This window comes from Pseudomonas sp. TWR2-1-1 (assembly GCF_049897045.1).
GTDB lineage: Bacteria > Pseudomonadota > Gammaproteobacteria > Pseudomonadales > Pseudomonadaceae > Aquipseudomonas > Aquipseudomonas versuta.
Map to the genome: position 1 here is coordinate 343,767 of NZ_JAFCVM010000004.1, position 114,730 is coordinate 458,496.

Here is a 114,730-nt window from a genome sequence, read left to right on the forward strand (position 1 = left end):
TCGGCTCGGCCTTCTGGGGCATTGTGGCGGGCGTGTTGACCTTGATGATTCTGAACTGGAAAACGCGCTGACCGACACTGCAACCCTGTAGGCGCCGGGCATGCTCGCGATGCTTAAAGAGCTCGCGAGCGAGCGCGACTCCTACAGGATTGGGTTGCGCTGGATCAGATCGCCAATGCCCCGCCATCCACGGCCAAGGCATGGCCCGTCGTAAACGCGGCATCGTCAGAACACAGATACAGAACTGCACTGGCCACCTCTTCCACTTTGCCTATACGGCCCACCGGATGAATGGCTGCGGCATATTCGGCCTTCTTCGGATCAGCTTCATAGGCACGGCGAAACATATCGGTATCAATAACTGCCGGGCACACCGCATTCACCCGAATCCCTTTTTTTGCATACTCAATGGCCGCTGACTTGGTCAAACCAATCACCGCATGCTTGGATGCCGAATAAATACTCATTTTCGGCGCTGCACCAAGGCCGGCTACGGACGCGGTATTGACGATTGCACCGCCGCCCTGGGCCAACAGCAACGGCAACTGATATTTCATACATAGCCAGACGCCTTTTACGTTAACCCCCATGATTGCGTCAAACTCATCCTGTGTACCGTCCGCCAGACGCCCGTGTTCAATCTCTATCCCGGCATTATTGAAGGCATAGTCCAACCGCCCGTAAGTGCTGATTGTCTGCGCCATCAACTGCTTAACATCCGCTTCGAGGGTCACATTGCAGGGTACGAACACGGCCGTGCCACCCGCGGCTCTGATGAGCTCAACGGTGCCTTCACCGCCTGAAACATCCAGATCGGCTACGACCACTTTCAAGCCCTCAGCGGCAAAAGCCAGCGCGGTAGCCCGGCCGATTCCAGCCCCTGCCCCGGTGACCACCACGACTTTTCCGGAAAATCTCATGCTCATTATTTTTATCCTCGAAAAGGAACTCTGCACAGTTTAGGCACGAGCTAACGCACATAAAGACCAGCCCCTTATTTATCGAAATGATAAATCTGCGCCCACCACCATCACCCAAGGTGATGAAAAACCATTCGTGAGCCGACATTCGCTTGCTGTCCCAACCAGGAAGGGCTATCAACAGACTTTGTCTTTTAGCTGAGTGCATACCATGACCGCCGAGACCAACCGCCAGTTTCTTCTCGCCAAACGCCCCGTCGGCGCCGCAACACGCGACACCTTTACGTTTCAGCAAGTGCCTGTGGCCAAACCGGGCAAAGGCCAGATAGTGGTCAAGAATCAATATCTGTCGCTCGATCCGGCCATGCGCGGCTGGATGAACGAAGGCAAATCCTATATTGCGCCGGTAGGTCTGGGCGAAGTGATGCGCGCCCTGGGTGTCGGCCAGGTCATTGCCTCTGAACATCCCGGCTTTGCAGTCGGTGACTATGTGAATGGCGCACTGGGCGTGCAGGATTACTTTGTAGGCGAACCACGGGGTTTCTATAAAGTCGATCCGAAACTCGCACCTTTACCGGTGTATTTATCCGCACTGGGTATGACCGGGATGACCGCCTACTTTGCCTTACTCGAAGTAGGCGCGCCTAAAGCGGGTGACACAGTAGTGATTTCTGGCGCCGCTGGTGCCGTCGGCAGCATTGCCGGGCAAATCGCCAAGCTCAAAGGCTGCCGCGTAGTGGGTATTGCGGGGGGCGAACACAAATGCAAGTTACTGATCGAAGAGTTGGGCTTCGACGGAGCAATCGACTACAAGAGCGAAGACGTTATCGCAGGCCTTAAGCGCGAATGCCCTAAAGGTGTTGATGTGTTTTTCGATAACGTGGGCGGCGATATTCTGGATGCGGTGCTGAGCCGCCTGAACTTCAAGGCCCGAGTGGTGATTTGTGGCGCCATCAGCCAGTACAACAACAAGGAGGCCGTAAAAGGGCCGGCTAACTATCTGTCGCTACTGGTGAATCGCGCACGGATGGAGGGCTTTGTGGTGATGGACTATGCCGACCGCTATACAGCGGCAGGGCAAGAAATGGCGGGATGGCTGGCCAAAGGCCAACTCAAAAGCAAGGAACATATTGTTGAAGGGCTGGAAACATTTCCCGAAACCCTGATGAAACTGTTCAGCGGGGAAAACTTCGGCAAGTTGATATTGAAGGTTTAAGCCGCGCCAGAGTTGTAAAGTTCTACTGTGACAGCCGGGGTGTCCGGAATTGCATCGCGAGCACCCTGGCTGTCACAGAACCTGAACTACTTTGGCAGTTAAGCCAACTCGGCGACCACCGCAGCCAAAGCCTTGGCCGGGTCAGCAGCCTGGCTGATGGGACGGCCAATTACCAGATAGTCCGAACCAGCCTCCAGGGCCTGACGCGGAGTCAGGATTCGACGCTGATCATCCAGTGCACTCCCCGCAGGACGAATACCCGGGGTCACCAGTTGCAGGCTTGGATGCGCAGCCTTCAGTGCTTGTGCTTCCAGGGCCGAGCAAACCAGACCATCCATTCCGGCTTTTTCCGCCAGAGCCGCCAGACGCAAAACCTGCTCTTGAGGTTCAATATCCAGGCCAATCCCTGCAAGGTCTTCGCGCTCCATGCTGGTCAACACCGTCACGCCGATCAGCAACGGTTGCGGACCTGTGCGTTTGTCGAGCACTTCACGGCACGCGGCCATCATGCGCAGCCCGCCGGAGCAATGAACGTTTACCATCCACACGCCCATCTCGGCGGCGGCTTTGACTGCCATTGCCGTGGTATTGGGAATATCGTGGAATTTGAGATCCAGGAACACCTCAAAACCTTTGTCGCGCAAAGTGCCGACAATTTCCGCAGCACAGCTGGTAAACAGCTCTTTGCCCACTTTCACCCGGCACAGCTTTGGGTCCAACTGATCAGCCAGTTTCAGTGCGGCGTCACGCGTTGGGAAATCCAGGGCGACGATAATAGGAGTCTGGCAGTCGGACATTAGCGGGTTCTCAGGCTGGTCGAAATCGGCGCGCATTGTAGCGGAACCAGCCGCCCACCGGCACCCGATGATCGTAATTTCACAATTTTAGTCAACTGAACAGTTATAAGACCCGCATCGAATTAACCGGCCTACAATGAAACCACTGTGCAGTCCTGGACTCAAATGGACAGACTGCAACACGCTTTGCGAACGCCTTGCACAGCGTTTACTCAACAAGGAGAGCACTATGCCCTGGTATGCCTGGTTAATTCTGATCGTTGCCATCGGCGCCATCGTCGGCGCACTCATGACATTACGTGAAACGGCCAACAAAGTTGAACTGACCGATGAACAGCGCAAACGTGTCGCGGAACGTAACGCAGAGATGGATGCGAAGGATTCGAAAGACGGCTGAAACAGCCCGACGTTTCTTACCCAGTCCATAGACTGGGTTCTCGACGCCCGGTACCGACTTGCCCTACAGTGGAACGCCTGTGCATCTCCCTGACACTCAAGGCCATGATGCTTAATTGCATAAGAGACAGCAGCCATGCGGTACTCACAAGGTCATAAAGCCCAAACCCACAAGCGCATCATTGAGGAAGCCTCAGGGCTCTTCCGGCGAGACGGGATTGGTGCGACGGGGCTGCAGCCCCTCATGAAATCGCTGGGCCTCACCCACGGTGGCTTTTATGCTCATTTTTCCTCCAAAACTGAGCTGGTAGAAAAAGCCCTGCAGCATGCGGCCGGGGAAGTGGACACCCTCTGTGACGAACTCTTCAGCCAACCGCAGCCGCTCAATGCCTTCATCGACACGTATTTATCTGAATGGCACGTCACGTCGCCGCATGAAGGCTGTCCGATCCCGACAATGTCCGCTGAGGTGGCCCAACAAGGGTGTCCCAGCGCAACCACCGACTATGTAATCAACGCCAGACTTAAACAGATTGAGGCCACCCTCCAGGAGCCTGACGCTCAGGAACAGAGCATCGTGATATTTGCAACTCTGGTTGGGGCGCTGGTTCTGTCTCGAGGCGCAGAAAGTGATGCACTAAGAGAAAAGATCCTGTCTGTAACGCGAAACGCATTGAAGCAATCGAACGATAAAACTTAAGCACCTGACGCAAAAAGGCCAGTCAATGACTGGCCTCTTCTTGTGTCTGACTTAGTTAACCGCGACCCTGTCGCGATTCTTGTCATAAATGGCTTTGCCTATCCCGTTCACTTCCAGAAGCTCATCGGCCGAAGCGAAGTTCCCGTTAGCTTCACGGTAAGCCACTATCGCCTTGGCTTTGGCAGCCCCAATGCCAGAGAGTTCACGCTGAAGAGTCGCCTCATCGGCAGTATTGAGGTTGACCGTTACCAGCTGTGCTTCTGGCTCTGCATGCGCACTTACAGCCGGCTTGGGCACCTCCGCCTGGGGCGCAGCATGAGCCACGCCGGAAATACCCACCATCAGGGCCAAAAACATCGAAGACAGAAAGGTGATACGCATTAGTGACACTCCTTTACATCGTTAAGTAGAAACAGCTTTCCTGAGCTGTACTTCAAACCTAGGTGATGAGTGGGGAGTGTCAAAATTCAGTGCGTTGCAGGGTATGTAATCACAACGGCTCGGCACGTCGCTGTTGGTGGATCCAATCAACAATTTCGCCCTCGGGGGCGTAACCACTTACCGTGTCGCGCAATAGCTGCCGTACCCGCGGATAGTCGTCCTGATCTACCGCCTCAAGCAGTTGCGTCAACCGCTGCTTAAGCTCATCCCAAGGCAACAAATCTTCATTGGCACTCATGATCATCGGGTGCCGGGTCGCTACTACGTTGTCACCAATCAGCAACTCTTCGTAAAGCTTTTCCCCGGGGCGCAGGCCCGTAAACTCGATCTCGATATCGCCGTGCAGATTCTTCTCGGAACGAACACTGAGGCCGGAAAGGTGAATCATTTTTTCGGCAAGCTCGACGATACGTACTGGCTCGCCCATGTCGAGTACAAACACATCCCCGCCCAACCCCATGGAACCGGCCTGAATCACCAGCTGTGCAGCCTCCGGGATAGTCATGAAGTAGCGGGTGATCTTGGGATGAGTCACCGTCAGTGGCCCCCCGGTTTTGATCTGTTTGTGGAACAACGGAATCACCGACCCCGAAGAACCCAGTACATTGCCAAAGCGAACCATAGTGAACCGGGTTTTATTAACCCGTGAAACATTAGCCTTGTCGCCAAAGAGAACCGGAGCCACTTCCCGGCTGAGCGCCTGAAGCGTCATTTCAGCCAAACGCTTGGTGCTACCCATCACATTGGTCGGCCGAACGGCCTTGTCAGTGGAAATCAGCACAAAGTTAGCGACACCAGCCTGCAAAGCCGCCTGAGCAGTATTCAGGGTGCCAATAACATTGTTCAAAACACCTTCAGCAATGTTGTGTTCAACCATCGGCACATGCTTGTACGCGGCTGCGTGATACACGGTGTCCACATGCCAGGTCTTCATCACCTCCAGCAACTTCTGCGCATTACGCACCGAACCCAAAATCGGTAATACCTTCACCGAAAGGGACTCACGAATAACTCGCTGCTCAAGCTCGGAACAAATGCTGTAAAGGTTGAATTCGCTGTGCTCAAAAAGCAGCAACGTCGTTGGCCGAAGTGCCAGGATCTGCCGGCAAAGCTCCGAACCAATAGAACCGCCCGCCCCAGTCACCAATACGCACTGCCCTTTGATGCAGTGCTCCAGCAACTCACCCTGGGCAGGCACTGCGTCCCTCCCCAGCAAATCGGCAATATCCACTTCCTGAATATCGTCGACCTTGACCCTGCCGCTGGCCAGATCCATGAAACCTGGAACGCTACGCACATGAAGCGGAAAGCCTTCAAGCAGACCCAGAATTTCACGACGCCGACCGCGTGACGAAGACGGGATTGCCAACAAGAGCTCTTGTGCACCTGTGCGGTCAATCATCTGTTGCATGTTTTCAGGCTTGAACACCTGCAAACCGGAGATAACACGATCAGCAATACTTTCATCATCATCAATGAAAGCTACCGGCCGCATGATTCTGCCCATACGCAAGGCGGCGACAAGTTGATTACCCGCTGCGCCGGCACCGTAAATAGCAACGCGAGGCAAACCATCGTCCCTGCTGGTGAAAGGTACATGCTGAGCAGCAGAGAACCAGTCACCCAGGAAGTATTGCCGCATGACCAGGCGCAAACCGCCCAGCATGATCAGACTCAACCACCAGTAGTTAAAAATAATCGAGCGCGGCACAACATTTTCATGATTGCTGTACCAGTACACCACTACCGCCAGGATCAATGAAGAAAGGCTGACGGCCTTGACGATTGCGATCAGCGCATCGTTGCCGAAATAGCGCATCACCGCACGGTACATTCCGAAGCGGATAAACAAAGGGATGGCAATCAGGGGGGCACAGACAAATAACCACAGGTGTAACTTGACCGGGTTAACCATATCGTCCATGCCCAGACGTACGACAAAAGCGAGCCATAAAGCCAGCCAGACGAGAACTACGTCTGTGGCCACTTGAATAATTCGCTTTTGTCGACGTGAAAGGTTGAGTAAGTACGCTCGAATTTTATCCATAACCCTTTAAACACCTATGCCGCACAAAAAAACCATCAACACTCTACTGCTCATTGCTCATTTCTCCGCAGCATAAATTGCAAGGATAAACCTCACGTCATTGATGCTTTCTCAACAACTTCACTCAAGACCTTACAGGTCAAGCTGACCTCCTGTTCGGTCAGGGTTGGGTGGACCAAAAACATCATACTCGTCTCACCCAGTTGTTTTGCATGCTCAAGGCGCTGTTCAGGACGCCAGCCAGTATTGTCAAAAGCCTTCTCAAGATAAACTTCAGAGCACGAACCGGAAAAAGCAGGAACGCCTCTGGACACCATTTCATTAAGAATACGATCCCGAGACCAATCAGCCTTCAAATCCTGGGGACGTACAAACACATAGCATTTATAGGCAGCATGAACGTCCTCCGCGGGCAGCATCGGAACCCGAAGTGCCGGCAATTGCCGAGCAGCGTCCCAAATACGCATAGCATTTTTCAGACGAGTCGCTTGCCAGTCCTGCATGCGGCGCAACTGAATACGGCCAATAACGGCCTGTACTTCGAGCATGCGCCAGTTCGTGCCAAAACTTTCATGCAGCCAACGGAAGCCTGGAGCATGCTCTCGCTCATAAACAGCCTCCCAACTCTTGCCGTGGTCTTTGTAAGCCCACATATCAGCCCAAAGCTGGCGATCATTAGTGGTAACCATGCCTCCTTCGCCGCCAGTGGTCATGATTTTGTCCTGACAGAATGACCAGGCACCGACATGGCCGATAGAACCAACCGGGCGACCTTTGTAATGGGCTCCATGGGCCTGCGCACAGTCTTCTATGACTTTCAGGCCATGTTCATTGGCTAACGCCATGATTGGATCCATATCACATGGCCATCCGGCCAAATGAACGCAGATAAGCGCTTTGGTACGTGGAGTCAAAACCGCACTGATGGTTTCAGCTGTAAAGTTTTGCGAGTCCAGATCGACATCTGCGAAAACCGGCACTGCACCGGCATTGACGATGCTTGAAACCGAAGCAAGGAAGGTACGAGAGGTAACAATCACCTCATCTCCAGCACCGATACCAAGCGCTTTCAATGCCAGGTCCAAGGCTACAGTGCCGTTGGCCAAGGCAACTGCATATTCAGTGCCTGACCAAGCTGCGAATTCTTTTTCAAAGGCGCGTGTTTCTTGACCGGTCCAGTAGTTGACCTTGTTGGATAATATGACATCGCGGACAGCGTCAGCCTCTTCTACTGTGAAGGAAGGCCAAGGAGAAAAAGCTGTATTCAACACAATTCAGTACCCACGATTAAAAGTTAAAAAAGTATGCACGTATAGGAAGTATTATTCATCTCCCCAAGTCTCTGGCAGGTACACCTACAACAGTCATTGAGTGGTCTATGTCATTTACAACCGCGGCACCAGCACCAACGTTGACATTACAGCCGATATTTATAGACTGCCTTACGCTCGCACCAATACCGATCCAGCTCAGGCGGCCGACACGTACTGCTCCGGCAAGCCTAGCGCCAGGACTAACATGAACACATTCATCCAAAACACAATCGTGATCGATGCTGCAACCGGTATTAAGAATAGCTCCGAAGCCAATCGAAGCTCCGGTATTGACCACCACTCCAGCAAAAGCAACCACACCAGTCCCGACAGACGCATATCGACTAATAGTCGCTTGCGGATGAATCAAAGAAGTCAGCAGTGCACCTGCATTGGCTAGCTCACATAGTTTAGTGTGACGCACTTCATTATTACCAATCGCCACAATTACACCATCGAACTCCTGCAAACGGGCCAACAACATGTTGGTATCACCTACAATGGACAGATGGTGAACTAACTGTTCAGATGGCCAGTTATCGTCAAAAACTTCAATACTGCCCCAACCACAACACTCTGCGGTATCCGCAACTACCTTTGCATGACCCCCAGCCCCAAAAATCGCTAGCTTTTTGATGGGATTATCACCTAAAAATTTGGACATTGTTGCTTCGCCAGCAGCGCTAATACCTTCCCGTATGAATACTTTTTTTACAGTTAACGCGATAATCTTCAAATCGAGCCATATTGATTGATTATCGACATACCAAATATCATACTGAAATTTCTGGGACCAACTAATTGCATTCCGGCCATTAACTTGCGCCCAACCTGTTATTCCTGGCTTGACGTTATGACGACGATTTTGCTCACTATTGTAAAGGGGCAGATACTCCATAAGCAGAGGCCTAGGCCCCACTATACTCATATCGCCTTTCAGCACATTCCAAAGGCCAGGCAGTTCATCCAGACTGGTAGAACGTAGAAAAGCACCGAAAGGTGTCATGCGTTCACTGTCAGGGAGAAGATTACCATCACGATCTAATGCATCGCGCATAGTACGGAACTTTATCATTTCAAAGGGCTCGCCATGAAAGCCAGGTCGAACTTGCCGAAACAATACTGGACGGCCTAACTTATGACGTATTTGCCAATACAGAATAAATAGCAATGGTGAAAGCAAAAGCAAACCAAACAGCGAACACAAAATATCGAAAATACGCTTCAACATAAAATATGAGACTCATAAAAAGAAAACTAAAAAACTACACAAACATTTCATTAACCATAACCGCATTAACCTTATGCACATCATATTTATCTTCAGCTATGGCCCGCGAGGCAGCACCCATAATAGTTAGTTGTACGGGATTCTCTACATAATACAACATCGAACTAACAAGCGACTCGACATTTTTAATAGGAACCAAGAAGCCGTTAACGCCATGAGTTACAGTTTCGCGACAACCCGGAGCATCAGTAGTAATAATTGCCCTTCCCATAGACATGGCTTCTAATACTGTGCGTGGCGTACCCTCCCTGTAGGATGGTAATACGTAAACACTGCAGTCCATGATCGAAGGCCTGACATCAGAGAGTCGTCCCTGATACTCAATAATTCCTTCTGCGACCCATTTATCGAGCTCTTCATTTTTTATAGCGTCAGGATTGTCATCTATCCAACCTACAAGGCTAAATGTAACATTGGGATGAATAGCTTTTACTCTTCGCGCAGCATCTGCATACTCTCGAATTCCTTTATCACCAAGGAATCTTGCAATCATCAAAAAGCATAGTTTTGGTGGTAGTACAGCCACTGAGAAACTTGTAACGTCTACCCCCGAGCCATTCACAACCATAGATTTGGCAGATGAATCTAGGAGTTTCATGCTGTTGAACAGTTTTTGATCATCAGGATTTTGAAAAAAAACTTTATGCGCACCAGAGAGTGCTAGTGCATATAGTTTTTTCACCAACAGAAGAAGGTACTTACGAGATCCATGTGCATCACCCTGCCCTTGAAAAGCATAACCCAAGCCGGTGATGAGGGCATAACGCCGAGGTACTCGAGCCAATCGAGCAGCCAAGAGGCCATAGATAACCGGTTTAACTGTATAGCCAAGCACATAGTCTGGACCAACAAGTTTCATCAAGCGCCAAAGATGAAATAGTGATCGGATGTCGGCTAATGGATTCATTCCAACCCGTTGCAATGGCACATTGTGTACGCGAAAACCACATGCCTCTAGTCTCTGTCGGACTGGACTGCCTTGTTCTAGGTCTGGTGCTGCGACATGAACTTCAATGCCCATTTTTTGTATAGCTTTAAGCAGTGGCCCTCTAAAATTAATAACTGAGTCAGCGTAGCCGGCGATCAATAAAAATCTCATAATTTCACTGCTCACTTAACCAGGCCTGAAACATCAATATGTCCCACAAATGATGCTGCCAGTTGCGACGGCCACTCAAATGCTCTTGCCATTTTTTTCTAATTAATTGGGGGTGAAAATATCCTTCATCACGTAGACGGCGCTCATCGAGTAACGATTCAGCCCACTCCCGTAATGGACCACGCAACCAACTGTCCAATGGAATTCCAAACCCTTGCTTCGGTCGCTCAATAAGCTCTTTAGGTACATGACGATATAAAACCTGACGCAACAACCACTTGCCCTGACCATCTTTAATTTTAAAATCGAGTGGCATTCTCCACGCCAGTTCAATCATACGATGATCCAGCATGGGTACGCGAGATTCTAAACTGGCAGCCATCGATGCGCGGTCGACTTTAACCAAAATATCATCCGTCATATACGTCTGAGTATCCATCGCCATCATCCAGTGTTCAAAGGAATCAGTTTCAGGCCATTTTGAGGAGTCAGTAAACAGTGTCTGAGGCTCCTCGCTACCAATAACAACACTGGCTGGATCCTCCCAGTGACTATTCAAACGATGATAAAATGCCTTCCCATCCGACAAGGCCAATACATCTGCCAGCTTATGCACTTTATCGCCTGCACCGACCAAGTGCATACGTTGTGGAACAACAGGTTTAAAAAACGAGAAAACATCATCCCATGCGCTCGGAGATAACGAATGCATTGAACCCGAAATAAATTTACGAGCAAAATGAGGCAAGTATTGCATTCTAGACCAGACTTTTTTGGCAGATAAATACCGATTATAACCACCGAAAATCTCGTCCCCACCGTCACCACTCAAAACCACTGACACCTGCTCTTTGGCCATCTGACTAACTAGGTACGTCGGTATTTGAGAACTGTCGCTAAAAGGTTCACAGTAGATTGATGCCAATTTAGGTATGACATCAAGTGCATCTGAAGGTTTAACATAAAGTTCTGTATGGTCAGTTCCTAGATGTTGAGCTACTTTCTTGGCATAGACGGCCTCATCGAAGCCACTTTCATCAAAACCAATAGTGAAGGTACGAATCGGTTTAGTACTCTGAGCCTGCATAAGTGCAACGACGGCACTGCTATCAACGCCACCACTTAAAAAAGCGCCTAATGGGACGTCAGCCAGCATTTGCTGACCAATACTTTTCGACAGCTGCGCCTCAATCGCATCCGTTGCTTCTTCAGGGGTGCCTCTGAAGGGGTTTGCTAAACCTCGAGCTACTGCATCATCTACAGACCAGTAGGGGCAAGAGATTTTTTTCTTTGCAGCGTCTACATCGGTCAAAGGTAACGAAATAAAATGTCCAGGGCGTAGCTTCTGAATACCTTTATATATACTGTACGGGGCAGGAATACAATTATGCCTTAGCAATAACGCCAGTGCATTACGATCAATATTTCCTTTAAATTCAGCACAGGCCTTGATTACTTTTAGCTCAGACCCGAACAATAACATGTCATCCTGCCACCCCCAGTAGAGTGGCTTTTCCCCGACTCTGTCTCTTGCCAGGGTAAGCACTTGCTCAAGCCTATCCCAAAGAGCAAACGCAAACATACCGACCGATGCCTGTAGCGTTCGCTCAACACCCCATGTAGCTAGACACGACAGAAGAATCTCGGTGTCGGAATGTCCTTTCCACACAGGAGCTACACCCTCATCTTCTAGCGCTTGGCGTAACTCACCGTAATTGTAAATTTCGCCATTAAAGACGATGACATAACGATTGCAACTGGAAAGCATCGGTTGATGGCCTGCACTCGTAAGATCGACAATCGCCAGCCGTCGATGCCCCAACGCCAACTTCATAGCTGAATCTACCCAAACGCCGGAGTCATCAGGGCCGCGATGAACGATTGAATTGTTCATCTTTTGGATAATTGTATCTAACTCTGAACCGCGAGAATTGTTGAATACGCCACTGAAACCGCACATTAAAAGCCCACCCCAGCAAAAACAACCGTAAAGTTATATAGCTACCCGTATATTAGCGTCCAGTTGCAACTCTAACTAAGTAAAAGTGGCATCTTCTAGTGCCTTGACCACACGTGGAGCTTGAACCGCCAACGAATAAATACTATCTACAGCTTCACGACCGGCCCTACCGAACTCGCTCCTTAATGCTTTATCGCCTAACAGTGAGCTCAATTTAAACTCCCACTCCTTTATATCAGACGCCAAAAAACCACATTTGCTTTCAGATACGATTTCTATATTAACCCCCACCGGAGTTGCTATAACCGGGACGCTGCAGGCCATATACTGAATCAGCTTATATCCACACTTTCCTTTTTCCCAAGGCCCGTCTTCTAAAGGCATAATCCCGACATCAATCCCTTGAATAAAAGCGCTTTCGCCATCCTCTGTCCATGCCATAGTTTCAACATCCATTCCTTGGAATTCAAAAACAACATCCGGAGTCGCCCCCATTAACACCAGCCGCAAGTCAAACAATTTACTGACGTTAATTAATGCTTCTTTAATACCAACAACATATTTCTGGGTCGATGGCGAACCGATCCAGCCGATCGTAAATTTTCCCGATGCGTTTTCTAACCGTCTTTTATACCGTGAACTATCGACGACCGTAGGGACCACAACCACGTTAGCAGCTCCAGCACGAACAGCGCGACTTGCCAAATATTTATTACCAGCAACTACGCAACTAGATTTTTTCATGACAACGTCAATCTTACGAGACAACGTCTTTCGTACAACATAGCTTGCAGACAAGTCATAATTATGAAATATAGCATCATCATAATCTACAACATAGGGGATTTTTAAAGCGCTGAGAATTCGTTCTGCTAAAGCGGGCACATATGGAAATATTTCTTTTTCTATCCACACCACATCGTAGTTACGGACACGTAGCAATACAAGGAACCTTGCAAAGTATAACTTAAGTGTTAAACCCAACGATCTCGTTCCGTCCTTATAAAGTCGGTGCAGATACTCATCATCGAACAAACACTCTATTACAACTTCATGCCCGTTATCCTTAAGATACGGGTAAAACTGCAGCGCCCGCAAGCGGCTACTCGCGCCGATTCTGGAATATTTAGAAAGCAACAATATTTTCATAAATGCCTAAACTTATAAACCCATGAAACACTACCACCGCTCGACTCTATGACTTCGTAAACAACCGCTTCATAAGCCAAATAGACAGATACCCATATGCTGTAAGCGTTTCACTGACGGCAGAAAAAGATCGACTCAATAATGCTTTAGCAATTCGACAAAAAGGCTCAACTAACAGAGTTGCAAACAAGACAAGCACAGCATCTACTCTACTAAAATGCTTAAAAGCATAAATCACTCTGCTTCGAAGTGAATAAAACAACCTTTTTGCTTTTACCTTGTCCGAGGTACCTCCTCCTTTATGAAAAGCACGAACGTTAGCCAAATATTGGATATTCCAACCTCGGGCCTTGACCCTATTAGAAAGGTCCAGATCCTCAAGATATACAAAAAAACGCTCATCAAAGCCACAAAGATCCTCAAATAAAGACCGCCTAATTAAATAAAAAGCGCCAATCACATGATCAACCAAACGGCTTTCACTATGGTCCCACTCACTCATGAAATGCCCTAACTTCGGAAAGAATCGGTCGAGGCCCACCGCATGTACCAAAAGGCCATTAGCAGTGGGCAATCGTGTACAACTTCTTGCCACATGATCATTTTCATCACGAAGCTGGACACCGCACACGCCAATTTTCTGGTTATCCGGATGGCACATGAAGCTCAATGCGCTATGGATCGTATCTTTATAAACAAAAGCATCAGGGTTGAGAAACAGAATGAAATCACTTGTGCAACTACTGGCTCCCAGATTACAGGCTTTGCCAAAACCTAAATTGACTCCAGCACGTATAACCTTAACTTTATCAGACAGTTCAAAACCCTCTGCTGAACTGTCTGTTGAACCATTGTCAACGATAATTATTTTTCCAATATTTTGTAGCGCATTCGCTTCAAGCGACCTAATGCAATCAGCAAGCTGAACGCCAGAGTTCCAATTAACAACAACCACATCAACGACTTCAAGCATTACTCAATCCTTTTCTTCCATCTCGCTCCAAGCCAGATGAGACTATTAATGCGAAATACACCCAAATGCTAATTATATAAGGCTGCACAAAATTCGGATCTTCAACCATTAGCCCCATCATGACAATCAGAAAAGCAAAAAATACGCTGATAGATGTTCTATAAGCCATACGGCCAATAGTAAGAAAAAACAACAGAGAGACAAATACGCCAATGAGCGACTGTTCGACCAGAGTAGTAATCCAATAGTTATGTGCAGACAATGTAAAATCATAAACCGAGGAATAATAACCTATCGGCTCAAAAGGATGAGCCCAGAAATAATTGATTTTCTCTAATACGGTATCTATACGACCATTACCGCTTTCAATATTCTCGACGCTTAGCCGAGAAGACAGGAACGTGTTGTACTCTTCTGAACCACTACTAAAATAAGATATATATCCTATGAGAGCAGTAGCCCCTAAAAGCAAAATAGAGATCACATACCTGACACCAAAAATAACAAGGAGCATACAGCCTAATAAAGCAATAACAGACCTTGAAAAAGTAAATAAGATGCCTAAGCAAATAACCCCTAGCATTACTTTATCAAACCGCGATTTATTATCCACAACCAAATAGGACGCCACGGACAGTAGCAAAACTTGCGCAATCGTGTTACTGGCGCCCCAGGGCAAGGACATAGCGCCCCCCACATACCTCTCTAATATGACATTTTGAAAACCGTACAGAAGTGAACTGTATAGTAAGTTCCCAACAAAGTAGACCGACAATACAAAACCTGACAGTAACAATACACGCCCTACTGACTCTACTGACATAGTGGTTCTCATGCATGCTGCTATAATTCCTAGGTATAGAAAAAAACCTACGAGATTTGCACTTGCTCTCACCAATGATGCAACGGGATCAGCAGCAATGAAACACGTCAAAAAAATTATGAATATAAACAAAGTTGGCCATAATAAAAAAGTCCAATGCAACGTTCTTAAATTCTCTATGAAAACAGGTACAAACAAAAAAATCGCGATCAATAGGAAAGGTGCACCGAAGGTCACTACCCCACCAGACTCTGGGGCACTGCTAAAACTCAGAAGCAACATACCCAAAAGAAAAAATACATAATAATTAGTAGTACTATTTGCAATCAAGATTCCACCCCACATATAAAAACACTCAGGATAGGATTCATCTACTTTTCTCGCATCAACAGTTTAGAGGCGAACATCAAAAGTGCAGCATCAAGCAATACACGAGCACTCCATGCAAGAGCAGCCCCTTCTACGCCAAACCTTGATATTAGTACATAGAGCATACCTACAAAAATAGGCAGTTCGAAAAGATGGAACAATGCGGTTATTTTTGTTCGCCCGTGCGCATGCAGGTAAGAATAATACATTGCTCCAATAGCATTAAAGAAAACACCTACGCATAAAATACGTCCTACCATGACTGACTCTTGTGAAACATACTTCTTGACCCATAACTCAAGAATAAAAGGCATCAAAAATGCTAGCACACTCATGACAACAAACATAATGCATACTATTCTGACAAGCCAAGTGTTAAAGACCTGGTACGCTAAAACCTTATCGGAAAATATAAGATTAGATACAACAGGAAATGCGACAGTAGTTACAGCACCTACGAGAATCATTGACTGAACAGTAATTTCATAAGGAATGACGTAAAGCGTTACTGCGGCTGCAGAAATAAGGGCTCCAACAAAAAATCTGTCAGCCTGCACTAGAAAAGGGCTTATTACACTACTTAATGTTACCCAACCACCAAACTCCAGGAGTTTTTTAGCCTGATCCATTTTGAAGTGGCCTTTATCTACCATGAGTTTCTTCGGAAGACATCTATAGGCAAATTGTCTATAAGCTACTAATGCCAGCGCTCGAGAAATAACCAACGTCGCAATCAACCAGTAAAGCTGATCGGTATAGAGCGCTATTATAAAAGGCCCGCCAAAGTTTGCAGCGCCTAAAAAAACACGCAGGAAATTTATATTTTTAAAATTTAGATAGGCTTCGTTTACACCTCGATAGGTTGCACTGATTGCCTGCATAGGGATTGCAACTGCCAACAAGAGTATGGACAACAGCACTTCGCCTCTTCCGACAACCGTTCTTGGGATTAAATCGTATCCTCCGAAAATCCCCCCTAGAGAAATGACGACTAGCCCCGCGATGCCTATTGTCGCTGTGATTCTTACAGCACTTGCAATCACATCTGGAATATCGCTTTCAAGAGGATTGCCTCTAATTGCTGCAATACGTTGAGTCACTGCTCTGCCTACACCTAAATCAAGAGCTCCGGCATACCCGATCAACCCCCAGGCTAACGCAAGAAACCCAAACCTTTCCGTGCCAATCCGCGAAATTAAGTTGGGAATAGTGAAGGCAGCAATTAGGAGCGGTAATCCCAACCCAAGAAGATTCCAGAAAATGTTTCTAGCGTGCACTGTACACCCACCACTTAAGTTCAATACTTACAAGTTCATTTCAAAGATTATTGAGTGCACAAGAAGACTCCCGATCGCGGCAAAATTTCTTCTGTCAACCATGAAGCATTTCACAAGTAATTCAGATACCACGGTATTGCTGCTTTAATACCACTATTAAAGTCAAATTCAGGTGCATAGTTTAACAATTGCTTGGCTTTTGAAATATCCGCCTGAGAATGAAGGACATCACCAGCTCTAAAGTCCCGATACACGGGTGATTTAGTATATTGAGAGCCGTTATCCTCCAAACACACTTTTATTGTACTAAATAAATCATTGAGATTCGTACGACCGCCTACAGCAATATTGTAAACTTGATTTCGTGCAGAAGAGTCGCTTACAGCAGCTAGAATGTTCGCCTGAATTGTATTTTCGATGAAGCAAAAATCTCGACTAGTCGTACCATCTCCATTTATCAGTATTTCATCACCCCTTACCATGGCAGCTACCCACTTCGGAATCACTGCCGCGTAGGCTCCTTCTGGATCCTGCCGCTTACCAAATACATTAAAGTATCGTAACCCTATCGTATTAAAATTGTAGCAACGTGCAAAAACCTCAGCATACAATTCGTTCACATACTTGGTCACTGCATAAGGTGACAGCGGTTTACCTATAATATCCTCAACCTTAGGAAGACCTGGATGATCTCCGTACGTCGAGCTACTGGCTGCGTAGGTAAAGCTATCAACATTCGCATCTCTTGCTGCGACCAACATATTCAAAAAACCGTCAATATTGGTCCCATTAGTTGTGATCGGGTCATTAAGCGAACGTGGCACGGATCCCAAAGCGGCTTGGTGCAGTACATAATCCACGCCGCCAGAAGCTTGTCTGCAATCATCCAGATTTCTTATATCACCGCTAATAAATTTAAAACAAGACCATTGACTCGCGGAAACAAATGTTTTCACTTCGTCGAGATTCCGCTGATGGCCTGTTGCAAAATTATCAAGCCCTACAACATTTTGATCTAACTTAAGTAACGTTTCTAGGAGATTAGAACCAATAAACCCGGCCACCCCCGTAATCAACCAGGTTTTAGGGTTTTTCTGAAGTTTTTCCAACACGCACTGATAAGCCGACATTAAAACACCTACAATATGAACTAAAAAACTCGCAAAAATAATATTTACAGGCGAATATCTGACTCGTCACGACTAAGTAAGTATTTCAAGTCATACAATATATGTTGAGGCTTTCCGAAACTCCGTATACTTGCAGCTCCCAAGGCTCGAAACTCATTGTGCGCCACAGCTAGTACGATCCCATCATAAGTACGTTCTTCAGGATCCGATATAGGTTTTATACCATATTCATGCTCTGCCTCAGCCTTGCTTACCCATGGATCATAAACATCCACATTTATATTATACTCAGCTAACTCTCTCACGATATCTACAATCCGTGTATTACGCAGATCTGGACAGTTTTCTTTAAAGGCCAATCCCATAATCAACACACGAGCTCCATCGACATGAATTCGTTCTTTCAGCATTGCCTTGATAAGCTGCGAAACTACATAAGCCCCCATTCCATCATTCAAGCGACGCCCCGCTAAAATAATTTCCGGATGATAACCAATAGATTGAGCTTTATGGGTTAGGTAGTAAGGATCTACTCCAATACAGTGCCCACCGACCAGCCCTGGACGAAAAGGCAAGAAGTTCCATTTAGTGCCTGCGGCAGCCAATACAGACTCAGTGTCAATTCCCATCTTATTGAAAATAATAGCTAATTCATTAATCAATGCAATATTAAGATCACGCTGTGTATTCTCAATTACTTTTGCAGCCTCTGCCACACGAATACTACTTGCCTTGTGAGTTCCGGCAACAATAATCTGGTTGTAGAGGGCATCAACCAGATCGGCAATTTCAGGGGTGGAACCTGAGGTCACTTTTTTTATGGTAGTCACCCTGTGCTCTTTATCGCCAGGATTTATTCGTTCAGGACTATAACCTGCGTAAAAATCGATGTTGAATTTCAGACCAGATACTTTTTCCAATACAGGAACACAGTCCTCTTCTGTCGCACCTGGGTACACGGTAGACTCATAAATTACAATATCACCTTTTTTAAGAATCTTCCCTATTGTCTCCGAAGCTTTTATTAAGGGAGTCAAGTCTGGCTGATTGTATTTATCTATTGGCGTAGGAACTGTTACTATATATGTATTACATGAAACAAGATCACTCGACACAGCAGTGAAGTCTAAATATTCAGCCTGCAGCAACTCGACATCACTCACCTCAAGGGTAGTGTCATGCCCATCTTTCAATGCATCAATACGCGACTGATTAATATCAAAGCCAATCACAGAGCGTTGTTTGCCAAACTCTACCGCTAGCGGCAAACCTACGTAGCCAAGACCTATTACAGCAAGTTTTATATCTTTCAACAGATACATAATACAATCCACATAATTTAGTTGGCAATAAATTCAAACATCAGAACCGGTATAACTCAAACATGACTCTGCAACTGATGGAGCTTCCTGATCCTTGTCACTGATGTTGTAACTATCAAACTGTGGCCAAGCAATATCAATTTCGTGATCATCCCACTTAATGGAACGCTCTGACTCTTTATCGAAATAATTAGTTGTCTTATACAAAAAGTGCGTATCATCTTCCAGAGATAAAAAGCCGTGAGCGAAACCCTCGGGAATCCAAAGCATTCGTCTGTTAGAACTACTCAACTCCAAACCTACCCATTTCAAGTAAGTAGGAGAACTTCTTCGTATATCAACAGCAACATCAAACGCACTTCCCTGAACAACCCGAACCAACTTACCCTGCGCATAAGGTGCGGCTTGATAATGCAAACCCCGCAAAACACTTTTGTGTGAGCACGAATGATTATCTTGAACAAATTTCTCAGGAACTGGCAGACCCAGCATATTCAAACCTTCAATGAATTTATTCTCATTGAAACTTTCCATGAACCAACCGCGATTATCGCCATATATATTGGGTTCAATGATCACAACATCCGGTATTTCTGTCCTGATCATCCTCATAGGTATTTATTCTCATCGACCATTTTTTGTAAGTATTGGCCGTAACCTGTTTTTTTCAATTTTTGAGCTTGGTCATCTAGTGTTTGAAGCGAGATCCATCCTTGATTAAATGCGATCTCCTCCAAACAAGCGACCTTCAACCCTTGACGTTGCTCGATGGTGTGCACAAAATGACTGGCCTCCAACAGGGACTCATGGGTTCCTGTATCCAACCAAGCAAAACCACGACCTAACATTTCAACAGTTAGATTTTTTTGGTCAAGATAGGCGCGATTGATATCTGTAATCTCTAGTTCGCCTCTTGGCGAAGGCTTAATACTTTTCGCAATTCCAACAACATGATTGTCGTAAAAATATAGACCCGTTACTGCATAGTTAGATTTTGGCTTCGCAGGTTTTTCTTCAATACTCAACGCGCGGCCAGTAGTGTCGAACTCAACCACACCAAATCGCTCTGGGTCCGATACGTGATAGCCGAAGACTGTTGCACCTGACTCTTGGGTCATCGCAGAGCGCAAGTTATCCGAGAAGTGCTGACCGTAAAAAATGTTATCGCCGAGAATCAAACACACCGGATCTGCACCAATAAACTCTTCACCTATGATGAATGCTTGCGCCAATCCATCAGGACTAGGCTGCTCGGCGTAACTCAGTTCGATACCGTATCGATTGCCGTCACCCAGCAATTTTTTGAAACACGGTAGATCTTCAGGGGTCGATATGATCAAAATTTCTCGCATGCCCGCCAGCATCAAGACCGATAGAGGATAGAAAATCATCGGTTTATCGTAGATAGGCAACATCTGTTTAGAGACGCCTAACGTCAACGGGTGCAGACGTGTGCCTGAACCGCCAGCAAGAATGATGCCTTTGCGCTTAATGGTGGTCATGTTTCTAGCTCTTCCTTAACTATTCGGCTAAACCACCTATGACGCTAACAGGTGGTAGGTTTGAATTTTATTTTTCAAAAACACGCTACCGCCCCAGGATTGATCGTCGATTTCCTGAGAACGGGCTGCCTTCATTGTCCAGGCTAAGGCCTAAATTTCACTTAGCGATTGGCGATACTCGTCACCGGTAAACTGATCTGTTGCTGTCGATTCATTAAATTGATGAGCAGAATGACTCTTTCTTCGCCGTCCATTGCCATGAATATGGACTCAATACCTGCGAAGCTCTGATCAAGAATGGTGACTTTATCGCCGGGGTTGTAGGCCGCAATGGTGTGCGTGCTTGCACGATCTTGCAGTTGAACAATGAGGTCATGGCTTACAGCCAGAGGCCGACCGCCAAAAGCCACAATGCGAGCTACGCCCCGCGTTGAGCGCAATGGAGCCCAGTTAGCACCTTGGGGCATATGAATAAAGAGATAGCCCGGAAATAAGGACTCTTGAGTGAATTGCAATTGGCCACGTACGAGCTTTTCGCGCCGGCAGGATGGGCGCGAGCAGCCATAACCCTGACGCTGAAGGTTCTCCTCAGCCCGCTCGTCTTGTCTGGGTTTGCACTGCACCAAGTACCAGTCGCCTGGCTTGGACGTACTGGTTTCGCAGGCTGCTGCGGGGGTTGTTATGGACATGGGCATTTCATTAATGGGTCTTCCGTTTACCATTGTATGGTGCAATCGCCAGTGACTCGTATCTGGCTTGTTTCTTTTCCATAGCGGCTAAATAGAATAACCGCTACGAGTTCGACCCGTCTGCATCGGAACGTCGACGACGTCAGTTATGAGTTCGGCACAGCGTCAACAGTTCCTTTGCCGATGCTCGTTTTGCCACTATATGGTCAAGCCTCAAACGTATCTGCTCAGGCTACAGAACCATACCTGAAACCCATTAATGCGAATTCTTATGAATTGCATAGGCCGGATAATCGCCAAAATTTACAAACCTGCGCGGATGATACAGCTCTCACCTCTCAATTCAACATTACCGCGCTGAGGACCTTGGTTTTGTATCACTGCGCCCAAGGCGGCTTAGCTGGCAACCGGTAAAGAGATACATTATGCCTTCGAGGTACCAGCATGGCTTTCAAGGAATGGACAATACGACCACTGGCGCACATTTCACCCGTAGAATTCCCAATCATCGATAGGAGGTATCGGCCAGACAGCCCACCTTACGACCAACGATTATGGCCTGCCGCTTGATTGGCAGTGATTGACGGGGCCCTTTAGCGGTCCATCCATGTATTAGCAATACACTGTTGTCGCCGGACAGGCTAAGAGGCAACCATAATGATTGGTAACTGCGCCTTGGTTCAAAAATTATCCAGACACCCTTTTCGATAAATAATATCTTGGAGCAACCAACGTCCGGCTCCGCGTTGGACAAATAAAGTTTATGCCTCTCCCTCCACAGTCTGACACGTACAGATAGGGTAAGCATCGCCAATGCCCTCCCCGGCTTCGAAAGGCAGTGCGATGAGTGGTTACTGCAGACGTCGCAGTTAAACTGCAGTGTTGTGGATCAGAACTCACTTCAAGCTTGAAAGCATTTTCCAGGACTAGAGCTGTAACTTCCTGAATATCCGGTTGCTACATAGAACCGGATATCCAAAGACAGCTCCCCGTAAGTTGGGACTCAACCGGCACGAGAAACGTTAGTCTGAGTAATTTTCAGGACCTCAACGCACTCAGTAGAAAGCCGGTCTCGTGCGTTGGATGCCAGCATGAACTTTTGCGCTTTGCTCATGCGCCAAAACAACCGTAATAGCTTAAGAAGCTGCTTTAAGTATCGGCGACCACCCCATAAAACCGGGCGGACGATCATCCGCCCAAAACCACATCAGCTCTTATCGTTTGGCAGGGCTTTCCCACTGGTTGCTGTGCCCGTCCATGTATCTACAACTCCCGGTGCAGTCGTAATTTGTACTGCCCCCTGACGCATAGCTACAAAGTACCTGACCAAAACAATCAATACGCCAAGCATGCCACCCAGCAACAAACCTAACAGTATGACCAAGGCCTTCTTAGGTTTAATTGGCTGCATTGGCTCCAGGGCTTTGCGGTCGATTGAGACTAATTTCATGTTGCTGCTATCGAGGTTACTCAAATTCCCCAAACGCACGATCTCGGCACGCAACGGCTCTACACCACTTAAGAACAGGTCTTCATTTTGGCGCTGCTTAAGCACTTCTACTTCACGGTTGCTTTGCAGTAGTTGCAGCTCACGGGCAATTTGGGCTATGCGCCCCTCGGTGAAATCGTCAGTTTTTCGCTGCTGAAGGGCTGCTCGTTCTGCTTCAAGTGCATCTGTACCCATGAAATATAAGGGAATTTGCTGATTGTTGATTTCGGTCCGCATGCCGCTGGCTTCGCCAGTGCGGCCTGAGTCACCCAACGCCGAGGGGGTCGTAGGCTTTTGAATGTTCAAGGACCTGGCGATGCCAATAGCCTCGCTCAGTTGCGCCATACGATCAGTACGCCCAACTTTGAGTTGCTGACGCAATGCCTTAAGTTCGTCCTGCAGTTGCGCACGCTTAATATTGTCAGTTTCTATCAGGGTGGCTATACGCGCTTCCTTGTCCATCTCATAGCTTGAGCGCGCAGCGTCTATTTGGCCTTTAAGCTCAGCCAGACGGTTATTGACGATTACCTTGAGGTCCGCGGCGATTTGCTCACGCTCAGCATTTATGGCGTAGTCGACAAAGCCATTAAGGATCTTTACACCGTCCACGCCCTTGGGGTATCTCAGCTCCAGACCAATCACAGCACTGAGAGAATCGGCTTTTTTAGGATCAGGAAGTATCAGCTTCAAAGAGTCGCGATTAAAGTCCTCGAAGCTTTGCTCCAAGGTGCGACCGGGGCGCTTGAACTGCGAAAATAGGCTTTGGTTGTCCCTGAAGAATCCCAGCCGATTGTCATAGGACTCGAGCGAGGAGCCCACTTTTAATAGAGCTTCACTTGGCGGCAAGGTGTATACCCCCGACCGATTGAGTGCATCCAGCTCATTAATGGCTGCTGGGCGTAGCACGCTACTCACCTGATATTCAGGCGTACTCAGGTAGGCATAGCCCAAAGCGACCAGACCACACAGAACAGTAGTAGAGATGATGGTTTTTTTCTGCTGCCAAATCACTTGAAACAAGGCGAATAAATCAACCTCATTAGGCGAATGAGCATTAGGGATACGGGAAATACTACTCACAACCAAGACCTGCCTTCAAAAGAAACTGCGGGCTCGTTATGCAGCGATTTTCATGCGCGTGGACATGGCCGTGTAACTTCAGGCTTAAGCATCATGCGCACCTGAAGGAGCATAAAAATAGCTGGAAATCGAGAATTAAAAGCATTTTGTCAGCATCTCGAAACTATACAAGCCTAACAAACTGAAAGAGCTTTCTGGCATCTACAAAATTTTTACGGTTGCCATTGGCACTAGACCGATCAACCAATGGCTGAACACTCGCCCAGCCACATTGCCGTGAAAAACAGGCGATTCACACCTACCGTGTGAAATCCGAAATACTTAGGAATGGGCCAATAAGCTGCGTTTTAGCTTCGCAGCTTTTCGTTTATAGGCTACAAACCCCATTACGGGACCTACAGCCATTCCCAATAGCAGCGCGACTATAAAAATCAACGAGACCGGCAGTTCTGCAGATCGCCACCCGAGAAACATCAGCGAGGTTGGCTGCTGGTTTTCAAGGATGAAGATTACCGTCCCCAGAACTACCACGAGCCCAAATACCACCAGCACCACACGCTTAAAGTCACGCATATGAGGCTCCTATATCCTTAAGGGTTAAAGGTCGTCTTCCTCATCTTCATTAACGCGATCCCGAAGCTCTTTGCCCGGCTTGAAATGAGGAACAAATTTACCATCGAGACTGACTGACTGACCGGTCTTTGGATTACGCCCAACTCGCGGCGCTCGATAGTGTAGCGAGAAGCTGCCAAAACCACGGATTTCGATTCGATCTCCGGTTGCGAGGCACTGGGACATTTGTTCAAGCATGGTCTTGATAGCCAACTCTACATCCTTGGATGAAAGTAGCCCTTGATGGGTGACAATTCGTTCGATCAACTCCGACTTCGTCATATTTTTCCCTTCTTTTTCAAGCAGCTAGATCAGCGCTTCAAAGGTTTTAGCATGATCGAAAGAATTTGAACAGCCCAGGGATTGACTTATCTCTACCGACAGCACCGCCATGCCAAACAGCCAGCAGATTACAAAAACAGGCTTGGCCGCAAGCCTATGAGCCATCACCCCCGCCACAGGCGTTACAGCCGCTCTTCCCAGCAGGCTTGCGCAATACGACACTTCAAGCTGTGCACGATGGCAGTACTTGCACCGACAAGCCCTAGCACGTCATCACAGACCAGCCAGACTTCGTGGTCGAGATAGCGGGACATTGTGCTAACGAGCTCAAATTAAAGGCACAAAAAAGGGCGACCTAAGTCGCCCTTTTTTTATGGTAAATCAGAACTTAGTTCTGTTTTTCCATTTGTGCACGCAGCAGGTCGCCCAGAGTGGTCGGACCAGCAGCAGGCTCAGAGGTAGCTGGCTTGTCGCGCAGGCTCTGAATTGCTTCCTTCTCGTCTTCAACGTCTTTCGACTTGATGGACAATTGGATTACGCGGCTTTTGCGATCAACGCTGATGATCTTGGCTTCTACTTCTTCGCCTTCTTTCAGAACGTTACGTGCATCTTCGATGCGGTCACGGCTGATTTCGGAGGCTTTCAGAGTTGCTTCGATATCCGGAGCCAAAGTGATGATGGCGCCTTTAGCGTCAACTTCTTTCACGATGCCCTTAACGATTGCGCCTTTGTCGTTCTCTTGTACGTACTCGGAGAACGGATCGCTTTCCAGCTGCTTGATACCCAGGGAGATGCGCTCGCGCTCTGGATCAACAGACAGGATAACGGTGTCCAACTCGTCGCCCTTCTTGAAACGACGTACGGCTTCTTCGCCAACTTCGTTCCAGGAAATGTCGGACAGGTGAACCAGGCCGTCGATGCCGCCGTCCAGACCAATGAAGATACCGAAATCGGTGATCGACTTGATGGTGCCGGAGATTTTATCGCCCTTATTGAACTGGCCAGAGAAATCTTCCCATGGGTTAGATTTGCACTGCTTGATGCCGAGGGAGATACGACGACGCTCTTCGTCGATGTCCAGAACCATAACTTCCACTTCGTCGCCGACTTGTACGACTTTCGAAGGGTGGATGTTTTTGTTGGTCCAGTCCATTTCGGAAACGTGTACCAGACCTTCAACGCCCTCTTCCAGCTCAGCGAAGCAGCCGTAGTCGGTCAGGTTGGTAACACGAGCGGTAACGCGAGTACCTTCTGGGTAACGGGCTTTGATAGCAACCCATGGATCTTCGCCCAGTTGCTTCAGGCCCAGGGAAACACGATTGCGTTCGCGATCGTACTTCAGAACCTTGACATCGATCTCGTCGCCAACGTTGACGATTTCGGAAGGATGCTTGATACGCTTCCAAGCCATGTCAGTGATGTGCAACAGGCCATCAACACCGCCCAGATCGACGAATGCGCCGTAATCCGTGAGGTTTTTGACGATACCTTTAACTTGCTGACCTTCTTGCAAGGATTCCAGCAGAGCTTCGCGCTCGGCCGAGTTCTCTGCTTCAAGCACGCTACGACGAGAAACAACAACGTTGTTGCGCTTCTGGTCCAGCTTGATAACTTTGAATTCCAGCTCTTTGCCTTCCAGGTGCGTAGTATCGCGCACTGGACGAACGTCAACCAGAGAACCTGGCAGGAACGCACGGATGCCGTTAACGTCGACAGTGAAGCCGCCTTTAACCTTACCGTTGATAACGCCCTTGACAACTTCTTCTGCTGCGAAGGCTGCTTCCAGAACGATCCAGCATTCAGCGCGCTTGGCTTTTTCACGGGACAGTTTGGTTTCGCCAAAGCCGTCTTCGACCGCGTCCAGCGCAACGTGAACTTCATCACCGATGTTGATGTTCAGTTCGCCAGCGTCGTTGTGGAACTGTTCCAGCGGGATGAGGCCTTCAGACTTCAAACCAGCGTGAACGGTTACCCAACCAGCTTGGTAATCGATATCAACGATGATAGCGGTGATGATAGAGCCAGCCTGAAGATTCAGGGTTTTTAGGCTTTCTTCAAAGAGTTCTGCAAAGCTTTCGCTCATTTTAATTCCTGTTGATCAAGGGCGAAGGATACGCCCATCTGCCACATTCCAGACAATGTGGGTTACGTTCATATAAAAGAAGGCACGCAGGACTATTTCTGGTCTCCTGCACGCTTTCTTGGTCATCCAGCGATATCGCGAAGTGCGATTTCACTCATGATTTTTTCAAGCACCTGATCGATCGACAACTCCGTGGAGTCCAGCTGTATCGCATCAGCCGCCGGTTTAAGCGGGGCTATTGCACGCTGCGTGTCACGCTCATCGCGGGCACGTATCTCATCTAGCAGACCCGAGAGACTAACATCATCGCCCTTGGCCTTCAACTGCAAGTAACGGCGACGGGCCCTTTCCTCGGCGCTAGCCGTCAGAAATACCTTCAGCGGCGAGTCCGGAAAAACCACCGTACCCATGTCGCGACCATCTGCAACCAGACCGGGAAACTCCTGAAATGCACGCTGACGTTGCAGCAAAGCCTCTCGCACAGCGGGTAACGCCGCTACTTTCGAGGCTCCCGCAGCTACAGTCTCACTGCGAATGGCGTGAGTGACGTCATCACCTTCCAGGACAATGCGCGCAGGCTTGCCGTCCGTCGCTCCGACGAACTGCACATCAAGATGTGCAGCCAGTTTTTCGAGCAGCGGCTCGTTATCCAGCGCAACACCATGATTAGTCGCGGCAAACGCGAGCAAGCGGTACAAGGCACCAGAATCGAGCAAATTCCACCCCAGACGCTTGGCCAGGATACCGGCAACGGTACCCTTGCCCGAACCACTAGGACCGTCGATGGTGATAACCGGCGCCGGGGCAATCACGACTGCGCCTCTTGCGCCACTCGAATGCCTACTTGCTTGCACAGGGCAAGGAAGTTAGGGAACGAGGTCGCGACATTGGCACAATCATGGATACGGATAGGAGCCGTGGCTCGCAGCGAAGCAATACTGAATGCCATCGCAATGCGGTGGTCGCCATGACCATGAACTTCACCGCCTCCAATGGAGCCGCCATCAATAATGATGCCATCCGGGGTCGGCTCGCATTTCACGCCCAGCGTCAGCAGACCATCAGCCATGACCTGAATACGATCAGACTCCTTGACCCGTAACTCTTCAGCACCGCGCAGGATCGTACGACCTTCTGCCACAGCTGCAGCTACGAACAGCACCGGAAATTCATCAATCGCCAATGGCACCAGCTCTTCAGGAATCTCGATACCTTTAAGTTTGGCTGCGCGCACACGCAGATCAGCTACAGGCTCACCACCTACTTCGCGCTGGTTCTCGAGGGTGATATCCGCCCCCATCAATCGCAAGATATCGATAACGCCGGTACGGGTCGGGTTGATACCGACATGCTCCAGCACCAGATCGGAACCCTCGGCGATCGAGGCTGCTACGAGGAAGAACGCCGACGACGAGATATCCCCGGGCACTTCAATGTGGGTTGCCGTGAGCTTATGACCCGACTCGACCGAGGCTGTCGCCCCCTCAACACTGACCGGATAGCCAAAACCACGCAGCATGCGCTCGGTATGGTCGCGAGTGGGCGCAGGCTCAGTAACGGAGGTTTTGCCTTCAGCATACAAACCGGCCAGCAGCAGACAGGATTTAACCTGGGCACTGGCCATCGGCAGGGTGTAATCCATCCCCTTGAGCGTATGCCCGCCACGAATAGTCATCGGCGGACGACCTTCAGCAGCAGTTTCAATCACCGCACCCATTTCACGCAGCGGGTTAGCCACGCGATTCATCGGGCGCTTGCTCAGCGAGGCATCGCCGGTCAACGTTGTGTCAAAGCTCTGCGCAGCCAGCAAGCCCGACAACAGACGCATCGAAGTACCGGAGTTACCCAGGTAAATCGGGCCTGGCGGAGCTTTCAAACCGTGCAGACCTACTCCATGAATGGTGACACGACCATGATGTGGACCTTCGATCACCACCCCCATGTCACGGAATGCCTGCAGCGTTGCCAGAGCGTCTTCGCCTTCAAGGAAGCCTTCGACCTCGGTTGTGCCTTCAGCCAATGAGCCAAGCATGATTGAGCGGTGAGAAATCGACTTGTCACCCGGTACACGAATCTGGCCGTTTACTTTGCCACCTGGTTCAGCCAGGAAAATCAGATCATTTGAATTCATAGGGTCCACATATGCCCGGCGGGCCAGGATTTTACTGAAATGCTCGCGAGCAACCCGGGCGCGAGTAAAGACGCCCAGTAATTGATGCCCGTCCCCTGCGTCGACCGCGTCGCGCAAGGCGTCGAGATCACTGCGAAATGTATCCAATGTGCGCAACACCGCCTCGCGGTTCGCGAGAAAAATGTCATGCCACATTACCGGGTCGCTTCCGGCGATTCTTGTGAAATCGCGAAAACCTCCCGCAGCGTAACGAAAGATATCCAGATTCTCATTGCGCTTGGCAAGAGAGTCCACCAACCCGAACGCCAGCAGATGCGGCAAATGACTGGTTGCAGCCAGCACCTCATCATGACGCTCGACCTGCATATGCTCGACGTCTGCCCCCAGGGCTCGCCACATGGTATCTACCAGGGCCAACGCCGCAGGATCAGTCTCGGCCACAGGCGTCAAAATAACCTTGTGCCGCTCGAACAGACTGGCATTAGAAGCTTCGACGCCACTTTGCTCCGACCCGGCAATAGGATGCCCGGGGACAAAGCGTGCCGGCATCGCACCAAAAGCCTGAGTCGCTGCACGCACGACATTACCTTTGGCGCTGCCCACATCGGTCAATACTGCATGCCCCAGATCCATACCCGCCAACAAGCCGAGCATTTTCTCCATGGCCAGAATCGGCACCGCCAACTGAATGACATCGGCACCAAAGCAGGCGGTTGCAAGATCAGCTTCGCAGCGATCCACCACACCCAACTCTACAGCCAGCACACGCGATGCAGGGTCCAGATCGACCCCGACCACCTCGGTGCACAGTCCGCTTTCGCGCATGCCTTTGGCGAAGGAACCGCCAATCAGACCCAGCCCGACCACAACCAGACGCCCCACTACAGGCTTTACAGATTTCAACGACATTACATCAACCACGAGCAAGAACCTTGGCCAGCGCCTCAAGCAGGCGGGTGTTTTCCGCCGGCAGGCCAATAGTGATGCGCAGATGGTTCGGCATACCGTAATTGGCCACCGGACGCACAATCACGCCTTCACGCAACAACCCCTGATAAACAGGGGCGGCTACTTGACCCAGGTCTACCGCAACAAAGTTGCCTCGGGACGGAATCCAGCCCAGGCCCAGCTCGCGAAAGCCGTCCTGCAACTGCTGCATGCCGGCCTCGTTAAGGCGGCGGCTTTCAGCCAGGTAGTCTGCATCCTGCAGTGCGGCACAAGCCGCCGCCAACGCCAGGCTATTGACATTGAAAGGCTGGCGAACCCGATTCAACACGTCCGCCACCACAGGCGTCGACAGACCATAGCCGACGCGCAAGGCAGCCAGACCATAAGCTTTGGAGAAGGTACGAGAAACCAGAAGATTAGGATAAGCCGAGAGAAACTCGAGACCGTCAGGCAGCTCGCCACCTTCAGCGTATTCGATATAGGCCTCGTCCAGCACGACCAGAACCCGCTCAGGCACATCCTGCAAAAACTCGTTCAGTGCATCCACACCAAACCAGGTTCCTGTAGGGTTATTCGGATTGGCAATGAAAACCACGCGGGTATCACTGTCAATCGCCTCAAGCATTGCAGGCAAGTCATGCCCCCAGTCCTTGGCCGGTACAACTTTTGCCTGCGCGCCTACGGCCTGGGTCACAATCGGATACACCGCAAATGCATGCTCACTGAACACGGCATTCAGGCCCGGCGCCAGGTAGGCCCGCGCTACCAGCTCCAGAATGTCGTTGGAGCCGTTACCCAGCGTCACCTGATCAAGCTGCACGCCGCAACGCTCAGCCAACAAGCTCTTGAGGGCAAAACCGTTGCCATCCGGATAACGCGTCAGTTCGGCCAACTCGTCACGAATGGCTTGCAACGCCTTCGGGCTCGCACCCATAGGATTTTCATTGCTGGCCAGTTTGACGATGGTTGCCGGGTCTATGCCCAGCTCTCGCGCCAGTTCGTCCACAGGCTTGCCCGGGACGTAAGGCGAAAGTTGTTGTACGCCCGGCTGCGCCAGGGCGAGAAAATCACCGCTCATGTATGACCGCCTCAGAGAACCGCTTTCGGGTAGGAACCCAACACTTTAAGTGCCACTGCTTCTTGGCTGATTTGCTCGAGCACACTTTTGACCAGTGGGTCGCGGTGATGGCCGGCAAAGTCGATAAAGAATACATAGGTCCATTTACCGCTACGCGAAGGACGCGTCTCGATACGCGTCAGGTCGATCCCGTTTTCATGGAACGGCACCAGCAACTCGTGCAAAGCACCAGGACGGTTACTCATCGATACAATAATCGATGTCTTGTCATCACCCGTCGGCGGCACCTCCTGACTGCCGATCATCAAGAAACGCGTTGAGTTGTCCGGACGATCTTCAATTTTTTCAGCCAGCCGGGTCAGGCCATAGAGGCCTGCTGCCATATCGCCAGCAATCGCTGCCGAGTTCCACTCACCCTTGACCCGCTTGGCCGCCTCGGCATTGCTCGAAACCGCAACACGCTCGACGTTCGGATAATGCGCGTCCAGCCATTTGCGGCACTGGGCCAACGACTGGGCGTGGGAGTAGATACGACTGATGCTGTCGGTCTTGGTGTTTTCACCCACCAGGAGGTGATGGTGAATCCGCAGCTCAACTTCGCCACAGATCACCATGTCGTGTTCGAGAAAGCTGTCCAGCGTGTGGTTCACGGCACCTTCGGTGGAGTTCTCCACAGGCACCACACCAAAGTTGACGGCACCCGCCGCCACTTCGCGGAATACCTCATCGATCGCAGCCATCGGCTTGCTGATAACAGCATGACCAAAGTGCTTCATTGCCGCAGCTTGAGTAAAGGTACCTTCAGGTCCGAGGTAGGCCACTTTCAGTGGCTGCTCCAGCGCCAGGCACGAAGACATGATTTCGCGGAACAGACGCGCCATCTCTTCATTGCCCAACGGGCCTTTATTGCGTTCCATCACACGCTTGAGCACCTGCGCCTCACGCTCAGGCCGATAAAATACCGGAACTTCGCCTTCAGCCAGGGTGGCCATTTTTACCCGCGCCACTTCCTGGGCGCAGCGGGCACGCTCACTGATCAGCTCCAGAACCTTTTCGTCCAGGCTGTCGATGCGCACGCGCAGCGCCTTGAGTTCTTGCTCGGACATTAGCCGTGTTCCTTCTCGAACTCTGCCATGTAAGCCACCAACGCGTTAACCGCGGTGATGTCCACAGCGTTATAGATAGAAGCCCGCATGCCACCCACCGAGCGATGCCCTTTTAGGTTCAGCAGCCCGCGAGCTTCAGCACCCACCAGGAATGGCTTGTCCAGACGATCGTCCGCCAGACGGAACGGCACGTTCATCCATGAGCGATCCGACTTGTTGATCGGGTTGCTGTACAGGCCGCTAGCGTCGATGAAGTCATACAGGGTGCGTTTCTTGATTTCGTTAAGCCTGCCGATGGCTTCAACACCACCCTGCTCTTTGAGCCACTCAAACACCAGACCGGACAGATACCAGGCCAGTGTCGGAGGCGTGTTGTACATGGAGCCGTTATCTGCCGCCACTTTGTAATCGAGCATCGTCGGGCAAATCGATCGCGCCCTGCCCAGCAAGTCTTCACGAATGATATTGACCACAATACCGCTCGGCCCGATGTTTTTCTGGGCCCCTGCGTAGATCATGCCGAAGCGGGAGATATCAACCGGACGCGACAAAATGTCGGAGGACATGTCAGCAACCAACGGCACATCACCCGTTTGCGGGATCCAGTCGAACTCCAGGCCACCAATGGTTTCATTCGGCGCGTAATGAACGTAGGCCGCGTCTTTCGACAGATTCCACTCGTTCTGACCGGGAATTGCGAAGTAATCGTAAGGCTTGGCGCTCGCTGCCACGTTGATGTGGCCAAAGCGCGAACCTTCTTCAATGGCTTTTTGCGACCAGATGCCGGTATCGATGTAATCCGCCTTGCCATTTTCAGGCAGCAGATTCAGTGGAATCTGGGCAAATTGCTGGCTTGCGCCACCCTGCAGAAACAGGACTTTATAGTTCGAGGGAATAGACAGCAGGTCACGCAGATCCTGCTCAGCCTTGGTCGCGATGGACACGAACTCATCACTACGATGGCTCATCTCCATGACCGAGAGGCCCTTGCCATGCCAGTCGAGCAACTCGGACTGGGCACGCAACAGGACAGCTTCAGGAAGCGCAGCAGGACCTGCGCAGAAGTTATAGGCTCGTTTGCTCACATCCACTCTCGCTCTGATTTGGTGGGTCACGCAATAAATCAATTATCAATACAGTGCTCAATGCGGGGGCGCGCTTGCGATAGCGGTGTAACAGTCAGCATTGACAGTTAGTCAGTCATCGCGAGCGAGCTCGCTCCTGCACATACAACAAGGGGGCGAATCTTCATCCGCCCCCTGTGTGCCCGCTTATTCCTGCGGCTGCTCTTCGTCAGCGCCAGCCTCTAGCGGCTGCTCGTCGTCGAGACCATCGTGAATGGCCTCATCATCGAGTTCAGCACCACCATCGACTTCACCTTCAAGCTCTTCACCCTCGACTTCCGACGGTTCCTGAACCCGCTCCAGGCCGACCAGCGTTTCATCGCTGGCCAACTTGATCAAGGTGACGCCCTGAGTATTACGACCCAGGCTCGATACCTCATCGACACGAGTACGCACCAGCGTGCCCTGATCGGAGATCAGCATGATCTCTTCGCCATCAAGCACCTGGACTGCACCGACCAGACGGCCGTTACGGTCGTTGCTGACCATGGCAATAACACCCTGACCGCCACGCTTGTACTCAGGGAACTCGCTGATCGCGGTCCGCTTGCCATAACCGCGCGCCGAAGCGGTGAGGATCTGGCTGCCCTCTTCAGGAATCAGCATCGAAATCAGCTTCTGACCTTCTGGCAGACGCATGCCGCGTACACCGCGGGCAGTACGACCCATGGCCCGCACGTCAGACTCTTTAAAGCGAGTCACCTTGCCGCCATCGGAGAACAGCATGACTTCGCGCTCACCATCGGTAATGGCGGCACTGATCAGCACGTCACCTTCGTCCAGCTCAAGCGCAATCAAGCCCACGCTGCGTTGGCGGCTGAAGGATTCGAGCGGGGTCTTCTTCACGGTACCGTTAGCGGTGGCCATAAAGATGAAGTGGCCCTCGGTGTACTCCTCGACCGGCAGCATGGTGGTGATGTATTCACCCTCACCCAACGGCAGCAGGTTAACCAGCGGACGACCCCGTGCAGCACGTGATGCCTCAGGGATTTCGTAGGTTTTGAGCCAGTACACCTTGCCTTTGCTGGAGAACAGCAAGAGCGTGGTGTGGCTGTTGGCAACCAGCAGGTGAGCAATGTAGTCCTCATCCTTGACGCCAGTAGCCGACTTGCCTTTACCGCCACGACGCTGGGCCTGGTACGCAGCCAGCGGCTGAGTCTTGGCGTAGCCACCGTGGGAGATGGTCACCACACGCTCTTCTTCCGGGATCATGTCACCCAGGGTCAGATCGAGACGATGATCCAGAATTTCGGTACGACGAACGTCGCCGTATTCCGCACGAATGACTTCCAGTTCCTCGCGGATCACTTCCATCAAGCGCACTGCGCTATTGAGGATGCGGATCAGCTCACCGATCTGGTTGAGGATTTCCTGGTACTCGGCCAGCAGCTTCTCGTGCTCAAGACCGGTCAAACGGTGCAGGCGCAATTCAAGGATGGCTTGGGCCTGCTCTGGCGACAGGAAGTACTTGCCCTCGCGCAGACCGTATTGCGGATCAAGGTTGTCAGGGCGGCACGAATCCGCACCGGCGCGCTCAACCATTGCCACTACCGCACTGGACTCCCAAGGCGTGCTGATCAGCGCTTCCTTGGCTTCAGACGGGGTTGGCGAGGCTTTGATCAACGCGATTACCGGATCGATGTTGGACAGGGCAACCGCCTGGCCTTCAAGGATGTGACCACGCTCGCGGGCTTTACGCAGTTCGAAAACAGTACGACGGGTAACCACTTCACGACGGTGACGAACAAACGCTTCCAGCAGGTCCTTGAGGTTCAGGATCCGCGGGCGACCGTCGATCAACGCAACGATGTTGATACCGAACACGGCTTGCAGCTGGGTCTGGGCATAAAGGTTATTAAGAATAACCTCCGGCACTTCACCACGACGCAGCTCGATTACAACACGCATGCCGTCCTTGTCGGACTCGTCACGCAGCTCGGTGATGCCTTCGAGTTTCTTCTCTTTAACCAGCTCGGCGATCTTCTCGATCAGACGCGCCTTGTTCAGCTGATACGGCAGCTCGGTGATCACGATCTGCTGACGACCACCGACCTTGTCGATGTCTTCAATCATCGAGCGGGCACGCATGTAAATACGGCCACGACCGGTGCGATAGGCTTCAATGATGCCCGCTCGACCGTTGATGATTGCAGCTGTCGGGAAGTCAGGGCCCGGGATGAACTGCATCAGTTCATCGATGCTCAGCTCCGGGTTGTCGATCAGCGCCAGGCAACCGTCGATGACTTCGCCGAGGTTGTGCGGCGGAATATTGGTGGCCATGCCCACAGCGATACCGCTGGAGCCGTTGACCAGCAAGTTGGGAATGCGGGTCGGCATGACGGCCGGGATCATTTCCGTGCCGTCGTAGTTCGGCACCCAGTCCACGGTCTCTTTGTGCAAGTCGGCCAGTAGTTCGTGGGCCAGCTTGGTCATGCGCACTTCGGTGTATCGCATGGCCGCAGCGTTGTCGCCGTCGACCGAACCGAAGTTGCCCTGACCGTCTACCAGCAGGTAGCGCAGGGAGAATGGCTGAGCCATTCGAACGATGGTGTCGTAAACCGCGGTATCACCATGCGGGTGATACTTACCGATTACGTCACCGACCACACGGGCAGATTTCTTGTACGGCTTGTTCCAGTCGTTGTTCAGTTCGCTCATCGCAAACAGCACACGCCGGTGCACGGGCTTCAAGCCATCGCGTGCATCAGGCAGTGCCCGCCCGACAATTACGCTCATTGCGTAGTCGAGGTAGGACTGTTTCAGCTCGTCTTCGATATTGACCGGGAGGATTTCTTTGGCCAGTTCGCCCATGAGAAGCCTGATTCCTTTTTCGGGTGAAACTTCGCCACATCCATTCGGGACGAACGAAGCTCGCCGCTGCTGACCACGTGTCATGCAGCGACTTACGACAAATCAACGAGTTATGACACGGATTTGCGCAGTAAGGGCAACCCTTGCGGACTACCCTGGAAACCGCCGAATGTTATCACAATCGCCGCCACGCACCTATCCCCCAGACGCGCATGGAGCATAGTAATTGGCCAGGTGATGGGCCTGAGCGTGTCCAGAGAGGCTCTGGAAGCGATTGAAGGGATAAAGAGAGCGATTGCGCAGCTCCTGGCGAAGGCGATGTTAAAGTCCGAACAGCCTGCAAAAAAAGGGCAGCTTCGCCACCCTTCTCCGGCAACTACAAGAACGCCTCAGTGCAAGCGCTTGCGACACATCAATTGCGCCATCTTGGCCGCATCCGGGCGTTCAACTATGCCCTTCTCGGTCACAAGCACATCAATCAGATCGGCCGGCGTCACATCAAATACCGGGTTGAATGCCTGCACCTGCGCAGCAACAGGCTTACCACCGACCTCAAGCAACTCACTCCCCTCACGCTCCTCAACAGGGATGTCGTCACCACTGGTCAGCTCCATATCGATGGTCGAACTGGGCGCTACCACCATGAAGCGTACGCCGTGATGCATGGCATTTACCGCCAGCTGATAGGTACCAATCCTGTTTGCCACATCGCCATTGGCCGCGATTCGGTCAGCGCCCACTATCACCCAGGTCGCCCCCTTGGTTTTCATGATGTGTGCCGCAGCCGAGTCCACATTGAGCACCACCGGAATGCCTTCGTTCGCCAACTCCCAGGCTGTGAGTCGCGCGCCCTCCAGCCCGGGCCGGGTTTCGTCGGCATAAACCTGCTCGATCATGCCCTCCAGCCAGGCACCGCGAATCACTCCCAGCGCCGTGCCAAAACCACCAGTGGCCAGCGCACCGGCATTGCTGTGGGTCAACACAGTCTGAGCGTTGCCCTGATGACGACGGATCACATCGACACCCAACTGCGCCATGGTCAGATTGGCCTCACGATCACTTTCATGAATGGCTAACGCCTCAGCCTCCAGTATCTGCAGAACATCGGCATTACCTTTGGCACGTGTCAATCGGTCACGCATGCGATTAAGCGCCAAGAGCAAATTCATTGCAGTGGGCTGTGAGTCCGCCAACAGTGCGAAATCTTCCTCCAGCGCCGCCACCCAATCACCGCCTGCGGCCTTTCGCACGCGAGCCGCCAACACCACGCCATAGGCTGCGGCAATGCCGATCGCCGGAGCACCGCACACAACCATTTCGCGAATCGCCCGGGCAACCTCTTGCGCACCGGTACAGGCCAGCCACGTCTCATCAAAAGGCAAGCTACGCTGATCCAGCAGATACAGGGCCTCACCCCGCCAATCGATGGCTTTTACCTTTTCCGCCGCCAACAGTCGATCGCGCATGCTTTCCCCTATCACACAGATACAAAGCCGCCGATTATAGCGAGCCCACCTTTAAGACGCTCGGGTATACTTCGCCTCCTTTTGACATTGCACTGGAAGCCGTTTTCGATGCCCACCCCGCCCCTGCACCTCGATCTGCTGCTGCTGCCGACCTGGCTGGTACCCGTAGAGCCCGCCGGGGTTGTGCTCAAGGAACATGGCGCCGGTATCAGGGACGGACGCATCGTATTCATTGGCCCACGCCTCGAAGCCTTGAAACATGCCGCCAGCGAAACCCGCGAACTGCCTGGCATGCTGCTAAGCCCCGGCCTGATCAATGCCCATGGCCATGCGGCCATGACCCTGTTCCGCGGGATGGCCGATGACCTGCCGCTGATGACGTGGCTGGAGCAGCATATCTGGCCCGCAGAAGCCAAGTGGGTAGATGAAGACTTCGTGCGCGACGGCACCGATCTGGCCATCGCCGAGCAACTCAAGGGCGGCATTACCTGTTTCAGTGACATGTATTTTTACCCCAAGACCGCCAGCGAGCGGGTGCACAACAGCGGCATTCGTGCACAAATCGCCATTCCGATTCTCGACTTTCCGATTCCTGGCGCCAGCTCTGCTGATGAAGCACTGCGCCAGGCCGTCGAGCTGTTTGGCGACCTGAAGTATCACCCGCGAATCAAAATTGCCTTCGGCCCCCACGCCCCCTACACGGTAGGCGACGAGAACCTGGAAAAAGTCCGGGTAATGGCCGATGAGCTTGATGCGGCAATTCAGATGCACGTACACGAAACTGCCTTCGAGGTGCAGCAGGCTGTTGAGCAACATGGCGAGCGCCCGCTGGCTCGCCTTGCCCGCCTGGGTTTGCTGGGACCCCGCTTTCAGGCCGTCCACATGACCCAGATCAGCGATGACGACCTGACAATGCTGGTAGAAAGCAACGCCAGTGTGATCCATTGCCCCGAATCCAACCTCAAACTGGCCAGCGGCTTTTGCCCTGTCGAGCGCTTGTGGCTGGCAGGGGTCAATGTGGCGATTGGCACTGACGGTGCTGCCAGCAATAATGACCTGGACCTGCTGGGCGAAACCCGTACAGCCGCCTTGCTGGCCAAAGCCGTCGCCGGCTCGGCCACAGCACTGGATGCACATCGCGCATTGCGCATGGCAACCCTTAACGGGGCCCGGGCACTGGGGCTGGATAACGAAATCGGCTCAATCGAGCCTGGCAAAGCCGCAGACCTGGTAGCTTTCGACCTGAGCGGGCTGGCCCAGCAACCGATTTATGACCCTGTATCGCAACTGATCTACGCCACCGGCCGCGATTGCGTAAAACACCTGTGGGTCGGGGGCAAACAATTGCTCGATGATGGCAAACTGACCCGAATGGACGAGCCGCAACTCTGCGCAACCGCCCAGGCCTGGGGCCAGCGCATCAGCAGCCAGACGCATTGATTCAAAACCTTCAGGCCTGCGCCCGAAGTAATACCAGGATTTTTCAGCTTTAGAGGATTTACCCATGAGCAACGTTGACCACGCCGAGATCGCTAAATTCGAAGCGCTTGCCCATCGCTGGTGGGATCGTGAAAGCGAGTTCAAACCCCTGCACGACATCAACCCGCTGCGCCTCAACTGGATTGACGAGCGTGTGCAACTGGCCGGCAAAAAAGTGCTCGATGTCGGTTGCGGTGGCGGCATTCTCAGCGAGTCCATGGCACAGCGCGGCGCAACCGTAACGGGCATTGACATGGGCGAAGCCCCGCTGGCCGTGGCCAAACTTCATCAGCTCGAATCCGGCGTGAATGTTGAATACCGCCAGATCACTGCCGAAGAACTGTCCGTCGAAATGCCCGGGCAGTTCGATGTTGTGACTTGCCTTGAAATGCTCGAGCACGTGCCTGATCCGGCATCGGTGATCCGCGCCTGCTACCGCATGGTCAAGCCGGGCGGCCAGGTGTTCTTCTCGACCATCAACCGCAACCCGAAATCGTATCTGTTCGCGATTATCGGCGCGGAATACATCATGAAGCTGATCCCGCGCGGGACTCATGATTTCAAGAAGTTCATCCGCCCTTCCGAACTGGGTGCCTGGAGCCGCCAGGCCGGCCTGAGCGTCAAGGACATCATTGGCCTGACCTACAACCCGCTCACTAAGCACTACAAGCTGGCCGCCGATGTCGACGTCAACTACATGATCCAGACCCTACGCGAGGAGTAACCCATGCGCTTAAGAGCAGTTCTTTTTGACATGGACGGCACCCTGCTCGATACCGCTCCGGACTTTATCGCCATCTGCCAGGCCATGCGGGCAGAACGCGGGCTGGCACCCGTTGCCGACAAACTGATACGCGACGAGATCTCCGGGGGCGCACGCGCCATGGTCGCCGTAACGTTCGGCATGGATCCTGAAGCACCCGGGTTCGAAGCACTGCGCCTTGAGTTCCTCGAACGTTATCAGCAGGATTGTGCGGTACACACCAAGCTGTTTGATGGCATGGAACAATTGCTGAGCGATATTGAAAAAGCCCATCTGGTGTGGGGTGTGGTAACCAACAAGCCGGTACGCTTTGCTCAACCGATCATGGAACGACTGGGCCTGGCTGAGCGCTCGGCGGTATTGATCTGCCCGGACCACGTGAGCCGCAGCAAACCCGACCCTGAACCCATGATTCTCGCCTGCAAAATGCTCAACCTTGACCCGGCCAGCGTTCTGTTTGTAGGTGATGACTTGCGCGACATAGAGTCTGGCCGCGATGCCGGCACCAAGACCGCCGCTGTACGCTTTGGCTACATCCACCCCGACGACAACCCCGACCACTGGGGCGCCGACGTAGTGGTCGATCACCCAAGCGAGTTGCGCAAAGTGCTGGATAACGCGGTGTGCAGCTGCTGACCGCGAGCGCAGAACGATCTTTGATTTGTGTTGAGGTTCTTTATGTTTGATTATTCCGCCCGCCCCGACCTGCTTCAGGGCCGGGTGATTCTGGTTACCGGTGCTGGTCGCGGCATCGGCGCGGCAGCAGCAAAAACCTATGCAGCGCACGGCGCAACCGTACTGCTGCTGGGTAAAACCGAGGCCAATCTGAGCCAGGTATATGACGAAATAGAAGCCGCCGGTCACCCGCAACCTGCGGTTATTCCTTTCAATCTCGAAACCGCCCAGCCTCATCAATACGATGAACTGGCCGCCATGATCGAAAGCGAGTTCGGCCATCTTGACGGGCTATTGCACAATGCCTCGATCATTGGCCCGCGGACCCCTCTGGAGCAGCTGTCGGGGGAGAACTTCATGCGTGTCATGCAGGTGAACGTAAACGCCATGTTTATGCTCACCAGCACCCTGCTGCCACTGCTTAAATTGTCGCAGGACGCCTCGGTCATTTTCACTTCCAGCAGCGTCGGGCGTAAAGGCCGCGCCTACTGGGGGGCTTACGGCGTATCGAAGTTTGCCACCGAAGGCCTGATGCAGACCCTGGCTGACGAAGTCGATGGCGTGGCAGCCGTACGCTCCAACAGCATTAACCCGGGAGCCACCCGCACCAGCATGCGCGCAATGGCATACCCGGGAGAGAACCCGCAAAACAATCCGGAGCCTCAAGCCATCATGCCGGTTTACCTGTACCTGATGGGGCCCGACAGCACTGGCGTAAACGGCCAGGCGTTCAACGCCCAATAACCGATTGCTACACATAAAAAACCGCCGATAGCGAATAAACGCCACCGGCGGTTTTTTATAATCCAGGGCAAATCAATCGCGAGGAATCAGCCTTCAGCCAATTCCGGCCGCTTGCGCACGACCGGCTTTTTTTCATACTGCAGACAGCTTTGCAAAAACAGATACTGGAAGTCATAGCTCTTGCAAACCGCTTTGCGCAGCTCGGCTTGCAACGCTTCACTCGGATTCATCCCCGCCAGCGTGCAAATAATCTCCAAAGCCTCCCAAGGGTGCTCATCATCATACTGGGCATGCATCTTCAGCCATTTCATGGCGCGCTTGCGACCCTCTGCCGGCAGCGACTCCTCGTAAACATTTTGCGAGCAAACAATTGCAGCCCACTCACCCACCGCCCCCTCAATGGCATAGTTGGTCGCGGCCATGGACACCGCCAGCGAATCAGCTGTGCAGGTATGCCAGCACCAGTCGTTCAGCGCCTGAAACTCGGACGGTATGTCCTGGCCATTCATGTCGGCAAGGCTGACTCCGTGAGCATGTGCCCAGTTGACCCAGTAATCCGCATGGTTGAGTTCAACCCGAATATTGCGGATCAGCCACCGGCGGGCCATGTCTTCGCCAGGATGACGCCCATAACGGGTTTTCCCAAGATTACGCCCCATGTACAACGAAAACTGTTCGACCACCGGCCATCCGCCAATGAGGTACAACCGCATGATGGAGGGACTCAGCGTGTTATCACGCATGCGTATGTAGATTTCATGCTCCACAACCCGGCGCTTGCTCTCGCTGCAGTCGCGGATCAGCTTTTGAGCCCATTCTGGATAGCTGGTCGCTTCCATAAGAGGCCCGGTACGTACAAATGCATCCATCACAATCAAGTTCCTTCTCAGAGGTGACTTATAAAACCTGGCACCGCATCAACGCAAAGTGCCCGGCAACTTCAAAGTCAGGGCTTTGGGGCGTTTGGGTCGAGTCCACAAGCTGTCGCACGTAAACAATTGTGGGCGCTCAACTATATATCCTTGGGCATAGTCGACCCCGATCTCAATCAAAGCCTGCTCAATTTGAGGGCTTTCAACAAACTCGGCAATAGTCTGCTTGCCCATAACGTGCCCTATATGATTGATCACCTCAACCATGGCCCGATTAATGGGGTCATCCAACATATCCCTGACGAAACTACCGTCAATTTTCAAAAAGTCGACGGGTAAGTGTTTCAAGTAGGCAAAGGAAGACATGCCGGCACAAAAGTCATCCAGGGAAAAGTGACAACCCAGGCCCTTGAGCTCATTTATAAAGCGTATGGCACTGCCCAGGTTGGCAATGGCGCTGGTTTCGGTAATTTCAAAACAGATCCGCCCTGGAGCCACGCCATAACATTCAAATTGCTCGTGCAGAAAAGCCAGGAACTCTTCATCACCGATGGTGGAACCCGACAGGTTGATCGCACACATCGCCATCGACTGCCCAGCTCTCGGAGCAGGGCACTGGGAAATGATCTTGAACACGTTTTCGACCACCCAACGGTCAATCGAAGTCATCAGACCATAACGCTCAGCCGCCGGAATAAAGCTGTCAGGCAAAATCAGATCTGTACTGCCGTCACGCAAGCGCAGCAGTATTTCAATGTGCCCTCCATCCTCCTCAGTACGCCCAAGAGGGGCGATCTCCTGGGAGTAGAGGCAAAACAGATTATCCTCCAGCGCCACGTGCAAACGCTGCACCCATGCCATCTCACCAAAGCGCAATGACAGTTCAGAATCATCCGCATGATAGACCTGAACCCGGTTGCGCCCCTTTTCCTTGGCCATGTAGCACGCCATGTCCGCAGCACGCATTGAAGCTTCCAGTGTCTGCGGGGCTTGATGAATATGAACCAGGCCAATGCTGATGGTGTTCAGAAACGGTCGACCCTTCCATGCAAAGTGCAGGCTCTGCACGGTTTGACGCAAACCCTCAGCAATTTTTTCAGCGGCATCGGCCGGGCAATTTTCCAGCAAGATACCGAACTCATCGCCCCCCAGACGTGCCAGCGTATCGCCCTCACGCAATCCGGAATGCAGCAATGCACAAATATGGCGCAACAACTCGTCACCGGCAGCATGCCCGCAGGTGTCATTGACCAGCTTGAACTGATCCAGATCGAGGAACATCAATGCATGCCGGCCCTGCTGTCGGGCCAGATTCTGTAAAACCAGTTCCAGACGGTATTCAAACTCGCGGCGATTGGCCAGACCAGTGAGTGCATCGTGGGTCGCCTGCCAGGACAAGTTGGCAATGTATTGGCGCTCGCGAGTCATGTCGTGCAATACCAGAACCGCACCACTTACCTTGCCGGCATGAAGGATTGGCGCACCGACCAACGCAACCGAAACCGTACTGCCGTCCACACGCTGAATCAGTTTTGAGTGCTCACTGTTATTACCCAACTGACCACTGAGAATGCGGTCAATCAACCTGAAACCATCATCCAGGGCGTTCTCGTCCAGCAATTTGAATAATGCGGCCAGAGGAACGCCTTGTGCCTGTCCGGACTTCCAGTGTGTCAATTGTTCGGCGGCCGGGTTCATATAAGTTATCGCGCCGTTTACATCGGTACTTATTACCCCGTCACCAATAGATTCAAGTGTGATTTGCGCACGTTCTTTTTCAACCTGCAGGGCTTCGGCAAACTCACGACTCTGGGCCAAAACCTTGTGAGTACGCATAAGCGCTAAAACAATCAGCCCTAGCGCCGTGGTCACATTCGTAATGATCAACAATTGCAGAATAAAGCGCGACCCCTCGCCCAGAGCGTCGCTAAAAGCTTTGGCAGCAGGGGTAACACCTTCGTTAATTTGGGAAATGGCTTTTTCCCAGCGCTCTTCGTCAGTGGCGCTGGCTTGATTGGCGGCGATAACCCGGTGAATGTCTTGAGCCAGGTTATCCAGTTCAATCAAGTACTCGTCGCCCAGGCCCCACTTCTCAATGGCCGTATGCATATAACTGAAATTATGAAAGTTACGGTAAAACCAGATAATGCTCGGCACATCCTGCGCACTGTTACCTCCTTGCAGAATGCCTTCACGCGCTGCATTCAGGTCAGGAGGCGACTGATCCAGCGCAATCCGCAGCCGGTGCCCGCCTTGGGGCACACTCATCGCTTGCTGATATTTTTCAAAATCAGCCGGATTATGAGTATCGACATATAGATGAAGGTAGTAGATGGCGTCTTTTTGACCTTTAGACCACAAGCTTTCACCTGCGACATATCCCCTCACCGCGGAGAGCATATAAAGACTGATACAACCCAATAGCGCCTGAAACAGCACGACCGCAATAAAGGGCCAGACAATACCCAAAAGGCGTGGGGTAACGAGGGGACGCTTGTGCTTCATGAGTTCCCTTTGTTTCAAGACGGCTAAAGAAAACCAGAGAAAATGCCTCAATCAAGTTGAGCCTAGGCTAGTTTCTGCCGCCCATCAGGATCACGGGTGCAACCCACATTTAAAAGCCCGGAATTCTCGCCGTCAGTTTTGCTGTAAATGCCCATACAGCCTGGCGTAAATACCTCCTTGCGCAATTAACTGTTGGTGATCGCCATCTTGCGCAATACGCCCGCCATCAAACACGAGCACACGATCTGCCTGTTTTACCGCAGATAAACGATGGGCAATAATTAAAGTGGTACGCCCGCTCAAAAATTTTCCCAAAGCGTGATGCAGGTTGTATTCCGTAGCGGTATCCAGGGCGCTGGTAGCCTCATCGAGGATCACCACCCGGGGTTCGGCCAGCACCATTCGCGCGATCGCCAGACGCTGGCGCTGTCCACCCGACAAGCGCACACCGGAACGCCCGACAATACTGTCCAGACCTTGGGGCAACAAACGAATGGTGCCGTCCAGCTGGGCAATTTCCAGAGCACGCCAGCATGCGTCGTCCGTTCGCTCACGGCCCATGGTCAGGTTGGCCCGCACCGTATCGTTAAACAGCGCCGGATGCTGAAGCACCACGGCCACATGTTCGCGAATGGTTTCCAGGCCAATCTCCGACTGGCTGGCACCGGCAAAATGGATGCTGCCTGACTGCGGTGTATAGAGCCCCAGCAATAGCTGCACCAAGGTACTTTTACCGCCACCGCTGGTGCCCACAATGGCGACCTTTTCACCCGCTGCAATGGTCAGATTCAAACGATCCAGAATCTTCTCATCGCCATAGCTGAAGCTGAGGTCGCGCACTTCGATATCAACGGTCTGACGCCCCTTGAATGGATCGACGCCAACGCGGTACTGCGGCTCGTCACGGCGCGCCAGCAACTGGTTGATCCGGGTAATCGCACCACCCGCGGCATAAAAGGCGTACTGCAGGTTGAGCAGTTGCTCGACCGGCCCGATCATGAACCACAGGTAGCTGAACACGGCGAGCATCTGGCCGATGGACAGATCGGAGAACAGCACCGTCAACATTGCCGCGGCACGGAAAATATCGATACCGAACTGGAACAACAGGCCACTGGCCCGGTTCGAGGCATCGCTTTTCCATTGGGATGACGTGGCGAAATCACGCACTTCCCGGGCCCGATTGCCCAAGCGACCGAGGAAAAAGCCCTGACGATTGCCCGCGCGAACTTCCTGAATGGCGTCCAGGGTTTCCGTCAGCGCCTGGGTAAAACGCGCAGTGCTGTCGTTCTCCAGCTTTTTGAGGTGTTTGACCCGCTTGCCCAACTGCACGGTGGCGAAGATTACCAACGGGTTGAACAGCAGAATCAATAATGCCAACTGCCAGTGCATCCACAACAAAATCGCCGAGGTGCCAACCAAAGTCAGCATCGCAATCAAAAACCGGCTTAATGTTTCGCCGACAAATTTGTCGAGTGTGTCCAGGTCGGTGACCAAATGCGTGGTTACCGTACCACTGCCCAGACTTTCATACTCCGCCAGCGAGATGCGCTTGAGGCGTTCGATCAGCCGCAACCGGATGCGATACACGATGTCTTTGGACAGTCGGGAGAACAGGCGAGCCTGCAAGACGTTAAACAGCAGCGCACCACAGCGCAGCATCAGCGTCACAAACAGCATCAAGCCGATATAGCCCGCAGCACTTTGCCAGGCGGCCGGCAGCCCGTGATTCATGACTTTGAGCGCAGCATCCCCATTGCCCAGCAGCACTTCATCAACCAGTAACGGCAACAGCAATGGAATCGGCACGCTGCACAGCGTGGTTAATACCGCCACGCCATTGGCGAGCCACAAGGCTTTTTTATGGCGCAGGGCCAGACGACGGATTTCGCTCCAGCTCAGGCGATCTGTAGTCACAGGCGGCGATGTTGCCTGGTCGGGATCAAGCACGCTTGGCGCGTTCAAGCCAGCGGCCGAGCAAGTCGGACACCGGCCCCAGAGCCTGATAGCCATTGGTCAGCAGCGCCAGCTGACCGTCACGCTCGGCGAGCAAGGTAGGAAATCCGGCAATCCCCAGATCCTGCACCCAGGTAAAGTCGGCAGCGGTCGCGGCGTGCTGTTCGGCGCTGTCGAACGCTGCAGCAAACTCGATCCGCGGCAACCCGGCCGTCTCGGCCAGCTCGGCCAGCACACTGGCCTGAGTCACATCACGCCCCTGAACATAGAAAGCCTGCTGAATCAGCTTCACCAGTTTCCAGGCGCAATCGGGTGCCAGGCTGCGGGCCGCGACAACCGCCCGGCATGCTGGCTCGCAGTCATAGACAAAGCCATCGGGCAAGGCCCCCTCAAGCGTGAACGGTTGCCCGGTGGCAGCGGTCACAGCCTGCCAGTGTTCAAGGATGTAGCGCCGGGTCGCGGGCTCCAATGAAGCCGCACCGCCGGTGCGCAAGCCTCCGACCACCAGATGCAACTCTACCCCCGCAGCCTGCGCCTGCTCGACCAGGGCCTCGACGATGGGGGCAAAACCCCAGCACCACGAACACATAGGATCCATTACATAGAGCAGGCGTGCGGACATATCAGGCCTCGGCCGGTTTACGGTAGTTATGACCAATCGGATGCGGTTGGTTGCGGGCCTTGGCCAGGTCAATCTGCTTTTGCCGGTCTATGGCGCTGCGACGGGTTTTTTCGCTCAGTTTGTCCCAGCAATGCGGGCAACTGATGCCCGGCTGATAGTGCTCCGATTCGCGGTCAGCAATGCTGATCGGCGTGCGGCAGGCATGGCACTGATCGTATTCACCTTCACTCAGGTCGTGACGTACGGTAACCCGGTTATCAAACACGAAGCAGTCGCCTTGCCACTTGGTTTCTTCCAGCGGCACCTCTTCGAGGTACTTCAATATCCCGCCCTTGAGGTGATAGACCTCGTCGAACCCCTGGCTGAGCATGTAGCTCGACGCTTTTTCACAACGAATGCCACCGGTGCAGAACATCGCGACTTTCTTGTGCTTGGCCGGGTCGAAGTTGGCTTTGATGTAGTCAGGAAATTCGCGAAAACTGGTGGTTTTCGGATCGATGGCACCTTCAAACGTACCAATAGAAACTTCGTAATCATTGCGGGTGTCGATCAGCAACACCTGCGGATCGCTGATCAGCGCATTCCAGTTCTCGGGGTCGACATAGGTCCCGACTTTTTTGTTCGGGTCTACGCCTTCTACGCCGAGGGTGACGATTTCTTTCTTGAGCTTGACCTTGGTCCGATAGAACGGCTGGTCGTCGCAGTAGGATTCCTTGTGGTCAATATCGACCATGCGCGGGTCAGACCTGAGCCAGGCCATCAGCCCGTCAATGCCTTCACGAGTGCCTGAAACAGTACCGTTGATACCTTCTTCAGCAATCAGCAAAGTGCCCTTGACCCCATTGTCGACCATGGCCTTGAGCAAAGGCTCACGCAGCTCGACGTAATCTTGCAGGGTGACGAATTTATACAGTGCAGCTACCACAATTGGCGAAGTCATCGCATATTTCTCCAGGTGGCTACCCTCGTAAAGGGTGAACCGGATGCAAAAAAAAACGCGCCGACTGAGCGGCGCGTTGCGGATTCTAGCAAAAAGCAGGCTTAACAAGCCACTTAGTGCCCACCGCCGGCACAGGTCGGCGAGGCCGGGGCTGTACCGATCTTCGCCCATTCCTCAGGCGTGTAAGTGTGCAAAGCCAGCGCATGGAACTCGCCCATCAAGTCACCCAGGGTGGCGTAGACCTTTTGGTGACGCTTGACGCTGTTGAGCCCGTTGAACTGCTCGCTGACCACCACCGCCTTGAAGTGGGTCTGCAACCCACGACTGTGCATGTGGCTTTCATCCAGCACGTTCAGGTGCTCGGGGTGCAATGCGCCCAGCGCCGCTTCGATACGATGTTGCATGCTCATTCAGGCTCCGCTTACTTCTTCTTGGCCGGGGCCGCTTTTGGCTCCAGCTGGGCAGTCATGTCTTCCAGCAGTTTGTTGACCACAGGCACCGCGCTTTCCAGCTTGGCCTGAGTCATTTGTGCCGATTGCTGAGTCAGCTGCGGCATTTTTTCCAGCACTTTCTTGCCCAGGGGCGATTGATAGAAAGCAACCAGGTCCTTGAGTTCGGATTCGCTGAAGTTGGTGGTGTAAAGCTTGACCATGTCAGGCTTCAGTTTGTCCCAGCCGATAGCCTGGTCCAGAGCGGTGTTGGCCTTGGCCTGGTAGGTTTCCAGCAGTGCTTTCTTGGAAGCCGGAGCCTTGGTCTGCTCAAAACGCTGAGCGAACATTTGCTGCACTTGCATGTACACCGGGGTACCCAGCTTGTCGGCATGTGCCAGCTTGAGGAATGTTTCAGCAGTGGCAGCGTGACTGGCGGTATCGGCGAAAACCTGGCCGCTGGCGCAAACCAGAGCTACCGCAGTACAGATGGCGCGAAGACGGGTCATCGAGTTTCCTTTTCTAGCAAGCGAGGACGAACCCCAAGGGCGCCCATTCTGCGCCTAAAAAAGTCCGGCACTCAACCCCGAGTCCGATAGAGACCCTGAACTATCAGATGAAAGCCTCTTAAACCAAAGTTTGAACCTCTATTGCAATTGAACGCCTAAGCTCACTGATCAACCCCTATGGAGAAAGCCCCCGATGAGCCGTATCGAAACCGACAGCCTGGGTGAAGTGAACGTACCGGATGAGGCCTACTGGGGTGCTCAGACCCAGCGCTCGCTGATCAACTTTGCCATCGGCAACGAAAAAATGCCGCTGGCTGTACTGCACGCTCTGGTGTTGATCAAAAAGGCGGCGGCACGGGTCAATGATCGTAATGGAGACTTGCCGGCCGACATCGCCCGCCTGATCGAACAGGCCGCCGATGAGGTACTTGACGGTGAACACGATGATCAGTTTCCTCTGGCGGTGTGGCAAACCGGCAGCGGCACACAAAGCAACATGAACGCCAACGAAGTGATCGCCGGGCGTGCCAACGAACTGGCAGGTAAAGGTCGGGGCGGCAAGTCACCGGTCCACCCTAACGACCACGTCAATCGTTCACAAAGTTCAAACGACTGCTTCCCGACTGCCATGCATATTGCCGTTGCCAAAGCGGTCCACGAGCATCTGCTGCCAGCCATCAACGAATTGTCCGGCGGCCTCGCCGAATTGTCGGCGCGGCACATGAAGCTGGTGAAAACCGGCCGTACCCACATGATGGATGCGACCCCGATCACGTTCGGCCAGGAGGTGTCGGCCTACATCGCGCAACTCGATTACGCGCAGAGCGCCATCCTCGCCGCATTACCTGCCGTTTATGAACTGGCACAGGGCGGTACGGCGGTGGGTACCGGCCTTAACGCACCCCACGGTTTCGGTGAAGCCATTGCCGCCGAACTGGCCGCCTTGTCGGGGCTGCCGTTTGTCACTGCGCCCAATAAATTTGCCGCCCTGTCCGGGCATGAGCCTCTGACCAACCTCTCCGGCGCGCTTAAAACCCTGGCCGTGGCCTTGATGAAACTGGCCAACGACTTCCGCTTGCTGGGCTCAGGTCCACGGGCGGGCATAGCCGAAATCAAACTGCCCGCCAATGAACCTGGCAGTTCGATCATGCCGGGCAAGGTCAATCCGACCCAATGCGAAGCCCTGTCGATGCTGGCATGCCAGGTCATGGGTAATGATGTGACCATCGGCTTTGCCGCCAGCCAGGGTCACCTGCAATTGAACGTGTACAAGCCGGTGATCATTCACAACCTGCTGCAATCCATCCAGTTACTGGCGGATGGCTGCAGCAACTTCCAGGAACATTGCGTAACCGGGCTTGAGGTCGATGCGCAGAAAATGGCTGAACATCTGGAGCGCGGCCTGATGCTGGTGACGGCCTTGAACCCGCATATCGGTTATGACAAGTCTGCCGAAATCGCGAAAAAGGCCTATGCACAAAACCTGACCCTGCGCGAAGCCGCTCTGGACCTGGGCTACCTTACGGATGCCGAATTCGATCTATGGGTGCGCCCTGAAAACATGCTGGGTAACGGTAAACACTGAGCCGGCAGGCCTTTACCTTCGCTCGCGAAGCAAGTTGACGCTGCTGCATAGCTTTGCGGCTATACGCAGCGTCTGCGAACTCATTACGAGCAAGCCCCTTCTACTTTTTGGACTTCTTGTTGCGTTTGTCCTGCTTCTCAAAGGCGGCTTCGAGCGCCTCATTGATGGTGCGCAACACCTTGACCCGCGCCCAGCGCTTATCGTTGGCTTCAACCAGAGTCCAGGGTGCTATCTCGGTGCTGGTACGGTCGACCATGTCACACACCGCACTGCGATACAGATCCCACTTTTCGCGGTTGCGCCAATCCTCTTCGGTAATCTTGAAACGCTTGAACGGGATCTCTTCACGGGCTTGAAAGCGCTCCAGCTGGGTCTGCTTATCGATCGCCAGCCAGAACTTGACCACGATCACGCCAGCGTCGCGCAGTTGCTCTTCGAAATCGTTGATTTCGCCGTAAGCACGCATCCAGTCAGCCTGGGTACAAAAGCCTTCAACCCGCTCCACTAGCACCCGCCCATACCATGACCGATCAAAAATCGTGAACTTGCCCCGCGCCGGAATTTGTCGCCAAAAACGCCAGAGGTAAGGCTGCGCTCGCTCGTCTTCTGAGGGAGCTGCTATCGGCACGATATTGTACTGGCGAGGGTCCAGTGCCGCTGCCACCCGCCGGATAGAGCCGCCCTTACCCGCCGCATCATTACCTTCAAACACCGTGATCAACGCATGGCGGCGCATGCGTTTGTCGCGCATTAGCCCCGACAAGCGTGCCTGCTCGGTAATCAGTTGTTCCTGGTAATCGTCTTTTTCAAGTTGTTTGTTCAGGTCCAGGCAGTCAAGCAAACTCAAGCCGTCGACGATATCAGGCAGCGGGGGGAAATTACTTGCCCGCGCCCTGGGTTTGGGAGAGTTCAGTACGGCTTGCATGCCCTCCAACAAAATCTTGCCAACGGTCAGGCTGCGGTAGTGGGGATCGACACCCTCCACAATGTTCCACGGGGCGTAGTCACGGCTGGTACGGCGAATGACCCGCTCCCCATAGCGCACAAACTTGTCGTAGGTTTGCGACTGCTGCCAGTCCAGCGGGCTGATGCGCCAGCTGTGCAGGGGGTCATCCTTGAGTGCGTTAAGTCGTGCTTTCATCTGTTTTTTGGACAAGTGAAACCAGAATTTGAAGATCAGGGCCCCCTCATCCGACAGCATTTTCTCCAGCCGCTCAGCGCCATTGATGGCCTGATCGAGGACTGCATTCTTGAACACGCCGTGAACCCGGCCCTGGAGCATCTGGCTGTACCAATTGCCGAAGAACACGCCCATCCGCCCCTTGGCCGGCAATTGACGCCAGTAGCGCCACGCAGGCGGATGCGCCAGTTCTTCGTCGGTCTGACGGTCAAAGGTACGCACCTCGATCCGGCGCGGATCCATCCACTCGTTAAGTAGTTTGACTGTCTCGCCCTTCCCTGCGCCTTCAATGCCATTGATCAGTACGATAACTGCGCAACGCTTTTGCTGTTGCAGATCGTACTGGGCCTCCAGCAAGGCTTCGCGCAAGGCAGGAACTTCCTGATCGTAGGTTTCTTTATCGATAAAGTGGCCGATTTCAGCGGATTCGAACATAGAAAGCTCCCAGGACAGTTGGCACAAGACTAGCGGATAGCTCATCAATGCGCCGGAACAAACCGTATAACCTTGCCATGAATCAATCCCGCTGTTGCTGATCAGCTAGAATGGCCGCCTTGCCGTTGCCGAGCCGCACATGACTACTGAAATGCCCAATGCCCAGATTGACTGGGATGACCAAGGCCGCCCCCATTCGCGGGTGTTTGATGACGTGTATTTTTCGGACAAGTCCGGTCTCGAAGAAACCCGATATGTGTTTATTGAGCAAAATGCCCTGCAGGAGCGTTTCTCTGCCTTGCCCGCCAACAGCCAACTGGTTATCGGTGAAACCGGCTTCGGCACAGGATTGAATTTTTTATGTGCCTGGCAGTTGTTTGATCAGGTCGCACACCCTGATGCACGCCTGCACTTCATCAGCGTCGAAAAATACCCGCTGACCCGCGACGACTTGCAGCGCGCGCTCGCCCTGTGGCCCGAACTCGCCACGTACAGCGAACAATTGCTGGCGGCGTATTATGCGATTCATCCCGGCTTTCAAACCCTGACCCTGGCCAATGGGCGAGTAACTCTCACCCTGCTGATTGGCGATGTGCTGGAACAACTGCCGCAACTTGATGCCCGCATTGACGCCTGGTTTCTCGACGGTTTTGCTCCGGCAAAAAATCCGCACATGTGGACTCCCGAGCTGTTCGCGCAATTGGCGCGTCTGGCGGCGCCCGATTCGACGATCAGTACCTTCACCAGCACCGGATGGGTACGGCGTGCGTTGAACGAAGCCGGGTTCAAGATGCGTCGAACCCCGGGAATCGGCCACAAGTGGGAAATCCTGCGCGGGACCTTCCCGGGCTTGCCTGAAAGCCCTTCGACGACCTGCGAGATCAAACCCTGGTACGCCCGCCCGCCTCAAGTCAGCGCTGAGCGCAAAGCGCTGGTAATTGGCGGCGGCCTGTCGGGTTGCGCCACTGCCAACAGCCTGGCCCGCCGTGGCTGGGAGGTGTGCTTGCTCGAGCGCCACGAGCGGCTGGCCAAAGAGGCCTCGGGTAATCCCCAGGGCGTGCTCTACCTCAAGCTTTCCGCCCACGGCACTACGCTGTCACAAATGATTGTCAGTGGCTTCGGCTACACCCGTCGCTTGCTGGAAAACCTGCAGCGCGGGCGTGACTGGGATGACTGTGGCGTACTGCAACTGGGCTTTAGCGCCAAGGAAGCCGAGCGTCAGGCACAGCTGGCAGAGGCCTTTCCTCCGGCACTGGTGCATTTGCTTGATCAACCGCAAGCCCAGGCGCTGGCCGGGATCGAGCTGGCCCATGGTGGACTGTTCTACCCCGAAGGGGGCTGGGTCCACCCTCCTGCGCTGTGCCGGTTCCAGGCTCTGCACCGCAATGTTCAGGTGCTGACTCACCATGACGTGCTGCAACTGCACAAAGTCGAAGACCAGTGGCAGGCATGCCAGGATGACAAAGTGCTGGCCAGTGCTCCGGTGGTGGTGCTCGCCGGTGCGGCGGAGGTCAAGCGTTTCCCGGCCAGCAGCGGGTTGCCGCTCAAACGGATACGCGGGCAAATCACCCAACTGGCCGAAACCCCAGACAGCAGCGTGCTCCAGACCGTGGTTTGCGCCGAAGGTTATGTGGCACCCGGCCGGCTCGGCGAACACACCCTGGGGGCCAGTTTCGACTTTCATAATGAAGACTTGAGCACCACCCCCGAAGGCCATCAGGGCAATCTGGACCTGCTTGACGAGATCTCCCCCGACCTGGCGAAACGCCTGGGTGAACAGCTGGACCCCGAGTCGCTGCAAGGCTGGGCCGCCTTCCGTTGCACCAGCCCCGACTATTTACCGATCGTGGGCCCGCTGGCCGATCCGCAGCTGTTTGCCCAGGCGTATGCCGCATTAAGCAAGGACGCGCGCCAGGTTCCGGCGACGCCCTGCCCCTGGCTTGAGGGCCTGTATGTGAACAGCGGTCATGGCTCTCGAGGTCTGATCACCGCACCGCTGTCCGGGGAAATGCTCGCCGCCTGGATTAACGACGAGCCAATGCCCGTGCCTCGCAGCATCGCCGAGGCCTGTCACCCTGCCCGCTTCGCTGTGCGGGCGTTGATCAGAAGGCAGTAGTCATCTTTTAAGCGGGCAGCGGTTTAAATACCGCTGCCGCAGCTTTATTAACTATTAAGTGACGCCTTAACATTAACTAACTGCCCGCGCAATTACCCGTTAAGCCTATCGCAAACGTTTGCAGTCTCTTACAAGGTTAGTGCGGTTAGATTCCCGCTGCGCCAAAAGTCCTGACCCTAAGAATTCTAAATAGCGGCATGTTCTGGCCGTTCAGCGTGTGCCTCCTTTAACACTTGGGCCGGGCAAAAACCCTTAAATATCTCAGCAAGTGCATCGAGTGCTCAATTTTGCCGATGAGTCATACTCAACCTGACCAACTGCACTACAATCGGCTCCCCTGCAAAACTCTAACTCGCCAAACATGGAGTAGCGTGTGACTTTTTCTTCTCCCCAGAAAAAAATACTTGTGGTTGATGACCACCCATACATTGTCGATGAAATATGCGAGTTCCTGGAAAGCAGTGGTTATGTGTGCGTCCCCTGTCATTCCAGTCGTCAGGCCATTCAGCTTTTCCATGATGATCCTTCAATCAACCTGGTGCTGTGCGATTTGCTCATGCCCGAATACGACGGTGTCGAACTGTTCCAGGCATTGAAACTGATTGCCGGCACGACCCGCGTCTTTGAGGCGATCATGCTGACCGGCTTTGGCGATAAACAGGACGTCATCCGGGCGTTACGCGAAGGGTTCAGTGATTACTATCAGAAGCCGGTAGATCTGAACGAACTTCTGGCAGGCCTGAAACGCCGCGAGAAAGCCCTGCTCGAACGGCAGACAAGTACCCAGCATCTGGGAGATCTGAGCCAGAAGCTTTATACATTGATCGATTCGATCAATGACTTGTCCCAAGATATCGGCCAAGTGCATCTAGCAGACTCCGCTACATCGATGTTTACGAACCGGGGAAATTCGACTGTCGAAGCTGCGCCCCCCATTTTCAATCAACTTTCTCCGCGCCAACTTCAAGTTGCACAGCTCGTCAGTACGGGCCAGACAAATTTTCAGATTGCCTGTGAAATGGGAATTACAGAAAACACTGTAAAGCTCTATGTATCACAAGTATTACGCCTGACCGAAACGCGAAACCGGACACAATTGGCACTGGCCCTGACACCGGGTAACTCCCGAACTAACCCGCGTTCTTCTGCCTATTGAGACAATAGGCATAGAGGATGTAAGCCTTTTCTAAAAAAATTAAATCCGCCGAATGTTCCACTCGACATCTTATATGCCAAGCATAATTTCATACCCGTCACGCCAGTAAAGTATCCGGTTCTTTCGTAAACCGCCGCTATTTGCCCCGCCTCACTAACTATCCCTGCGCCTGACTGGCGAACGTACACCCCGATTTTTTTGGCCCGCAGCGAAGCAGACGCACGCCAATTCACCGCTGATGCGGACCCCGGATCAGGCTAAACCGGGTGCCCCGGGAAAGGACAAACCACGACCATTCGTAAAGTTTATTGAACGATCGCGGCAGGCAGGGACTCGAAAAACCCGGACTACTTACGGCGGCGCGCTCTGACTGCGCTTTTGCGCCGGAAGGATCGGGAGACAGGTCAGAGCTCTATGTCCGATCCGAAACAGGGCCTGGACGCTACGGGTTCTCAGCACGGTGAATGCCAGGGCCTGGCATTCGTAGACTGCTTTGAACCGATGCCGGCAGATCAACTTTCCCGATGGCCGGGACGAGCTTGAGACCCCCGTCAGCTGCAAAACGGATCACATTTACCGATTTCGTAGCTGGCGTAGCGCAACAGGCCCGGATTCAAAAGGGTTACAGCACCATGTGCGGATTAGCTGGAGAGTTACGTTTTGATCATCAACCTGCCGATCTGGCAGCCATCGAACGCATCACCCATCACCTGGCACCTCGTGGGCCCGACGCCTGGGGCTTTCACAGCCAGGGCCCAATAGCCCTCGGCCACCGCAGGCTGAAAATCATGGACCTGTCAGACGGTTCAGCGCAGCCAATGGTCGACAGCCAACTGGGTTTGTCACTGGCGTTCAACGGCGCCATTTATAACTTCCCCGAACTGCGTGCCGAGCTCGAAAACCTGGGCTACGCATTTTATTCGGACGGCGATACCGAAGTACTGCTCAAGGGCTATCACGCCTGGGGCGAAGCGTTACTGCCCAAGCTCAATGGCATGTTTGCCTTTGCCATCTGGGAGCGTGACAGCCAATCGCTGTTCATAGCCCGTGACCGCCTGGGCGTAAAGCCGCTGTACCTGTCGCGGACCGGCGAACGCTTGCGTTTTGCCTCGACCCTGCCGGCACTGCTCAAGGGCGGTGATATCAGCCCGATGCTCGACCCGGTTGCACTCAACCACTACCTCAATTTCCATGCCGTGGTGCCCGCCCCGCGCACCCTGATTGCCGGCATCGAAAAACTGCCGCCTGCCACCTGGCTGCGCATCGGCGCCAACGGCCAAACCGAGCAAAAAACCTGGTGGACCCTGCCCTACGGGCCGCACGCCGACGAGGTCAACCTGACCCTGGAAGACTGGCGCGACCGCGTTCTGGACAGCACCCGCGAAGCCGTAGCCATTCGCCAGCGTGCGGCCGTGGATGTTGGCGTGCTGCTCTCGGGCGGCGTCGACTCCAGCTTGCTGGTGGGTTTGCTGCGCGATGTGGGCGTACAGGACCTGTCGACTTTTTCCATCGGCTTTGAAGACGCAGGTGGCGAGCGCGGAGACGAATTCCAGTACTCGGACCTGATCGCCAGACATTACGGCACCCGGCATCACCAACTGCGCATTGGCGAACATGAAATCATCGAGCAACTGCCCGCGGCCTTCCGTGCCATGAGCGAGCCGATGGTCAGCCATGACTGCATCGCATTTTATTTGCTGTCTCGTGAAGTGGCCAAACATTGCAAGGTGGTACAGAGCGGCCAGGGCGCTGACGAGCTGTTTGCCGGTTATCACTGGTACCCGCAAGTCGACGGCGCCAGCGATCCCTATGCTGCATACCGCGAAGCCTTCTTTGATCGCAGCTATGACGAATACAAAGCCACAGTGCAACCGCAGTGGCTAACCGCCAATGACGCCGCCGGCGACTATGTCCGCGAGCATTTTGCCCAGCCGGGCGCCGACGCCGGGGTAGACAAGGCCTTACGCCTGGACAGCACCGTGATGCTGGTGGACGACCCGGTCAAACGGGTCGACAACATGACCATGGCCTGGGGCCTTGAAGCCCGCACGCCGTTTCTCGATTACCGGCTGGCCGAACTGTCAGCGCGGATTCCGGCCCGTTTCAAACTGCCCGATGGCGGCAAGCAGGTACTCAAGGAAGCCGCACGACTGGTGATCCCCAGTGAAGCGATCGACCGTAAAAAGGGTTACTTTCCGGTGCCCGGCCTCAAGCATCTGCAAGGCAATACCCTTAATTGGGTGCGCGACCTGCTGCTGGACCCGAGCCAGGATCGCGGGCTGTTTCAACCGGCCATGCTTGATCAGCTACTGACCAACCCGCAAGGTCAACTGACTCCTCTCAATGGTTCCAAGCTGTGGCAGCTTGCTGCTTTGAACCTGTGGTTGAGCGAACAAGGAATCTAATCAATGAAACCCCTCGCTACGGCTTACAGCCAGCGCTTGTTACGCGGCCAGGCGCCGTCTTATGAACGCCTGCAGGCCCGTTTTGCCGAAGATGGCAGTGAACCGGGCGCAAGCCCCGTGGCCATTCATTGCGGCTGGGGTCGACTGCTGATCGGGCATACATTTCCCGATCCGGCCAGCCTGGCCAATGAGCTACTGAACGAGCAAACCGGCGAGCGCGATATAGCCCTCTATGTAGCAGCGCCCCAGCAAGTCTTGGCGCAATCGCCGCAGCAGCTGTTTCTCGACCCCTCAGACACCCTGCGCCTGTGGTTTACCGACTACCGCCCTGCCACCCGGGTGTTCCGCGGGTTCCGCATCCGCCGAGTGCAAAGTGAGGCTGACTGGAATGCGGTCAACACGCTGTATCAGGCGCGCAATATGCTGCCCGTCGACCCGCAACTGCTTACCGCACGCCACGAGGGCGGGCCGGTGTACTGGATAGCCGAAGATGAAGCCACGGGCTCGGTGATCGGCAGCGTGATGGGTTTGAACCACCACACGGCGTTTCATGACCCTGAAAACGGCAGCAGCCTGTGGTGCCTGGCCGTCGATCCACAGTGTTCACGCCCCGGCGTGGGTGAAGTGCTGGTACGCCACTTGATCGAGCACTTTATGAGCCGGGGTCTGAGCTATCTCGACCTGTCCGTGCTGCATGACAACGCTCAGGCCAAAAGCCTGTACAGCAAGCTGGGTTTTCGCAACCTGTCGACCTTTACCATCAAACGCAAAAACGGCATCAACCAGCCGCTGTTTCTGGGGCCGGGGCCCGAAGCCGGCCTCAACCCCTACGCGCGGATCCTGGTTGAAGAAGCCTACAAACGCGGGATCGATGTTCAAATTGATGACGCTGAAGCCGGGTTTTTTACCCTCAGCCACGGCGGCCGGCGGATCCGTTGCCGCGAATCACTCAGTGATCTGACCAGCGCTATCAGCATGAGCCTGTGTCAGGACAAATGCCTGACCCACAAAGTCTTGAGCCAGTCAGGGCTGAACGTGCCGAGCCAGCAACTGGCGAGCGACGCCGATGACAATCTGGCGTTTCTGGAGCGGCACGCGCGGGTGGTGGTCAAACCTGTGGATGGCGAACAGGGCAATGGCGTTGCGGTGGATCTGCAAACCATCGAACAGGTGCAGCAGGCCATCGAAACGGCACGTGCCTTTGATAATCGGGTGTTGCTCGAAAGCTTCCATGAAGGGCTTGATCTGCGCATTGTGGTGATTGGCTTTGAAGTGGTCGCCGCCGCCATCCGCCGCCCCGCACAAGTGATTGGTGATGGATTGCACCGTGTTGACCAGCTGATTGAAGCGCAAAGCCGCCGACGCCAGGCGGCTACCCAGGGTGAAAGCCGCATTCCCATGGATGGCGAAACCCTGCGCGCGGTACAGGCGGCCGGCTTCGAATACGACAGCATTTTGCCGACGGCCCAAGTATTGAACGTGCGCCGAACGGCCAACCTGCATACCGGTGGCTGCCTTGAAGACGTGACCGATATCCTGCACCCGGTGCTGGCTGACGCGGCGATCCGCGCAGCACGAGCGCTGGATATTCCGGTGGTCGGCCTGGACTTGATGGTGCTGGCCGCCGATCAACCCGAGTACGTATTTATCGAAGCCAATGAACGGGCCGGCCTGGCCAATCATGAGCCTCAACCGACCGCCGAACGCTTCATTGATTTGTTATTCCCACACAGTCAGCCGGCCCCCTGACCCGCCGCCGCTGAACGTCACCCGGAGCCTGGCGCATGCTTGCAACGCGTCAGGCCTCACCTCAGGAGTCTTTATGAATCACACCATCCCTGAACCCGATCTCGACTACCTGCAACGGGTACTTCTGGAAATGCTCGCCATTCCCAGCCCTACCGGTTTTACCGACACCATCGTGCGCTATGTAGCCGAACGCCTGGACGAACTGGGCATTCCTTTCGAGCTGACCCGCCGCGGCACCTTGCGCGCGACCCTCAAAGGCCAGAAAAACAGCCCGGATCGCGCCGTCTCCGCGCACCTGGACACCATCGGGGCCAGCGTACGGGCCATCAAGGACAACGGCCGGTTGGTGCTGGCGCCCGTAGGTTGCTGGTCCAGCCGCTTTGCCGAAGGCAGCCGCGTCAGTCTGTTTACCGACAATGGCGTGATTCGCGGCAGTGTCCTGCCGCTTATGGCTTCAGGCCATGCCTTTAATACCGGGGTGGATGAACTACCGATCAGTTGGGACCACATTGAGTTACGGCTGGATGCTTACTGCGCAACCCGGGCGGACTGTGACTCCCTGGGCGTCAACATTGGCGACTACGTAGCGTTTGACCCTTTGCCAGAATTCACCGAGAGCGGCCATATCAGTGCCCGGCATCTAGACGACAAGGCGGGAGTTGCGGCGCTGCTCGCGGCCTTGAAAGCGATTGTGGACAGCGGTGTACAGCCGCTGATTGACTGCCATCCACTGTTCACTATTACCGAAGAAACCGGCAGCGGTGCGGCAGCGGCTTTGCCATGGGATGTAAGTGAATTCGTCGGAATCGACATTGCCCCGGTGGCTCCGGGTCAGCACTCCAGCGAACACGCCGTGAGTGTGGCCATGCAGGATTCGGGAGGGCCGTACGACTACCACTTGTCACGGCACTTGCTGGGGCTGGCCGCAGAGAATGAGCTGCCAGTGCGCCGCGATATGTTCCGTTACTACTTCAGCGATGCCCATTCAGCGGTGACCGCCGGACATGACATTCGTTGCGCCTTGCTGGCATTTGGCTGTGACGCGACCCACGGATATGAGCGTACCCATATCGACAGCCTCGCGGCGTTGAGCCGTTTGCTCGGCGCTTACATCTTGAGCCCGCCGGTATTTGCCAGTGATGCGCAACCTGCGCAAGGCTCGCTGGATCGCTTCAGTCACCAGATTGAGCATGATGCACAAATGGAAAGCGATACCCGGGTACCGTCAGTAGAGAGCCTGGTGGGAGATAACCGCAGCTGAATAAACGCAGACCACCTGTAGGAGCGAGCTGTATGTGACAGCGCTGGACAGCTCGCGAGCAAGCTTTAACGAACAGCTCGCGAGCAAGCTCGCTCCTACAGAGGGTGGGGTTAAACCTGGGACTGTGCGCCTTCGAACCATGCAAGCTTCTTACGCAGCAACACCACTTCGCCCACAATCACCAGCGTGGGTGCGTGAACTTCGTGATCAGCGACCAGCTTGGGCAAGTCACTCAGGGTGCCGGTAAACACCCGTTGATTGGACGTGGTGCCTTGCTGGATCAGCGCAGCCGGGGTGTCAGGCGAGCGACCATGGGCGATCAGTTGTTCGCAGATGATCGGCAAGCCGACCAGACCCATATAAAACACCAGGGTTTGCGCCGGGGCGACCAGGTCACTCCAGGGCAAATTGCTGGTGCCATCCTTCAGATGCCCCGTCACAAAACGCACAGACTGCGCGTAGTCGCGATGGGTCAACGGTATCCCGGCGTAGGCCGAACAACCGCTGGCTGCCGTGATCCCCGGCACCACCTGGAACGCAATGCCATGGGCCGCCAACTCTTCGATCTCTTCACCACCACGACCAAAGATAAACGGATCACCCCCCTTGAGCCGGACGACACGCTTGCCTTGCCTGGCCAAATCCACCAGTTGCCGGTTGATCTGGTCTTGCGGTACCGCATGGTCGGCGCGGCGCTTGCCGACATAAATTCGCTCGGCATCGCGACGGCACAGTTCAAGAATCGCCGGCGCCACCAAACGGTCGTACAGCACCACATCCGCTTGCTGCATCAGGCGCAGGGCACGAAAGGTCAGCAGGTCCGGATCACCCGGCCCGGCACCCACCAGGTAAACCTCACCGGTAGTGACCGTTGCTTCGCCGTTGATCTTGGCCAGCAGCAAACGTTCGGCTTCAGCGCCCTGCCCGGCCAGTTGCCGGTCAGCAATCGGGCCCTGGAATACGTCTTCCCAGAACCCGCGACGCTGTTGCACATCAGGGAATAGGCCTTTGACCTGCGTGCGAAAACGCGCCGCAAGGCCGGCCAGTTGACCGTATGTAGAAGGAATCCAGGTTTCAATCTTGGCGCGAATCAAGCGCGCCAGAACTGGCGCGTCGCCACCACTGGAAACAGCAATCACCAGCGGAGAACGATCAACGATCGCCGGAAAAATCACGCTGCACAAGGCAGGCGCATCCACCACATTGACCGGCACACAGCGACGATGGGCATCAGCGGAGACTTGCGCATTGAGCGGTTCATCGTCGGTGGCAGCAATGATCAGGACACACCCTTCAAGGTCTGCCTCAACATAGCCGCGCAGCACCTGTTCGCCGCCGCTGCTGTTTATCAATTCGCACAGCTGGGGTTCTATCTGGGGTGCGACAACCCGCAGTAGCGCACCGGCATCGGCCAGCAGCCGGGATTTGCGCAAGGCAATCTCCCCGCCACCGACCACCAATACACGGCTGCCACGCAGGTTATGAAACAGCGGCAGAAACTCCATTTAACCGATGACCTCAATGCCGCCCATGTATGGCTTGAGTACTTCCGGCACACGGATCGAGCCGTCTGCCTGCTGGTAGTTTTCCAGCACGGCAACCAGGGTACGGCCTACGGCCAGACCGGAACCGTTAAGGGTGTGAACCAGTTCAGGCTTGCCGGTTTCCGGGCTACGGAAACGTGCTTGCATGCGGCGGGCCTGGAAATCGCCACAGTTGGAGCACGACGAAATCTCGCGGTACTTGTCCTGGCTCGGGATCCACACTTCCAGATCGTAGGTCTTGACTGCGCTGAAGCCCATGTCGCCGGTGCACAACGCCAGGGTGCGGTATGGCAGTTCAAGCAGCTGCAACACTTTTTCAGCGTTGGCGACCAGACCTTCCAGCGCCTGCATGGAAGTGGAAGGCTCTACGATCTGGACCATCTCTACCTTGTCGAACTGGTGCTGACGAATCATGCCGCGGGTATCGCGACCCGATGCTCCAGCCTCGCTGCGGAAGCACGGCGTATGCGCCACAAACTTGATCGGCAGGGATTTGTGCTCGACGATTTCGCCGGCAACGATGTTGGTCAACGTCACTTCTGCGGTCGGGATCAGATAAAAATCAGCTTCACCTTCGCGGCTGATCTTGAACAATTCTTCTTCGAACTTCGGCAACTGGCCGGTGCCTTGCAGTGCAGGCGCCTGAACCAGGTAAGGCGTGTAAGCCTCTTCGTAGCCATGTTCGCCGGTGTGCAGGTTGATCATGAACTGCGCCAGTGCGCGGTGCAGGCGAGCGATGGGCCCGCGCAGCAAGGCAAAGCGGGCGCCGGACAATTTGGCGGCGGTTTCAAAATCCAGCCAGCCGTATTGCTCGCCGAGAGCGACATGGTCCTTGATTTCAAAATCAAAGGTCGTCGGCGTGCCCCAGCGGCGGATTTCGACGTTACCGTCTTCATCGGCACCGACCGGTACGGAAGCGTCCGGCAGGTTCGGCAGACTCAGCAGAATCGAATCCAGCTCGGTCTGAATCGCATCCAGCTCAACCTTGCCACTGGCCAGATCGCTGCCCATGGTTTCAACACTGGCCATCAGCGGTGCGATATCTTCGCCGCGAGCCTTGGCCTGGCCAATGCTTTTGGAGATGGCATTACGCTCGGCCTGGAGCTTCTCGGTCAGGGTCTGGACTTCTTTACGCTTGGCTTCCAGCGCGTCGATGCGCGCTACGTCCAGCTTGTAGCCACGGGATGCCAGGCGATCCGCTACGTCCTGCAGGTTGGTACGTAACAGTTTGGAATCGAGCATGTCGGTTTCTCGTTTATCAAAGTTTGGTCAGGGACAGGCCAGCCCAGGTTGCGAGCAGCCCGCCGAACACGCTGAGGGCTGCATAACCCAGTGCCAATGGCACTTGCCCGCTTTCAAGCAGGCGCACCGTGTCCAGTGAAAAGGATGAAAAAGTGGTCAAACCGCCCAGAAAACCCACTATCAGTCCGGCTCGGACTTCAATCGGCACTTCGGGGCGTATCAGAAAAAGTCCGTACAGAACGCCAATCAGCAGGCAGCCCACGATATTAACGGCCAATGTCGCGGTATAGAAGTGCCTGGGCCAATTGGCATTGATCCAGTTACCCGTAGCGAAACGCAACAAAGTGCCAGCAATGCCCCCCACAGACACGGCAGCGATCAGTGGAATCAAGGTTTTCTCCGCTGTTTTGGGCTCGCTTGATCAAGCGCTGCCAGGTGTTTGAGTTTTTCGCCTATTTTAAGCTCCAGCCCTCGCGGGACCGGTTGATAGAGCTGCAATGGCTCCAGCTCGTCTGGAAAGTAGTCTTCGCCAGCGGCATAGGCGTCAGGCTCATCATGGGCGTAACGATATTCGTCGCCATAACCCAGTTGTTTCATCAGTTTGGTCGGCGCATTGCGCAAATGCAGCGGCACTTCGCGCGAACCGTCTTCGGCAACAGCGCGCCGTGCGGCCTTGAAGGCCATGTACACCGCGTTGCTCTTGGGCGCGCAAGCCAGATAAGTGATGGCCTGCGCCACGGCCAGTTCGCCTTCCGGGCTGCCCAGGCGTTCTTGCACGTCCCAGGCTGCCAGACACAGGCTCAAGGCCCGTGGATCGGCGTTACCGATATCTTCACTGGCCATGCGTACAACGCGTCGGGCGATATACAGCGGATCGCAGCCGCCATCGATCATTCGCGCAAACCAGTACAACGAGGCATCCGGATTGGAGCCGCGTACCGATTTATGCAAGGCCGAGATCTGGTCGTAAAAAGCCTCGCCGCCCTTGTCGAAGCGACGCTGGCTGTCGCCCAGGAGGCTGTGCAGCAAATCGGTACCGATTTCGCTGTTGTCTTCAGCCAGGTCCGAGGCGTTCTCGAGCAGGTTGAGCAAGCGCCGGCCATCGCCATCGGCAGCACGCAGCAAAGTCTGGAAACCTTCATCGGCAAGGGTCAGACCGCGCTTGCCCAGGCCCTTGTCTTCCGTCAATGCGCGCTGCACCAGCTTGAGCATGGCCGCTTCATCGAGACTTTTGAGTACGTAGACCCGAGCCCGCGACAGCAGTGCGTTGTTCAATTCAAAGGAAGGGTTTTCAGTGGTGGCACCAATGAAAATCAAGGTGCCATCTTCGACGTAAGGTAAAAACGCATCCTGCTGCGACTTGTTGAAGCGATGCACTTCATCGACAAACAGGATGGTCCGACGCCCGTACTGGCCGGCTTGCTGCTTTGCGATTTCAACCGCCTGGCGGATTTCTTTCACCCCCGCCAGAACTGCCGAAACCGTTTCAAAATGCGCATCCGAAACTTCGGCCAGCAGTCGCGCCAGGGTGGTTTTACCCACACCCGGCGGGCCCCAGAAAATCATCGAATGCAGTGCGCCCTGCTCCAGCGCTTCACGCAGGGGCTTGCCGCGCGCCAGCAGGTGTTCCTGACCGACGTACTCGTCCAGATTGGCCGCGCGCAGGCGGGCAGCCAGGGGTTGAGCGATGGGAGCACTTCGAAACAAATCCATGGGCAGCGTTTGAAACCTCTTGATCCAGGATTATTCCTGGATGACATCAGCCCCTTTGGGGATATCGAACTTGAATTTTGCAGCCGGGATCGGCTCGTTGGCCTTTACACCACTGAACAGGATGTCAGTGCGCTGACCCACGCTGTCGACCAGACGCATGTTGTTGATCACGCCGTTACGGAACGACAGGTTCAGTGAGTCAAACAGGGTGTCTTTGGTTTTCGGCTTGAGCGTGAAGTCGATCACCCCGCCCGCCTGCTTTGAAGTGATATCGAAACTTTCGCTGATTTTCGACACATCACCCGACAGCAGCAAGGCCGGAGTCTGAGTCAGACGCTGATCCAGCTTTTTGATCGTAGCCTGCTCAAGATCCGGGTCCCACAAGGTGACTTTCTGGCCATCGGAAACCATGGTCTGTTCTTGTGGCGCATTGGTGTGCCAGTAGAACAGCCCCGGACGCTGCAAGGCCATTTCGCCTGCGGTCTCCTGCAACTGGGTACCGCCACCATCAAGGGTCAACTGTGAAAAATTGGCAGTCAGGGTTTTCGACTTTTCCAGAAGGTTGGTCAAACTCTGAACATCGGGCTGGGCAGCACTGGCCGAAAATGCAGTAAAGGCCAATACAGGCAGCAAAAGCATGCTGACAAAACGCATGGAAATCCTCATTGATTAGTTGAACGCTGCTCGCGAATGCCTAGAGGCAAATCAATCGCGCATTGGGGCCGGCGCCAACACTTCGCGCGAGCCATTGGTATTCATTGAGGTTACAACCCCGGCCATTTCCATGGACTCGATCATACGAGCGGCCCGGTTATAACCAATTTTCAGCTTGCGCTGCACTGCAGATATCGAGGCACGACGGCTTTCGAGTACAAACTGAACCGCCTCGTCATACAACGCATCGGTTTCAGCGTCGTCACTGCCCTCGCTGCTGCCGCCATCAAAGCCGCTACCCGGCTCTTCAACGCCGGCCAGGATGTCATCGTTGTAATCAGGGCTGCCACGCAGTTTCCAGGCTTCAACCACACGGTGCACTTCTTCGTCAGACACGAACGCGCCGTGTACACGAATCGGCAGGCTGGTGCCGGGCGGCATGTAGAGCATGTCACCATGGCCCAGCAGTTGCTCGGCCCCCCCCTGATCGATGATGGTGCGCGAATCGATCTTGCTCGACACCTGGAACGCCATACGGGTCGGAATATTGGCCTTGATCAGACCGGTGATCACATCCACCGACGGGCGCTGAGTGGCGAGGATCAGGTGGATGCCCGCAGCACGGGCTTTCTGGGCGATCCGGGCAATGAGTTCTTCAACCTTTTTGCCGACGATCATCATCATGTCGGCAAACTCGTCGACCACCACTACGATGGTGGGCAATTTGACCAGAAGCGGCGCTTCGTCATGGATGCTTTCGCGCTTGTACAGCGGATCGGTCAGCGGTTCGCCGGCAGCCTGGGCATCCTTGATTTTCTGGTTGAAGCCCGCGAGGTTTCGTACACCCATCTTGGCCATCAACTTGTACCGCCGCTCCATCTCGGCAACGCTCCAGCGCAGGGCGTTAGCGGCATCTTTCATGTCCGTTACCACCGGACACAACAAATGCGGAATGCCTTCATAGATCGACAGTTCAAGCATTTTCGGGTCGATCATGATCAGCTTGGCGTCTTCCGGGCCTGACTTGAACAAAATCGACAAAATCATGGCGTTCACGCCTACGGACTTACCGGAACCGGTCGTACCGGCAACCAGCAAGTGCGGCATCTTCGCCAGGTCGGTAATGACCGGCTTGCCACCGATGTCATGACCCAAGGCCAGAGTGACAGGCGACTTGGCGTCATCAAACTCGGGGGTCGACAGCACTTCAGAGAACCGCACGATCTGGCGGTCTTCGTTGGGGATCTCGATGCCCACTGTGGTTTTGCCCGGAATGACTTCAACCACCCGCACACTGGTCACGGCCAGCGAGCGCGCCAGGTCTTTGGCCAGGTTGGCAATACGGCTGACCTTGACCCCGGCCGCCGGCTGAATTTCGTAGCGGGTAATCACCGGCCCCGGGTGGATTGAATCTACCGACACCTCGACCCCGAACTCCTTGAGTTTGATTTCAAGCAGATGGCCAACAGCTGCAAGGGATTCAGGGGAGTAATTGAGTTGTTTCTTCTCGGCCGGGTCAAGAATCGAGATCGGCGGCAATGTGCCTTCAACCGCGCTGTCGACAAACAACGGTGCCTGCTTCTCTTTTTGTACCCGTTTGCTCGGCTCTGGTGCTTTGGCCGGCGCCGGTGCGATAACTGCCGGCACGTGCTTTTCACGCTCGGACATGTGTTTGGTCAAAGCCTGCTCGCGCTCGATCAAGCGCTCCTTGGCTTTGGCCTGCTCACGTTTGTCGGAGACGCTAGGGGCGACCACTTCATTGACCCGGGTATCGACTTCACGCAATTGGGCGACAAGCTGTTTGCGCTCGTTGCGGTCCGACCACCAGCGATTGGCGGCCCCCTGGATCAACTCAAACAGATCGAGGGTGATCTTGCCGGTCACGTCCATGACCTTGAACCAGGACAGATCAGTGAACACCGTCAGGCCGAACAGGAACAATGCAATCAGCAGCAAGGTGCTGCCCTGGATGTTCAGAGCGTTTTTGGCCAGATCACCAAGGCTTTCGCCCAGCGCGCCACCCGCGCCGGCCGGCAGACCCGAGGCCGAGTGGAAGTGAATATGGGCCAGGGCAGCGCCAGAGAGCACCAGAAATATCAGGCCGACCAGGCGCCAGGAGAACAGCAGGCCGCTCCACTGCCAGGGTTGATGGCGCTCACGGAAGATCTGAAAGGCCTTGATCGCCAGCAGCAAAGGGAAGATGTAGGCAAAGTATCCGAGCACCATAAACAGGATGTCTGCGCTGTAGGAACCTGCCGGTCCACCGAAGTTCTGCACATCGACGACACGGCTGTTATGGCTCCAGCCAGGATCGTCCTTGCCGTAGGTCAGCAGGGCCATCATCAAAAACAGGCATAGGGCGCCAATAGCGATCAGTGCACCTTCCTTGAGCCGGTAGTGCAATTGCTGACGCCAGAGAGGAACTGCTTTGGGTGCTGCTGTGGATTTCTTCAAAACGGGTCTTTTCCTGCGCCTGTGGCGCGCCCAACTATTAATTGACTGAATTGACTGCAAAGTCCTGCCCGGCTTGAGCAGATGACAAGTTCCGACATGAAACTGGACCAGCGCTGTACATAGCCTTGTACTATTGCCCGCAGTTGCTTGCGGCGACATCCGTGCAGTCTAGATCAGCTCAAACAGGCGGGCCATTGTACGGGTTTAAGCCGCTGATGCCACGCTGGCTCCAGACACGGGTAAAATCATTCCGCGACAGGTCCGAAGGCGCCAATTTGAGCATGTATTGCCTTTTGTGACAAAGACTTATACCAGCGTCAAAACACAGCTTACATTTAACTGGCAGATCGACTGAGACCGCATTTGCGCGACAGAGTTGCAGCCGCCCTCCCCTTCTTCTGCAAGACGGATTGCCATGCTGACCTGGTTAAAACGCGACACCCTGACCTTCCCCCCACTGAACAAAGCCATGCGCGAGCCCAACGGGCTTTTGGCCGCTGGCGGCGATCTATCGGCCGACCGCCTGATCCAGGCTTACCGCCACGGCTGCTTCCCGTGGTTTTCCGAAGGCCAGCCCATTCTCTGGTGGTCGCCAGATCCCCGCACCGTCCTGCTACCCGAGGAACTGCATGTATCGCGCAGCCTCGGCAAACTTTTGCGCCAGCAACGCTATCAAGTCAGCTTTGATCGCGACTTCGCCAGTGTCATTCAGGCGTGTGCCGCACCACGCAGCTATGCGGACGGGACCTGGATTACCGATGAAATGCAAAATGCTTACATCGAGCTTCACGCCCGTGGCTTCGCCCATTCGGTTGAAGTTTGGGATAACGGTGAACTGGTCGGCGGCCTGTACGGGCTAGCAATGGGCCAGCTTTTTTTTGGCGAGTCCATGTTCAGTCGTGCCGATAACGCTTCAAAATTCGGCTTTGCGACGCTTGTCAGGCAACTCCAGGCCTGGGGCTTCGTACTGATTGATTGCCAGATGCCCACCGGCCATCTGGAAAGCCTGGGCGCGCGCTCAATCCCGCGCCAGCAGTTTGCCGAGTACTTGCGCGATCATCTGGACCAGCCCACTGCAGCACAATGGGTTGTGTAGTCGCTATCGAGGCAGGAGGCCGCAATGAACCGAAGACCGGTCATTACTCCAACCCAGAGCCCCGAGAGCCCCTGCAGAAGTCACGGCGATTGCGCGATGTGTTTTCAGGCGAGTTTTGCCCACTGGCTTACACTTAATTCAAAAGATTTCCCGAGGGCCCATCATGACCGAGCTGGCGCGTTTGAAGTTTTATGCCACTCAACCTCACGTTTGCAGCTACCTGCCCGACGAACAAGCCACCACGCTGTTCCTCGATCCCAGCCAGCCGATGGATGTGCAGGTCTATGCCGACTTGTCCGAGATGGGCTTTCGGCGCAGTGGTGATCATCTTTATCGCCCGCATTGCCTGAAATGCGATGCATGTACGCCGGCGCGCATTCCCGTCGCCCGGTTTATGCCCAACCGTCAGCAAAAACGTATTTTCAAGCGCAATGCCGACTTGCAGGTACAAGCCGTAAAACCCGTTTTCAGCGAAGAGAATTTTGCTCTTTACCAGCGCTACATCGAGCAGCGACATGCCGATGGCGACATGTATCCACCGAGCCGCGACCAGTTTTCGACTTTTTTGGTGCGCGACCTGCCGTTCTCCAAATTCTATGAGTTTCGACTGGACGGACGCTTGCTGGCGGTTGCCGTGACAGACTTGCTGCCCAATGGTTTATCGGCGGTCTACACCTTCTACGAACCGGCCGAAGAGCGCCGCAGTCTGGGGCGTTACGGGATTCTCTGGCAGATCGGCGAAGCCCGGCGTCTGGGGCTTGAGGCGCTGTATCTGGGGTACTGGATCAAGAACTGCAAAAAGATGAATTACAAGACTGAATATCGGCCTATTGAGCTGCTGATAAATCAGAGATGGAGCACTGTTAACTGAACCCTTGGCTTAAACCCCATTTTTCGGGCACAATGCACGCCGCTTTTGCCTGGCGCAGTTGCACCGGGCCATTCATTGGACACCGAGGGCTTTACTGCATGTCGAAAGAAGACAGCTTCGAAATGGAAGGCACTGTCGTCGACACCCTGCCCAACACCATGTTTCGCGTGGAGTTGGAAAATGGGCACGTCGTAACCGCGCATATTTCCGGCAAGATGCGCAAGAATTACATTCGTATTCTTACCGGTGACAAAGTGCGCGTCGAGCTGACGCCCTATGACTTGAGCAAAGGGCGTATCACTTACCGCGCTCGTTAATCAAGTCAATACAAAACGCCCGGTTCGCCGGGCGTTTTTGTGTGCCCGGGATTTGCCCCCCCCCTCCAGGAGCGAGCTTGCCTCGCGATGCAGCCCCCACAAACAGTCCACGCATAAAAAAAGCGCCTCTCGGCGCTTTTTTTATGCAGCAACTTCAGATCAAGCCATTTCGACCGCAGTTTCAAACTCAAAGGTCAGCTCGCCGTCTTTCAGGTCGATGTGTACCACACCGCCATGCTCGGCCAACTCACCAAAGAGAATCTCTTCCGCCAATGGACGCTTGATCTTGTCCTGGATCAAACGCGCCATCGGGCGTGCACCCATCAGCGCATCGTAGCCGCCAGCTGCCAGCCAGCCTCGCGCCTCGTCAGACACCACCAGCTGCACGTGCTTGTCGTCCAGTTGCGCCTGCAGCTCGGTGAGGAACTTGTCCACCACATGCTTGATAACCTCATGGCTGAGGCGACCAAATTGAATGATGGTGTCCAGGCGGTTACGGAACTCCGGAGTGAAGCTCTTCTTGATCGCTTCCATTGCATCGGACGCATGGTCCTGAATCGTGAAACCGATAGAAGCCCGCGAAGCTGTCTCGGCGCCCGCATTGGTGGTCATGATTACGATCACGTTGCGGAAGTCGGCCTTGCGCCCGTTGTTATCGGTCAGCGTACCGTGATCCATGACCTGCAACAGCAGGTTAAAGACCTCTGGGTGAGCCTTCTCGATCTCATCGAGCAGCAGCACGCAATGCGGCTGCTTGGTGATGGCTTCCGTGAGCAAGCCGCCCTGGTCGAAGCCCACGTAGCCCGGAGGTGCACCGATCAAACGCGATACGGTGTGGCGCTCCATGTACTCGGACATGTCGAAACGTACCAGTTCGATCCCCAAAGCCTTGGCCAGCTGGCGTGCAGCTTCGGTTTTACCGACTCCGGTCGGCCCTGCAAACAGGAACGAGCCAACAGGTTTGTCGGGGGACTTGAGACCGGCACGGGAAAGCTTGATCGCCGTCGACAACGAATCAATCGCTGCGTCCTGACCGAACACGGTCATTCTCAGGTCCCGCTCCAGATTACGCAGCAGCTCTTTGTCCGAGCTGGATACATGCTTTGGAGGAATACGTGCGATTTTCGCAACGATATCTTCGACCTGTGCCACCTCGATGCGCTTGACGCGCTTCTCAATTGGCTGCAAGCGTTGATAGGCACCCGCTTCGTCGATGACATCAATGGCCTTGTCCGGCATGTGCCGGTCATTGATGTAGCGTGAAGCCAGTTCAGCGGCGGCGCGCAAGGCCTCATCACTGTATTCGATACCGTGATGCTGCTCAAAACGGCCCTTGAGGCCACGCAGGATACCAATGGTGTCTTCAACCGAAGGTTCGGACACATCGACTTTCTGGAAGCGGCGCGCCAGGGCACGGTCTTTTTCGAAGATCCCGCGAAATTCCTGGAACGTCGTCGAACCGATGCAGCGGATATCACCCGAGGACAATAGCGGCTTAAGCAGATTGGAGGCGTCCATCACGCCACCGGAAGCAGCTCCGGCACCAATAATGGTATGGATCTCATCGATGAACAAAATCGCATGCGGGCGTTTTTTCAGCTCGCCGAGCAGCGCCTTGAAACGCTTCTCGAAATCGCCACGGTACTTGGTACCTGCCAGCAAGGCACCGAGATCAAGGGAGTAGACGATGCTGTTAGCCAGCAGATCAGGTACTTGATTGTCGACAATGCGCTTGGCCAGGCCTTCGGCAATTGCGGTTTTGCCCACACCGGCCTCACCGACCAGCAACGGGTTGTTTTTGCGGCGACGCGCCAGGATCTGAGCAACACGCTCAACCTCCATTTCGCGCCCCACCAGAGGATCGATGCGACCCTGACGAGCCAGCTCGTTCAAGTTACTGGCATAGGCATCCAGCGGATTACTTGAGGACGACGACTCGCCACCCTCTTCGTCCTGCATTTCATGATCGCCGTCGGAGTGATCGCCCTGCCCCGGCACTTTGGAAATGCCATGGGCAATAAAGTTGACGACATCAATACGCGCAACGCTCTGCTGCTTGAGCAGAAACACGGCCTGGCTTTCTTGCTCGCTGAAAATCGCTACCAGTACATTGGCACCCGTGACTTCACGCTTGCCAGAACTTTGAACGTGAAATACGGCACGCTGCAAGACGCGCTGAAAGCCCAGAGTTGGCTGGGTTTCGCGATCTTCGTCGTGAACAGGGATCAGGGGAGTAGTGGAATCAATAAACTCTTGCAGGTCATGCTTGAGTTTGTCGAGGTTTGCGCCACAGGCGCGTAGAACGGTTGCGGCCGCCTCATTATCCAGGAGCGCAAGAAGGAGGTGCTCAACCGTCATGAACTCATGACGCTTGGAGCGCGCTTCCTTGAAGGCCAGATTGAGGGTGACTTCGAGCTCGCGATTTAACATGGCTTCACCTCATACCCAAGTGGTCGGCGTTAACCGTCCTTCTCGATTTCACAGAGTAGCGGATGCTGGCTTTCGCGTGCGTACTGGTTTACCTGCGCCGCCTTGGTCTCGGCAATGTCGCGGGTATAGATGCCGCACACAGCCCGTCCTTCTGTATGGACGGCCAGCATGACCTTGGTCGCCAATTCGCGATTCAAGTTAAAGAACACCTCAAGAATTTCTACAACGAAATCCATGGGTGTGTAGTCATCGTTGAACAAAACCACCTTGTACATCGGCGGCGCCTGGAGCGCAGGCTTAGCCTCTTGCACAGCCAAGCCAGCGGAGTCTTCGCCATCAAAATCGGGCTGATCCTGATTGAATGTTAGTCGAGTCTGGCTGATTGCATGCATGGAAAGAAAGGTTCGTTGTTGAGCGATTACAGTGATGGAGGCAAACGTGTCAAATTTCAACAGCGCCGCCGCGTGACCTTGACTATCGGTAAAACGGTGTTACAACCAATGCAACCCACAGTGGGGAGTAAAGGTCCGCGCAGTCAACCATATTTGATGGTTAATGTGCGAGTGAACTGGATGATACTCCAGTGATGGAGTCGTTTGCAGCAGAGGGATATGAGTATGCAAGGCAAGGTCAAGTGGTTCAACAATGCCAAGGGCTTCGGCTTTATCAATACAGAGGCCAAGGAAGGCAAAGACGACGACGGAAAAGAAATCGACTTCTTTGCCCACTTTTCCGCCATCCAGATGGACGGCTATAAAACGCTCAAGGCCGGCCAGCCCGTAAGCTTCGAGATTACTCAAGGTCCAAAGGGCCTGCATGCCGTAGCGATTACCGATGCAAAAGCCATTGCGCCATCGCCAATCGCCGAGCCAGAGGTGAACAGCCTGCAGGTCTGACCCGCCCGCATAAACCACCCCATAAAAAACCGTCCGGCTCATTCACTCGAACCGGACGGTTTTTTTATGGCGCCTTGATCTCGCCGTATCCCATGCACAACTCCACTTATGGGTACCCGCTATGTCAGCCCCGAAAACAAAGGCCAAAGCCCAGGATACCCGCACAGTGGGCGACCCATTCTTAGACCAATGGATGACCGTCGATATTGCGCGGCCCTCGCAGGAACATTAGTGACCTATGTATACTGCGCCGGTGACCACGGAGTCACTCAGATACACCTACTGGAATGAGTCTTTCAGGCCTAGAAAGGCTGAGTCGTTACCCCGGCTCGACCGCTTGACGCTCTACTGATGCATTCACATCACCGCGAAGAACCTCGACTTTCGGCTCATTGTTCACTGTGAACGAAAGCGCCTACCCTGCGCATCTCGAGTATCTGAGCACGCTCAGCAAAGAAGAGAGTTAATCCGAAATGCCCAACCGTTCGAAGATCATCTACACCTTCACCGACGAAGCTCCGGCGCTCGCCACCTATTCACTGCTGCCTATCATCGAAGCCTTTACCGCTAGCGCTGATATCGCCGTTGAGACGCGCGACATCTCTCTGGCGGGCCGTATCCTCGCCAGCTTCCCCGAGCAATTGGGTGCCAAGGCTGTAGCAGACCACCTCGCCGAACTGGGCGCCCTGGCCGTTACACCTGAAGCCAACATCATCAAGCTGCCTAACATCAGCGCCTCGGTCCCGCAATTGCAGGCCGCGATCAAAGAACTGCAAGCGCAGGGCTTTGACATTCCGGACTACCCGGAAACCGTGACCACTGACGCTGAGAAAGAAGTAAAAGCGCGTTACAGCAAAGTCATGGGCAGCGCCGTAAACCCGGTACTGCGCGAAGGCAACTCCGACCGCCGCGCACCGCCGTCGGTCAAAAACTATGCCCGCAAGCACCCGCATAAAATGGGCGCCTGGAGCACAGACTCCAAATCCCACGTAGCTCACATGAGCGAAGGCGACTTCTACGGCAGCGAAAAAGCCGCCCTGATCGAAGCCCCGGGTAGCGTCAAGATCGAATTGATCGCTCAAGACGGCACTACCACTGTCCTGAAAGAGAAAACCTCCGTCCAGGCCGGCGAGATCATCGATTGCTCCGTCATGAGCAAAAAGGCATTGCGCGAGTTCATCGCGGCCGAAATCGAAGACGCCAAGAAAAAGGGCGTACTGTTCTCGGTTCACTTGAAAGCCACCATGATGAAGGTGTCCGACCCGATCATGTTCGGTCAGATCGTGGCTGAGTTCTATAAGGATGCGCTGGAAAAACACGCAGACATCCTGAAAGAAATCGGTTTCAACCTGAACAACGGTATCGGCGACCTGTACACCCGCATCAAGGCCCTGCCGGCCGAGAAGCAAGCTGAAATCGAAGCCGACATCGAAGCTGTCTACGCCAACCGCCCTGCGCTGGCGATGGTCAACTCCGACAAAGGCATCACCAACCTGCACGTGCCGAGCGACGTTATCGTCGACGCCTCGATGCCGGCCATGATTCGTGATTCCGGCAAAATGTGGAACACGCAAGGCCAGCTGCAAGACACCAAAGCCGTGATCCCTGATCGCTGCTACGCCACTATCTACCAGGCGACCATCGAAGACTGCCAGAAGCACGGCGCCTTCGATCCGACCACCATGGGCAGCGTGCCGAACGTTGGCCTGATGGCACAGAAAGCCGAAGAGTACGGTTCCCACGATAAAACCTTCCAGATCAAAGCCGATGGCGTTGTTCGCGTAACCGACAGCAACGGCAACGTGCTGATGGAGCAGAAGGTTGAAGAAGGCGATATCTGGCGCATGTGCCAGGCCAAGGACGCGCCGATCCGCGACTGGGTCAAACTGGCCGTCAACCGTGCCCGCGCCAGCAACACCCCTGCCGTGTTCTGGCTGGACCCAAAGCGTAGCCATGACGCCGAGATGATCAAAAAGGTAGAAACCTACCTGAAGGATCACGACACCAGCGGCCTGGACATTCGCATCATGGCGCCGGTCGATGCCATGAACTTCACCCTGGAACGCACCCGTGCGGGTCTGGACACCATCTCGGTGACCGGCAACGTACTGCGCGACTACCTGACTGACCTGTTCCCGATCATGGAACTGGGCACCAGCGCCAAAATGCTCTCGATCGTACCGCTGATGAATGGCGGCGGTCTGTTTGAAACCGGCGCAGGCGGTTCGGCACCCAAGCACGTGCAACAACTGCTGGAAGAAAACTTCCTGCGCTGGGACTCGCTGGGTGAGTTCCTGGCTCTGGCAGCCTCTCTGGAACACCTGGGCACGACCTACAACAACCCGAAAGCGTTGGTGTTGGCCAAGACCCTGGACCAGGCCACCGGCCAGTTCCTCGACAACAACAAATCGCCATCGCGCAAAGTCGGCAACATCGACAACCGCGGCAGCCACTTCTACCTGGCGCTGTACTGGGCTCAAGCCCTGGCCGCCCAGACTGAAGACAAAGAACTGCAAGCGCAGTTTGCCCCTGTGGCAAAAGCCCTGGCCGAGAACGAGGCAAAAATTGTTGCCGAACTCAACGCCGTACAGGGCAAGCCGGTCGACATCGGTGGTTACTACCACGCCGACGCCGACAAGGTGAGCAAAGTAATGCGCCCTAGCCCAACACTGAACGCGATCATCGCCTCAGCGTAAGAGCAACAGGCAACAACACAAACCCCGGCCCACGACGCCGGGGTTTGTGTTTTTGGGCCTGACTATCTCGTAGCAGCTGCCGAAGGCTGCGTCCGGCGACGCAGTCGGCGTAGAATCAATGCCCGCAATTTGTCAGTTACACCGCACACTCAGGTTTGACGATTGCTCTGCAACCGGACGCAGCCTTCGGCAGCTGCTACGAAAATCAGCCACGCCGTACTAGCGAGATACCTCATGGAATGGAAACCCCACATCACCGTCGCCACTGTCGTTGAGGACAATGGCCGCTTTCTTATGGTTGAAGAGCTCAAAGGCGAACGCGCCGTGCTCAATCAACCCGCCGGCCATCTCGACCCGGACGAAAGCCTGATCGACGCCGCGATCCGCGAAACCCTCGAAGAAACCGGCTACGACGTCGAACTTACCGGCGTGATCGGCATTTATCTGTACACCGCCCCCAGCAACGGTGTGACCTACCAGCGCGTGTGCTTTGCCGGCAAAGCCGTTAAACACCACCCCGACTACCAACTGGACACCGGCATCATCGGCCCGCTCTGGATGACCCGCGACGAGCTCATAGAGCAACGTCATCGCTGGCGCAGCGAGCTGAGCCTGCAGTGCATCGACGATTATCTGAGCGGTAAACTCTTCGACCTGACGTTAATCCGCCCTTCGGTTTAGCCTTGAGCGCTCGGGCCTGCTAGAATCGCGTCCTTTTTCAAGACACTCATTGAAACCTTATGCGTGATCCAGCGTTAGTCGCCCCCGAAAAGCAGCGCGTCATTGTCGGCATGTCCGGCGGTGTCGATTCTTCCGTTTCCGCCGTTCTGCTCATCGAGCAGGGCTACCAGGTGGAAGGCCTGTTCATGAAGAACTGGGAGGAAGACGACGGAACGGATTATTGCACCGCCATGGATGACCTGGCAGACGCCCAGGCCGTGTGCGACAAAATCGGCATCAAGCTGCACACCGCCAACTTTGCCGCCGAGTACTGGGACAACGTGTTCGAACACTTCCTGGCCGAATACAAGGCCGGACGCACGCCGAACCCCGACATCCTGTGCAACCGCGAAATCAAGTTCAAGGCGTTCCTCGACTACGCCGTGATGCTGGGTGCCGACTTGATCGCCACCGGCCACTATGTACGTCGTCGTGATATTGACGGCCGGACCGAGTTGCTCAAGGGCCTGGACCCGAACAAGGACCAAAGCTATTTCCTGCACGCCGTCGGCGGTGAGCAAATCGCCAAGACCCTGTTCCCGGTCGGCGAGCTGGAAAAACCCGAAGTGCGCAAAATTGCTGAAAAGCACGACCTGGCCACCGCGAAGAAAAAAGACTCCACCGGGATCTGCTTCATCGGGGAGCGCCGCTTCAGCGATTTCCTCAAGCAGTACCTGCCGGCCCAACCGGGCGAGATCAAAAACACCGAGGGTGAGGTCATAGGCCGCCACCACGGCCTGATGTACCACACCATCGGCCAGCGTCAGGGCCTGGGCATCGGCGGCCTCAAAGACGCCAGCGACGAGCCGTGGTACGTGCTGATCAAAGACCTCGAGCACAACGAGCTGATCGTCGGCCAGGGCAATGATCACCCATGGTTGTTTTCCCGCGCCCTGCTCGCATCGGAAATCTACTGGGTCAATCCGATCGACCTGAGCACTCCGCTGCGCCTGACGGCCAAGGTCCGCTATCGCCAGAGCGACCAGCCTTGCACGCTGGAAAAGACTGCCAACGGTTATCGCGCCACGTTCGATGATCCGCAACGCGCCGTCACCCCCGGCCAGTCCGTGGTGTTTTACGATGGCGAAGTGTGTCTGGGTGGCGGCGTTATTGAAGTCGCCGAGCCCTGGACCAGCAAGGACAGCCGCGCATGAACCCCACTCAGGAGCAACTGATAGCCCTGGGCGGTGTATTCCTCGCTGCTGTACTGGTAGACAAGATCGCCAAGACCGGCCAGGTCAGCGAAGCCGACTTGAGCTGCATGCTTGGCAGCCTGCTGATTCGAGACCCCAAAGACACGCTCGAAGTCTATGGCGGTGACGACATCAACCTGCGCGAAGGCTACCGGGCCCTGATCGGCGCCCTTGAGCGCGACCCCAATACCCTGCAGCGCGAGCCCTTGCGCTACGCCCTGTCGATGCTCGGCCTTGAGCGCCAGCTGGCCAAGCGCGAAGACATGCTGGAGTTGATCGGCAAGCGTCTGCCGCAGATCCAGTCACAGGTCGAGCACTTCGGTCCGGCCCATGAAAACGTGGTAGCCGCCTGTGGCGCGCTGTACCAGGACACCTTGAGCACTCTGCGGCAGCGCATTCAGGTGCACGGTGACATGCGCAACCTGCAACAACCGAGCAACGCCTCAAAAATTCGCGCCCTGCTGCTGGCCGGTATCCGCTCAGCACGACTTTGGCGTCAATTGGGTGGCCATCGCTGGCAGCTGGTAATCAGCCGCCGCAAGCTGCTCAAAGAGCTTTACCCGATGCTGCGCGGAAACTGAAACACGCCAGCAGGCATACTTTGTAACGTCGATATGCGTATGACGCCGGTCAGTTGGCAACGGACCGGCCGTTTTTTTCATGTATGATACGCGCCCCATTTCGTTGCCCGACTGTCCGAGAACACCCCATGCAGCTTTCTTCGCTCACTGCGGTTTCCCCTGTTGACGGCCGCTACGCCGGCAAAACCCAGGCCCTGCGCCCGATTTTCAGCGAATACGGCTTGATCCGTGCCCGCGTTCTGGTTGAAGTCCGCTGGCTCCAGCGCCTGGCTGCTCACGCCGCGATCCCTGAAGTCCCGGCTTTCTCCGCCGAAGCCAACGCCGTTCTGAATGAACTGGCCGAAAACTTCTCTCTGGAACACGCCGAGCGCGTCAAAGAGATCGAGCGCACCACCAACCACGACGTCAAAGCCATTGAGTACCTGCTCAAGGAACAAGCCGCCAAACTGCCTGAACTGGCCAACGTCAGTGAGTTCATCCACTTTGCCTGCACCAGCGAGGACATCAACAACCTGTCCCACGCACTGATGCTGCGCGAAGGCCGTGATGACGTGATGCTGCCGCTGATGCGCCAGACCGCAGAAGCCATCCGCGAACTGGCAATCAAGTTCGCTGACGTGCCGATGCTGTCGCGCACCCACGGCCAACCGGCTTCGCCGACCACCCTGGGCAAAGAGCTGGCCAACGTGGTTTACCGCCTGGAGCGTCAAATCGCTCAGGTTGCTGCAGTCCCGCTGCTGGGCAAAATCAACGGCGCCGTGGGCAACTACAACGCCCACCTGTCGGCCTACCCGCAGATCGACTGGGAAGCCAATGCCCGCGCCTTCATCGAAGACGAGCTGGGCCTGGGGTTCAACCCGTACACCACACAGATCGAGCCGCACGACTATATCGCCGAGCTGTTCGACGCCATCGCGCGCTTCAACACCATCCTGATCGACTTCGATCGCGATATCTGGGGCTACATCTCCCTGGGCTACTTCAAGCAGCGCACCATCGCCGGCGAAATCGGCTCCTCGACGATGCCGCACAAGGTCAACCCGATCGACTTCGAAAACTCCGAAGGCAACCTGGGTATCGCCAACGCCCTGTTCCAGCACCTGGCCAGCAAATTGCCAATTTCCCGCTGGCAGCGCGACCTGACTGACTCCACCGTACTGCGCAACCTCGGCGTGGGCTTTGCTCACAGCGTTATCGCGTACGAAGCCAGCCTCAAAGGCATCAGCAAGCTTGAGCTTAACGCTCAGAAGATCGCTGCCGACCTGGACGCCTGCTGGGAAGTCCTGGCCGAACCGATCCAGACCGTAATGCGCCGCTACAACATTGAAAACCCGTACGAGAAGCTCAAAGAGCTGACCCGCGGCAAGGGCATCAGCCCACAAGCACTGCAAACTTTCATCGACGGCCTTGAAATGCCGCAAGCGGCTAAAGCCGAGCTGAAACTGCTGACGCCAGCCAATTACATTGGTAACGCGATCGAGCAGGCCAAGCGCATCTAACCGCTGCAACGACCTACTAACGCCCGGCCGTGCCGGGCGTTTTTATTCCCGATTACAAAGCGCAATTTTTCAATAGGTTACACATGAATCCTGATATTCCTCTTCAACTTCTGGGCGGCATCACTGCACGCGAATTCCTGCGCGACTACTGGCAGAAGAAACCGTTGCTGATCCGTCAGGCCATTCCTGACTTCGAAAGCCCGATCGACGCCGACGAACTGGCCGGTCTGGCACTTGAAGAAGAAGTCGAATCACGCCTGGTCATCGAACACGGCGAGCGCCCGTGGGAATTGCGCCGCGGCCCGTTTGCCGAGGACGAGTTCGGCAAACTGCCGGAGCGTGAGTGGACCTTGCTGGTACAAGCGGTCGATCAGTTCGTGCCTGAAGTCGGCGAGCTGCTGGAAAACTTCCGCTTCCTGCCAAGCTGGCGTATCGACGACGTGATGATCAGCTATGCCGCCCCGGGTGGCAGCGTTGGTCCGCATTTCGATAACTACGACGTGTTTTTGCTGCAAGGCCACGGCAAGCGCCACTGGCAGATCGGCCAGATGTGCGATTCCGAAAGCACGCTGCTGGAACACGCCGACCTGCGCATCCTGGCCGACTTCCAGGCCACCGACGAGTGGACCCTGGAGCCGGGCGACATGCTGTACCTGCCACCGCGCCTGGCGCACTGCGGCGTGGCCGTGGATGACTGCCTGACCTACTCGGTAGGTTTCCGCGCCCCAAGCGCAGCTGAAGTGCTGACCCACTTCACCGACTTCCTCAGCCAGTACCTGCCGGACGAAGAGCGCTACACCGACGCCGACGCGCAACCGGTCAGCGACCCGCACCAGATCCAGCACGATGCACTGGACCGCCTCAAAGGCTTGCTGACCGAGCACATGAGCGATGAGCGCATGCTGCTGACCTGGTTCGGCCAATTCATGACCGAGCCGCGCTACCCGGAACTCGTGACCGGGCCAGAGCTCGAAGAAGAAGATCTGCTGGGCAGCCTGGAACAGGGCGCTGTCCTGATCCGCAACCCGAGCGCCCGCCTGGCCTGGTCCGAAGTCGATGAAGACCTGTTGCTGTTCGCCAGCGGCCAAAGCCGCCTGCTGCCGGGCAAGCTGCGCGAACTGCTGAAAATGATCTGTGCCGCCGATGCACTGCACAGTGACAACCTCGGCCCATGGCTGGCCGATGAAGACGGACGCAACCTGCTCTGCGAGCTGGTTAAACAAGGAAGCCTGGGGTTCGCCGATGAATAGGATTCACGTACGTGTCGCCAGCTGGCAAAAGGACAACGCCGAACTTCGACGCATTCGTGAAGCGGTGTTTATTGCCGAGCAACATGTCCCGCCCGAACTGGAGTGGGACGCAGACGATGCCGACGCAGTGCATTTTCTGGCCTATGAGGGCGACTTTCCGATTGGTACCGCCAGGCTCCTGCCAGACGGCCATATCGGCCGGGTTTCGGTGCTTAAGGACTGGCGCGGCCTGAAAGTCGGCGATGCGCTGATGCAGGCGACCATCAACGAAGCTGAAAAGCGCGGACTGAAGCAACAAAAGCTCAGTGCACAGGTACACGCCACGCCATTCTACGAGCGGCTGGGCTTCAAGATCGTCAGCGAGGAGTTCCTGGAAGCAGGTATTCCACATGTTGATATGGTGCGTGCGAGCTGATTGTCACGGCTGGCACATACCCTGTGGGAGCGGGCGAGTCCGCTCCCACAGAAGATAACGCCCTGCCATCTTCGGATCGCAGGGCGTTTTGCTATCTGGCACACTCCCCTCATGCCTTTTCAGCATTGCGGAGATAACGGATATGTCCCTACGCGCCATCATCACCAGCCTGATATTGCTCTCCAGCATCAGCGCTCAGGCCGATACCCAGGTCATTACTCTGCAGAACCGCACCAGCACCGACCTGCTACCCATTGCACAAAATTTTATCGGTAAAAACGGCAAGGTCAGCGCTTACGGCAATCAATTGATCGTCGAAGCACCGGCACAAAAAATTCATAACCTCGAAAATCTGCTATCGCAACTCGACAAACCGGCCAGGCGTTTACTGATCACCGTCGATACCAGCGACACCAACCTCCCGGCTCCCGACGCCAATACCCGTGTGATCAGTACCGCCAGCCGCGACGGCGGAATTCAGCAAATCCAGGCCACCGAAGGCGTGCCCGCGCTGATCCAGACCGGACAGAGCGTGCCCCTCACCAGCCTGCGGACAGACGCCTATGGCCGGGTCCTCACACAAACGGATTACCGGGACGTGACCCGCGGGATGTACGTAACTGCGAACGTAACAGGTGAAACGGTACACCTGGCCATCAGCAGTCATCGCGACCACATGAGCCAGGAACAGCCGGATGTAGTGAACATTCAAAATACCGACACACAGGTCAGCGGCCCCCTGGGCCAGTGGATCACCCTGGCCGGCATCAACGGCCAGAGCCAGGCCGGACAGCAAGCCGGAACCCGCAACTACTCTACTCAAAACCGGGATGACATGACCTTACGGATCAAAGTAGATGCTCTCGACTAAAAGGCCCGAAACTGACCGGCAAGTCGTTTTTCAGCAAATATGTAGTGCTTTTAAAAAAGCACTACAAAACATTTGACGACGTAAAAATGCAGAGGCATGATGGCCCCGCTCCCGCTAATCAGAGCCCCCCAAATGGCTCTGGGCCTGCACGGCCGATAGCGAGTAGCCATTCACGCTTAACAACATTGTTGTGTGCCTGGTGGAGCAATTACTTTTCAACCCAGACCTATGCGACGAGGTTTATCTCCATGGCACTGACACGCGAACAGCAAATTGCAGCCCTTGAAAAAGACTGGGCCGAAAATCCACGCTGGAAAGGCGTGACTCGCGATTACTCCGCTGCTGACGTGGTCCGCCTGCGCGGCTCGGTTCAACCCGAGCACACCTTTGCAAAACTGGGCGCTGACAAGCTGTGGAAACTGGTGACACAGGGCGCACACCCGTCCTTCCGTCCCGAGAAAGATTTCGTCAACTGCATGGGCGCCCTGACCGGGGGCCAGGCAGTACAACAGGTTAAAGCCGGCATCCAGGCTATTTACCTGTCGGGCTGGCAAGTGGCAGCAGACAACAACTCTGCTGAATCCATGTACCCCGATCAGTCGCTGTACCCGGTGGACTCAGTACCAACCGTGGTCAAGCGCATCAACAACTCGTTCCGCCGCGCCGACCAGATCCAGTGGAAAGCTGGCAAGAACCCGGGCGACCAGGGTTACATCGACTACTTCGCACCGATCGTTGCCGACGCTGAAGCCGGTTTCGGCGGCGTTCTGAACGCCTACGAACTGATGAAGAGCATGATCGAAGCAGGCGCCGCCGGCGTTCACTTCGAAGATCAGCTGGCCTCGGTTAAAAAATGCGGTCACATGGGGGGCAAGGTACTGGTACCCACCCAGGAAGCCGTACAAAAGCTGACCGCTGCTCGTCTGGCTGCAGACGTCGCGGGCACCCCGACCATCATTCTGGCCCGCACCGACGCCAATGCGGCTGATCTGCTGACCTCTGATTGCGACCCGTACGACCAGCCATTCGTGACCGGCGAGCGGACCAAGGAAGGCTTCTACAAAGTACGTGCAGGCCTGGACCAGGCTATTGCTCGCGGCCTGGCCTATGCACCGTATGCCGACCTGATCTGGTGCGAAACCGCCAAACCGGACCTGGACGAAGCGCGCCGCTTTGCTGAAGCGATCAAAAAGGAATACCCGGACCAACTGCTGTCGTACAACTGCTCACCTTCCTTCAACTGGAAGAAAAACCTGGACGACGCGACCATCGCCAAGTTCCAGCGTGAATTGTCGGCAATGGGCTACAAGCACCAGTTCATTACCCTGGCCGGCATCCACAACATGTGGCACAGCATGTTCAACCTGGCGCACGACTACGCCCGCAACGACATGACCGCCTACGTGAAACTGCAGGAACAGGAGTTCGCTGACGCCGCAAAAGGCTACACCTTTGTGGCGCACCAGCAGGAAGTGGGCACCGGCTACTTCGATGACATGACCACCGTGATTCAAGGCGGCTCTTCTTCCGTAACCGCCCTGACCGGCTCGACTGAAGAAGAACAGTTCCACTGATTGAGCACCACACACAGAAACAGAGACAGGGACATTGCCTGACCTGCAGAGAAAAATACGCGATGCCTTGAACATGACGCCCCGACCGGTTCGGGGCGTTTTTTTTGCGCCCCCTTTTTAGGCAGGATCTGGCTGCCAGCGATAGCCTCAATTGTTCCGTCCAGCACGACAGGATCGCTGACAAGCCAGCTCCCTCAACCAGCCCACGTACCGTCTTCTTTTGAATCGACAAAAAACTGATCCAGGTCCATACCCGAAAACAAGAATCAGGTAAAAAGCCAAGGCCAAAACTTGCATCCCGTACATATATAAGCCAACTTCCACACACCCCTGCAGCGGAGGCCTGACAGATACGAGCTCAAACGATATTAATTATCATTTAGAGTGGCTTTTATTGATTACTTTGCCGACAAAACATATTCGACAAAACACGCTGTAATGCCCGTGCTACGTGGGCTGGACAGGCTTCGTGACTGTCTCTACCACTAAAGGATTGAATTAATTCATCTTAGAAAATTTACTTGCCGGGTGTTTAGCCATAAAATCCCGGCCATCAATAGCGCTGCGACATATCGTCACTGCTTTATTTCTTTTTTAAGCTCAGAGACCCTTGCTCTCTGTTAAGGATTACCAGCATGCCCGAAGCGACAGGACTCATAGCCCACAACTGGGGCTTTGCCATTTTCCTTCTCGGTGTTGTCGGCCTTTGTGCCTTCATGCTCGGCGTCTCCAGCCTCCTCGGGTCAAAAGCCTGGGGTCGCAGCAAAAACGAACCGTTCGAGTCGGGCATGCTACCTACCGGTGGCGCCCGCTTGCGGCTCTCAGCCAAATTCTATCTGGTCGCGATGCTGTTCGTGATCTTCGATATCGAAGCCCTCTTTCTCTTTGCCTGGTCTGTGTCTGTTCGCGAAAGCGGCTGGACCGGATTCGTCGAAGCTCTCGTTTTCATAGCAATTCTGTTGGCAGGCCTTGTCTACCTATTTCGGGTGGGTGCTCTTGATTGGGCACCGGAAGCTCGTCGTAAGCGGCAGGCCAAGCTGAAACAATGAGGCTTTGGCGATGCAATACGAACTCACCAGGATCGACCCGGATGCTCCTAACGAGCAGTACCCGATCGGCGAACGGGAAACCGTTTCCGATCCGTTAGAAGATCAAGTCCACAAAAACATCTTCATGGGCAAGCTTGAGGACGTACTGAACAATACGGTCAATTGGGGACGTAAGAACTCCCTGTGGCCGTACAACTTCGGTCTGTCCTGCTGCTACGTGGAGATGACCACCGCCTTCACGGCGCCCCACGACATCGCGCGCTTTGGCGCCGAAGTTATCCGGGCATCGCCGCGTCAGGCGGATTTCATGGTTATTGCCGGTACCTGCTTCATCAAGATGGCGCCGATCATCCAGCGTCTCTATGAGCAAATGCTTGAGCCTAAATGGGTTATTTCCATGGGTTCTTGCGCCAACTCCGGCGGCATGTACGACATCTACTCCGTGGTTCAAGGGGTCGACAAGTTCCTGCCCGTGGACGTTTACGTGCCTGGCTGCCCACCCCGCCCAGAGGCTTTTCTGCAGGGCTTGATGCTCTTGCAAGAGTCGATTGGCCAGGAGCGTCGCCCACTTTCCTGGGTTGTCGGCGAACAAGGCGTTTATCGCGCCGAGATGCCGTCACAAAAGGAACAGCGCCGCGAACAGCGTATTCAGGTCACCAACCTGCGCAGCCCCGACGAAGTCTGATCCAGCTCTGCTTCTTTAATAGAACGAGACACTGGCTTCATTCTTTACGTTGACCGAAAGCGATAAAAAACCATGACTACAGGCTCCGCTCTGTACATCCCGCCTTATAAGGCTGACGACCAAGATGTGGTTGTCGAACTGAACACCCGTTTTGGCCCTGAGGCGTTCACTGCCCAGGCCACGCGCACCGGCATGCCGGTGCTTTGGGTTACCCGCGCAAAACTGGTTGAAGTACTGACCTTCCTGCGCAACCTGCCAAAACCCTACGTCATGCTCTACGACTTGCACGGTGTGGACGAACGTCTGCGCACCAAGCGCCAGGGCCTGCCATCTGGCGCAGACTTCACCGTCTTCTATCACCTGATGTCGCTTGAACGTAACAGCGACGTCATGATCAAGGTGGCGCTGTCCGAAAGTGACCTGAGCGTGCCGACCATCACCGGTATCTGGCCGAACGCCAACTGGTACGAGCGTGAAGTCTGGGACATGTTCGGTATCGACTTCAAAGGTCACCCGCACCTGTCGCGCATCATGATGCCGCCGACCTGGGAAGGTCACCCGCTGCGCAAGGACTTCCCGGCCCGTGCCACTGAGTTCGATCCGTACAGCCTGACGCTGGCCAAGGTTCAGCTGGAAGAAGAAGCCGCCCGTTTCAAACCCGAAGACTGGGGCATGAAGCGTTCCGGGGAAAACGAGGACTACATGTTCCTCAACCTCGGTCCCAACCACCCTTCTGCTCACGGTGCCTTCCGCATCATTCTGCAGCTGGACGGTGAAGAGATCGTCGACTGCGTACCGGACGTCGGCTACCACCACCGTGGTGCCGAGAAAATGGCCGAGCGTCAATCCTGGCACAGCTTCATCCCGTACACCGACCGTATCGACTACCTCGGCGGCGTGATGAACAACCTGCCGTACGTACTCTCGGTCGAGAAACTGGCGGGTATCAAGGTTCCGGACCGGGTAGACACCATCCGCATCATGATGGCCGAGTTCTTCCGGATCACCAGCCACCTGCTGTTCCTGGGGACCTACATCCAGGACGTGGGCGCAATGACCCCGGTGTTCTTCACGTTCACCGACCGTCAGCGCGCTTACAAGGTGATCGAAGCCATCACCGGCTTCCGTTTGCACCCGGCCTGGTACCGCATCGGCGGCGTTGCCCACGACCTGCCGAACGGCTGGGAACGCCTGGTCAAAGAATTCATCGACTGGATGCCCAAGCGTCTGGACGAGTACCAGAAAGCCGCTCTGGACAACAGCATCCTGCGTGGCCGTACCATCGGCGTTGCCGCCTACAACACCAAAGAAGCCCTGGAATGGGGCGTCACCGGTGCCGGCCTGCGTTCCACCGGTTGCGATTTCGATCTGCGCAAGGCGCGTCCGTACTCCGGCTACGAGAACTTCGAGTTTGAAGTACCGCTGGCGGCCAATGGCGATGCCTACGACCGTTGCATCGTGCGTGTCGAAGAAATGCGCCAGAGCCTGAAAATCATCGAGCAGTGCATGCGCAACATGCCGGCCGGCCCGTACAAGGCGGATCACCCGCTGACCACGCCGCCGCCTAAAGAGCGCACGTTGCAACACATCGAGACCTTGATTACGCACTTCCTGCAAGTTTCGTGGGGCCCGGTAATGCCGGCCAACGAATCCTTCCAGATGATCGAAGCGACCAAGGGCATCAACAGTTATTACCTGACGAGCGATGGCGGCACCATGAGCTACCGCACCCGGATTCGCACCCCAAGCTTCCCGCACCTGCAACAGATCCCTTCGGTGATCAAAGGCGAAATGGTCGCGGACTTGATTGCGTACCTGGGTAGTATCGATTTCGTTATGGCCGACGTGGACCGCTAAGCATGAACAGCACGCTTATCCAGACAGACCGTTTCGCCCTGAGCGAAACCGAGCGCTCGGCCATCGAGCACGAGCTGCATCACTACGAAGACCCGCGCGCGGCGTCGATCGAAGCCCTGAAGATCGTTCAGAAGGAACGTGGCTGGGTGCCTGATGGCGCGCTTTACGCCATCGGTGAAATGCTCGGCATACCTGCCAGCGACGTTGAAGGCGTGGCCACGTTCTACAGCCAGATCTTCCGTCAGCCAGTGGGCCGTCACATCATTCGCGTATGCGACAGCATGGTCTGCTACATCGGTGGCCACGAGTCCGTGGTCAGCGAAATCCAGAGCAAACTGGGCATCGGCCTGGGCCAGACCACTGCAGACGGCCGTTTCACGCTGCTGCCGGTGTGCTGCCTGGGCAACTGCGACAAGGCGCCGGCGTTGATGATCGACGACGACACATTCGGTGACGTACAGCCTGCTGGCGTCGCCACGTTGTTGGAGGGCTACCCATGACCCTGACTTCTTTCGGCCCTGCCAACCGCATCGCGCGGTCGCCGGAAACCCACCCTCTGACCTGGCGTCTGCGTGACGACGGCGAGCCGGTATGGCTTGACGAGTACCAGGCCAAGGACGGTTACGCGGCAGCCCGCAAGGCATTCGCCGACATGGCCACGGACGACATCGTCCAGACCGTGAAAGACGCCGGCCTCAAGGGCCGCGGCGGCGCCGGTTTCCCCACGGGCGTGAAGTGGGGGCTGATGCCCAAAGACGAATCCATGAACATCCGTTACCTGCTGTGTAACGCCGATGAAATGGAACCCAACACCTGGAAAGACCGCATGCTGATGGAGCAACTGCCCCATCTGCTGATCGAAGGCATGCTGATCAGTGCCCGCGCACTGAAAACCTACCGTGGCTATATCTTCCTGCGTGGCGAATACACCACCGCCGCCAAGCACCTTAACCGTGCCGTCGAAGAAGCCAAGGCAGCGGGCCTGCTGGGCAAGAACATTCTGGGCTCGGGGTTTGACTTCGAACTGTTCGTTCACACCGGCGCCGGGCGTTACATCTGCGGTGAAGAAACCGCATTGATCAACTCCCTCGAAGGCCGTCGCGCCAACCCGCGCTCCAAGCCGCCGTTCCCGGCAGCCGTGGGCGTATGGGGCAAGCCGACCTGCGTGAACAACGTTGAAACCCTGTGCAACGTCCCGGCCATCATCGGCAACGGCGTTGACTGGTACAAATCCATTGCCCGCGAAGGCAGCGAAGACATGGGCACCAAGCTCATGGGCTTCTCCGGCAAGGTCAAGAACCCCGGCCTGTGGGAGCTGCCGTTTGGCGTGACCGCTCGCGAGCTGTTCGAAGACTACGCCGGCGGCATGCGCGATGGCTTCAAGCTCAAGTGCTGGCAGCCAGGCGGCGCCGGTACGGGCTTCCTGCTGCCGGAGCACCTGGACGCACAAATGTACGCCGGTGGCATCGCCAAGGTCGGCACCCGTATGGGCACCGGTCTGGCCATGGCCGTCGACGACAGCGTCAACATGGTGTCCCTGCTGCGCAACATGGAACAGTTCTTCTCTCGCGAATCCTGCGGTTTCTGCACCCCTTGCCGTGATGGCCTGCCATGGAGCGTCAAGCTGCTGATGGCCATCGAAAACGGCGAAGGTCAGCCCGGCGATATCGAGACCCTGCTGGGTCTGGTCGGTTTCCTCGGCCCTGGCAAGACGTTCTGTGCACACGCACCGGGTGCCGTGGAGCCATTGGGCAGCGCGATCAAGTACTTCCGTCCAGAGTTCGAAGCCGGTATTGCGCAAGCAAAACCCGGGGTTCCACCTCTGGCACGCCCGATTGTAATCGGCGCGTAACGCTTTGAAGGAGAGCGGTCCGTGCCGCTCTCTGATCGTTCGATAACGCCGTAAGGCTGAGTTGCTTCGAACGCATAACAAGATTCCATTAGCCACGCCCGCTGACACCGGGCCAACGAAGACCTTTGAACCATGGCCACTATCCACGTAGACGGCAAAGATCTCGAAGTCGATGGGGCAGACAACCTGTTACAGGCGTGTCTGTCGCTAGGCCTCGATATCCCGTATTTCTGCTGGCACCCTGCCCTGGGCAGTGTTGGCGCTTGCCGCCAATGCGCCGTCAAGCAGTACACCGACGAGAACGACAAGCGTGGTCGTATCGTCATGTCATGCATGACCCCGGCCACCGACGGTAGCTGGATCTCCATCGACGACGAAGAGGCGAAAGTGTTTCGCGCCAGCGTTGTTGAATGGCTGATGACCAACCACCCGCACGACTGCCCTGTGTGCGAAGAAGGTGGCCACTGTCACCTGCAAGACATGACCGTGATGACCGGCCACAACGAGCGCCGCTATCGCTTCACCAAGCGGACTCACCAGAACCAGCAACTGGGCCCGTTCATTTCCCACGAAATGAACCGCTGCATCGCCTGCTATCGCTGCGTGCGCTTCTATAAAGACTACGCAGGCGGCACCGACCTCGGCGTATTTGGCGCCCACGACAACGTGTACTTCGGTCGCGTCGAAGACGGCGTGCTCGAAAGCGAGTTCTCGGGCAACCTCACCGAAGTCTGCCCGACCGGCGTGTTCACTGACAAAACCCACTCCGAGCGCTACAACCGCAAGTGGGACATGCAGTTTTCACCCAGCATCTGCCACGGTTGCTCCAGCGGCTGCAACATCAGCCCGGGCGAGCGTTATGGCGAGCTGCGCCGCATCGAAAACCGCTTCAACGGCTCGGTCAACCAGTACTTCCTGTGTGACCGTGGCCGCTTTGGCTATGGCTACGTCAACCGTACAGACCGCCCGCGTCAGCCATTACTGGCCGACGGCAGCAAACTGAGCCTCGACGCTGCACTGGACAAGGCAGCCGACCTGCTGCGCGGTCGCAACATCGTCGGTATCGGTTCGCCACGTGCCAGTCTCGAAAGCAACTATGCGTTGCGCGAACTGGTCGGCGCCGAGCACTTCTACTCCGGCATCGAAGCCGGTGAGCTGGAGCGCATCCGTCTGGTGCTGCAAGTTCTGAAAGACAGCCCGTTGCCTGTGCCGAACATGCGTGAGATCGAAGATCACGACGCCATTTTCGTCCTCGGTGAAGACCTGACCCAGACCGCCGCCCGTATGGCGCTGTCGCTGCGTCAATCGGTCAAGGGCAAGGCCGAAGCAATGGCCGATGGCATGCGCGTTCAGCCATGGCTCGATGCTGCGGTTAAAAACATTGGCCAACACGCCCTGTACCCGCTGTTCATCGCCAGCCTGGCTGAAACCAAGCTCGACGACGTGGCTGAAGAATGCGTACACGCAGCACCGGATGACCTGGCCCGTATCGGTTTCGCCGTGGCGCACGCCATCGACGCCAGCGCGCCAGCTGTTGCCGGCCTCGATGCAGAAGCCCTGGAACTGGCACAACGCATCGCCAACGCCCTGCTTGCAGCCAAACGCCCACTGATCATTGCCGGTACTTCCCTGGGCTCCAAAGCCCTGATCGAAGCCGCAGGCAACATCGCCAAAGCCTTGCACCTGCGCGAAAAGGCCGGTTCCATCAGCCTGATCGTTCCGGAAGCCAACAGCCTTGGCCTGGCCATGCTCGGTGGCGAATCGGTAGACGCCGCACTGCAAACCGTGATCGACGGCAAAGCCGACGCCATCGTGGTGCTGGAAAACGACCTGTTCACCCGGGTTGATGCCGTCAAGGTCAACGCTGCGCTGGACGCCTCCAAAGTGGTGATCGTTGCCGATCATCAGAAGACAGCCACCACTGACCGTGCCGACCTGGTTCTGCCGGCCGCCAGCTTTGCTGAAGGCGACGGTACGCTGGTCAGCCAGGAAGGCCGCGCCCAGCGCTTCTTCCAGGTGTTCGACCCGACTTACCTGGACGCCAGCATTCTGGTTCACGAAGGCTGGCGCTGGTTGCACGCCCTGCGCAGCACCCTGCTGAACAAGCCGGTTGACTGGACTCTGCTGGACCACGTGACGCAAGCCACTGCGGCCAGCACTCCAGCGTTGGCGCGTATCGTTGATGCCGCACCTTCTGCTGCGTTCCGTATCAAAGGTATGAAACTGGCCCGCGAACCGCTGCGTTACAGCGGCCGTACCGCCATGCGCGCCAACATCAGCGTGCATGAGCCTCGCACCCCGCAAGACCCGGACACCGCGTTCGCGTTCTCGATGGAAGGTTACTCGGGCTCCGTCGAGCCGCGCCAGCAGGTGCCGTTCGCCTGGTCGCCGGGCTGGAACTCGCCACAAGCATGGAACAAGTTCCAGGACGAAGTCGGCGGTCATATCCGTGCTGGCGACCCGGGTACCCGCCTGATCGAAAGCAACGGTGATTCGCTGAACTGGTTCGCCAGCATTCCGGGGGCTTTCAACCCGGCACGCGGCACCTGGCAAGTAGTGCCGTTCTACCACCTGCTGGGCAGCGAAGAGAACTCTTCCAAGGCCGCGCCGGTTCAAGAACGCATTCCGGCGGCTTACATCGCGCTGGCCAAGTCCGAAGCCGACCGTCTGGGTGTCAATGACGGCGCGCTGCTCAGTCTGAACGTTGCCGGTGTGACCCTGCGTCTGCCGCTGCGTATCAATGAAGAACTGGGTTCAGGTCTGGTGGCATTGCCTGCAGGGCTTGCCGGTATCCCGCCTGCGATCTTTGGTCTTACCGTTGACGGTTTGCAGGAGGCAGCCCAATGACCTGGTTTACGCCTGAAGTGATCGACGTGATTATCTCGGTACTCAAAGCAGTGGTCATCCTGCTTGCCGTGGTGGTCTGCGGCGCTCTGTTGAGCTGGGTCGAGCGTCGTTTGCTCGCCCTGTGGCAGGACCGTTACGGTCCGAACCGCGTTGGCCCGTTCGGCGCGTTTCAGATTGCTGCCGACATGATCAAGATGTTCTTCAAGGAAGACTGGACGCCGCCGTTTGCCGACAAGGTGATTTTCACCCTGGCACCGGTTGTGGCCATGAGCGCCTTGCTGATCGCCTTTGCGATCATCCCGATCACCCCGACCTGGGGCGTGGCGGACCTGAACATCGGCATCCTGTTCTTCTTCGCCATGGCCGGTCTGTCGGTGTACGCAGTGTTGTTCGCCGGCTGGTCCAGCAACAACAAATTCGCCTTGCTGGGCGCCTTGCGTGCCTCGGCCCAGACCGTGTCCTACGAAGTGTTCATGGGCCTGGCGCTGATGGGCATCGTGGTGCAGGTTGGCTCGTTCAACATGCGCGACATCGTTGAATATCAAGCGCAGAACCTGTGGTTCATCATTCCGCAGATCTTCGGTTTCCTGACCTTCTTCATCGCTGGCGTCGCCGTGACTCACCGTCACCCCTTCGACCAGCCGGAAGCCGAGCAGGAACTGGCCGATGGTTACCACATTGAATATGCCGGCATGAAATGGGGCATGTTCTTCGTCGGTGAATACATCGGGATCGTATTGATCTCGGCGTTGCTGGTGACTTTGTTCTTCGGTGGCTGGCACGGGCCTTTCGGCATCCTGCCGCAGATTCCGTTTATCTGGTTCGCCCTGAAGACCGCGTTTTTCATCATGATTTTCATCCTGCTGCGCGCTTCCATTCCGCGCCCGCGGTATGACCAGGTGATGGATTTCAGCTGGAAGTTCTGCCTGCCGCTGACCCTGATCAATTTGCTGGTGACCGCCGCAGTCGTGTTGTTGAACACGCCCGCCGGCGCGGTTCAGTGAGGATAGAGACCCATGTTCAAGTATCTGTTTGACATCGTGCATGGCACCTACACCCAGCTTCGCAGCCTGGTGATGGTGTTTGGCCATGCCTTCCGCAAGCGTGACACGCTGCAATACCCGGAAGAAGCGGTCTATCTGCCACCGCGCTATCGCGGGCGGATCGTCCTGACCCGCGACCCGGACGGCGAAGAGCGCTGTGTGGCCTGCAACCTGTGCGCCGTAGCGTGCCCGGTGGGCTGCATTTCGCTGCAAAAAGCCGAAACCGAAGATGGCCGTTGGTACCCGGAGTTTTTCCGCATCAACTTCTCACGCTGCATTTTTTGCGGCCTGTGTGAGGAAGCCTGCCCGACCACCGCGATCCAGCTGACTCCGGATTTCGAGATGGCCGAGTTCAAACGTCAGGATCTGGTGTACGAGAAAGAAGATCTGCTGATCTCCGGTCCCGGCAAGAACCCTGATTACAACTTCTATCGTGTTGCGGGTATGGCCGTTGAAGGCAAGCCGAAAGGCGCTGCCCAGAACGAAGCCGAGCCGATCAACGTGAAGAGCTTGCTGCCTTAAGGAAGAACGATGGAATTCGCTTTCTATTTCGCATCGGGTATCGCTGTAGTGTCCACGTTACGTGTGATCACCAACACCAACCCCGTGCACGCCCTGCTCTACCTGATTATTTCGCTGATTGCCGTGGCAATGACGTTCTTCAGCCTCGGCGCGCCGTTTGCCGGTGTGCTTGAAGTGATTGCCTACGCCGGTGCCATCATGGTGCTATTCGTGTTTGTGGTGATGATGCTCAACCAGGGCCCGGCCTCGGTTCAGCAGGAACGCATCTGGCTCAAGCCCAATATCTGGATCGGACCGACCATTTTGTCCGCCCTGCTGCTGGCCGAACTGCTGTACGTGCTGTTCGCCCATCAGAGCGGTGCTGCAATCGGTCAAACCACCATCGATGCAAAAGCCGTGGGCATCAGCCTGTTCGGTCCGTATCTGCTGGTAGTCGAACTCGCCTCGATGCTGTTGCTTGCAGCAGCGGTGACGGCGTTCCACTTGGGCCGCAACGAGGCGAAGGAGCAATAACATGCCAGGAATACCTCTCGAACATGGTCTCGCCGTTGCCGGCGTCCTGTTCTGCCTCGGTCTGGTTGGCCTGATGGTACGTCGCAACATTCTCTTCGTATTGATGAGTCTGGAAATCATGATGAACGCCGCTGCACTGGCGTTCATCGTGGCCGGTGCACGCTGGGCACAGCCGGATGGACAAGTAATGTTCATCCTGGTGATCACCCTGGCAGCCGCCGAGGCCAGTATTGGCCTGGCGATCCTGCTGCAGCTGTATCGCCGCTTCCACACGCTTGATATCGATGCTGCCAGTGAGATGCGCGGATGAACCTTCTCTTTCTGACTTTCGTATTCCCCCTGATCGGCTTTTTGCTGCTGTCGTTCTCCCGTGGACGCTTCAGCGAAAACCTCTCGGCCCTGATCGGCGTCGGCTCCATTGGCCTCTCGGCCATCGTGGCCGCCTATGTGATCTGGCAATTCAACGTTGCACCGCCTGAAGGCGGTCACTACACACAAGTGCTGTGGCAGTGGATGTCGGTGGAGGGCTTCAAGCCCAACTTCGCCCTCTATCTGGACGGCCTGTCGGTGACCATGCTCGGCGTGGTGGTCGGCGTAGGCTTCCTGATCCACCTGTTCGCCTCCTGGTACATGCGCGGTGAAGAGGGCTACTCGCGCTTCTTCGCGTACACCAACCTGTTTATCGCCAGCATGCTGTTCCTGATCCTGGGCGATAACCTGTTGTTCCTGTACTTCGGCTGGGAAGGTGTAGGCCTGTGCTCGTACCTGTTGATCGGTTTCTACTACAGCAACCGCAACAACGGTAACGCCGCACTCAAAGCCTTTATCGTGACCCGCATCGGCGACGTGTTCATGGCCATCGGCCTGTTCATCCTGTTCCAGCAACTGGGCACACTGAACATTCAGGAGCTGCTGGTTGCAGCCCCTCTGAAGTTCCAGGCCGGTGACTTCTGGATCGTATTGGCGACCTTGATGTTGCTGGGCGGCGCTGTCGGTAAATCGGCACAACTGCCACTGCAAACCTGGCTGGCGGATGCGATGGCCGGCCCTACACCGGTTTCGGCTCTGATCCACGCCGCCACCATGGTGACCGCAGGCGTTTACCTGATTGCCCGTACCCACGGTCTGTTCACCCTCGCTCCGGACATCCTGCACCTGGTCGGTATCGTCGGCGGCGTGACACTGGTACTGGCCGGTTTCGCAGCGCTGGTACAGACCGACATCAAACGAATCCTCGCCTACTCGACCATGAGCCAGATCGGTTACATGTTCCTGGCGCTGGGCGTTGGTGCATGGGACGGTGCGATCTTCCACCTGATGACCCACGCCTTCTTCAAGGCCCTGCTGTTCCTTGCTTCCGGTGCAGTGATCGTTGCCTGCCACCACGAGCAGAACATCTTCAAAATGGGCGGCCTGTGGAAAAAACTGCCACTGGCCTACGCCAGCTTCATCGTCGGCGGCGCGGCACTTTCTGCCTTGCCACTGCTGACGGCCGGCTTCTACTCCAAGGACGAAATTCTTTGGGAGGCCTTCGCCAGCGGCAACAACGAACTGCTGTATGCCGGCCTGGTCGGTGCGTTCATGACCTCGCTGTATACCTTCCGCCTGATCTTCATCACGTTCCACGGTGAAGCCAAGACTGAAGCCCACGCAGGGCACGGCGTTTCGTACTGGCTGCCTCTGGGCGTACTGATCGTGCTGTCGACCTTTATCGGCGCCATGATCACCCCGCCACTGGCAGGCGTTCTGCCACAAAGCGTCGGCCATGCCGGCGGCGAAGCCAAGCACAGCCTGGAAATCGCTTCGGGCGCCATCGCCCTGGCCGGTATCCTGCTGGCCGGCTTGCTGTACCTGGGCAAGCGCCGCTTCGTCACCTACGTTGCCAACAGCGCTATCGGCCGCTTCCTCACGGCCTGGTGGTTCGCCGCATGGGGCTTCGACTGGCTGTACGACAAACTGTTCGTCAAACCGTACCTGTTGATCTGCCGCGTGCTGCGCAAAGATCCTCTGGACCAGACCATTGGTGTGATCCCGAAGATGGCCAAAGCCGGGCATAACGCCCTGAGCCGTAGCGAAACCGGACAACTGCGTTGGTACGCTGCTTCCATGGCCGCCGGCGCTGTACTGGTCATGGGCGCCATCGTTTTGGTAGCGGTCTGATATGAACCTTCGACATTGCGAAAGGAATTGAGCCCGTCATGATTCTGCCTTGGCTAATCCTGATCCCCTTTATCGGCGGCCTGCTGTGCTGGCTGGGTGAGCGCTTCGGCCCTACCCTGCCACGCTGGATTGCGTTGCTGACCATGTCCCTTGAGCTTGCACTCGGCCTTTGGCTGTGGTCCCAGGGTAACTATTCATTTGCACCGGCGCCCGGCGCCGATCCGACCTGGGCCCTTGAGTTCCAGCACACCTGGATCGCACGCTTCGGTATCAGCGTGCACCTGGCGCTGGACGGCCTGTCGCTGCTGATGATCCTGCTCACCGGCTTGCTCGGCGTGCTGTCCGTTCTATGTTCCTGGAAAGAGATTCAGCGTCATGTGGGCTTCTTCCACCTGAACCTGATGTGGATCCTGGGCGGTGTGGTTGGCGTGTTCCTCGCCATCGACCTGTTCATGTTCTTCTTCTTCTGGGAAATGATGCTGGTGCCGATGTACTTCCTCATCGCGCTCTGGGGTCACAGCTCTTCGGACGGCAAGAAAACCCGTATCTACGCCGCTACCAAGTTCTTCATCTTCACTCAGGCTTCCGGCCTGATCATGCTGGTGGCGATCCTGGGTCTGGTGCTGGTCAACTTCAACAACACCGGCGTGATTACCTTCAGCTATGCCGAGTTGCTGAAAACCAAGATGTCGCTCACCACCGAGTACATCCTGATGCTCGGCTTCTTCATTGCCTTTGCCGTGAAGCTGCCGGTAGTACCGTTCCACTCCTGGTTGCCTGACGCTCACGCACAAGCGCCGACTGCCGGTTCTGTGGACCTGGCGGGCATCCTGCTCAAGACCGCTGCTTATGGTCTGCTGCGCTTCGCCCTGCCGTTGTTCCCGAATGCTTCGGCCGAGTTTGCACCGATTGCCATGACCCTGGGTCTGATCGGGATTTTCTACGGCGCGTTCCTGGCCTTCGCTCAGACCGACATCAAGCGTCTGATCGCGTTCTCCAGCGTTTCGCACATGGGCTTTGTACTGATCGGGATCTACTCCGGCAGCCAGTTGGCACTGCAAGGTGCAGTCATCCAGATGCTGGCCCACGGTGTTTCGGCAGCCGCGCTGTTTATTCTCAGCGGCCAGCTGTACGAGCGCCTGCACACTCGCGACATGCGTGAAATGGGTGGCTTGTGGTCCAAGATCGCGTATTTGCCGGCCATTAGCCTGTTCTTTGCAGCCGCTTCGCTGGGCTTGCCGGGTACCGGTAACTTTGTCGGTGAATTCCTGATCCTGATTGGCTCGTTTGCCAGCTTCCCATGGGTCACGGCCATTGCCACAACCGGTCTGGTGTTTGGTTCGGTCTACTCGCTGATCATGATTCACCGCGCCTATTTCGGCCCTTCCAAGTCGGACGCAGTACTGGCCGGCATGGATGCACGTGAACTGATCATGGTGCTCGGTCTGGCGGTATTGCTGGTGTTCATCGGCGTATACCCACAACCGTTCCTCGATACCTCGGCTGCGACCATGCATGGCGTGCAGCAGTGGATCGGCACCGCCTTCACTCAACTCGCTTCGGCCCGGTAAGAGCGCTATGGAATTCACGATCCAACACTTTATCGCGCTTGCGCCGCTGCTGATTACCAGTCTCACCGTTGTTGTGGTGATGCTGGCAATCGCATGGCGGCGCAACCATTCACAGACCTTCCTGCTTTCGGTGGCCGGTCTTAACCTGGCCTTGCTGTCGATCTTCCCTGCGTTGAAAGTGGCTCCGCTGGCTGTCACTCCGCTGTTGATGATGGACAACTTTGCCTATCTCTACATCGGGCTGATTCTGGCCGCCACCCTGGCTTGCGTCACCCTCGCCCATGCCTATCTGGGCGAAGGCGGCACTGGCTATCCGGGCAACCGCGAAGAGCTGTATCTGCTGATTCTGCTGGCAGCCACTGGCGGGATTGTTCTGGTCAGCGCGCAACACCTGGCTGGCTTGTTTATCGGCCTGGAGTTGCTCTCGGTACCGGTATACGGCCTGGTGGCATATGCCTTCTTCAACAAGCGCTCACTGGAAGCCGGCATCAAGTACATGGTGCTGTCGGCTGCCGGTTCTGCGTTCCTGTTGTTCGGTATGGCCTTGCTTTACGCCGAAGCCGGCAGCCTGAGCTTCAGCGGCATCGGTCACGCCCTGGCAGCCTCCGGCGTACCTGCGCCGCTGGCCCAGCTGGGTCTGGGCATGATGCTGGTCGGTCTGGCGTTCAAACTGTCGCTGGTACCGTTTCACCTCTGGACTCCGGACGTCTACGAAGGTGCTCCGGCTCCGGTCGCTGCCTTCCTGGCTACCGCCTCCAAAGTGGCCGTGTTTGCAGTGATGGTGCGTTTGTTCCAGATCACGCCTTCGGCCTCGACCGGCGTGATGAGCGACGTACTGAGCGTGATCGCGATTGCCTCGATCCTGTTCGGTAACCTGCTGGCCCTGACCCAGAACAACCTCAAGCGTCTGCTGGGTTACTCCTCTATCGCGCACTTTGGTTATCTGCTGATCGCCCTGGTGGCGAGCAAAGGTATGGCGATGGAAGCCATCGGCGTGTACCTGATCACCTACGTGCTGACCAGCCTGGGGGCATTCGGTGTAATTACCCTGATGTCCTCGCCATACAAGGGCCGTGATGCGGACGCACTGTACGAGTACCGCGGCCTGTTCTGGCGCCGTCCGTACCTGACTGCGGTGATGACCGTGATGATGCTGTCGCTGGCGGGCATCCCGTTGACGGCCGGCTTTATCGGCAAGTTCTACATCGTTGCTACCGGCGTTGAAGCACACCAATGGTGGCTGGTCGGGTCCCTGGTTCTGGGCAGTGCCATCGGCGTGTTCTACTACCTGCGCGTGATGGTGACCCTGTATCTGGTCGAGCCAAAACTGCATCGCCACGATGCTCCGCTGAACTGGGAGCAAAAGGCAGGTGGCGTCATGCTGCTGGCCATTTCAGCACTGGTCTTCTTCCTGGGTGTATACCCGCAGCCAATGCTCGAACTGGTACAACACGCAACGCTGGGCCTTGTTGGCTAAGCCTTGAACCGTTGTACCCCATACCCCGTAAAAGCCCGGCTTTTACGGGGTATTTTTTTGCCCGACCAATCACACTCCCCTGTAGGAGCGAGCTTGCTCGCGAGCTCTTAAACACGCCGCCAACAGCTCGCGAGCAAGCTCGCTCCTACAGAACAGCAGCTCTTGTTCCCTATACCAGCAATCACTCCCCCACCGTAGGAGCGAGCTTGCTCGCGAGCTCTTCAACACGTCGCCAACAGCTCGCGAGCAAGCTCGTTCCTACAGAACAGCAGCTCTTGTTCCCTATACCCGCAATCACCCCCCCACCGTAGGAACGAGCTTGCTCGCGAGCTCTTCAACACGCCACATGCAAGCAAGTGGCCGTAGATCCCCCTTGGCAGTTGCGAGGCATTCTCGGCTTGTATAGGCTGGCGCGCCGCCCGTCCATCGACCGAGATTCCTGTACATGCGATCCGCCCTTTGCTCATTGCTGCCCCTGGCGCTCGTCTGCGCAGCACCCGCTTATGCCGAGTCACTGGAGTTGGGCGAGGTTCAGGTCCGCAGCGAGGAAAGCAGCGAGCTGGAAGCCGCCCAGGCCCGATTGCATGACGTGCCCGGCGCCAGCAATGTGGTCGACCTGACCCGCGTCGAGAATGGCCGCACCGCCAGCAACACCGATGTGCTGGCCTATCAACCCGGTGTCTACGCGCAATCATCGGGTAACGACGGGGCCAAGGTCTCAGTGCGCGGCTCCGGCATCAATCGCGCCCCCGGAGCCCACGGGTCGGGCCTGTATGTGATGTTCGACGGTCTGCCTTTGACCGGCCCCGGCGGCACGCCTTACGAACTGTTCGAACCCTTGTGGCTGAGCCGGGCTGAAGTGTTGCGCGGAGCCAATGGCTTTGAGGCCGGCGCACTGGCCCTGGGTGGCTCGATCAATTACGTGACCCACACCGGCTATGACGCCGCCCCCTTGCAAGTGCGCTATGAGGCAGGCAGTTATGGTTATCAGAAACGTCAGATCAGTTCCGGGCAAGTGCTGGGGGATCTCGATTACTACGTGGCACTGACCGATTCCGACACCGATGGTTATCAGGACCACACCCGCGGCAGCAGTAAAGGCATCGCGGCCAACGTCGGTTATCGCTTCAGCCCGCAGCTCGAAACCCGCTTTTACCTGCGCTATCGCGAGACCGATAACGAACTGGCCGGCCGCGTTACCAAAGACCAGATCAAGCATCATCCACGCTCGGCCAATCCGGTTTATGTACACGGTGATTACACCCGCCCCCAACCCGGCAGCACCTGGCTGGGGAACAAAACCACGATGTACCTGGGTGACGATTCCCAACTGGAGATCGGCCTGGTTTATCACGACTACCCAATGGACCTGCACGAGGGCCCGAACCGGCTGAAAGTCGCCTACACCGATGTCAGCGGCACCCTTAACTATAAGCGCCGCGACACCTTGTTCGGCCTCCAAAGCAACACCACCGTGGGCTTGCGCAATACCAAACACCTGCCCAACAGCGGCGCCTCGGAATACGTGCGCATCCCGATCGGCAATACTGCCGGTTATGCCCCCGGGACGAAAATTCGTGACTTCAGCTACCAGGGCTCTGACACGGTACTGCATGCCAGTAACGATCTGGAGCTGATCCCTGACCTGTGGCTGACCACCGGCATGGCACTGATTTACACCCGCCGCGAAAGTGACGTCAGTTACCCCGATAGCGGCGCCAAGGTCAGCCAGCACGACTGGGATTACGCGCCCCGGGTCGGCCTGCGCTATGAGTTCAATCCCAACCTGCAGGTGTACGGCAATCTCAGTCGTTCAGTGGAGCCGCCTCACCCCTGGTCGATGATCTGGGGTTCGCCTTATCGCTTCCCGGCCGGCAGCGGCCCGGCTACCGGTCAGCAAAGCACGCCGGTAGCGCTGAACAACCAGACGGCCACCACCCTTGAGCTGGGTACCCGGGGCGAGTCCTGGCTCGGGCAATGGGATTTGGCCTGGTACTACTCGGCAATCCGCCATGAGCTGCTGAGTGTCGAGACCCGGGCAGCGACCGCAGGCCAAGTGGCGATAGTCGGCGAGGCCAACGCCAGCCCGACGGTGCACCAGGGCTTCGAGGCCGGGCTCAACAGCCTGCTGTGGGAACGCCAGGCGGTGGGCAAAGTCTCGCTGCGTCAGGCTTACACCTTCAGCGACTTCCACTTTCGCGATGACCCGCGTTTTGGTGACAACCGGCTACCGGGTATCCCGCAGCACTACTATCAGGCTGAAATACGCTACGACCACCCTCAGGGCTTCTATGCCGGGCTGAACACCCAGGTGGCCTCACGCATGGCGGTGGATTATGCCAACTCATACTACGCATCCTCCTACATGCTCTGGGGTGCAACCCTGGGCTATGCCTCACCCAAACAGGACTGGCAAACCTGGCTCGACCTGCGCAACCTGACCGGCGAGCGCTATGCCGCCACTGTGACTCCGGGTTATGACGACAAAGGGCAGGATGCAGCGCGCTCCACGCCCGGCGAAGGCATGGGCGCCTACGTCGGGGTTTCCTGGAGTTTTCGTTAATCGTTGCGAGGGATATCGGCGGGCAGTCGCACCTTGCGGCGGGTGCCACTGAACAGGCCCCAACTGGACAAGAACAGGGCGGCAATCAATGGCCCGATCACAAAGCCATTGAGGCCGAAGATCGCCATGCCGCCCAGGGTCGAAATCAAAATCAGGAAGTCCGGCATTTTAGTGTCCTTGCCGACCATGATCGGGCGCAGCACGTTGTCCACCATCCCGATCACGAACACCCCGTATAGCGCCAGCACCACCCCTTCCCAGATCATCCCCGTGACCAGAAAGTAGATCGCCACCGGTGCCCAGACAATGCCTGCGCCTACCGCCGGCAGCAGTGACAGGAACATCATCAGTACGGCCCAGAACAGCGAGCTGTGGATCCCGAGCAACCAGAAGATCAACCCGCCCAGGGCCCCCTGGGTCACGGCCACCGCCAGGTTGCCCTTGACCGAGGCCCTGACCACACGGCGTAACTTGATCTGCAACAAACGCTTGTGCTGCTCGGCCATCGGTACCGCATTGCGGATCATGCGCACCATTTGCTGACCGTCACGGATAAAGAAATACAGCAGGTAGAGCATGATGAAAAAGCTCACCACCAGCTCAAAAGTGCTCTGCCCGAAACTGAACACCTGAGTGGCAAAAAACTGACTCCCTTCCAGGGCCCCTTTGGAGATTTTCTCGCTCAAGCCATCGATATTGCCAACCCCTAACCGGTCGAGCCAGTCCTGGACCGTGGGTGGCAGGATGTCCTTGAACTGCATGACGTAACTGGCGACATTGATTTTGCCGCTCTCGACATCCTTGTAGAGCATGGCCACTTCTTGCACCAGCAACACGGTAGTAATGATCACCGGCAAAATCGCGATAACCGTGCACACACCCAGTGTGGAAAACGTTGCGAGATTTCGGCGTCCACTCAACTTGAGCACGAACTTGCGCTGCAAGGGAGCAAACAGTATCCCCAAGGCCACAGCCCAGAAAATCGCCCCATAAAACGGCAGCAGAATCCAGATGAACGCGATGGTGACCAGGGCCAGCAGCAAGAGCAGGGTTTTACGTTGAAGACTGGTTTCGTTCATGTGCCATCCGTGTCAGTAAGGCGCGAGTGCAGTGGGTAGCCGCAGTTTAGACGGCAAATATACAGGCGCGGGCGCCCATTACGGGATAAAGACGGTATGTCGGTAGGAGCGAGCTTGCTCGCGAGCTGTGCGTGACGTCTTGAAAAAGCTCGCTCCTACAGAGTTTCAAGCGCCATGGCCAGCGAGCGGGTTATCGCACCGCCGCGCAAGATACCGGGCACATTTTTCTCTGATTCGAGGGAGTCAGATCTGTATCATGCGCCGTCGGATAATACGGTCTCCTGCCGAGCGTATTGCCCGCACGGCTCTAAACGCCTGCTTCTGTACTTTTAATTGTTTGGCTGGACCTGCATTGACAAATTTGCCACAAGCTGTAAATAATCCGATGGACGTTGTACGACAACAGATAACAAAAATAAGAATAATCAAGGAATCTTTCGTATGAGCACCCTCGTGTCAGCTCCCCGCTCTGCCGCGCCGTTAATTCGCGCCGGTCGCGTACTGGTTGTATTTCTTTCGCGGTCCTCCACGCAACGATCACCTACAGAATTTGCTGAAGGCTAGCGCGCAAGCAAATGACTCTTTCGCATCAGCGACTTGAGTCGCCGCCCTGACTTCAGGGCCCCCCCGCATGTCCTTTGAATCACTGACTGCTCTTCTGACGGTCAACGGGATCTGCTATGTCTAAAAAAATGGGAGCGCAACAATAATGAAACATCAAAACACCCGGTCACTGGTTTTGGTCGGACTTGGCAGCATGGGCCTGGCACTACCGCTGACAGGCATGGCCGAAGGCTTTGTCGATGACACCAAAGCCACCCTCACCCTGCGAAATGCCTACATCAACCGCAATTACACCAACCCTGACTACCCGCAAAGCAAGGCTGAAGAGTGGACGCAAAACTTCATCCTCGACGTCAAATCCGGGTTTACCCAGGGTACCGTCGGTTTTGGGGTTGATGTCCTGGGCCTGTACTCGCAGAAACTCGATGGCGGCAAAGGCACAGTGGGCACACAGTTGCTGCCTACCCATAGCGATGGCGAACCGGCCGACAACTTCGGCCGCCTGGGCGTCGCAGCCAAAGCCAGGATCTCCAACACCGAACTGAAAATCGGTGAGTGGATGCCGGTACTGCCTATTTTGCGTTCGGACGATGGACGCTCTCTGCCGCAAACCTTCCGTGGCGGCCAGATCACCTCCAAAGAGTTCGCCGGCCTGAACCTGTACGGCGGCCAGTTCCGGGCCAACAGCCCGCGCAACGATGCGAGCATGGAAGAGATGTCGCTTAACGGAAAAGGCGCGTTCACCTCCGACCGCTTCAACTTTGCAGGCGGCGATTACAGCTTCAACGAAAAGCGCACCCAGGTCGGCCTGTGGTACGCGCAACTGGAAGACATTTACCAGCAGCAATTCCTTAACGTCCTGCACACCCAACCCATTGGTGATGTGACCCTGGGCGCCAACCTCGGCTATTTCCGGGGCAAGGAAGACGGCAACAAGCTGGCCGGCAACCTGGACAACAAAACCGCTTACGCCCTGCTCTCGGCCAAATACAAAGGCAACACCTTGTATCTGGGCCTGCAGAAAGTCAGCGGTGATGACGGCTGGCTGCGCGTCAATGGCACCAGCGGCGGCACCCTGGCCAACGACAGTTACAACTCCAGCTACGACCTGGCCAAGGAGCGCTCCTGGCAGGTGCGTCACGACCTTGATTTCGCAGTGTTCGGCGTCCCCGGCCTGATGATGATGAACCGTTACCTGAGCGGCGATAACATCCACACCGGCACCATCACTGACGGCAAGGAATGGGGCCGCGAATCGGAACTGGCCTACACCGTTCAAAGCGGCACCTTCAAAGACCTCAACATGCGCTGGCGCAACTCGACCATGCGTCGCGACTACAGCAGTCACGAGTTCGATGAAAACCGTATCTTCATCAGCTACCCGTTGTCGCTGCTGTAACGCGCCATGCAAGCCCGCCCCCTGTGGGAGCGGGCTTGCCCGCGAAGGGTCTGCGGGCCAGCACACACCATCAGCATTGCCTGAATCGCTGGCAGCCAGCTCCCACAATTTCGCTGTCATGATGCCAAAGTGATAGCGCACCATCATGTTTTGACACTCATTGGATTGACAACACCCTCAAGGGCTGCGAATAATCCGGGCCATGTCATACGACAACAGATGACACCAATAATAAAAAAGGGTCTCTTGATGGCAACCTCGCACACTGTCCAAAATCCCTTCAATCGCCTTCTTCTTACCGGCGCGGCCGGCGGTCTGGGGAAGGTACTGCGTGAAAGCCTGAAGCCGTATGCCAGGGTTTTACGACTGTCTGATATCGCCCCGATGGCACCCGCTGTCGACGCCAGCGAAGAAATACAGCTGTGCGATCTCACCGACAAACACGCTGTTCACCAACTGGTTGAAGGCGTAGATGCCATCCTGCATTTCGGCGGAGTCTCGGTTGAGCGCCCGTTCGAAGAAATCCTCGGGCCCAATATCTCCGGGGTTTTCCATATTTATGAAGCGGCCCGACGCCACGGCGTCAAACGCGTGATTTTCGCCAGCTCCAACCATGTGATCGGTTTTTACAAGCAGGACCAGACCCTCGATGCCCGCTCCCCGCGCCGCCCCGATGGCTATTACGGCCTGTCCAAGTCCTATGGCGAAGACATGGCCACGTTCTACTTCGATCGCTACGGCATCGAAACCGTCAGCATCCGCATCGGCTCATCATTTCCCGAACCGCAAAATCGCCGGATGCTGAGTACCTGGCTGAGTTTTGCCGATCTGACCCAGTTGCTCGAACGCTCTCTGTACACACCGGATGTCGGCCACACCGTGGTCTACGGCGCGTCAAACAATCCGAACCTGTGGTGGGACAACCGCTATGCGGCCCATCTGGGGTTTGCGCCCAAGGACAGTTCCGAAGTGTTTCGCGACAAGGTTCAAGCCCAGCCAATGCCGGCTGCCAATGACCCGAGCATGATTTACCAGGGCGGCGCCTTCGTCGCTGCCGGTCCGTTCGGCGACGAATAAGTACACGCCCGCACCTGATAAGAACATGACCGACAGGGATAGCCGCATGACTGCCGAACTGATTCTCGACGCACGCAACGCCACAGGCGAAAGCCCGGTCTGGAGCGCAGCAGAACAAGCGCTGTACTGGGTGGATATTCCGGCCGCACGCTTGCACCGCTGGAGCCTGAACGATGGTCAGAGCCAGAGCTGGGAAGCCCCGCAGATGCTTGCCTGCATTGCCCGCAGCGGCGACGGCAGCTGGATTGCAGGCATGGAGAGCGGCCTCTTCACCCTCAAGCCCCGGGCCGACGGCAGCCTCGATACCCGCCTGCTGGCCAGCGTTGAACATGCCCGGCCAGGCATGCGCTTTAACGATGGCCGCTGTGACCGCCAGGGCCGCTTCTGGGCCGGGACCATGCTGCTGGACATGGCAGCAGGCACGCAGTGCGGGGCGATGTACCGCTATAGCGCAGGCCAGGCCGAACCGCTCAAGGCGCAGCTTGATGGTTTTATCGTCCCCAATGGCCTGGCTTTCAGCCCCGACGGCAAAACCATGTACCTCTCGGACTCACATCCTGACGTGCAAAAAATCTGGGCCTTCGATTACGCCATCGACAGCGCCACCCCGTACAACCGCCGCCTGTTCGTGGACATGCAAGCGTATCCGGGACGCCCCGATGGCGCCGCCGTCGATGCCGATGGCTGCTACTGGATCTGCGGCAATGATGCCGGCCTGATCCACCGTTTTACCCCTGCAGGCAAACTCGACCGGTCCCTTGCCGTACCGGTGAAAAAGCCAGCCATGTGCGCCTTCGGAGGTGCAGACATGGACACCCTGTTCGTCACCTCGATTCGTCCGGCGGGCGATATCAGCGACCAACCCCTGGCGGGCGGCGTGTTCGCCCTCAGGCCGGGGATCAAGGGCCTGGTTGAGCCCGCCTTCAACAACTGACGGTTTACCGACATTGCTGATCCGACACCTTGATATAAAAAAAACAATATTTGGAGTGACCCATGGATTTCAAACGCACCTTGCTCATTGCTGCTCTGCCGCTGGCTTTCTGCCTCTCTGGCGTGGCCCAGGCCGAAATCAAAATCAAATTCGCCGAAGTCCACCCGGCGGGCTATCCGCCGGTAGTGGCCGAACAGGACATGGGCAAGAAGCTCCAGGATCAAAGTAACGGCGATATCAGCTTCAAGATGTTTGCCGGCGGCGTACTGGGTTCCGAGAAAGAAGTGGTCGAGCAGTTGCAGTCCGGCGCGGTGCAGATGACCCGCGTCAGCCTCGGCATCCTCGGGCCGGTGGTGCCCGAGACCAATGCGTTCAACCTGCCCTTCGTGTTCCGCGACCAGGCACACATGCGCAAAATCATCGACGGTGAAATCGGCCAGGAGATGCTCGACAAGATCACCAACTCCGACTTCAACATGGTCGCCCTGGCGTGGATGGATGGCGGCACCCGCAACCTGTATACCAAGAAGCCTGTGCGCCAGATCGCAGACCTCAAGGGCATGAAAATCCGGGTCCAGGGCAACCCGGTATTTATCGACACCATCAACGATATGGGCGGCAACGGCATTGCCATGGCCACCGGCGAGATCTTCAGCGCCCTGCAGACCGGCGTGATCGACGGTGCAGAAAACAACACCCCGACCTTCCTCGAACATAACCACTACCAGAACGCCAAGTACTTCACCTGGACTGATCACCTGATCCTGCCCGAGCCGATCGTGATTGCCAAAACCACCTGGCTCAAGCTCAGCCCAGAGCAACAGGCGCTGGTGCAGAAGGTCGCCCGTGAAGCACAGATGGAAGAGCGCACGCTGTGGGACAAAAAGTCTTCCGACGCTGAAACCAGGCTCAAGGCATCCGGCGTGGAGTTCATCACCCTGAGCCCGGAACAGAAAAAAGCCTTTTACGACGCCACTCAGCCCGTTCGTGACAAATACGGGGCGGACTACAAAGACCTGATCTCGCGTATTGAAGCGGTCCAATAAGCCTGTCCGATAATGCCGCGCTGACGGGCCCTGCCCCGTCAGCGCCGCAGTGGTGAGCCCCATGAAAAATACCGTACTGCGCTTGAACGACATGCTGTATCGGGTCTGTATCGGGATCGCCGGCTTGTCGGTGCTGACCATGACCCTGATCATTCCCTGGGGCATTTTTGCCCGTTACGTACTGGGCTCAGGCTCCAGCTGGCCAGAGCCGGTCGCCATCTTGCTGATGGTGGTTTTTACCTTCTTCGGTGCGGCCGCCAGTTACCGTGCCGGCGCACACATGGCGGTGTCGATGGCGGTCGAGCGGATGCCGCCGATGCTGCGCAAACAGGCGGCCTTGCTGGTGCAGGTTCTGATGGTGGTGGTTTGTCTGTTCATGGCCGTCAAGGGCTTCAAGCTGTGCGCCACTACCTGGAATCAGTTCCTGGGCGAGATGCCGTCCTTGCGGGTCGGAATTTCCTATTTGCCGATCCCCATTGGCGGTCTGGTGACCCTGGTTTTTGTCCTGGAAAAACTCTTTCTGGGTGACCAGAGCCACCGCCGTGCCGTGCGGTTCGACATCGTAGAAGCCAGCGAAGAGGCCGTCTAAATGGATGCTTTTGTATTGTTGGGCAGCTTCATTGCACTGATTCTCATCGGTATGCCGGTGGCTTACGCCCTGGGCCTTTCGGCGCTGATTGGTGCGTGGTGGATCGATATTCCGTTTGATGCACTGATGATTCAAGTTGCCGGCGGGGTGAACAAATTCTCCCTGCTGGCGATTCCGTTCTTCGTTCTGGCGGGTGCGATCATGGCCGAAGGCGGCATGTCGCGCAGGTTGGTGGCGTTCGCCGGGGTACTGGTAGGGTTCGTGCGCGGCGGCCTGTCCCTGGTCAATATCGTGGCTTCGACCTTCTTCGGGGCGATTTCCGGCTCTTCGGTGGCCGACACCGCTTCGGTGGGCTCAGTGCTGATTCCGGAAATGGAACGTGCCGGTTACCCCCGCGAGTTCTCCACGGCGGTCACCGTCAGCGGTTCGGTACAGGCCTTGCTCACACCACCGAGCCACAACTCAGTGCTGTACTCGCTGGCTGCGGGTGGCACGGTGTCGATCGCTTCGCTGTTTATGGCCGGGATTTTTCCGGGGCTGCTGCTCAGCGCCGTCATGATGGGCCTGTGCATGATCTTCGCGCGCAAGCGCAACTACCCCAAGGGTGAAGTGATTCCGCTGCGCCAGGCGCTGAAAATTGCCGGCGATGCGCTCTGGGGCCTGATGGCCATGGTCATCATCCTCGGCGGCATTCTGTCGGGCATTTTCACCGCCACCGAGTCGGCGGCCATCGCCGTGCTCTGGTCGTTCTTCGTCACCATGTTCATTTACCGCGACTACAAATGGCGCGACCTGCCCAAGCTGATGCACCGGGCGGTGCGCACTATTTCCATCGTGATGATCCTGATCGGTTTTGCTGCCAGCTTCGGCTACATCCTGACGCTGATGGAGATCCCGATGAAGATCACCACAGCGTTCCTGACGCTGTCGGATAACCGCTACGTGATCCTGATGTGCATCAACGTCATGTTGCTGCTGTTGGGCACGGTGATGGACATGGCGCCGCTGATTCTGATCCTGACCCCGATTCTGTTGCCGGTGATTATCGGGATCGGTGTCGACCCGGTGCACTTCGGCATGATCATGCTGGTCAATCTGGGGATCGGGCTGATTACGCCACCGGTGGGTGCGGTCCTGTTCGTCGGTGCCGCCGTGGGCAAGGTCACTATCGAAAACACCGTCAAAGCCCTGCTGCCGTTCTATGCCGCGCTGCTGCTGGTGCTGATGCTGGTGACGTACGTTCCGGCCATCTCGCTGTGGCTGCCAAGCATGGTGCTGTAACCCTCCCCCACTGTAGGAGCGAGCTTGCTCGCGAGCTGTTCAAAAGCTCGCGAGCAAGCTCGCTCCTACAGGTGCTCGGTTTTATTTCCAGCCAAGGAGGCTGGTTGCTCATGTCTGCTCCTGCTTTGTTTCCCCGTCATGTCGCGGTGTTGCTGCTGGTCTTGCTGGCCTGCGCATTTGCCGGCAATCACATCGCCGCGCGGATTGCCTTTGACCACGACACCGGCCTGCTGCTGGCAATTCTGTGCCGCGCCGGCGTGACCCTGCTGGTGTTGACCAGCCTGGTGCTGTGGCAACGTGAACGCCCCCGGTTAACCCCCGCCCACTGGCGCTGGCAATTGCTGTTGGGGGTACTGATCGCGGCGCAAAGCTTCTTTATCTATTCAGCCGTGGCCCGAATCCCCGTGGCCCTGGCATTGTTGATCGCCAACGTGGCGCCGATCCTGCTGGTGCTGCTGACCTGGGCCCTGGGCGGTTCAGCCCCGACCCGGCGGGCAGCGGTATTGATGGGCGTGATCATGTTCGGGCTGGCATTTGCCCTGGACGTCCCCGAGCGCCTGTCGAATCAAGCCACAACCGAAACACAATGGCTCGAAGGCATTGCCTTCGGGTTCGCCGCAGCTTCTGTCTTTGCCTGCGCGCTGTGGATCACGGACCACAAGCTATCGAGCGTTCGCGGTACGGTGCGCAGCATGCTGACGATGCTGATTGTATTCAGCGTCGCGGCAGTCGCCGGAGTCAGCGGTGTATTGCCGGGAGGCGTTTCTCTGCCCGGTTCGTCAACCGGCTGGACCGCCCTCGCCTGCCTGGTGGCACTTTATGGACTAGGGTTCTGCCTGCTGTTTATTTGCCTGACCCGCCTGGACATGGCCCGCAATGCCCCGGTCATGAACGTTGAGCCGGTGGCCAGCCTGCTGTTTGGCTGGCTGATTCTGGACCAGTTGCTCAGCAGCAGTCAGGTGATCGGTGGCTTGATCGTAGTCGCCGGTATTGTGATGCTGACGTGGCGGCGTGCCGCGTGATAACTCAGTTGAGGTAGCGGCCATGCAGCCCGAAACGTTGATCCTTGAAGACCGCCTGACCCGGCTGACACTGGCGCCGATGATCGGAGCCAGCATCGTCAACTGGAGCGTCATCGCCAGTGGCCAGCCGCTGTTGCGCCCCAGTGCCGATACCGCATTGAACAGCGGCTTGCCGGGACGCCTGGCGTGCTATCCGCTGGTGCCCTGGTCGAACCGCATCGGTGGTGGCGGCTTTGACGGCCCGCAGCACTGGTTTGCATTGCAGCCCAACAGCCGTACCGAAGCCTTGCCCATCCACGGCAGCGGCTGGCAACAACCCTGGCGCGTGATTGAGCACACCGCGCAGCATGCCTGCCTGCAACTCGAGAGCACTGTACCTTTCGCCTACCGCGCACAGCTGCATTACCGCCTGAGTGAAGGTCAACTGCGCATCGAGCTGAGCGTTACCCATCAGGATGAACGTGCCGCCTGGCATGGCCTGGGGCTGCATCCCTATTTGCCCCGCACGCCCCGCACCCGCTTGCAGGCCCGCACTGCACAAGTCTGGCTGTGCGATAGCGACGGGCTGCCCACGCACCTTGCCGCTTTGGCGGCGGACCGGGATTTCAATCAGCTTGCCCGCCTGCCTGAGACACGACTCGACAACTGTTTTACCGGCTGGGATGGTCATGGGCTGATCAGCCAGCCGGACCTGGGCTACGAGCTGGAGTGCCGGGCCACGGGGGCCCCGTATTGCCTGGTGTATTGCCCTGAAGCAGAGGATTTCTTTTGCTTCGAACCGGTCAGTCATCCGGTCAACGCTCACCACCTGCCAGGCCGCCCGGGACTGAAGCTGTTGCACCGGGGGCAATCTTCCGGGCTGGCTTTGAGCATGAGTTACCGGCCGTTGTGATGCGCTTCGTAGATCCAGATCAATAGTTCGGGCTGTGGGCTCGTCTACCATCGCGCCTTTTTGCGAATGATCTGACCATGCCACTTGCACCGCCCGAACTCCTCGCCCCTGCCGGTACCCTGAAAAACATGCGCTATGCCTTCGCCTATGGCGCCGACGCGGTGTACGCCGGCCAGCCACGTTATAGCCTGCGGGTGCGCAACAACGAATTCGACCACGACAACCTGGCCATCGGTATCGCCGAGGCCCAGGCTCAGGGCAAGCGCTTTTACGTGGTGGTCAACATCGCCCCGCACAATGCCAAGCTGCGCACCTTCCTCAAAGACCTTGAGCCGGTGATTGCCATGGGCCCGGATGCGCTGATCATGTCCGACCCGGGCTTGATCATGCTGGTACGCAAACACTTCCCGCAGATGCCGATTCATTTGTCGGTACAGGCCAATACCGTGAACTGGGCCAGTGTCGAATTCTGGCAACTGCAGGGTTTGAGCCGGATCATTCTGTCGCGGGAACTGTCACTGGAAGAAATCGAGGAAATCCGCCAAAAAGTCCCCGCCATGGAGCTGGAAATTTTCGTACATGGCGCACTGTGCATGGCCTACTCCGGCAGGTGCCTGCTGTCGGGCTATATGAACAAGCGTGACGCCAATCAGGGCAGTTGCACCAATGCCTGTCGCTGGAAGTACGCGGCAACCCCGGCGACGGAAAACGAGCTGGGCAATGTGGTCAATATCGTTGAGCCAACGCTCGGGGTGGGGGCGCCCAGGGATGAAGTGTTCGTGTTGCACGAAGCCAGTCGCCCGGATGAGCCGATGTCGGCCTTCGAAGACGAACACGGCACCTACATCATGAACTCCAAGGATTTGCGGGCGGTGCAACACGTTGCGCGCCTGGCCGCCATGGGGGTGCATTCGCTGAAGATCGAAGGCCGCACCAAATCGCATTTTTACTGCGCGCGGGCGACCCAGGTGTATCGCAAGGCGATTGATGATGCGGTGGCGGGCCGTGAATTTGACCACAGCCTGATGACCGATCTGGAGTCACTGGCGCAGCGCGGTTACACCGAAGGCTTTTTGCGCCGCCATGTGCATGACGAGTACCAGAACTACCTGCATGGCAGCTCGCTGTCCCATCGTCAGCAGTTTGTGGGGGAGATGACCGGCGAGCGGCGCAACGGGCTGGCTGAAGTTAAAGTCAAAAACCGCTTTGCCTTGGGTGATCATCTGGAATTGATGACGCCCCGTGGCAACTATCACTTTGATCTTGACCAGTTGCACAACAGCGCCGGGCTACCGATTCAGGTGGCGCCGGGGGACGGCCACACCGTGTACTTGCCGATACCGGACCAGGTGGATCTGAACTACGCGCTGCTGATGCGGGATTTGACCGTAAGCGAAACCATCGAGCGCACGGCATAGCCCCACCTGACTTACAAACCTGTGGGAACTGGCTTGCCAGCGATGCAGGCAACCGACTGTATCTGCAGGATTGAGCCGAAACCATCGCCAGCAAGCTGGCTCCCACAGGGCCCGGACCTGACACATACACCCTTGTGGGAGCTGGCTTGCCAGCGATGCAGGCAACCGACTGTATCTGCAGGATTGAGCCGAAACCATCGCCAGCAAGCTGGCTCCCACAGGGCCCGGACCTGACACATACACCCTTGTGGGAGCTGGCTTGCCAGCGAT

The 114,730-nt window shown here is 55.7% G+C and carries 94 protein-coding genes and 2 pseudogenes (1 of these 96 running past the window's edge); 50 read left to right on the top strand and 46 right to left on the bottom strand.

The window, feature by feature from the left end; genetic code table 11:
- Window positions 1–71: pseudogene (locus tag ACP7BO_RS12755) on the top strand (benzoate/H(+) symporter BenE family transporter); it begins 1,119 nt to the left of the window's first position.
- Between the two features lie 93 nt (window positions 72–164).
- Here the strand turns inward: ACP7BO_RS12755 and ACP7BO_RS12760 are convergent.
- Window positions 165–926 (bottom strand): SDR family oxidoreductase, encoded by a 762-nt coding sequence (locus ACP7BO_RS12760; protein ID WP_397456225.1) that lies wholly within the window; start codon window positions 924–926, stop codon window positions 165–167.
- Window positions 927–1,131: 205 nt separating this feature from the next.
- Here ACP7BO_RS12760 and ACP7BO_RS12765 point away from each other — a divergent pair, with 205 nt between their 5' ends.
- Window positions 1,132–2,136, top strand: a complete 1,005-nt coding sequence (locus ACP7BO_RS12765; protein ID WP_426210748.1) for an NADP-dependent oxidoreductase — start codon at window positions 1,132–1,134, stop codon at window positions 2,134–2,136.
- A gap of 98 nt (window positions 2,137–2,234) precedes the next feature.
- On the opposite strand, the gene pyrF is transcribed toward ACP7BO_RS12765, so the two are convergent.
- On the bottom strand, window positions 2,235–2,933 hold the full coding sequence (gene pyrF / locus ACP7BO_RS12770; protein ID WP_162232800.1) for an orotidine-5'-phosphate decarboxylase: 699 nt from the start codon (window positions 2,931–2,933) through the stop codon (window positions 2,235–2,237).
- 229 nt (window positions 2,934–3,162) lie between these two features.
- Here pyrF and ACP7BO_RS12775 point away from each other — a divergent pair, with 229 nt between their 5' ends.
- Both ACP7BO_RS12775 and ACP7BO_RS12780 read left to right on the top strand, forming a co-directional pair.
- The gene (locus tag ACP7BO_RS12775) at window positions 3,163–3,330 is read left to right on the top strand and encodes a DUF2897 family protein (protein WP_073508995.1); all 168 of its coding nucleotides are present in this window, start codon (window positions 3,163–3,165) and stop codon (window positions 3,328–3,330) included.
- 135 nt (window positions 3,331–3,465) lie between these two features.
- Complete coding sequence (locus ACP7BO_RS12780; RefSeq protein ID WP_397456221.1) at window positions 3,466–4,029, top strand: TetR/AcrR family transcriptional regulator; 564 nt, start codon at window positions 3,466–3,468, stop codon at window positions 4,027–4,029.
- A gap of 51 nt (window positions 4,030–4,080) precedes the next feature.
- Here ACP7BO_RS12780 and ACP7BO_RS12785 read toward each other — a convergent pair whose 3' ends face one another.
- The 27 genes and pseudogenes from ACP7BO_RS12785 to mtnA form a co-directional block, all read right to left on the bottom strand.
- On the bottom strand, window positions 4,081–4,410 hold the full coding sequence (locus ACP7BO_RS12785) for a ComEA family DNA-binding protein (RefSeq protein ID WP_060691416.1): 330 nt from the start codon (window positions 4,408–4,410) through the stop codon (window positions 4,081–4,083).
- A gap of 109 nt (window positions 4,411–4,519) precedes the next feature.
- Window positions 4,520–6,517 (bottom strand): polysaccharide biosynthesis protein, encoded by a 1,998-nt coding sequence (locus ACP7BO_RS12790; RefSeq protein WP_426210751.1) that lies wholly within the window; start codon window positions 6,515–6,517, stop codon window positions 4,520–4,522.
- A 92-nt stretch (window positions 6,518–6,609) separates the two neighbouring features.
- A complete protein-coding gene (locus tag ACP7BO_RS12795) occupies window positions 6,610–7,788 on the bottom strand; it encodes a DegT/DnrJ/EryC1/StrS family aminotransferase (RefSeq protein WP_426210753.1) in 1,179 nt (392 codons plus the stop codon).
- Between the two features lie 55 nt (window positions 7,789–7,843).
- Window positions 7,844–8,494 carry an acetyltransferase gene (locus ACP7BO_RS12800; RefSeq protein ID WP_426210940.1) on the bottom strand — a complete coding sequence of 217 codons (651 nt, stop codon included), beginning with the start codon at window positions 8,492–8,494 and terminating at the stop codon, window positions 7,844–7,846.
- Window positions 8,477–9,061 (bottom strand): annotated as a pseudogene (locus tag ACP7BO_RS12805) (sugar transferase); the annotation flags it as partial. The gene ACP7BO_RS12800 and the pseudogene ACP7BO_RS12805, both read right to left, overlap by 18 nt.
- A gap of 34 nt (window positions 9,062–9,095) precedes the next feature.
- Window positions 9,096–10,235 carry a glycosyltransferase family 4 protein gene (locus ACP7BO_RS12810; RefSeq protein ID WP_426210755.1) on the bottom strand — a complete coding sequence of 380 codons (1,140 nt, stop codon included), beginning with the start codon at window positions 10,233–10,235 and terminating at the stop codon, window positions 9,096–9,098.
- Window positions 10,225–12,180, bottom strand: coding sequence for an asparagine synthase (glutamine-hydrolyzing) (asnB, locus tag ACP7BO_RS12815; protein ID WP_426210757.1), 1,956 nt, complete (start codon window positions 12,178–12,180; stop codon window positions 10,225–10,227). Before asnB ends, ACP7BO_RS12810 begins: the two co-directional genes overlap by 11 nt.
- A gap of 75 nt (window positions 12,181–12,255) precedes the next feature.
- Window positions 12,256–13,329, bottom strand: a complete 1,074-nt coding sequence (locus ACP7BO_RS12820; RefSeq protein ID WP_426210759.1) for a glycosyltransferase family 4 protein — start codon at window positions 13,327–13,329, stop codon at window positions 12,256–12,258.
- Window positions 13,330–13,375: 46 nt separating this feature from the next.
- Window positions 13,376–14,302 carry a glycosyltransferase family 2 protein gene (locus ACP7BO_RS12825; RefSeq protein ID WP_426210761.1) on the bottom strand — a complete coding sequence of 309 codons (927 nt, stop codon included), beginning with the start codon at window positions 14,300–14,302 and terminating at the stop codon, window positions 13,376–13,378.
- Entirely contained in the window at window positions 14,295–15,455 is a 1,161-nt protein-coding gene (locus ACP7BO_RS12830) for a hypothetical protein (protein ID WP_426210763.1), read from the bottom strand. Before ACP7BO_RS12830 ends, ACP7BO_RS12825 begins: the two co-directional genes overlap by 8 nt.
- Before the next feature lie 41 nt (window positions 15,456–15,496).
- Entirely contained in the window at window positions 15,497–16,771 is a 1,275-nt protein-coding gene (locus ACP7BO_RS12835; RefSeq protein ID WP_426210765.1) for a flippase, read from the bottom strand.
- A gap of 110 nt (window positions 16,772–16,881) precedes the next feature.
- Window positions 16,882–17,901 carry an NAD-dependent epimerase/dehydratase family protein gene (locus tag ACP7BO_RS12840; RefSeq protein WP_426210767.1) on the bottom strand — a complete coding sequence of 340 codons (1,020 nt, stop codon included), beginning with the start codon at window positions 17,899–17,901 and terminating at the stop codon, window positions 16,882–16,884.
- Window positions 17,902–17,945: 44 nt separating this feature from the next.
- Window positions 17,946–19,223, bottom strand: a complete 1,278-nt coding sequence (tviB, locus tag ACP7BO_RS12845) for a Vi polysaccharide biosynthesis UDP-N-acetylglucosamine C-6 dehydrogenase TviB (protein WP_426210769.1) — start codon at window positions 19,221–19,223, stop codon at window positions 17,946–17,948.
- 33 nt (window positions 19,224–19,256) lie between these two features.
- Window positions 19,257–19,835 carry a dTDP-4-dehydrorhamnose 3,5-epimerase gene (gene rfbC / locus ACP7BO_RS12850; RefSeq protein WP_426210771.1) on the bottom strand — a complete coding sequence of 193 codons (579 nt, stop codon included), beginning with the start codon at window positions 19,833–19,835 and terminating at the stop codon, window positions 19,257–19,259.
- Window positions 19,832–20,725, bottom strand: coding sequence for a glucose-1-phosphate thymidylyltransferase RfbA (gene rfbA / locus ACP7BO_RS12855; RefSeq protein ID WP_426210773.1), 894 nt, complete (start codon window positions 20,723–20,725; stop codon window positions 19,832–19,834). Before rfbA ends, rfbC begins: the two co-directional genes overlap by 4 nt.
- A gap of 161 nt (window positions 20,726–20,886) precedes the next feature.
- Window positions 20,887–21,414 carry a transcription/translation regulatory transformer protein RfaH gene (gene rfaH, locus ACP7BO_RS12860; RefSeq protein ID WP_397456217.1) on the bottom strand — a complete coding sequence of 176 codons (528 nt, stop codon included), beginning with the start codon at window positions 21,412–21,414 and terminating at the stop codon, window positions 20,887–20,889.
- 1,207 nt (window positions 21,415–22,621) lie between these two features.
- Complete coding sequence (locus ACP7BO_RS12865) at window positions 22,622–23,983, bottom strand: Wzz/FepE/Etk N-terminal domain-containing protein (protein WP_426210775.1); 1,362 nt, start codon at window positions 23,981–23,983, stop codon at window positions 22,622–22,624.
- Window positions 23,984–24,304: 321 nt separating this feature from the next.
- The gene (locus ACP7BO_RS12870; protein ID WP_426210777.1) at window positions 24,305–24,556 is read right to left on the bottom strand and encodes a lipopolysaccharide assembly protein LapA domain-containing protein; all 252 of its coding nucleotides are present in this window, start codon (window positions 24,554–24,556) and stop codon (window positions 24,305–24,307) included.
- A gap of 24 nt (window positions 24,557–24,580) precedes the next feature.
- Window positions 24,581–24,877 carry an integration host factor subunit beta gene (gene ihfB / locus ACP7BO_RS12875; protein WP_048365589.1) on the bottom strand — a complete coding sequence of 99 codons (297 nt, stop codon included), beginning with the start codon at window positions 24,875–24,877 and terminating at the stop codon, window positions 24,581–24,583.
- A 388-nt stretch (window positions 24,878–25,265) separates the two neighbouring features.
- Entirely contained in the window at window positions 25,266–26,960 is a 1,695-nt protein-coding gene (rpsA, locus tag ACP7BO_RS12880; RefSeq protein ID WP_003447106.1) for a 30S ribosomal protein S1, read from the bottom strand.
- A 122-nt stretch (window positions 26,961–27,082) separates the two neighbouring features.
- Window positions 27,083–27,772, bottom strand: coding sequence for a (d)CMP kinase (gene cmk, locus ACP7BO_RS12885; RefSeq protein WP_060691403.1), 690 nt, complete (start codon window positions 27,770–27,772; stop codon window positions 27,083–27,085).
- Window positions 27,769–30,000 carry a bifunctional prephenate dehydrogenase/3-phosphoshikimate 1-carboxyvinyltransferase gene (locus ACP7BO_RS12890; RefSeq protein WP_397456212.1) on the bottom strand — a complete coding sequence of 744 codons (2,232 nt, stop codon included), beginning with the start codon at window positions 29,998–30,000 and terminating at the stop codon, window positions 27,769–27,771. The genes cmk and ACP7BO_RS12890 overlap by 4 nt, the downstream gene beginning before the upstream one ends.
- Before the next feature lie 4 nt (window positions 30,001–30,004).
- Entirely contained in the window at window positions 30,005–31,117 is a 1,113-nt protein-coding gene (gene hisC, locus ACP7BO_RS12895; protein ID WP_426210781.1) for a histidinol-phosphate transaminase, read from the bottom strand.
- A gap of 11 nt (window positions 31,118–31,128) precedes the next feature.
- The gene (pheA, locus tag ACP7BO_RS12900; RefSeq protein ID WP_060691400.1) at window positions 31,129–32,223 is read right to left on the bottom strand and encodes a prephenate dehydratase; all 1,095 of its coding nucleotides are present in this window, start codon (window positions 32,221–32,223) and stop codon (window positions 31,129–31,131) included.
- Window positions 32,223–33,308, bottom strand: a complete 1,086-nt coding sequence (gene serC / locus ACP7BO_RS12905; protein WP_426210784.1) for a 3-phosphoserine/phosphohydroxythreonine transaminase — start codon at window positions 33,306–33,308, stop codon at window positions 32,223–32,225. The genes pheA and serC overlap by 1 nt, the downstream gene beginning before the upstream one ends.
- A gap of 186 nt (window positions 33,309–33,494) precedes the next feature.
- Window positions 33,495–36,158 carry a DNA gyrase subunit A gene (gyrA, locus tag ACP7BO_RS12910; protein ID WP_426210786.1) on the bottom strand — a complete coding sequence of 888 codons (2,664 nt, stop codon included), beginning with the start codon at window positions 36,156–36,158 and terminating at the stop codon, window positions 33,495–33,497.
- 389 nt (window positions 36,159–36,547) lie between these two features.
- The gene (mtnA, locus tag ACP7BO_RS12915) at window positions 36,548–37,624 is read right to left on the bottom strand and encodes an S-methyl-5-thioribose-1-phosphate isomerase (RefSeq protein ID WP_397456208.1); all 1,077 of its coding nucleotides are present in this window, start codon (window positions 37,622–37,624) and stop codon (window positions 36,548–36,550) included.
- Window positions 37,625–37,732: 108 nt separating this feature from the next.
- Here mtnA and ACP7BO_RS12920 point away from each other — a divergent pair, with 108 nt between their 5' ends.
- The 4 genes from ACP7BO_RS12920 (at window position 37,733) to ACP7BO_RS12935 (ending at window position 41,285) form a co-directional block, all read left to right on the top strand.
- Window positions 37,733–39,064 (top strand): TRZ/ATZ family hydrolase, encoded by a 1,332-nt coding sequence (locus ACP7BO_RS12920; RefSeq protein ID WP_426210788.1) that lies wholly within the window; start codon window positions 37,733–37,735, stop codon window positions 39,062–39,064.
- A gap of 64 nt (window positions 39,065–39,128) precedes the next feature.
- Complete coding sequence (ubiG, locus tag ACP7BO_RS12925; protein WP_397456206.1) at window positions 39,129–39,827, top strand: bifunctional 2-polyprenyl-6-hydroxyphenol methylase/3-demethylubiquinol 3-O-methyltransferase UbiG; 699 nt, start codon at window positions 39,129–39,131, stop codon at window positions 39,825–39,827.
- A gap of 3 nt (window positions 39,828–39,830) precedes the next feature.
- Window positions 39,831–40,502 carry an N-acetylmuramic acid 6-phosphate phosphatase MupP gene (gene mupP, locus ACP7BO_RS12930; protein WP_060691395.1) on the top strand — a complete coding sequence of 224 codons (672 nt, stop codon included), beginning with the start codon at window positions 39,831–39,833 and terminating at the stop codon, window positions 40,500–40,502.
- Window positions 40,503–40,544: 42 nt separating this feature from the next.
- A complete protein-coding gene (locus tag ACP7BO_RS12935; RefSeq protein WP_426210790.1) occupies window positions 40,545–41,285 on the top strand; it encodes a YciK family oxidoreductase in 741 nt (246 codons plus the stop codon).
- Between the two features lie 86 nt (window positions 41,286–41,371).
- Here the strand turns inward: ACP7BO_RS12935 and ACP7BO_RS12940 are convergent, their stop codons facing one another.
- The 7 genes from ACP7BO_RS12940 to ACP7BO_RS12970 all read right to left on the bottom strand — a co-directional run bounded on the left by ACP7BO_RS12940 (window position 41,372) and on the right by ACP7BO_RS12970 (window position 49,117).
- A complete protein-coding gene (locus tag ACP7BO_RS12940) occupies window positions 41,372–42,157 on the bottom strand; it encodes a TenA family transcriptional regulator (protein WP_397456203.1) in 786 nt (261 codons plus the stop codon).
- Window positions 42,158–42,202: 45 nt separating this feature from the next.
- Window positions 42,203–44,662: an EAL domain-containing protein gene (locus ACP7BO_RS12945; RefSeq protein ID WP_397456201.1), complete on the bottom strand. Its 2,460-nt coding sequence runs from the start codon at window positions 44,660–44,662 to the stop codon at window positions 42,203–42,205.
- A gap of 132 nt (window positions 44,663–44,794) precedes the next feature.
- Window positions 44,795–46,675 carry an ABC transporter ATP-binding protein gene (locus ACP7BO_RS12950; protein ID WP_426210793.1) on the bottom strand — a complete coding sequence of 627 codons (1,881 nt, stop codon included), beginning with the start codon at window positions 46,673–46,675 and terminating at the stop codon, window positions 44,795–44,797.
- Window positions 46,605–47,240 carry a DsbA family protein gene (locus ACP7BO_RS12955; RefSeq protein WP_060691390.1) on the bottom strand — a complete coding sequence of 212 codons (636 nt, stop codon included), beginning with the start codon at window positions 47,238–47,240 and terminating at the stop codon, window positions 46,605–46,607. Before ACP7BO_RS12955 ends, ACP7BO_RS12950 begins: the two co-directional genes overlap by 71 nt.
- A 1-nt stretch (window position 47,241) precedes the next feature.
- Window positions 47,242–48,180 (bottom strand): rhodanese-related sulfurtransferase, encoded by a 939-nt coding sequence (locus tag ACP7BO_RS12960; protein WP_426210795.1) that lies wholly within the window; start codon window positions 48,178–48,180, stop codon window positions 47,242–47,244.
- A 113-nt stretch (window positions 48,181–48,293) separates the two neighbouring features.
- On the bottom strand, window positions 48,294–48,590 hold the full coding sequence (locus ACP7BO_RS12965) for a BolA family protein (protein WP_060691388.1): 297 nt from the start codon (window positions 48,588–48,590) through the stop codon (window positions 48,294–48,296).
- Window positions 48,591–48,601: 11 nt separating this feature from the next.
- A complete protein-coding gene (locus ACP7BO_RS12970) occupies window positions 48,602–49,117 on the bottom strand; it encodes a DUF2059 domain-containing protein (protein WP_060691387.1) in 516 nt (171 codons plus the stop codon).
- Window positions 49,118–49,310: 193 nt separating this feature from the next.
- Between ACP7BO_RS12970 and ACP7BO_RS12975 the strand changes: the two genes are divergently transcribed.
- On the top strand, window positions 49,311–50,702 hold the full coding sequence (locus ACP7BO_RS12975) for a class II fumarate hydratase (RefSeq protein WP_426210797.1): 1,392 nt from the start codon (window positions 49,311–49,313) through the stop codon (window positions 50,700–50,702).
- A 100-nt stretch (window positions 50,703–50,802) separates the two neighbouring features.
- Here the strand turns inward: ACP7BO_RS12975 and pap are convergent, their stop codons facing one another.
- Entirely contained in the window at window positions 50,803–52,317 is a 1,515-nt protein-coding gene (gene pap / locus ACP7BO_RS12980) for a polyphosphate:AMP phosphotransferase (RefSeq protein ID WP_073508970.1), read from the bottom strand.
- 139 nt (window positions 52,318–52,456) lie between these two features.
- On the opposite strand from pap, the gene mnmC reads away from it, so the two are divergent.
- From mnmC to ACP7BO_RS13005, 5 genes are all read left to right on the top strand, one after another.
- Window positions 52,457–54,433, top strand: coding sequence for a bifunctional tRNA (5-methylaminomethyl-2-thiouridine)(34)-methyltransferase MnmD/FAD-dependent 5-carboxymethylaminomethyl-2-thiouridine(34) oxidoreductase MnmC (gene mnmC / locus ACP7BO_RS12985; protein ID WP_426210799.1), 1,977 nt, complete (start codon window positions 52,457–52,459; stop codon window positions 54,431–54,433).
- Window positions 54,434–54,806: 373 nt separating this feature from the next.
- Entirely contained in the window at window positions 54,807–55,589 is a 783-nt protein-coding gene (locus ACP7BO_RS12990) for a response regulator (RefSeq protein ID WP_426210801.1), read from the top strand.
- Between the two features lie 632 nt (window positions 55,590–56,221).
- The gene (locus ACP7BO_RS12995) at window positions 56,222–57,994 is read left to right on the top strand and encodes an N-acetylglutaminylglutamine amidotransferase (protein WP_426210803.1); all 1,773 of its coding nucleotides are present in this window, start codon (window positions 56,222–56,224) and stop codon (window positions 57,992–57,994) included.
- A gap of 3 nt (window positions 57,995–57,997) precedes the next feature.
- Window positions 57,998–59,743 carry an N-acetylglutaminylglutamine synthetase gene (gene ngg / locus ACP7BO_RS13000; RefSeq protein ID WP_397456190.1) on the top strand — a complete coding sequence of 582 codons (1,746 nt, stop codon included), beginning with the start codon at window positions 57,998–58,000 and terminating at the stop codon, window positions 59,741–59,743.
- 73 nt (window positions 59,744–59,816) lie between these two features.
- The gene (locus tag ACP7BO_RS13005; RefSeq protein WP_060691380.1) at window positions 59,817–61,004 is read left to right on the top strand and encodes an osmoprotectant NAGGN system M42 family peptidase; all 1,188 of its coding nucleotides are present in this window, start codon (window positions 59,817–59,819) and stop codon (window positions 61,002–61,004) included.
- A 110-nt stretch (window positions 61,005–61,114) separates the two neighbouring features.
- On the opposite strand, the gene cysG is transcribed toward ACP7BO_RS13005, so the two are convergent.
- From cysG to ftsK, 6 genes are read right to left on the bottom strand one after another with little or no spacing between them, the layout of a single operon-like run.
- The gene (gene cysG, locus ACP7BO_RS13010; RefSeq protein WP_397456188.1) at window positions 61,115–62,509 is read right to left on the bottom strand and encodes a siroheme synthase CysG; all 1,395 of its coding nucleotides are present in this window, start codon (window positions 62,507–62,509) and stop codon (window positions 61,115–61,117) included.
- Entirely contained in the window at window positions 62,510–63,790 is a 1,281-nt protein-coding gene (gene serS, locus ACP7BO_RS13015) for a serine--tRNA ligase (RefSeq protein WP_426210806.1), read from the bottom strand.
- Between the two features lie 16 nt (window positions 63,791–63,806).
- Window positions 63,807–64,181: a fluoride efflux transporter CrcB gene (gene crcB, locus ACP7BO_RS13020; protein ID WP_060691377.1), complete on the bottom strand. Its 375-nt coding sequence runs from the start codon at window positions 64,179–64,181 to the stop codon at window positions 63,807–63,809.
- Window positions 64,178–65,503, bottom strand: coding sequence for a replication-associated recombination protein A (locus ACP7BO_RS13025; RefSeq protein ID WP_060691376.1), 1,326 nt, complete (start codon window positions 65,501–65,503; stop codon window positions 64,178–64,180). The genes crcB and ACP7BO_RS13025 overlap by 4 nt, the downstream gene beginning before the upstream one ends.
- 30 nt (window positions 65,504–65,533) lie before the next feature.
- Window positions 65,534–66,157, bottom strand: coding sequence for an outer membrane lipoprotein chaperone LolA (gene lolA, locus ACP7BO_RS13030; RefSeq protein ID WP_060691375.1), 624 nt, complete (start codon window positions 66,155–66,157; stop codon window positions 65,534–65,536).
- 51 nt (window positions 66,158–66,208) lie between these two features.
- Window positions 66,209–68,653, bottom strand: a complete 2,445-nt coding sequence (ftsK, locus tag ACP7BO_RS13035; protein ID WP_397457208.1) for a DNA translocase FtsK — start codon at window positions 68,651–68,653, stop codon at window positions 66,209–66,211.
- A 373-nt stretch (window positions 68,654–69,026) separates the two neighbouring features.
- Between ftsK and aat the strand changes: the two genes are divergently transcribed.
- From aat to infA, 3 genes are all read left to right on the top strand, one after another.
- Window positions 69,027–69,707, top strand: a complete 681-nt coding sequence (aat, locus tag ACP7BO_RS13040; protein WP_397456186.1) for a leucyl/phenylalanyl-tRNA--protein transferase — start codon at window positions 69,027–69,029, stop codon at window positions 69,705–69,707.
- A gap of 163 nt (window positions 69,708–69,870) precedes the next feature.
- Window positions 69,871–70,578, top strand: a complete 708-nt coding sequence (locus ACP7BO_RS13045; protein ID WP_426210810.1) for an arginyltransferase — start codon at window positions 69,871–69,873, stop codon at window positions 70,576–70,578.
- A 98-nt stretch (window positions 70,579–70,676) separates the two neighbouring features.
- Window positions 70,677–70,895 (top strand): translation initiation factor IF-1, encoded by a 219-nt coding sequence (infA, locus tag ACP7BO_RS13050; protein ID WP_002553999.1) that lies wholly within the window; start codon window positions 70,677–70,679, stop codon window positions 70,893–70,895.
- Window positions 70,896–71,054: 159 nt separating this feature from the next.
- Here infA and clpA read toward each other — a convergent pair whose 3' ends face one another.
- Both clpA and clpS read right to left on the bottom strand, forming a co-directional pair.
- Window positions 71,055–73,325 (bottom strand): ATP-dependent Clp protease ATP-binding subunit ClpA, encoded by a 2,271-nt coding sequence (gene clpA, locus ACP7BO_RS13055; protein WP_060691371.1) that lies wholly within the window; start codon window positions 73,323–73,325, stop codon window positions 71,055–71,057.
- A gap of 29 nt (window positions 73,326–73,354) precedes the next feature.
- Window positions 73,355–73,717 carry an ATP-dependent Clp protease adapter ClpS gene (clpS, locus tag ACP7BO_RS13060; RefSeq protein ID WP_003447027.1) on the bottom strand — a complete coding sequence of 121 codons (363 nt, stop codon included), beginning with the start codon at window positions 73,715–73,717 and terminating at the stop codon, window positions 73,355–73,357.
- 225 nt (window positions 73,718–73,942) lie between these two features.
- Here clpS and ACP7BO_RS13065 point away from each other — a divergent pair, with 225 nt between their 5' ends.
- The 24 genes from ACP7BO_RS13065 to ACP7BO_RS13180 all read left to right on the top strand — a co-directional run bounded on the left by ACP7BO_RS13065 (window position 73,943) and on the right by ACP7BO_RS13180 (window position 103,159).
- Window positions 73,943–74,221: a cold shock domain-containing protein gene (locus ACP7BO_RS13065; RefSeq protein ID WP_397457207.1), complete on the top strand. Its 279-nt coding sequence runs from the start codon at window positions 73,943–73,945 to the stop codon at window positions 74,219–74,221.
- Between the two features lie 473 nt (window positions 74,222–74,694).
- Window positions 74,695–76,917 carry an NADP-dependent isocitrate dehydrogenase gene (locus ACP7BO_RS13070; protein ID WP_397456183.1) on the top strand — a complete coding sequence of 741 codons (2,223 nt, stop codon included), beginning with the start codon at window positions 74,695–74,697 and terminating at the stop codon, window positions 76,915–76,917.
- 234 nt (window positions 76,918–77,151) lie between these two features.
- Window positions 77,152–77,598, top strand: a complete 447-nt coding sequence (locus tag ACP7BO_RS13075) for an NUDIX hydrolase (RefSeq protein WP_073510720.1) — start codon at window positions 77,152–77,154, stop codon at window positions 77,596–77,598.
- A 59-nt stretch (window positions 77,599–77,657) separates the two neighbouring features.
- Window positions 77,658–78,791 (top strand): tRNA 2-thiouridine(34) synthase MnmA, encoded by a 1,134-nt coding sequence (gene mnmA, locus ACP7BO_RS13080; protein WP_426210813.1) that lies wholly within the window; start codon window positions 77,658–77,660, stop codon window positions 78,789–78,791.
- On the top strand, window positions 78,788–79,411 hold the full coding sequence (gene hflD, locus ACP7BO_RS13085) for a high frequency lysogenization protein HflD (RefSeq protein ID WP_073510724.1): 624 nt from the start codon (window positions 78,788–78,790) through the stop codon (window positions 79,409–79,411). Before mnmA ends, hflD begins: the two co-directional genes overlap by 4 nt.
- A gap of 128 nt (window positions 79,412–79,539) precedes the next feature.
- Complete coding sequence (gene purB / locus ACP7BO_RS13090) at window positions 79,540–80,910, top strand: adenylosuccinate lyase (RefSeq protein WP_060691365.1); 1,371 nt, start codon at window positions 79,540–79,542, stop codon at window positions 80,908–80,910.
- Window positions 80,911–80,993: 83 nt separating this feature from the next.
- Entirely contained in the window at window positions 80,994–82,160 is a 1,167-nt protein-coding gene (locus tag ACP7BO_RS13095) for a JmjC domain-containing protein (protein WP_397456179.1), read from the top strand.
- Window positions 82,153–82,575 (top strand): GNAT family N-acetyltransferase, encoded by a 423-nt coding sequence (locus tag ACP7BO_RS13100; RefSeq protein ID WP_426210816.1) that lies wholly within the window; start codon window positions 82,153–82,155, stop codon window positions 82,573–82,575. Before ACP7BO_RS13095 ends, ACP7BO_RS13100 begins: the two co-directional genes overlap by 8 nt.
- Window positions 82,576–82,717: 142 nt before the next feature.
- On the top strand, window positions 82,718–83,446 hold the full coding sequence (locus ACP7BO_RS13105; protein ID WP_426210818.1) for a secretin N-terminal domain-containing protein: 729 nt from the start codon (window positions 82,718–82,720) through the stop codon (window positions 83,444–83,446).
- Window positions 83,447–83,694: 248 nt separating this feature from the next.
- On the top strand, window positions 83,695–85,020 hold the full coding sequence (gene aceA, locus ACP7BO_RS13110; RefSeq protein WP_060691361.1) for an isocitrate lyase: 1,326 nt from the start codon (window positions 83,695–83,697) through the stop codon (window positions 85,018–85,020).
- A 635-nt stretch (window positions 85,021–85,655) separates the two neighbouring features.
- On the top strand, window positions 85,656–86,069 hold the full coding sequence (locus ACP7BO_RS13115) for an NADH-quinone oxidoreductase subunit A (RefSeq protein ID WP_003446990.1): 414 nt from the start codon (window positions 85,656–85,658) through the stop codon (window positions 86,067–86,069).
- Between the two features lie 10 nt (window positions 86,070–86,079).
- Complete coding sequence (locus ACP7BO_RS13120; protein WP_060691360.1) at window positions 86,080–86,754, top strand: NuoB/complex I 20 kDa subunit family protein; 675 nt, start codon at window positions 86,080–86,082, stop codon at window positions 86,752–86,754.
- Between the two features lie 72 nt (window positions 86,755–86,826).
- Window positions 86,827–88,611: an NADH-quinone oxidoreductase subunit C/D gene (gene nuoC / locus ACP7BO_RS13125; RefSeq protein ID WP_003446985.1), complete on the top strand. Its 1,785-nt coding sequence runs from the start codon at window positions 86,827–86,829 to the stop codon at window positions 88,609–88,611.
- 2 nt (window positions 88,612–88,613) lie between these two features.
- Entirely contained in the window at window positions 88,614–89,111 is a 498-nt protein-coding gene (gene nuoE / locus ACP7BO_RS13130) for an NADH-quinone oxidoreductase subunit NuoE (RefSeq protein WP_010656198.1), read from the top strand.
- Window positions 89,108–90,463 carry an NADH-quinone oxidoreductase subunit NuoF gene (gene nuoF / locus ACP7BO_RS13135; RefSeq protein ID WP_003446981.1) on the top strand — a complete coding sequence of 452 codons (1,356 nt, stop codon included), beginning with the start codon at window positions 89,108–89,110 and terminating at the stop codon, window positions 90,461–90,463. Before nuoE ends, nuoF begins: the two co-directional genes overlap by 4 nt.
- 132 nt (window positions 90,464–90,595) lie before the next feature.
- Window positions 90,596–93,310: an NADH-quinone oxidoreductase subunit NuoG gene (gene nuoG / locus ACP7BO_RS13140; protein WP_426210821.1), complete on the top strand. Its 2,715-nt coding sequence runs from the start codon at window positions 90,596–90,598 to the stop codon at window positions 93,308–93,310.
- Complete coding sequence (gene nuoH / locus ACP7BO_RS13145) at window positions 93,307–94,314, top strand: NADH-quinone oxidoreductase subunit NuoH (protein ID WP_060691357.1); 1,008 nt, start codon at window positions 93,307–93,309, stop codon at window positions 94,312–94,314. Before nuoG ends, nuoH begins: the two co-directional genes overlap by 4 nt.
- A 12-nt stretch (window positions 94,315–94,326) precedes the next feature.
- The gene (gene nuoI / locus ACP7BO_RS13150; RefSeq protein ID WP_003446975.1) at window positions 94,327–94,875 is read left to right on the top strand and encodes an NADH-quinone oxidoreductase subunit NuoI; all 549 of its coding nucleotides are present in this window, start codon (window positions 94,327–94,329) and stop codon (window positions 94,873–94,875) included.
- Between the two features lie 9 nt (window positions 94,876–94,884).
- Window positions 94,885–95,388, top strand: a complete 504-nt coding sequence (nuoJ, locus tag ACP7BO_RS13155; protein WP_060691356.1) for an NADH-quinone oxidoreductase subunit J — start codon at window positions 94,885–94,887, stop codon at window positions 95,386–95,388.
- 1 nt (window position 95,389) lies between these two features.
- A complete protein-coding gene (nuoK, locus tag ACP7BO_RS13160; RefSeq protein WP_003446970.1) occupies window positions 95,390–95,698 on the top strand; it encodes an NADH-quinone oxidoreductase subunit NuoK in 309 nt (102 codons plus the stop codon).
- Complete coding sequence (gene nuoL / locus ACP7BO_RS13165) at window positions 95,695–97,548, top strand: NADH-quinone oxidoreductase subunit L (RefSeq protein WP_426210824.1); 1,854 nt, start codon at window positions 95,695–95,697, stop codon at window positions 97,546–97,548. The genes nuoK and nuoL overlap by 4 nt, the downstream gene beginning before the upstream one ends.
- Window positions 97,549–97,586: 38 nt before the next feature.
- Window positions 97,587–99,119, top strand: a complete 1,533-nt coding sequence (gene nuoM / locus ACP7BO_RS13170; protein WP_073510733.1) for an NADH-quinone oxidoreductase subunit M — start codon at window positions 97,587–97,589, stop codon at window positions 99,117–99,119.
- Window positions 99,120–99,126: 7 nt separating this feature from the next.
- Window positions 99,127–100,596: an NADH-quinone oxidoreductase subunit NuoN gene (gene nuoN, locus ACP7BO_RS13175; protein ID WP_397456169.1), complete on the top strand. Its 1,470-nt coding sequence runs from the start codon at window positions 99,127–99,129 to the stop codon at window positions 100,594–100,596.
- Between the two features lie 445 nt (window positions 100,597–101,041).
- Window positions 101,042–103,159, top strand: coding sequence for a TonB-dependent receptor family protein (locus tag ACP7BO_RS13180; RefSeq protein ID WP_426210827.1), 2,118 nt, complete (start codon window positions 101,042–101,044; stop codon window positions 103,157–103,159).
- Here the strand turns inward: ACP7BO_RS13180 and ACP7BO_RS13185 are convergent.
- Window positions 103,156–104,238: an AI-2E family transporter gene (locus ACP7BO_RS13185; RefSeq protein WP_397456166.1), complete on the bottom strand. Its 1,083-nt coding sequence runs from the start codon at window positions 104,236–104,238 to the stop codon at window positions 103,156–103,158. The two genes, ACP7BO_RS13180 and ACP7BO_RS13185, sit on opposite strands and share 4 nt — an antisense overlap.
- A 709-nt stretch (window positions 104,239–104,947) precedes the next feature.
- Here ACP7BO_RS13185 and ACP7BO_RS13190 point away from each other — a divergent pair.
- The 9 genes from ACP7BO_RS13190 (at window position 104,948) to yegQ (ending at window position 114,460) form a co-directional block, all read left to right on the top strand.
- On the top strand, window positions 104,948–106,201 hold the full coding sequence (locus ACP7BO_RS13190) for an OprD family porin (protein ID WP_426210829.1): 1,254 nt from the start codon (window positions 104,948–104,950) through the stop codon (window positions 106,199–106,201).
- Window positions 106,202–106,450: 249 nt separating this feature from the next.
- Window positions 106,451–107,278 carry an NAD-dependent epimerase/dehydratase family protein gene (locus ACP7BO_RS13195; protein ID WP_397456165.1) on the top strand — a complete coding sequence of 276 codons (828 nt, stop codon included), beginning with the start codon at window positions 106,451–106,453 and terminating at the stop codon, window positions 107,276–107,278.
- Window positions 107,279–107,324: 46 nt separating this feature from the next.
- Window positions 107,325–108,212 carry a glucurono-1,5-lactonase gene (locus tag ACP7BO_RS13200; RefSeq protein ID WP_397456164.1) on the top strand — a complete coding sequence of 296 codons (888 nt, stop codon included), beginning with the start codon at window positions 107,325–107,327 and terminating at the stop codon, window positions 108,210–108,212.
- A 62-nt stretch (window positions 108,213–108,274) separates the two neighbouring features.
- Window positions 108,275–109,258, top strand: a complete 984-nt coding sequence (locus tag ACP7BO_RS13205) for a TRAP transporter substrate-binding protein (RefSeq protein ID WP_397456163.1) — start codon at window positions 108,275–108,277, stop codon at window positions 109,256–109,258.
- Between the two features lie 61 nt (window positions 109,259–109,319).
- A complete protein-coding gene (locus ACP7BO_RS13210) occupies window positions 109,320–109,847 on the top strand; it encodes a TRAP transporter small permease (protein ID WP_397456161.1) in 528 nt (175 codons plus the stop codon).
- Complete coding sequence (locus ACP7BO_RS13215) at window positions 109,848–111,128, top strand: TRAP transporter large permease (RefSeq protein ID WP_060691345.1); 1,281 nt, start codon at window positions 109,848–109,850, stop codon at window positions 111,126–111,128.
- Between the two features lie 110 nt (window positions 111,129–111,238).
- Window positions 111,239–112,150, top strand: coding sequence for an EamA family transporter (locus tag ACP7BO_RS13220; RefSeq protein WP_426210833.1), 912 nt, complete (start codon window positions 111,239–111,241; stop codon window positions 112,148–112,150).
- 22 nt (window positions 112,151–112,172) lie between these two features.
- Entirely contained in the window at window positions 112,173–113,042 is an 870-nt protein-coding gene (locus ACP7BO_RS13225) for an aldose 1-epimerase (RefSeq protein WP_426210835.1), read from the top strand.
- Between the two features lie 77 nt (window positions 113,043–113,119).
- Window positions 113,120–114,460, top strand: a complete 1,341-nt coding sequence (yegQ, locus tag ACP7BO_RS13230; RefSeq protein ID WP_426210837.1) for a tRNA 5-hydroxyuridine modification protein YegQ — start codon at window positions 113,120–113,122, stop codon at window positions 114,458–114,460.
- Window positions 114,461–114,730 lie beyond the last annotated feature (270 nt).

Excerpts from the sequence above, each read along its gene's own strand:
- ACP7BO_RS13095 (WP_397456179.1), top strand. The coding sequence starts at position 80,994 with ATGAATCCTGATATTCCTCTTCAACTTCTGGGCGGCATCACTGCACGC.
- ACP7BO_RS13195 (WP_397456165.1), top strand. The coding sequence starts at position 106,451 with ATGGCAACCTCGCACACTGTCCAAAATCCCTTCAATCGCCTTCTTCTT.
- ACP7BO_RS13065 (WP_397457207.1), top strand. The coding sequence starts at position 73,943 with ATGCAAGGCAAGGTCAAGTGGTTCAACAATGCCAAGGGCTTCGGCTTT.
- ACP7BO_RS13215 (WP_060691345.1), top strand. The coding sequence starts at position 109,848 with ATGGATGCTTTTGTATTGTTGGGCAGCTTCATTGCACTGATTCTCATC.
- ACP7BO_RS13190 (WP_426210829.1), top strand. The coding sequence starts at position 104,948 with ATGAAACATCAAAACACCCGGTCACTGGTTTTGGTCGGACTTGGCAGC.
- ACP7BO_RS13070 (WP_397456183.1), top strand. The coding sequence starts at position 74,695 with ATGCCCAACCGTTCGAAGATCATCTACACCTTCACCGACGAAGCTCCG.
- ACP7BO_RS13100 (WP_426210816.1), top strand. The coding sequence starts at position 82,153 with ATGAATAGGATTCACGTACGTGTCGCCAGCTGGCAAAAGGACAACGCC.
- ACP7BO_RS12775 (WP_073508995.1), top strand. The coding sequence starts at position 3,163 with ATGCCCTGGTATGCCTGGTTAATTCTGATCGTTGCCATCGGCGCCATC.
- ACP7BO_RS12840 (WP_426210767.1), bottom strand. The coding sequence starts at position 17,901 with ATGTCGGCTTATCAGTGCGTGTTGGAAAAACTTCAGAAAAACCCTAAA.
- ngg (WP_397456190.1), top strand. The coding sequence starts at position 57,998 with ATGAAACCCCTCGCTACGGCTTACAGCCAGCGCTTGTTACGCGGCCAG.
- clpS (WP_003447027.1), bottom strand. The coding sequence starts at position 73,717 with ATGCATGCAATCAGCCAGACTCGACTAACATTCAATCAGGATCAGCCC.
- ACP7BO_RS12785 (WP_060691416.1), bottom strand. The coding sequence starts at position 4,410 with ATGCGTATCACCTTTCTGTCTTCGATGTTTTTGGCCCTGATGGTGGGT.
- ACP7BO_RS13200 (WP_397456164.1), top strand. The coding sequence starts at position 107,325 with ATGACTGCCGAACTGATTCTCGACGCACGCAACGCCACAGGCGAAAGC.
- nuoH (WP_060691357.1), top strand. The coding sequence starts at position 93,307 with ATGACCTGGTTTACGCCTGAAGTGATCGACGTGATTATCTCGGTACTC.
- cysG (WP_397456188.1), bottom strand. The coding sequence starts at position 62,509 with ATGGAGTTTCTGCCGCTGTTTCATAACCTGCGTGGCAGCCGTGTATTG.
- rfbC (WP_426210771.1), bottom strand. The coding sequence starts at position 19,835 with ATGAGGATGATCAGGACAGAAATACCGGATGTTGTGATCATTGAACCC.
- asnB (WP_426210757.1), bottom strand. The coding sequence starts at position 12,180 with ATGTGCGGTTTCAGTGGCGTATTCAACAATTCTCGCGGTTCAGAGTTA.
- nuoL (WP_426210824.1), top strand. The coding sequence starts at position 95,695 with ATGAACCTTCTCTTTCTGACTTTCGTATTCCCCCTGATCGGCTTTTTG.
- hisC (WP_426210781.1), bottom strand. The coding sequence starts at position 31,117 with ATGAGCGGTGATTTTCTCGCCCTGGCGCAGCCGGGCGTACAACAACTT.
- ACP7BO_RS13220 (WP_426210833.1), top strand. The coding sequence starts at position 111,239 with ATGTCTGCTCCTGCTTTGTTTCCCCGTCATGTCGCGGTGTTGCTGCTG.
- nuoK (WP_003446970.1), top strand. The coding sequence starts at position 95,390 with ATGCCAGGAATACCTCTCGAACATGGTCTCGCCGTTGCCGGCGTCCTG.
- ACP7BO_RS12820 (WP_426210759.1), bottom strand. The coding sequence starts at position 13,329 with ATGAAAATATTGTTGCTTTCTAAATATTCCAGAATCGGCGCGAGTAGC.
- ACP7BO_RS13180 (WP_426210827.1), top strand. The coding sequence starts at position 101,042 with ATGCGATCCGCCCTTTGCTCATTGCTGCCCCTGGCGCTCGTCTGCGCA.
- ACP7BO_RS12920 (WP_426210788.1), top strand. The coding sequence starts at position 37,733 with ATGCCCACCCCGCCCCTGCACCTCGATCTGCTGCTGCTGCCGACCTGG.
- nuoN (WP_397456169.1), top strand. The coding sequence starts at position 99,127 with ATGGAATTCACGATCCAACACTTTATCGCGCTTGCGCCGCTGCTGATT.
- infA (WP_002553999.1), top strand. The coding sequence starts at position 70,677 with ATGTCGAAAGAAGACAGCTTCGAAATGGAAGGCACTGTCGTCGACACC.
- ACP7BO_RS12960 (WP_426210795.1), bottom strand. The coding sequence starts at position 48,180 with ATGACTTCGCCAATTGTGGTAGCTGCACTGTATAAATTCGTCACCCTG.
- ACP7BO_RS12790 (WP_426210751.1), bottom strand. The coding sequence starts at position 6,517 with ATGGATAAAATTCGAGCGTACTTACTCAACCTTTCACGTCGACAAAAG.
- ubiG (WP_397456206.1), top strand. The coding sequence starts at position 39,129 with ATGAGCAACGTTGACCACGCCGAGATCGCTAAATTCGAAGCGCTTGCC.
- nuoI (WP_003446975.1), top strand. The coding sequence starts at position 94,327 with ATGTTCAAGTATCTGTTTGACATCGTGCATGGCACCTACACCCAGCTT.
- rfbA (WP_426210773.1), bottom strand. The coding sequence starts at position 20,725 with ATGACCACCATTAAGCGCAAAGGCATCATTCTTGCTGGCGGTTCAGGC.
- ihfB (WP_048365589.1), bottom strand. The coding sequence starts at position 24,877 with ATGACGAAGTCGGAGTTGATCGAACGAATTGTCACCCATCAAGGGCTA.
- mnmC (WP_426210799.1), top strand. The coding sequence starts at position 52,457 with ATGACTACTGAAATGCCCAATGCCCAGATTGACTGGGATGACCAAGGC.
- rfaH (WP_397456217.1), bottom strand. The coding sequence starts at position 21,414 with ATGTCCATAACAACCCCCGCAGCAGCCTGCGAAACCAGTACGTCCAAG.
- yegQ (WP_426210837.1), top strand. The coding sequence starts at position 113,120 with ATGCCACTTGCACCGCCCGAACTCCTCGCCCCTGCCGGTACCCTGAAA.
- ACP7BO_RS13045 (WP_426210810.1), top strand. The coding sequence starts at position 69,871 with ATGACCGAGCTGGCGCGTTTGAAGTTTTATGCCACTCAACCTCACGTT.
- purB (WP_060691365.1), top strand. The coding sequence starts at position 79,540 with ATGCAGCTTTCTTCGCTCACTGCGGTTTCCCCTGTTGACGGCCGCTAC.
- ACP7BO_RS13185 (WP_397456166.1), bottom strand. The coding sequence starts at position 104,238 with ATGAACGAAACCAGTCTTCAACGTAAAACCCTGCTCTTGCTGCTGGCC.
- nuoM (WP_073510733.1), top strand. The coding sequence starts at position 97,587 with ATGATTCTGCCTTGGCTAATCCTGATCCCCTTTATCGGCGGCCTGCTG.
- ACP7BO_RS12800 (WP_426210940.1), bottom strand. The coding sequence starts at position 8,494 with ATGTCCAAATTTTTAGGTGATAATCCCATCAAAAAGCTAGCGATTTTT.
- ACP7BO_RS13005 (WP_060691380.1), top strand. The coding sequence starts at position 59,817 with ATGAATCACACCATCCCTGAACCCGATCTCGACTACCTGCAACGGGTA.
- hflD (WP_073510724.1), top strand. The coding sequence starts at position 78,788 with ATGAACCCCACTCAGGAGCAACTGATAGCCCTGGGCGGTGTATTCCTC.
- ACP7BO_RS13105 (WP_426210818.1), top strand. The coding sequence starts at position 82,718 with ATGTCCCTACGCGCCATCATCACCAGCCTGATATTGCTCTCCAGCATC.
- nuoC (WP_003446985.1), top strand. The coding sequence starts at position 86,827 with ATGACTACAGGCTCCGCTCTGTACATCCCGCCTTATAAGGCTGACGAC.
- ACP7BO_RS13075 (WP_073510720.1), top strand. The coding sequence starts at position 77,152 with ATGGAATGGAAACCCCACATCACCGTCGCCACTGTCGTTGAGGACAAT.
- nuoF (WP_003446981.1), top strand. The coding sequence starts at position 89,108 with ATGACCCTGACTTCTTTCGGCCCTGCCAACCGCATCGCGCGGTCGCCG.
- ACP7BO_RS12890 (WP_397456212.1), bottom strand. The coding sequence starts at position 30,000 with ATGTCGTTGAAATCTGTAAAGCCTGTAGTGGGGCGTCTGGTTGTGGTC.
- nuoG (WP_426210821.1), top strand. The coding sequence starts at position 90,596 with ATGGCCACTATCCACGTAGACGGCAAAGATCTCGAAGTCGATGGGGCA.
- ACP7BO_RS12975 (WP_426210797.1), top strand. The coding sequence starts at position 49,311 with ATGAGCCGTATCGAAACCGACAGCCTGGGTGAAGTGAACGTACCGGAT.
- serS (WP_426210806.1), bottom strand. The coding sequence starts at position 63,790 with ATGCTCGATTCCAAACTGTTACGTACCAACCTGCAGGACGTAGCGGAT.
- ACP7BO_RS13120 (WP_060691360.1), top strand. The coding sequence starts at position 86,080 with ATGCAATACGAACTCACCAGGATCGACCCGGATGCTCCTAACGAGCAG.
- clpA (WP_060691371.1), bottom strand. The coding sequence starts at position 73,325 with ATGTTAAATCGCGAGCTCGAAGTCACCCTCAATCTGGCCTTCAAGGAA.
- ACP7BO_RS12870 (WP_426210777.1), bottom strand. The coding sequence starts at position 24,556 with ATGCGTGACTTTAAGCGTGTGGTGCTGGTGGTATTTGGGCTCGTGGTA.
- aceA (WP_060691361.1), top strand. The coding sequence starts at position 83,695 with ATGGCACTGACACGCGAACAGCAAATTGCAGCCCTTGAAAAAGACTGG.
- aat (WP_397456186.1), top strand. The coding sequence starts at position 69,027 with ATGCTGACCTGGTTAAAACGCGACACCCTGACCTTCCCCCCACTGAAC.
- tviB (WP_426210769.1), bottom strand. The coding sequence starts at position 19,223 with ATGTATCTGTTGAAAGATATAAAACTTGCTGTAATAGGTCTTGGCTAC.
- ACP7BO_RS13025 (WP_060691376.1), bottom strand. The coding sequence starts at position 65,503 with ATGGATTTGTTTCGAAGTGCTCCCATCGCTCAACCCCTGGCTGCCCGC.
- mtnA (WP_397456208.1), bottom strand. The coding sequence starts at position 37,624 with ATGCGCGATCGACTGTTGGCGGCGGAAAAGGTAAAAGCCATCGATTGG.
- ACP7BO_RS12965 (WP_060691388.1), bottom strand. The coding sequence starts at position 48,590 with ATGAGCATGCAACATCGTATCGAAGCGGCGCTGGGCGCATTGCACCCC.
- ACP7BO_RS12945 (WP_397456201.1), bottom strand. The coding sequence starts at position 44,662 with ATGAAGCACAAGCGTCCCCTCGTTACCCCACGCCTTTTGGGTATTGTC.
- gyrA (WP_426210786.1), bottom strand. The coding sequence starts at position 36,158 with ATGGGCGAACTGGCCAAAGAAATCCTCCCGGTCAATATCGAAGACGAG.
- ACP7BO_RS13205 (WP_397456163.1), top strand. The coding sequence starts at position 108,275 with ATGGATTTCAAACGCACCTTGCTCATTGCTGCTCTGCCGCTGGCTTTC.
- ACP7BO_RS12760 (WP_397456225.1), bottom strand. The coding sequence starts at position 926 with ATGAGCATGAGATTTTCCGGAAAAGTCGTGGTGGTCACCGGGGCAGGG.
- ACP7BO_RS13115 (WP_003446990.1), top strand. The coding sequence starts at position 85,656 with ATGCCCGAAGCGACAGGACTCATAGCCCACAACTGGGGCTTTGCCATT.
- ACP7BO_RS12935 (WP_426210790.1), top strand. The coding sequence starts at position 40,545 with ATGTTTGATTATTCCGCCCGCCCCGACCTGCTTCAGGGCCGGGTGATT.
- ACP7BO_RS13210 (WP_397456161.1), top strand. The coding sequence starts at position 109,320 with ATGAAAAATACCGTACTGCGCTTGAACGACATGCTGTATCGGGTCTGT.
- ACP7BO_RS12765 (WP_426210748.1), top strand. The coding sequence starts at position 1,132 with ATGACCGCCGAGACCAACCGCCAGTTTCTTCTCGCCAAACGCCCCGTC.
- pyrF (WP_162232800.1), bottom strand. The coding sequence starts at position 2,933 with ATGTCCGACTGCCAGACTCCTATTATCGTCGCCCTGGATTTCCCAACG.
- mnmA (WP_426210813.1), top strand. The coding sequence starts at position 77,658 with ATGCGTGATCCAGCGTTAGTCGCCCCCGAAAAGCAGCGCGTCATTGTC.
- nuoE (WP_010656198.1), top strand. The coding sequence starts at position 88,614 with ATGAACAGCACGCTTATCCAGACAGACCGTTTCGCCCTGAGCGAAACC.
- nuoJ (WP_060691356.1), top strand. The coding sequence starts at position 94,885 with ATGGAATTCGCTTTCTATTTCGCATCGGGTATCGCTGTAGTGTCCACG.
- ACP7BO_RS12950 (WP_426210793.1), bottom strand. The coding sequence starts at position 46,675 with ATGGCTATCAGGCTCTGGGGCCGGTGTCCGACTTGCTCGGCCGCTGGC.
- ACP7BO_RS12780 (WP_397456221.1), top strand. The coding sequence starts at position 3,466 with ATGCGGTACTCACAAGGTCATAAAGCCCAAACCCACAAGCGCATCATT.
- lolA (WP_060691375.1), bottom strand. The coding sequence starts at position 66,157 with ATGCGTTTTGTCAGCATGCTTTTGCTGCCTGTATTGGCCTTTACTGCA.
- ACP7BO_RS12995 (WP_426210803.1), top strand. The coding sequence starts at position 56,222 with ATGTGCGGATTAGCTGGAGAGTTACGTTTTGATCATCAACCTGCCGAT.
- rpsA (WP_003447106.1), bottom strand. The coding sequence starts at position 26,960 with ATGAGCGAAAGCTTTGCAGAACTCTTTGAAGAAAGCCTAAAAACCCTG.
- ACP7BO_RS13225 (WP_426210835.1), top strand. The coding sequence starts at position 112,173 with ATGCAGCCCGAAACGTTGATCCTTGAAGACCGCCTGACCCGGCTGACA.
- ACP7BO_RS12955 (WP_060691390.1), bottom strand. The coding sequence starts at position 47,240 with ATGTCCGCACGCCTGCTCTATGTAATGGATCCTATGTGTTCGTGGTGC.
- pap (WP_073508970.1), bottom strand. The coding sequence starts at position 52,317 with ATGTTCGAATCCGCTGAAATCGGCCACTTTATCGATAAAGAAACCTAC.
- mupP (WP_060691395.1), top strand. The coding sequence starts at position 39,831 with ATGCGCTTAAGAGCAGTTCTTTTTGACATGGACGGCACCCTGCTCGAT.
- ACP7BO_RS12825 (WP_426210761.1), bottom strand. The coding sequence starts at position 14,302 with ATGCTTGAAGTCGTTGATGTGGTTGTTGTTAATTGGAACTCTGGCGTT.
- ACP7BO_RS12970 (WP_060691387.1), bottom strand. The coding sequence starts at position 49,117 with ATGACCCGTCTTCGCGCCATCTGTACTGCGGTAGCTCTGGTTTGCGCC.
- pheA (WP_060691400.1), bottom strand. The coding sequence starts at position 32,223 with ATGTCCGAGCAAGAACTCAAGGCGCTGCGCGTGCGCATCGACAGCCTG.